At 65.1% G+C, this 113713-nt stretch carries 104 protein-coding genes and 3 pseudogenes (2 of these 107 cut by a window edge); 52 read left to right on the top strand and 55 right to left on the bottom strand.

The genetic code is table 11. The features are described 5' to 3' along the window. The 9 genes from BJG93_RS22245 to BJG93_RS22205 form a co-directional block, all read left to right on the top strand. Window positions 1–959, top strand: the 3' portion of a protein-coding gene (locus tag BJG93_RS22245) for a dipeptidase (RefSeq protein ID WP_027196397.1). 13 nt of this gene lie to the left of the window's left edge; the window shows 959 of its 972 coding nt (coding positions 14–972); its start codon lies off the left edge, out of view; the stop codon is at window positions 957–959. 44 nt (window positions 960–1003) lie between these two features. Next, window positions 1004–1543, top strand: coding sequence for a DUF5943 domain-containing protein (locus tag BJG93_RS22240; protein WP_027196396.1), 540 nt, complete (start codon window positions 1004–1006; stop codon window positions 1541–1543). 79 nt (window positions 1544–1622) lie between these two features. Continuing rightward, the gene (locus BJG93_RS22235; RefSeq protein ID WP_027196395.1) at window positions 1623–3686 is read left to right on the top strand and encodes an NADH:flavin oxidoreductase; all 2064 of its coding nucleotides are present in this window, start codon (window positions 1623–1625) and stop codon (window positions 3684–3686) included. Between the two features lie 2 nt (window positions 3687–3688). Then, window positions 3689–5605, top strand: a complete 1917-nt coding sequence (locus BJG93_RS22230; RefSeq protein ID WP_027196394.1) for a (Fe-S)-binding protein — start codon at window positions 3689–3691, stop codon at window positions 5603–5605. A 7-nt stretch (window positions 5606–5612) separates the two neighbouring features. Then, window positions 5613–6806, top strand: a complete 1194-nt coding sequence (locus BJG93_RS22225) for an electron transfer flavoprotein subunit alpha/FixB family protein (protein WP_027196393.1) — start codon at window positions 5613–5615, stop codon at window positions 6804–6806. Continuing rightward, a complete protein-coding gene (locus BJG93_RS22220; protein WP_027196392.1) occupies window positions 6803–7582 on the top strand; it encodes a drug:proton antiporter in 780 nt (259 codons plus the stop codon). Before BJG93_RS22225 ends, BJG93_RS22220 begins: the two co-directional genes overlap by 4 nt. Window positions 7583–7655: 73 nt before the next feature. Beyond that, entirely contained in the window at window positions 7656–8942 is a 1287-nt protein-coding gene (locus tag BJG93_RS22215; RefSeq protein ID WP_027196391.1) for an aromatic ring-hydroxylating oxygenase subunit alpha, read from the top strand. A 34-nt stretch (window positions 8943–8976) separates the two neighbouring features. Continuing rightward, on the top strand, window positions 8977–10158 hold the full coding sequence (locus tag BJG93_RS22210; RefSeq protein WP_027196390.1) for a hybrid-cluster NAD(P)-dependent oxidoreductase: 1182 nt from the start codon (window positions 8977–8979) through the stop codon (window positions 10156–10158). 180 nt (window positions 10159–10338) lie between these two features. Then, window positions 10339–11196 (top strand): glycine betaine ABC transporter substrate-binding protein, encoded by an 858-nt coding sequence (locus tag BJG93_RS22205; protein WP_027196389.1) that lies wholly within the window; start codon window positions 10339–10341, stop codon window positions 11194–11196. A 58-nt stretch (window positions 11197–11254) separates the two neighbouring features. Here BJG93_RS22205 and purU read toward each other — a convergent pair whose 3' ends face one another. Together purU and BJG93_RS22195 are read right to left on the bottom strand one after the other, a co-directional pair. After that, on the bottom strand, window positions 11255–12130 hold the full coding sequence (gene purU / locus BJG93_RS22200; protein WP_027196388.1) for a formyltetrahydrofolate deformylase: 876 nt from the start codon (window positions 12128–12130) through the stop codon (window positions 11255–11257). 146 nt (window positions 12131–12276) lie between these two features. Continuing rightward, the gene (locus tag BJG93_RS22195) at window positions 12277–13191 is read right to left on the bottom strand and encodes a LysR family transcriptional regulator (protein ID WP_027196387.1); all 915 of its coding nucleotides are present in this window, start codon (window positions 13189–13191) and stop codon (window positions 12277–12279) included. A gap of 109 nt (window positions 13192–13300) precedes the next feature. Here BJG93_RS22195 and BJG93_RS22190 point away from each other — a divergent pair, with 109 nt between their 5' ends. Further along, window positions 13301–13942 carry a glutathione S-transferase family protein gene (locus BJG93_RS22190; protein ID WP_027196386.1) on the top strand — a complete coding sequence of 214 codons (642 nt, stop codon included), beginning with the start codon at window positions 13301–13303 and terminating at the stop codon, window positions 13940–13942. 43 nt (window positions 13943–13985) lie between these two features. After that, entirely contained in the window at window positions 13986–14969 is a 984-nt protein-coding gene (locus BJG93_RS22185) for a pyridoxamine 5'-phosphate oxidase family protein (protein WP_027196385.1), read from the top strand. Between the two features lie 47 nt (window positions 14970–15016). Here BJG93_RS22185 and BJG93_RS22180 read toward each other — a convergent pair whose 3' ends face one another. Together BJG93_RS22180 and BJG93_RS22175 are read right to left on the bottom strand one after the other, a co-directional pair. After that, on the bottom strand, window positions 15017–15421 hold the full coding sequence (locus BJG93_RS22180) for a helix-turn-helix domain-containing protein (protein ID WP_027196384.1): 405 nt from the start codon (window positions 15419–15421) through the stop codon (window positions 15017–15019). Between the two features lie 341 nt (window positions 15422–15762). Then, window positions 15763–16161 (bottom strand): hypothetical protein, encoded by a 399-nt coding sequence (locus BJG93_RS22175; RefSeq protein ID WP_154671769.1) that lies wholly within the window; start codon window positions 16159–16161, stop codon window positions 15763–15765. A gap of 291 nt (window positions 16162–16452) precedes the next feature. On the opposite strand from BJG93_RS22175, the gene BJG93_RS22170 reads away from it, so the two are divergent. The 3 genes and pseudogenes from BJG93_RS22170 to BJG93_RS22160 form a co-directional block, all read left to right on the top strand. Next, window positions 16453–17883 carry an ISNCY family transposase gene (locus tag BJG93_RS22170; protein ID WP_027194256.1) on the top strand — a complete coding sequence of 477 codons (1431 nt, stop codon included), beginning with the start codon at window positions 16453–16455 and terminating at the stop codon, window positions 17881–17883. Between the two features lie 247 nt (window positions 17884–18130). Then, a pseudogene (locus BJG93_RS22165) lies at window positions 18131–19561 on the top strand (ISNCY family transposase). A gap of 256 nt (window positions 19562–19817) precedes the next feature. Next, window positions 19818–20363 (top strand): annotated as a pseudogene (locus BJG93_RS22160) (helix-turn-helix domain-containing protein); the annotation flags it as partial. Window positions 20364–20375: 12 nt separating this feature from the next. Here BJG93_RS22160 and BJG93_RS36715 read toward each other — a convergent pair. After that, on the bottom strand, window positions 20376–21005 hold the full coding sequence (locus BJG93_RS36715; protein WP_231337609.1) for a methyl-accepting chemotaxis protein: 630 nt from the start codon (window positions 21003–21005) through the stop codon (window positions 20376–20378). A gap of 195 nt (window positions 21006–21200) precedes the next feature. Here BJG93_RS36715 and BJG93_RS36710 point away from each other — a divergent pair, with 195 nt between their 5' ends. From BJG93_RS36710 to BJG93_RS22125, 6 genes are all read left to right on the top strand, one after another. After that, window positions 21201–21866: a hypothetical protein gene (locus BJG93_RS36710; protein WP_231337586.1), complete on the top strand. Its 666-nt coding sequence runs from the start codon at window positions 21201–21203 to the stop codon at window positions 21864–21866. A 750-nt stretch (window positions 21867–22616) separates the two neighbouring features. After that, window positions 22617–23345 carry a hypothetical protein gene (locus BJG93_RS22145; protein WP_027196382.1) on the top strand — a complete coding sequence of 243 codons (729 nt, stop codon included), beginning with the start codon at window positions 22617–22619 and terminating at the stop codon, window positions 23343–23345. Between the two features lie 247 nt (window positions 23346–23592). Continuing rightward, window positions 23593–25065 (top strand): amino acid permease, encoded by a 1473-nt coding sequence (locus tag BJG93_RS22140; protein ID WP_027196381.1) that lies wholly within the window; start codon window positions 23593–23595, stop codon window positions 25063–25065. A gap of 323 nt (window positions 25066–25388) precedes the next feature. After that, complete coding sequence (locus BJG93_RS22135; RefSeq protein ID WP_027196380.1) at window positions 25389–26597, top strand: efflux RND transporter periplasmic adaptor subunit; 1209 nt, start codon at window positions 25389–25391, stop codon at window positions 26595–26597. An 11-nt stretch (window positions 26598–26608) separates the two neighbouring features. Further along, window positions 26609–29806, top strand: a complete 3198-nt coding sequence (locus tag BJG93_RS22130) for a multidrug efflux RND transporter permease subunit (protein WP_027196379.1) — start codon at window positions 26609–26611, stop codon at window positions 29804–29806. Continuing rightward, a complete protein-coding gene (locus BJG93_RS22125) occupies window positions 29799–31277 on the top strand; it encodes an efflux transporter outer membrane subunit (protein ID WP_034478755.1) in 1479 nt (492 codons plus the stop codon). The genes BJG93_RS22130 and BJG93_RS22125 overlap by 8 nt, the downstream gene beginning before the upstream one ends. 63 nt (window positions 31278–31340) lie before the next feature. Here BJG93_RS22125 and BJG93_RS22120 read toward each other — a convergent pair whose 3' ends face one another. After that, window positions 31341–32759 (bottom strand): trypsin-like peptidase domain-containing protein, encoded by a 1419-nt coding sequence (locus tag BJG93_RS22120; RefSeq protein WP_027196377.1) that lies wholly within the window; start codon window positions 32757–32759, stop codon window positions 31341–31343. Between the two features lie 328 nt (window positions 32760–33087). Here BJG93_RS22120 and BJG93_RS22115 point away from each other — a divergent pair, with 328 nt between their 5' ends. The 6 genes from BJG93_RS22115 (at window position 33088) to BJG93_RS22090 (ending at window position 38451) form a co-directional block, all read left to right on the top strand. Next, window positions 33088–33609, top strand: a complete 522-nt coding sequence (locus tag BJG93_RS22115; protein WP_027196376.1) for a 2,4'-dihydroxyacetophenone dioxygenase family protein — start codon at window positions 33088–33090, stop codon at window positions 33607–33609. A gap of 106 nt (window positions 33610–33715) precedes the next feature. Then, window positions 33716–35017 (top strand): MFS transporter, encoded by a 1302-nt coding sequence (locus BJG93_RS22110; protein ID WP_027196375.1) that lies wholly within the window; start codon window positions 33716–33718, stop codon window positions 35015–35017. A 13-nt stretch (window positions 35018–35030) separates the two neighbouring features. Next, the gene (locus tag BJG93_RS22105) at window positions 35031–35759 is read left to right on the top strand and encodes an SDR family NAD(P)-dependent oxidoreductase (RefSeq protein ID WP_027196374.1); all 729 of its coding nucleotides are present in this window, start codon (window positions 35031–35033) and stop codon (window positions 35757–35759) included. A 97-nt stretch (window positions 35760–35856) separates the two neighbouring features. Further along, entirely contained in the window at window positions 35857–36714 is an 858-nt protein-coding gene (locus BJG93_RS22100; protein ID WP_027196373.1) for an IclR family transcriptional regulator, read from the top strand. Between the two features lie 152 nt (window positions 36715–36866). Beyond that, on the top strand, window positions 36867–37910 hold the full coding sequence (locus BJG93_RS22095; RefSeq protein WP_027196372.1) for a rod shape-determining protein: 1044 nt from the start codon (window positions 36867–36869) through the stop codon (window positions 37908–37910). A 22-nt stretch (window positions 37911–37932) separates the two neighbouring features. Beyond that, window positions 37933–38451, top strand: a complete 519-nt coding sequence (locus BJG93_RS22090; RefSeq protein ID WP_027196371.1) for an SLATT domain-containing protein — start codon at window positions 37933–37935, stop codon at window positions 38449–38451. Between the two features lie 34 nt (window positions 38452–38485). Here BJG93_RS22090 and BJG93_RS22085 read toward each other — a convergent pair whose 3' ends face one another. Beyond that, window positions 38486–39181, bottom strand: coding sequence for a YceH family protein (locus tag BJG93_RS22085; RefSeq protein WP_027196370.1), 696 nt, complete (start codon window positions 39179–39181; stop codon window positions 38486–38488). Between the two features lie 204 nt (window positions 39182–39385). Between BJG93_RS22085 and BJG93_RS22080 the strand changes: the two genes are divergently transcribed. After that, window positions 39386–39640 (top strand): BON domain-containing protein, encoded by a 255-nt coding sequence (locus BJG93_RS22080; protein WP_027196369.1) that lies wholly within the window; start codon window positions 39386–39388, stop codon window positions 39638–39640. A 33-nt stretch (window positions 39641–39673) separates the two neighbouring features. On the opposite strand, the gene BJG93_RS22075 is transcribed toward BJG93_RS22080, so the two are convergent. The 6 genes from BJG93_RS22075 to BJG93_RS22050 form a co-directional block, all read right to left on the bottom strand. Beyond that, on the bottom strand, window positions 39674–40825 hold the full coding sequence (locus BJG93_RS22075; RefSeq protein WP_027196368.1) for an acetate/propionate family kinase: 1152 nt from the start codon (window positions 40823–40825) through the stop codon (window positions 39674–39676). A gap of 13 nt (window positions 40826–40838) precedes the next feature. Then, window positions 40839–43232, bottom strand: coding sequence for a phosphoketolase family protein (locus BJG93_RS22070; RefSeq protein WP_027196367.1), 2394 nt, complete (start codon window positions 43230–43232; stop codon window positions 40839–40841). Window positions 43233–43653: 421 nt separating this feature from the next. Next, window positions 43654–44352, bottom strand: coding sequence for an HAD family hydrolase (locus BJG93_RS22065; protein WP_027196366.1), 699 nt, complete (start codon window positions 44350–44352; stop codon window positions 43654–43656). Window positions 44353–44426: 74 nt separating this feature from the next. Beyond that, complete coding sequence (gene gnd / locus BJG93_RS22060) at window positions 44427–45461, bottom strand: phosphogluconate dehydrogenase (NAD(+)-dependent, decarboxylating) (RefSeq protein ID WP_027196365.1); 1035 nt, start codon at window positions 45459–45461, stop codon at window positions 44427–44429. A gap of 215 nt (window positions 45462–45676) precedes the next feature. Continuing rightward, window positions 45677–47020 (bottom strand): sugar efflux transporter, encoded by a 1344-nt coding sequence (locus BJG93_RS22055; protein WP_027196364.1) that lies wholly within the window; start codon window positions 47018–47020, stop codon window positions 45677–45679. 286 nt (window positions 47021–47306) lie between these two features. Beyond that, window positions 47307–47603, bottom strand: coding sequence for a DUF2628 domain-containing protein (locus tag BJG93_RS22050; RefSeq protein WP_027196363.1), 297 nt, complete (start codon window positions 47601–47603; stop codon window positions 47307–47309). Between the two features lie 171 nt (window positions 47604–47774). Between BJG93_RS22050 and BJG93_RS22045 the strand changes: the two genes are divergently transcribed. The 3 genes from BJG93_RS22045 (at window position 47775) to BJG93_RS22035 (ending at window position 49628) form a co-directional block, all read left to right on the top strand. Next, the gene (locus BJG93_RS22045) at window positions 47775–48095 is read left to right on the top strand and encodes a thioredoxin family protein (RefSeq protein WP_027196362.1); all 321 of its coding nucleotides are present in this window, start codon (window positions 47775–47777) and stop codon (window positions 48093–48095) included. Between the two features lie 15 nt (window positions 48096–48110). Then, complete coding sequence (locus BJG93_RS22040) at window positions 48111–48530, top strand: secondary thiamine-phosphate synthase enzyme YjbQ (RefSeq protein WP_027196361.1); 420 nt, start codon at window positions 48111–48113, stop codon at window positions 48528–48530. 78 nt (window positions 48531–48608) lie between these two features. Further along, window positions 48609–49628, top strand: a complete 1020-nt coding sequence (locus tag BJG93_RS22035) for a class I fructose-bisphosphate aldolase (RefSeq protein WP_027196360.1) — start codon at window positions 48609–48611, stop codon at window positions 49626–49628. 94 nt (window positions 49629–49722) lie between these two features. On the opposite strand, the gene BJG93_RS22030 is transcribed toward BJG93_RS22035, so the two are convergent. The 4 genes from BJG93_RS22030 to BJG93_RS22015 form a co-directional block, all read right to left on the bottom strand. Beyond that, window positions 49723–50034, bottom strand: a complete 312-nt coding sequence (locus BJG93_RS22030; RefSeq protein WP_027196359.1) for a type II toxin-antitoxin system RelE/ParE family toxin — start codon at window positions 50032–50034, stop codon at window positions 49723–49725. Further along, entirely contained in the window at window positions 50031–50300 is a 270-nt protein-coding gene (locus BJG93_RS22025) for a type II toxin-antitoxin system ParD family antitoxin (RefSeq protein WP_027196358.1), read from the bottom strand. The genes BJG93_RS22030 and BJG93_RS22025 overlap by 4 nt, the downstream gene beginning before the upstream one ends. Before the next feature lie 210 nt (window positions 50301–50510). Further along, window positions 50511–50795: a hypothetical protein gene (locus tag BJG93_RS22020; RefSeq protein ID WP_027196357.1), complete on the bottom strand. Its 285-nt coding sequence runs from the start codon at window positions 50793–50795 to the stop codon at window positions 50511–50513. A gap of 154 nt (window positions 50796–50949) precedes the next feature. Then, window positions 50950–53094: a hybrid sensor histidine kinase/response regulator gene (locus BJG93_RS22015; RefSeq protein WP_027196356.1), complete on the bottom strand. Its 2145-nt coding sequence runs from the start codon at window positions 53092–53094 to the stop codon at window positions 50950–50952. 276 nt (window positions 53095–53370) lie between these two features. Here BJG93_RS22015 and BJG93_RS22010 point away from each other — a divergent pair, with 276 nt between their 5' ends. The 5 genes from BJG93_RS22010 (at window position 53371) to BJG93_RS21990 (ending at window position 59879) form a co-directional block, all read left to right on the top strand. After that, on the top strand, window positions 53371–55014 hold the full coding sequence (locus BJG93_RS22010) for an FAD-dependent oxidoreductase (RefSeq protein ID WP_027196355.1): 1644 nt from the start codon (window positions 53371–53373) through the stop codon (window positions 55012–55014). 64 nt (window positions 55015–55078) lie between these two features. Beyond that, the gene (locus BJG93_RS22005) at window positions 55079–55252 is read left to right on the top strand and encodes a hypothetical protein (protein WP_167544175.1); all 174 of its coding nucleotides are present in this window, start codon (window positions 55079–55081) and stop codon (window positions 55250–55252) included. 142 nt (window positions 55253–55394) lie between these two features. Beyond that, complete coding sequence (locus BJG93_RS22000) at window positions 55395–56564, top strand: HlyD family secretion protein (protein WP_027196354.1); 1170 nt, start codon at window positions 55395–55397, stop codon at window positions 56562–56564. Then, a complete protein-coding gene (locus BJG93_RS21995; protein ID WP_027196353.1) occupies window positions 56561–58195 on the top strand; it encodes a DHA2 family efflux MFS transporter permease subunit in 1635 nt (544 codons plus the stop codon). The genes BJG93_RS22000 and BJG93_RS21995 overlap by 4 nt, the downstream gene beginning before the upstream one ends. Before the next feature lie 49 nt (window positions 58196–58244). Further along, window positions 58245–59879, top strand: a complete 1635-nt coding sequence (locus tag BJG93_RS21990; protein WP_231337608.1) for an efflux transporter outer membrane subunit — start codon at window positions 58245–58247, stop codon at window positions 59877–59879. A gap of 22 nt (window positions 59880–59901) precedes the next feature. Here the strand turns inward: BJG93_RS21990 and BJG93_RS21985 are convergent, their stop codons facing one another. The 3 genes from BJG93_RS21985 to glgX all read right to left on the bottom strand — a co-directional run bounded on the left by BJG93_RS21985 (window position 59902) and on the right by glgX (window position 64565). Continuing rightward, a complete protein-coding gene (locus BJG93_RS21985) occupies window positions 59902–61977 on the bottom strand; it encodes an AI-2E family transporter (protein WP_027196351.1) in 2076 nt (691 codons plus the stop codon). Between the two features lie 95 nt (window positions 61978–62072). Then, the gene (locus BJG93_RS21980; protein WP_071336644.1) at window positions 62073–62249 is read right to left on the bottom strand and encodes a DUF2934 domain-containing protein; all 177 of its coding nucleotides are present in this window, start codon (window positions 62247–62249) and stop codon (window positions 62073–62075) included. Between the two features lie 102 nt (window positions 62250–62351). Then, on the bottom strand, window positions 62352–64565 hold the full coding sequence (gene glgX, locus BJG93_RS21975) for a glycogen debranching protein GlgX (RefSeq protein ID WP_027196350.1): 2214 nt from the start codon (window positions 64563–64565) through the stop codon (window positions 62352–62354). A gap of 263 nt (window positions 64566–64828) precedes the next feature. On the opposite strand from glgX, the gene BJG93_RS21970 reads away from it, so the two are divergent. After that, window positions 64829–65251, top strand: coding sequence for a PRC-barrel domain-containing protein (locus BJG93_RS21970; RefSeq protein ID WP_034478362.1), 423 nt, complete (start codon window positions 64829–64831; stop codon window positions 65249–65251). A gap of 32 nt (window positions 65252–65283) precedes the next feature. Here the strand turns inward: BJG93_RS21970 and BJG93_RS21965 are convergent, their stop codons facing one another. The 8 genes from BJG93_RS21965 to BJG93_RS21930 form a co-directional block, all read right to left on the bottom strand. Then, window positions 65284–67545, bottom strand: a complete 2262-nt coding sequence (locus BJG93_RS21965) for a xanthine dehydrogenase family protein molybdopterin-binding subunit (protein ID WP_027196348.1) — start codon at window positions 67543–67545, stop codon at window positions 65284–65286. Next, complete coding sequence (locus BJG93_RS21960; RefSeq protein ID WP_027196347.1) at window positions 67542–68549, bottom strand: FAD binding domain-containing protein; 1008 nt, start codon at window positions 68547–68549, stop codon at window positions 67542–67544. Before BJG93_RS21960 ends, BJG93_RS21965 begins: the two co-directional genes overlap by 4 nt. Beyond that, window positions 68546–69106 (bottom strand): (2Fe-2S)-binding protein, encoded by a 561-nt coding sequence (locus BJG93_RS21955; RefSeq protein ID WP_027196346.1) that lies wholly within the window; start codon window positions 69104–69106, stop codon window positions 68546–68548. The genes BJG93_RS21960 and BJG93_RS21955 overlap by 4 nt, the downstream gene beginning before the upstream one ends. Before the next feature lie 147 nt (window positions 69107–69253). Continuing rightward, the gene (locus BJG93_RS21950; protein WP_027196345.1) at window positions 69254–69568 is read right to left on the bottom strand and encodes a hypothetical protein; all 315 of its coding nucleotides are present in this window, start codon (window positions 69566–69568) and stop codon (window positions 69254–69256) included. Window positions 69569–69655: 87 nt separating this feature from the next. After that, entirely contained in the window at window positions 69656–70522 is an 867-nt protein-coding gene (locus BJG93_RS21945) for a glucose 1-dehydrogenase (RefSeq protein ID WP_027196344.1), read from the bottom strand. A gap of 313 nt (window positions 70523–70835) precedes the next feature. Next, window positions 70836–71297: a response regulator gene (locus BJG93_RS21940; RefSeq protein ID WP_027196343.1), complete on the bottom strand. Its 462-nt coding sequence runs from the start codon at window positions 71295–71297 to the stop codon at window positions 70836–70838. Between the two features lie 379 nt (window positions 71298–71676). Further along, on the bottom strand, window positions 71677–73350 hold the full coding sequence (locus BJG93_RS21935) for an ATP-dependent DNA ligase (protein ID WP_027196342.1): 1674 nt from the start codon (window positions 73348–73350) through the stop codon (window positions 71677–71679). Between the two features lie 10 nt (window positions 73351–73360). Next, a complete protein-coding gene (locus BJG93_RS21930; RefSeq protein WP_027196341.1) occupies window positions 73361–74443 on the bottom strand; it encodes a ligase-associated DNA damage response exonuclease in 1083 nt (360 codons plus the stop codon). A 161-nt stretch (window positions 74444–74604) separates the two neighbouring features. Between BJG93_RS21930 and BJG93_RS21925 the strand changes: the two genes are divergently transcribed. The 7 genes from BJG93_RS21925 to BJG93_RS21895 all read left to right on the top strand — a co-directional run bounded on the left by BJG93_RS21925 (window position 74605) and on the right by BJG93_RS21895 (window position 81417). Further along, window positions 74605–75507: a YihY/virulence factor BrkB family protein gene (locus BJG93_RS21925; RefSeq protein WP_027196340.1), complete on the top strand. Its 903-nt coding sequence runs from the start codon at window positions 74605–74607 to the stop codon at window positions 75505–75507. A 97-nt stretch (window positions 75508–75604) separates the two neighbouring features. Next, window positions 75605–77446, top strand: a complete 1842-nt coding sequence (locus BJG93_RS21920) for a thiamine pyrophosphate-requiring protein (RefSeq protein WP_027196339.1) — start codon at window positions 75605–75607, stop codon at window positions 77444–77446. Between the two features lie 230 nt (window positions 77447–77676). Then, window positions 77677–78792 carry a cell division protein ZapE gene (zapE, locus tag BJG93_RS21915; RefSeq protein ID WP_027196338.1) on the top strand — a complete coding sequence of 372 codons (1116 nt, stop codon included), beginning with the start codon at window positions 77677–77679 and terminating at the stop codon, window positions 78790–78792. A 207-nt stretch (window positions 78793–78999) separates the two neighbouring features. Beyond that, window positions 79000–80103 carry a hypothetical protein gene (locus BJG93_RS21910; protein WP_027196337.1) on the top strand — a complete coding sequence of 368 codons (1104 nt, stop codon included), beginning with the start codon at window positions 79000–79002 and terminating at the stop codon, window positions 80101–80103. Window positions 80104–80578: 475 nt separating this feature from the next. Further along, complete coding sequence (locus BJG93_RS21905) at window positions 80579–80812, top strand: DUF6723 family protein (RefSeq protein ID WP_027196336.1); 234 nt, start codon at window positions 80579–80581, stop codon at window positions 80810–80812. Window positions 80813–80858: 46 nt separating this feature from the next. Next, window positions 80859–81131, top strand: a complete 273-nt coding sequence (locus BJG93_RS21900) for a hypothetical protein (protein WP_027196335.1) — start codon at window positions 80859–80861, stop codon at window positions 81129–81131. Window positions 81132–81252: 121 nt separating this feature from the next. After that, the gene (locus tag BJG93_RS21895) at window positions 81253–81417 is read left to right on the top strand and encodes an FmdB family zinc ribbon protein (protein ID WP_027196334.1); all 165 of its coding nucleotides are present in this window, start codon (window positions 81253–81255) and stop codon (window positions 81415–81417) included. Between the two features lie 69 nt (window positions 81418–81486). On the opposite strand, the gene tkt is transcribed toward BJG93_RS21895, so the two are convergent. From tkt to BJG93_RS21875, 4 genes are all read right to left on the bottom strand, one after another. Then, on the bottom strand, window positions 81487–83571 hold the full coding sequence (tkt, locus tag BJG93_RS21890; protein WP_027196333.1) for a transketolase: 2085 nt from the start codon (window positions 83569–83571) through the stop codon (window positions 81487–81489). A 150-nt stretch (window positions 83572–83721) separates the two neighbouring features. Further along, window positions 83722–84267, bottom strand: a complete 546-nt coding sequence (locus BJG93_RS21885; RefSeq protein ID WP_027196332.1) for a cupin — start codon at window positions 84265–84267, stop codon at window positions 83722–83724. Window positions 84268–84321: 54 nt separating this feature from the next. After that, a complete protein-coding gene (locus BJG93_RS21880; protein WP_167544174.1) occupies window positions 84322–84498 on the bottom strand; it encodes a hypothetical protein in 177 nt (58 codons plus the stop codon). Window positions 84499–84559: 61 nt separating this feature from the next. Beyond that, on the bottom strand, window positions 84560–84886 hold the full coding sequence (locus tag BJG93_RS21875) for a hypothetical protein (RefSeq protein WP_027196331.1): 327 nt from the start codon (window positions 84884–84886) through the stop codon (window positions 84560–84562). A 184-nt stretch (window positions 84887–85070) separates the two neighbouring features. On the opposite strand from BJG93_RS21875, the gene BJG93_RS21870 reads away from it, so the two are divergent. After that, window positions 85071–85307: a hypothetical protein gene (locus BJG93_RS21870; RefSeq protein ID WP_027196330.1), complete on the top strand. Its 237-nt coding sequence runs from the start codon at window positions 85071–85073 to the stop codon at window positions 85305–85307. 46 nt (window positions 85308–85353) lie between these two features. Here the strand turns inward: BJG93_RS21870 and BJG93_RS21865 are convergent, their stop codons facing one another. Beyond that, window positions 85354–85599: a DUF6723 family protein gene (locus BJG93_RS21865; protein ID WP_027196329.1), complete on the bottom strand. Its 246-nt coding sequence runs from the start codon at window positions 85597–85599 to the stop codon at window positions 85354–85356. A 174-nt stretch (window positions 85600–85773) separates the two neighbouring features. On the opposite strand from BJG93_RS21865, the gene BJG93_RS21860 reads away from it, so the two are divergent. Further along, the gene (locus BJG93_RS21860) at window positions 85774–86082 is read left to right on the top strand and encodes a hypothetical protein (protein ID WP_051374314.1); all 309 of its coding nucleotides are present in this window, start codon (window positions 85774–85776) and stop codon (window positions 86080–86082) included. On the opposite strand, the pseudogene BJG93_RS21855 reads toward BJG93_RS21860, so the two are convergent. Together BJG93_RS21855 and BJG93_RS21850 are read right to left on the bottom strand one after the other, a co-directional pair. Continuing rightward, window positions 86073–86257: pseudogene (locus BJG93_RS21855) on the bottom strand (porin); the annotation flags it as partial. The gene BJG93_RS21860 and the pseudogene BJG93_RS21855 overlap by 10 nt on opposite strands. 49 nt (window positions 86258–86306) lie before the next feature. Beyond that, the gene (locus tag BJG93_RS21850; protein WP_027196327.1) at window positions 86307–86984 is read right to left on the bottom strand and encodes a MarC family protein; all 678 of its coding nucleotides are present in this window, start codon (window positions 86982–86984) and stop codon (window positions 86307–86309) included. Window positions 86985–87273: 289 nt separating this feature from the next. On the opposite strand from BJG93_RS21850, the gene BJG93_RS21845 reads away from it, so the two are divergent. The 3 genes from BJG93_RS21845 to BJG93_RS21835 are packed head-to-tail and all read left to right on the top strand — an operon-like array spanning window position 87274 to window position 89612. Beyond that, on the top strand, window positions 87274–87489 hold the full coding sequence (locus tag BJG93_RS21845) for a DUF3311 domain-containing protein (protein WP_027196326.1): 216 nt from the start codon (window positions 87274–87276) through the stop codon (window positions 87487–87489). Continuing rightward, window positions 87486–88961 (top strand): sodium:solute symporter family protein, encoded by a 1476-nt coding sequence (locus tag BJG93_RS21840; protein WP_027196325.1) that lies wholly within the window; start codon window positions 87486–87488, stop codon window positions 88959–88961. The genes BJG93_RS21845 and BJG93_RS21840 overlap by 4 nt, the downstream gene beginning before the upstream one ends. Beyond that, a complete protein-coding gene (locus BJG93_RS21835; protein WP_027196324.1) occupies window positions 88962–89612 on the top strand; it encodes a glutathione S-transferase family protein in 651 nt (216 codons plus the stop codon). A 13-nt stretch (window positions 89613–89625) separates the two neighbouring features. Here BJG93_RS21835 and BJG93_RS21830 read toward each other — a convergent pair whose 3' ends face one another. Together BJG93_RS21830 and BJG93_RS21825 are read right to left on the bottom strand one after the other, a co-directional pair. After that, the gene (locus BJG93_RS21830) at window positions 89626–90822 is read right to left on the bottom strand and encodes a GGDEF domain-containing protein (RefSeq protein ID WP_027196323.1); all 1197 of its coding nucleotides are present in this window, start codon (window positions 90820–90822) and stop codon (window positions 89626–89628) included. Further along, window positions 90779–91573: a hypothetical protein gene (locus BJG93_RS21825; protein ID WP_027196322.1), complete on the bottom strand. Its 795-nt coding sequence runs from the start codon at window positions 91571–91573 to the stop codon at window positions 90779–90781. Before BJG93_RS21825 ends, BJG93_RS21830 begins: the two co-directional genes overlap by 44 nt. Window positions 91574–92019: 446 nt before the next feature. Here BJG93_RS21825 and BJG93_RS21820 point away from each other — a divergent pair, with 446 nt between their 5' ends. Further along, window positions 92020–93087 carry an aromatic acid exporter family protein gene (locus BJG93_RS21820; RefSeq protein ID WP_027196321.1) on the top strand — a complete coding sequence of 356 codons (1068 nt, stop codon included), beginning with the start codon at window positions 92020–92022 and terminating at the stop codon, window positions 93085–93087. Window positions 93088–93117: 30 nt separating this feature from the next. Here the strand turns inward: BJG93_RS21820 and BJG93_RS21815 are convergent, their stop codons facing one another. From BJG93_RS21815 to BJG93_RS21785, 8 genes are all read right to left on the bottom strand, one after another. Then, on the bottom strand, window positions 93118–93510 hold the full coding sequence (locus BJG93_RS21815) for a cupredoxin domain-containing protein (RefSeq protein ID WP_027196320.1): 393 nt from the start codon (window positions 93508–93510) through the stop codon (window positions 93118–93120). Between the two features lie 37 nt (window positions 93511–93547). Next, window positions 93548–94492 carry a metallophosphoesterase family protein gene (locus BJG93_RS21810; protein WP_027196319.1) on the bottom strand — a complete coding sequence of 315 codons (945 nt, stop codon included), beginning with the start codon at window positions 94490–94492 and terminating at the stop codon, window positions 93548–93550. A 183-nt stretch (window positions 94493–94675) separates the two neighbouring features. Continuing rightward, on the bottom strand, window positions 94676–95617 hold the full coding sequence (locus BJG93_RS21805) for an aldo/keto reductase (protein ID WP_027196318.1): 942 nt from the start codon (window positions 95615–95617) through the stop codon (window positions 94676–94678). A 319-nt stretch (window positions 95618–95936) separates the two neighbouring features. After that, on the bottom strand, window positions 95937–96440 hold the full coding sequence (locus BJG93_RS21800; protein ID WP_063828909.1) for a lysozyme inhibitor LprI family protein: 504 nt from the start codon (window positions 96438–96440) through the stop codon (window positions 95937–95939). After that, entirely contained in the window at window positions 96427–97026 is a 600-nt protein-coding gene (locus tag BJG93_RS21795) for a lysozyme (RefSeq protein WP_082194566.1), read from the bottom strand. The genes BJG93_RS21800 and BJG93_RS21795 overlap by 14 nt, the downstream gene beginning before the upstream one ends. After that, on the bottom strand, window positions 97026–97454 hold the full coding sequence (locus BJG93_RS21790; protein ID WP_027196315.1) for a hypothetical protein: 429 nt from the start codon (window positions 97452–97454) through the stop codon (window positions 97026–97028). Before BJG93_RS21790 ends, BJG93_RS21795 begins: the two co-directional genes overlap by 1 nt. A gap of 123 nt (window positions 97455–97577) precedes the next feature. Beyond that, a complete protein-coding gene (locus BJG93_RS36110) occupies window positions 97578–97703 on the bottom strand; it encodes a hypothetical protein (protein WP_269217472.1) in 126 nt (41 codons plus the stop codon). A 183-nt stretch (window positions 97704–97886) separates the two neighbouring features. After that, complete coding sequence (locus BJG93_RS21785; RefSeq protein WP_027196314.1) at window positions 97887–99062, bottom strand: epoxide hydrolase family protein; 1176 nt, start codon at window positions 99060–99062, stop codon at window positions 97887–97889. A 119-nt stretch (window positions 99063–99181) separates the two neighbouring features. On the opposite strand from BJG93_RS21785, the gene surE reads away from it, so the two are divergent. Continuing rightward, a complete protein-coding gene (gene surE, locus BJG93_RS21780; RefSeq protein WP_027196313.1) occupies window positions 99182–99961 on the top strand; it encodes a 5'/3'-nucleotidase SurE in 780 nt (259 codons plus the stop codon). Between the two features lie 30 nt (window positions 99962–99991). On the opposite strand, the gene BJG93_RS21775 is transcribed toward surE, so the two are convergent. Both BJG93_RS21775 and BJG93_RS21770 read right to left on the bottom strand, forming a co-directional pair. After that, complete coding sequence (locus BJG93_RS21775) at window positions 99992–100780, bottom strand: DUF4148 domain-containing protein (protein ID WP_027196312.1); 789 nt, start codon at window positions 100778–100780, stop codon at window positions 99992–99994. Window positions 100781–101005: 225 nt separating this feature from the next. Then, window positions 101006–101905, bottom strand: a complete 900-nt coding sequence (locus tag BJG93_RS21770) for a DMT family transporter (protein WP_027196311.1) — start codon at window positions 101903–101905, stop codon at window positions 101006–101008. Between the two features lie 234 nt (window positions 101906–102139). Here BJG93_RS21770 and BJG93_RS21765 point away from each other — a divergent pair, with 234 nt between their 5' ends. Then, entirely contained in the window at window positions 102140–104458 is a 2319-nt protein-coding gene (locus tag BJG93_RS21765) for a PA14 domain-containing protein (RefSeq protein ID WP_231337585.1), read from the top strand. Between the two features lie 88 nt (window positions 104459–104546). On the opposite strand, the gene BJG93_RS21760 is transcribed toward BJG93_RS21765, so the two are convergent. From BJG93_RS21760 to BJG93_RS21725, 8 genes are all read right to left on the bottom strand, one after another. Beyond that, entirely contained in the window at window positions 104547–105182 is a 636-nt protein-coding gene (locus BJG93_RS21760; RefSeq protein ID WP_027196309.1) for a carbonic anhydrase, read from the bottom strand. A gap of 205 nt (window positions 105183–105387) precedes the next feature. Continuing rightward, the gene (locus BJG93_RS21755; RefSeq protein ID WP_027196308.1) at window positions 105388–105648 is read right to left on the bottom strand and encodes a DUF1488 family protein; all 261 of its coding nucleotides are present in this window, start codon (window positions 105646–105648) and stop codon (window positions 105388–105390) included. Between the two features lie 318 nt (window positions 105649–105966). Beyond that, complete coding sequence (locus BJG93_RS21750) at window positions 105967–107142, bottom strand: alpha/beta hydrolase family protein (RefSeq protein WP_027196307.1); 1176 nt, start codon at window positions 107140–107142, stop codon at window positions 105967–105969. Then, window positions 107139–108035, bottom strand: a complete 897-nt coding sequence (locus BJG93_RS21745) for an AraC family transcriptional regulator (protein WP_082194565.1) — start codon at window positions 108033–108035, stop codon at window positions 107139–107141. Before BJG93_RS21745 ends, BJG93_RS21750 begins: the two co-directional genes overlap by 4 nt. A gap of 172 nt (window positions 108036–108207) precedes the next feature. After that, a complete protein-coding gene (gene cobM, locus BJG93_RS21740; RefSeq protein WP_027196305.1) occupies window positions 108208–108936 on the bottom strand; it encodes a precorrin-4 C(11)-methyltransferase in 729 nt (242 codons plus the stop codon). A 19-nt stretch (window positions 108937–108955) separates the two neighbouring features. Beyond that, window positions 108956–109696, bottom strand: coding sequence for a cobalt-precorrin-6A reductase (locus tag BJG93_RS21735; protein ID WP_027196304.1), 741 nt, complete (start codon window positions 109694–109696; stop codon window positions 108956–108958). Next, window positions 109693–110793, bottom strand: coding sequence for a cobalt-precorrin-5B (C(1))-methyltransferase (locus BJG93_RS21730; protein WP_027196303.1), 1101 nt, complete (start codon window positions 110791–110793; stop codon window positions 109693–109695). The genes BJG93_RS21735 and BJG93_RS21730 overlap by 4 nt, the downstream gene beginning before the upstream one ends. A gap of 13 nt (window positions 110794–110806) precedes the next feature. Then, window positions 110807–112030: a bifunctional cobalt-precorrin-7 (C(5))-methyltransferase/cobalt-precorrin-6B (C(15))-methyltransferase gene (locus tag BJG93_RS21725; protein ID WP_071336683.1), complete on the bottom strand. Its 1224-nt coding sequence runs from the start codon at window positions 112028–112030 to the stop codon at window positions 110807–110809. Window positions 112031–112376: 346 nt separating this feature from the next. Between BJG93_RS21725 and cobG the strand changes: the two genes are divergently transcribed. Next, a protein-coding gene (gene cobG, locus BJG93_RS21720; RefSeq protein WP_322791097.1) for a precorrin-3B synthase crosses the window boundary here: on the top strand, window positions 112377–113713 show its 5' portion. 130 nt of this gene lie beyond the right edge of the window; only the first 1337 of its 1467 coding nucleotides appear in the window; the start codon lies at window positions 112377–112379; its stop codon lies beyond the right edge, outside the window.

Genomic DNA, 113713 nt, shown 5'->3' with positions numbered 1-113713 from the left:
ACGAGAACAGCATCATCATCGACGGGCTGAACATTTCGAAGTTCGAGCGCTCGGTGTTCGAGGACATGCGCAAGGGTGGCGTGACGGCGGTGAACTGCACGGTGTCGGTCTGGGAGAGCTTTCAGAAGACCGTCGACAACATCGCCGAAATGAAGCAGCAGATCCGCGAGTACAGCGAGATTCTTACGCTGGTGCGCACCACCGACGACATCTTCCGCGCGAAGCAGGAGAACCGCACCGGCATCATCTTCGGCTTCCAGAACGCGCATGCGTTCGAGGACAACCTCGGCTATATCGAAGCGTTCAAGGATCTCGGCGTCAACGTGGTGCAGCTTTGCTACAACACGCAGAACCTCGTCGGCACCGGCTGCTACGAGCGCGACGGCGGTCTGTCCGGTTACGGGCGCGAAGTGATTCAGGAGATGAACCGCGTCGGCATCATGGTCGATCTATCGCACGTGGGCGGCAAGACGTCGTCGGAGGCGATCGCGGCGTCGAACAAACCGGTCTGCTATTCGCACTGCTGCCCATCCGGGCTCAAGGAGCATCCGCGCAACAAGACCGACGAGCAGCTGAAGGAAATCGCGGACGCGGGCGGCTTCGTCGGCGTGACGATGTTCGCGCCGTTCCTGAAGCGCGGACCGGATGCGACCGTCGACGACTACCTCGAGGCGATCGAATACGTGGTGAATCTGATCGGCGAAGATCAGGTGGGGATCGGCACCGATTTCACGCAGGGCTACAGCACCGAGTTCTTCGACTGGATCACGCACGACAAGGGCCGCTATCGCCAATTGACGAACTTCGGCAAGGTCGTGAATCCCGAAGGCATTCGCACCATCGGCGAGTTTCCGAATCTCACGGCCGCGATGGAACGCGCCGGCTGGAGCGAGACGCGCATCCGCAAGATCATGGGTGAGAACTGGGTACGGGTGTTCGGCGAAGTCTGGAACGTGTGAGCGTTACCCTTTCCTTTTATAGCGGATAGAAACGGAGTCTCTTCATGCAACCCCAACTGCCCATCGACGTCGATCCCGACACCGGCGTCTGGACCACCGACGCGCTGCCGATGCTGTACGTGCCGCGTCATTTCTTCACGAACAACCACGTCGCCGTCGAGGAAGCGCTCGGCCACGACGCGTATGCGGAGATTCTGTACAAGGCCGGGCACAAGTCCGCGTATTTCTGGTGCGACAAGGAAGCGAAGCAGCATGGCCTTGCCGGCATGGCGGTGTTTGAGCACTACCTGAACCGACTGTCGCAGCGCGGCTGGGGGCTGTTCAGGATCATCGAAGCCGATCCGGCTAGCTCGCATGCGCGGATCGAGTTGCGTCACTCGTCGTTCGTGCTCGCGCAACCGGGCAAGGCCGGCAAGCTCTGCTACATGTTCGCCGGCTGGTTCGCGGGCGCAATGGACTGGGTCAACGATACGGCACCCGAAGGTGCGCGCCGGGGACCGCCGTCGCAATCGCAAGAAGCGCGCTGCGCGGCGGAGGGACACGAGCACTGCGTGTTCGAAGTCTCGCCGCTCACGTCAATCTAATCCGAGCAATCCGAGCAATCCGAGCAATCCGAGCAATCCGAGCAATCCGAGCAATCCGAGCATTCCGAGGCCGATCGCGATGCGTTACCCGAACCTTTTCAAGCCGCTCACGTTGAACCAGCTGACGCTGCGCAATCGCATCGTCAGCACCGCGCATGCGGAGGTCTATGCCGAGCCGGGTGGCCTGCCCGGCGACCGTTATATCCGCTACTACGAGGAAAAGGCGAAGGGCGGCGTCGGACTCGCCGTGTGCGGCGGTTCGAGCCCTGTGTCGATCGACAGCCCGCAAGGCTGGTGGAAATCGGTGAATCTCGCCACCGACGCGATCGTCGATCCGCTCGCGCGGCTCGCCGAAGCGATGCACGCCCATGGCGCGAAGATCATGATTCAGGCCACTCACATGGGACGCCGTTCGGCGTTTCACGGCGAGCACTGGCCGCATCTGATGTCGCCGTCGGGCGTGCGCGAGCCGGTGCATCGCGGCAACGCGAAGATCATCGAGGTCGAAGAGATCCGCCGCATCATCGGCGACTTCGCGGCGGCCGCGAAGCGCGTGAAGGATGCGGGCATGGACGGCATCGAGATCTCGGCCGCGCACCAGCATCTGATCGATCAGTTCTGGAGCCCGCGCACCAACTTCCGTACCGACGAATGGGGCGGGTCGCTCGAAAACCGCCTGCGTTTCGGCGTCGAGGTGTTGCAGGCAGTGCGCGCGGCCGTGGGCGCCGACTTCTGCGTCGGCCTGCGCATGTGCGGCGATGAATTCCATGAAGACGGGCTCGATCACGAACAGCTCAAAGAAATTGCCCAGGCGATGAGCGAGAGCGGCCTGATCGACTATCTCGGCGTGATCGGTTCCGGCGCGGACACGCACAACACGCTCGCCAACTGCATGCCGCCGATGGCGCTGCCGCCCGAGCCGTTCGTGCATCTCGCGGCCGGCATCAAGCAGGTCGTGAAGGTGCCGGTGATGCACGCGCAAAGCATTCGCGACGCGGGCCAGGCCGAGCGGCTGCTGGCGAGCGGGATGGTCGATCTGGTCGGCATGACGCGCGCGCAGATCGCCGATCCGCATATGGTCATCAAGATCCGCGACGGCCGCGAGGACGAAATCAAGCAATGCGTCGGCGCGAACTACTGCATCGATCGCCAGTACAACGGGCTCGACGTGCTGTGCGTGCAGAACGCGGCGACCTCGCGCGAAGCGACGATGCCGCACGTGATCGCGAAGTCGCGCGGGCCGAAGCGCAAGGTCGTCGTGGTCGGCGCGGGGCCGGCGGGGCTGGAAGCAGCGCGCGTCGCGAAGTCGCGCGGTCACGACGTGGTGCTGTTCGAGAAGAACGATCACGTGGGCGGCCAGATCATGCTGGCGGCGAAAGCGCCGCAGCGCGAGCAGATGGCGGGCATCGTGCGCTGGTTCGACATGGAGACGAAGCGCCTCGGCGTGGACCGCCGCCTCGGTGTCGCCGCCGACGAGCGCGTCATTATGGCCGAAAAGCCGGACATCGTCGTGCTCGCCACCGGCGGTTCGGCGTTCACGTCGCAGGTCGCGGCGTGGGGTGTCGACGCGGGGCTCGCGGTCAGTGCGTGGGACGTGCTCGCCGGCAAGGTCGCGCCGGGCAGGAACGTGCTCGTCTACGACGGCGTCAGCACGCATGCGGGCGCCGGCGTCGCCGATTTCATCGCGAGCCGCGGCGCGAACGTGGAGATCGTGACGCCCGACGTGAAGGTCGCCGATGACGTCGGCGGCACCACGTTCCCGATCTTCTATCGCCGTCTGTACGCGCAAGGCGTGATCCATACGCCCAACTACTGGCTCGACCAGGTGTACGAGGAAGACGGCAAGAAGATCGCCGTGATCCGCAACGAGTACACCGAGGAGCAGGAAGAGCGCGTGGTCGATCAGGTGGTGATCGAAAACGGCAGTACGCCGAACGATCAGCTGTACTGGAAGCTGAAGCCGGAATCGGTCAATCGCGGCCAGCTCGACGTGCACAAGCTGTTCGCGTCCGAGCCGCAGCCGTGTCTGGACGAGCCGCTCGGCGACGGCCGCTTCCTGCTGTTCCGGGTCGGCGACTGCATCTCGATGCACAACATTCACGGCGCGATCTACGACGCGCTGCGCCTTTGCAAGGATTTCTGACGATGAGCCCCGTGTTTGTCATCACCATCCTGCTGTGGGTGTCGGTGGCCGGTCTCGCGTTCGCGCTGGCACGCCGCGCCGCGTACTGGCGCGAGGGCCGCGCGAGCCCCGCGGGCGCCTATGGCTGGACCAATCTGCTCGCGATCCCTAAGCGCTACTTCGTCGACCTGCATCACGTGGTCGCGCGCGATCCGTACATCGCCCGCACGCACGTGGCCACGGCGGGGGGCGCGCTGCTCGCGATGGCGCTCGTGTTCGTCAACTACGGCCTCGCGCTCTACTCGCCGTGGCTCGACAAGCTGATCTTCGTCGCCGCGCTGGTGATGCTGATCGGCACGGTGTTCGTCTGGCGCCGCCGGCATGGCGCGAAGACGGTGCCGGCGCGTTTGTCGCGCGGACCATGGGATCAGTTGCCGCTGCTGCTCGGCGGGTTCGCGCTCGGTCTCGCGCTGTTCGTCGCGCTGCCGGCGGCGGCGATGTCCGGCGCGCTCGCCGTGCTGGTCGCGCTGCTGATCGCGGCGGGCGCGTTCACGATGACATTCGGCGCGGCGCGCGGCGGTCCGATGAAACATGCGTTGGCCGGTCTGCTGCACCTCGCGTTTCATCCGCGTCAGGAGCGTTTTGCCGGTTTTGCCGCCGCTCGCGACGCGGTGCCGCCCACCGCGCTGAAAGCGCCGCTGCTCGACGCGAAGGAATACGGCGTCGGCAAACCGGTCGAATTCCGCTGGAACCAGTTGCTCAGCTTCGACGCCTGCGTGCAATGCGGCAAATGCGAAGCGGCGTGCCCCGCGTTCGCGGCGGGTCAGCCGCTGAACCCGAAGAAGCTGATTCAGGATCTGGTGACCGGCATGGTCGGCGGCACCGACGCGCAGTACGCAGGCAGCCCGACGCCCGGCATTCCGCTCGGCAAGCACGCGGGCGCGCCAGGCAAGCCGCTGATCTCCAGTCTGATCGAAGCGGACACGCTGTGGTCCTGCACGACCTGCCGCGCCTGCGTGCAGGAGTGCCCGATGCTGATCGAGCACGTCGACGCGATCGTGGACATGCGCCGCAATCAGACGCTCGTCGAAGGCCGCGTGCCGGGCAAAGGGCCGGCGACGCTCGCGAATCTGCGTGAAACCGGCAGCGTCAACGGCTACGACATCGGCGCGCGTTACGACTGGGCCGTCGATCTGCAGGTGCAGGTCGCGCAGCCGGGCCGCCACGTGGACGTGCTGCTGATCGCCGGCGAAGGCGCGTTCGACATGCGCTATCAGCGCACGCTGCGCGCGCTCGTCAAGGTGCTGAACCGCGCGGGCGTCGATTACGCGGTGCTGGGCGGCGTCGAAACCGATACCGGCGACACCGCGCGGCGGCTCGGCGACGAAGCGACGTTCCAGCAATTGGCCCGTAGGCTGATCGGTACGCTCGCGCAGTACTCGTTCGCGCGCATCGTCACGGCCGATCCCCACGTGCTGCATAGCCTGCGCAACGAATATCGCGCGCTCGGCGGCTTCTATGAGGTGCAGCATCACACCGCGTTGATCGACGCACTGATCGCGAGCGGCAAGCTGTCGCCGCGCGCGGCCGCCGCCGTCGCGGAGCGCAACATCACGTATCACGACCCGTGCTATCTGGGCCGTTACAACGGCGAGACCGAAGCGCCGCGCCGCGTGCTGAAGAGCATCGGCATCAAGGTCGTCGAGATGGAGCGTCACGGCCTGCGCGGACGCTGCTGCGGTGGCGGTGGCGGCGCACCGTTGACCGATATCCCGGGCAAGCGGCGCATCCCCGACATCCGTATCGACGATGCGCGCGCGAGCGGCGCCGAGATCGTCGCAGTCGGCTGCCCGAATTGCACGGCGATGCTCGAAGGGGTAGTGGGGCCGCGACCGGAAGTGCTGGACGTGGCCGAACTGGTCGCCGCGGCGCTGGAGTAACGCGATGATGAATACGCTCAAACGAATCGATCCGCGCCGGCCGTTCACGGTGACGGCACAAGGACGCAGGCGCATCACGCTCGGTGTCGTTGGCGAGGTCGGCGCGGCCGATGCGGGGAATGCGTCGCGAGCCGACGCGCGTCACGCCGCGCACGGCGAACAGCCGAAGCCGCGCCGCACCACGGCCACGCCGCACCATGTGCTGCTGGTCGCGGCGCACGCGGATCGCGGCGCGCTCGATGAACACGCGCGTCAGACGCTTGCCGCCGCCGCGCTGATTGCGGACGCGCGCACCGAGGTCGTGCTGCTCGTATTCGGCGAATTCACCGGCGATGCCGCCGCGCTCGGCGCGGACAAGCTGATCGAATTGCCGATGTTCGATCGGCGCACGTACGCGCCGGACGATGAACTGAACGCGCTGGCGGCATGCGTCGCGGCCTACGCGCCAGCCCATGTCTTTCTGCCCGACAACGCGACCGGCGACGGCGAGCTCGGCCGCCGTTATGCGGCGGCGGCCGACGCAAGCGTCGCGACGCACGTCGTCGAGATCGATGCCACACACGTATCTACCCAGATTCGCGCGAATACGGCGCGCGCCAGCCGCGCGCTGCCCGAAGTCGTGCTGCTTGCGCCGCATGCGGTCGATCCGAAGCTGCCGTTCGTCGGCGCAGGCGAGCGGGTCGCGTGGCGCTTTGACGGTGACGCAGAAGCCGCGAACGCACAACGCGCGATACGCGATCTCGGCATCGACGAAATCGACGCGGCACAGGTTGCGCTGGAGGAGGCGGATTTCATCGTATCGGCCGGCAACGGCGTGAGCGACGTACCTGCCTTCGAGCGGCTCGCGACGACCCTCGGCGCGGCGATCGGCGCGAGCCGGGTCGCCGTGGACGACGGCAAGTTCACACGCGACAAGCAGATCGGCGCGACCGGCAAGACCGTCGAGGCGAGCGTTTATATCGCGTTCGGCATTTCGGGCGCGGTGCAGCATCTGCAGGGCATCAAGGATTGCCGCCACGTGATCGCCGTGAATCTCGACGCGAGCGCGCCGATCGCCAAGCGCGCGGATCTGACCGTGATCGCGGACGCGCAGGAAACCATCGCGGCGCTCAACCAGGCGGCGGCCGCGGCGCGCGGCGCGCGCGCCACCCCGGCCACGCTGTCGCAGCCGGGCAAGCTTGCCGAAGGAGTGCTCGCATGAAGATCGCCGTGCTGGTTTCGGTCGGACGTCATCCGGTCAGCGGCGTCGCACGCTACAGCCGCAACGACGCGGTCGCGTTGACGCTGGCGCTGTCGCTCGCCGCAACGAGCGGCGCGAGGCTCGACGTGCTGCACGCGGGCGATCCGTCGAACGCCGCGTTGAACGAGTATCTGGCGCTCGGCGCGCGTTCGGTCGACGTGCTCGAGATGCCGCCCGACGCCGATCCCGCGCCGCAACTCGCCGCGCGTTTGCGCGGCTACGAGCTGGTGCTAACCGGCACGCGCGCCGAAGGCGGCTTCGATAGCGGCATGCTGCCGTATCGCGTCGCGCATGCGCTGGCCGTGCCGCTGGTCGGCGCCGCCGTCGATCTGGCTCTGCGCGACGGTTGCGCGCAGGTCCGGCAGTTCATGCCGAAGGGCCTGCGACGGCGCGTCGAAGTGCGGCTGCCCGCGTTGATCGCCGTGCATCCGCTCGCGAACGCCGCGACGTCGTACGCGTATGCGCGGCTGCGCGAAGGCACGATCGAGTGCGTCGCCGCGCCGCTCGCCGGCGCCGGGCCCGCTACCGCTGGCGAGCCGTCCGCATGGACCGTTGGCCCCGCCACCGCGAAACCGGTGCGCCTCGCCGCCGCCGAAAAGCGCTCGGGCCACGCGCGCATGCTGTCGGCGACGACGACCGAGAGCCGCGGCGGCAGCGTCGTAATTGAAGGGAGTTCCGTCGAAAAAGCACAAGTGATCCTCGCGTATTTGCGCGAGCATCAACTGGTGGATTACTGAATTCCGGTTCGGGCCAGCATGCGACCAGGAGGGCCTGGCGCGGCGCCAGACGTGACACGCAACGGAGCACACCATGAAAGTTTCCGCAGACGTTCGCGCAATGATCGAACGCCGCAAGCAGAATTACACGCTGGAAGCGCCGTTCTATACGAGCGAGGACATCTTCTCGCTCGACATCGATGCGATCTTCCGCCAGCACTGGATTCAGGTCGCGGTCGAGCCCGACGTGCCCGAGCCGGGCGACTATGTGACAGTCGAAATCGGCGACGATTCGATCCTGATCGTGCGCGACGATGACATGCGGGTGCGCGCGTTTCATAACGTATGCCGCCATCGCGGCGCGCGTCTGTGCAATACCGGCAAGGGCTCACTCGGCAATATCGTCTGTCCGTATCACAGCTGGACGTACGGCCTCGATGGCGAGCTGATGTTCGCCGAACACATGGGCGATCAGTTCGACCGCTGCAAACATAGCCTGAAAGCGGTGCACGTCGAGAACCTCGCCGGGCTGATTTTCATCTGCCTCGCGGAGCAGCCGCCCGCCGATTTTTCCGTGATGCGCGCCGCGATGGAGCCGTACCTGTTGCCGCACGATCTGGCCGGCTGCAAGATCGCCGCGTCGATCGACATCATCGAGGAGGGCAACTGGAAGCTGACGATGGAGAACAATCGCGAGTGCTATCACTGCGTCGCGAACCATCCCGAGCTCACCGTCTCGCTGTACGAATACGGCTTCGGTTATCAGCGCACGCCCGCGAACGAGGAGGGCATGGCTGCGTTCGAGGCGACAGTGGCTCGTCGCACCGCGCAGTGGGAGGCGATGCAGTTGCCGTCGGCGGAAATCGAGCGGCTCGCCGATCTCGTCACCGGGTTCCGTACGCAACGTCTGCCGCTCGATCGCGACGGCGAATCGCAGACGCTCGACGCGAAGATCGCCTCGAAGAAACTGCTCGGCGGTTTCAAGCATGCGGATCTCGGCGGCCTGTCGTTCTGGACCCAGCCGAATTCGTGGCATCACTTCATGAGCGACCATATCGTCAGTTTCTCGGCGATTCCGCTGTCGGCCGGCAAAACGCTGGTGCGCACCAAGTGGCTCGTGCATAAGGACGCGCGCGAAGGCATCGACTACGACGTCGACAATCTGACCGCCGTGTGGCGTGCGACGAACGACCAGGATCGCACGCTCGTCGAATATTCGCAGCGCGGCGTAACGAGCAGCGCGTATCAGCCGGGTCCGTACTCGCCGTTCACCGAGGGGCTCGTCGAAAAGTTCTGCGAGTGGTATATCGGCCGTCTCGCGGATCACGACGCAAAACCGCAGGCATCGCACGACGAGAAAGTCGTGTCGTTCGCGCGCTGAGCGCAACACCGCAATGAGGAGCGGGGGGACAACCATGATGCGCGATCAGGCCATGTTTCATCTGGACATCGAGCGGAATTCAAGCGACGCGCCGAGCCGCGTCACGCAGCCGCGCTTCTGGGACGCGCTGCCCGCGCGCTGGAACAGCGACGCCGACGACACGCTGGAGTGCTGCCAGGTCCGCAACGAAACGCACGACGTGAAGAGCTTCTTCTTCCGCGCGCCATCCGGTCGGGCGTTCGTATTCGAGCCGGGGCAGTTCATCACGCTGGAGTTGGAGATCGACGGGGAGCGGGTCAATCGCTGCTATACGATCTCTTCACCGCCCACGCGGCCGCATACGATTTCGATTACCGTGAAGCGGGTGCCGGGCGGCCCCGTATCCAACTGGCTGCACGATCATCTGCATGCGGGCATGCAGGTGCGTGTGCTGGGGCCCGCCGGCGAATTCACCTGCGCGCGGTACCCGGCGCGCAAGTTCCTGTTTTTGTCGGCGGGCTCCGGCATTACGCCGTTGATGTCGATGAGCCGCGCGCACCATGAACTCGGCGAGGACAGCGATATCGTCTTCGTGCATAGCGCGCGCACGCCGGACGACATCATCTTCGCTCGCGAGCTCGATCTGATCGCCGCGAATCAGGCGCATTTCCGTACCGCGTTCGTCTGCGAGCGCGTGGGCACGCGCACCAATTGGCCTGGCATCACCGGCTTTCTGACGCTGCCGTTGCTAAAGCTGATTGCGCCGGATTTTCTGGAGCGCGAGATTTTCACCTGCGGCCCCGCGCCGTACATGCAGGCGGTGCGCAATCTGCTCGACGAAGGCGGCTTCGATCGTCAGCACTATCACGAGGAAAGCTTTTCCTTCGAGACCGTGGTCGACGTGGCCCCGCAATTGGCCGAGCCGCATATCGCCGATACGCCGCCGGATACGCCCGCCCCGGTCGAAACGGCAACGCGGTTCAAGGTGAGCTTTACGCGCAGTCATCGTGAGATCGAGTGCGGCGGCGGCCAGCATGTGCTCGATGCGGCGAAGCAGGCGGGCGTGCGGCTGCCGGCGTCATGCACGCAAGGCATGTGCGGCACCTGCAAGGTGAAGCTCGTGTCCGGCGAAGTGGCGATGAAGCACGCGGGCGGTATCCGTCAGCGCGAGATCGATCAAGGCATGGTGCTGCTGTGCTGTAGCAAGCCGCTGACCGATCTGGTCGTCGATAAGTAATACGACTGATAAGCACACCAACACGGCAAACACCGGTGGATGTGCGTGGAAGTCGCCTGCGGACAACTGCATGTCGCAAAACAACGCTACCCGGCAATTCTGGTTGGCGATTCTAAATGCGCGATGAGCGGTTCGATGGCATACGCGTCAATGGGCAAATGGATCAACGGGAGAACGGCGATGAGACTGATCGGAAAGATGGTGGTGGCAAGCGCGTTGGGTGTGATGCTGGCGGCGGGCAGTGCGGGTGTGTCGGCCGATTCGAAGCCGACCATCAAGATCGGGTACGTGGAGGGCTGGGACGATAGCGTTGCGACGTCGAACGTCGCCGCCCAGGTGATCGAGAAACGCCTCGGCTATCAGGTGCAACTGGTGCCGGTGGCCGCCGGTGTGATGTGGCAGGGCGTCGCGCGCGGCGATCTCGACGCGACGCTGTCCGCGTGGCTGCCGGTCACGCACGGCGCGTACTGGAACAACTTCAAGGACAAGGTGGTCGACCTCGGGCCGAACTTCAACGACGCGAAGATCGGTCTGATCGTGCCGGACAGTGCGGACGTGAAGAGCGTCGGCGATCTGCAGGCGAAGAAGTCGGAATTCGGCGCGCGTATCGTCGGCATCGACGCTGGCGCTGGCGTGATGCAGAAAACCAGCGAGGCGATCAAGGCCTACGGGCTCGACTATCAGTTGATGCCGAGTTCCGGCAGCGCGATGACGGCCGAACTGGCGCGCTCGGAGGCGGCCAGCAAACCGATCATCGTCACCGGCTGGAAGCCGCACTGGATGTTCGCGAAGTACAAGCTGAAATTCCTTGACGATCCGAAAAAGGTATTCGGTGAAGCGGAGCACGTGGATAGTGTGATAAATCCCGAGCTCGAGAAAAAAGCGCCGACGGTGGTCGCGTTCCTGAAGAAGTTCCAATGGAAGCCCGGCGAGATCGACGCGGTGATGCTGGCCACGCAGAATGGCGAAAAACCGGTTGCCGCCGCCGACGCGTGGATCAGCGCGCATTCGGATCGAGTGGATAGCTGGGTGAAGTAAGCCGGCAAGCGTCGGCGCAGCACATGAAAAACGCCGCTTGTTAGCGGCGTTTTTCTGTTTACCGCAGCACCACGGTGCGCTCGCCGTTGATGAACACGCGCCGTTCGACGAACGCCTTCACCGCGCGCGCGAGCGTGATGCATTCGACGTCGCGTCCGGTCGTCAGTAGTCGTTCGGCGCTGTACGAGTGATCGACCCGTTCGACCTCCTGCTCGATGATCGGACCTTCGTCGAGATCGTCGGTCACGAAGTGCGCGGTGGCGCCGATCACCTTGACGCCGCGCGCATGGGCCTGATGGTACGGCCTCGCCCCTTTGAAACCGGGTAGGAACGAATGGTGGATATTGATCGCGCGCGCGGCGAGCGCCCGGCTCGTTTCGGCCGACAGGATCTGCATGTAGCGCGCGAGGATCAGCAGCTCCGCGCCGGACGAGTCGAACAGGTCGAGCAGTTGGGCTTCCTGTTGCGGTTTGGTATCTGCCGTCATCGGTAGGTGATGAAACGGCAGGCCGTGCTGCCGCGCGAGCGGTTCGAGGTCGCGGTGATTCGAGCCGATGCCGACGATGTCCATCTTCAGCTCGCCCATGCGCCAGCGAAACAGCAGATCGGCGAGACAGTGTTCGAGTTTGGACACCATGATCAGCACTTTCGGCCGGCTCGACAGATCGTGGATCGCCCAGATCATTCTGAAGCGTTCGGCGATCGGCGTGAATTCCTGCTTCAGCATGGCGATCTGCAGCGCGTCGTCGCGATCGACGTGGTGAAACACGCAGCGCACGAAAAAGCGCTCGCTGAGTTCGTCGTCGAATACGGTGAGCTCGTCGACGTAGCATCGATGCCGTTCGAGAAAGCCAGCGACGGCGGCAACCTGGCCCGCGGCGCTCGGACACGCGACGGTGAGAACGCCTTGAGCAGGGCGTGAAATGGCGGACATAAACTCTCCACATGGACGATCAGGCGATGCCGCGGGGCGCGGCGCGCATCGTCGCAGTAGAGCAAATCGGGCGCTTGCGCGGATAGAAGCTAACCGCCGTAGGGCTGGAATGGGAACGCCAATGGACCGGCCGGCCAGCGCTCGTTCTAGTCGGCGGGGGACGCTGGGAGCCTTCGTTTGAGCGTGTCGATCAATGCACGCACTTTCGCTGGCGGGTGACTCGTCGGCGGAAACACGGCCTGGATGCTCGCGGGTGCGCTGGTCCATTCGGGCAGCAGCCGGATCAGCCGTCCCGCGGCAACGTCGGCCGCGATCGAAAAGTCGGTCAACAGACCGATGCCGCCGCCCGCTAGCGTCGCCGCGCGGCAGGCATCGGCCGTGTTGACGCGCAACGCGGATGCGCAGCGCACACTCGCGGTTTTGCCGTCGACGTGCCGCAGATCGAGCATCAACGGATGAGGCAGCACCGACAACGCGCAATAAGGCAGCGCCTGCAACGCGCACGGCGTGTCCGGCATGCCCCACGTCTGCACGAATTCGGGACTCGCGACCAGCCACTTGACGAAGCTGCCGAGCTTCACCGCGCGATAGTTGGAATCCGCGAGACGACCCAGCCGGATCGCGACGTCGATGCCCTCGGCAATCAGATCGACGTAGCGGTCGCTGCTCAGCAGCTCGATGTCGAGCTGCGGATGCGTGCGGCGCAATTCGACCAGCGCGGGCGCGACGACGAGCGTGCCATAGTCGTTCGGCGCACTGACGCGCAGCGTGCCGCGCACCGGCGATTTTTCGCCGCCGAGCGCGTTGAGCGCGTCCTCGGTGGCGCGCAGAATCTTCACGCTCGCCTCGTAGAACGTGCGGCCCGCCTCGGTCACACCGAGCCGCCGGGTGGTGCGCACGAGCAGGCTCGCGCCGACCTCAGCCTCGAGCCGCTGCATGTGCGTGCTGACCATCGTCTTGGCGAGTCCGAGCCGGGTCGCCGCGGCGCTCAACGAGCCGGCGTCGATCACCGCGACGAAGATCGCGAGGCGGTTCAGGTTCACGTTGCGCACATCGGGCATGATCGATTGTCCATTCTCGCTTGACTGTGTTTCCCGGATTATCGGGCTTCCGCGCGACAGTGCCTACGTCTTATGCTCGACGTGTCATTCAACGCATCCGGAGTCCTCCATGCCTGCCGCCAGACCCGCCCAGCCTATCAAGCTCTACACGACGCCGCTTTCGGGCCACGGTCATCGCGTGAAGCTGTTTCTGACGCTGCTCGATCTGCCGTTCGAGCTCATCGAGCTGAACATGAAGGCTGGCGACAACCGCAAACCCGAGTACCTCGCGCTGAACCCGTTCGGCCAGGTGCCGACGATTCAGGACGGCGAGCTCACACTGTTCGATTCGAACGCGATTCTCGTCTATCTGGCGAAGCGCTATGGCGACGCGTCGTGGCTCCCGGACGATCCGCCCGGCGCCGCGGCGGTGCAGCGCTGGCTGTCGCTCGCGGCCGGCCAGATCGCATACGGGCCGTGCGCGGCGCGACTCGTTACCGTATTCGGCGCGCCGCTCGATCACGAGCGCGCGAAGAAGATCGCCGTCAAGCTGTTCGACGTGATCGACGCGGAGCTGGCCGGCAAGCAGTTCGTGGCAGGCACCCACGCGACGATCGCCGATATCGCCGCGCACACGTATATCGCTCATGCGCCCGAGGGCGGCGTGTCGTTGCAACCGTATCCGAACATTCGCGCGTGGCTGCGTCGAGTCGAGGCATTGCCGCGCTTCATCGCGATGCCGTCGACGAAGGCTGGGTTGCTGGCGGTGTGATACCCGTTTAAGACCGCGTTAGATTTTGCACAGGAGTCCGATCATGTCCGAGTGCGTTCCGTTGAATCACTGGGGGACCGATGCGTCGCCGTTTCATGCCGGCGAGCAGGACGCACAGCAGCGTGCCGGTGTGCGTGAGGCGGCGGAGTCGATGGGACGTCGGGGGATTCGCCGTTTCATGCCGGAACAGCACCGCGAGTTCTTTGCCGCGCAGCCGTTTGTCGTGATCGGCGGCGTCGATGCGAGCGGTCAGCCGTGGGCGACGCTGCGCGCGGGTGCGCCGGGTTTCGTGTCGTCACCGGATGCGCGGACGCTGCGCATCGAAGGCGGCGCCTTACCTGGCGATCCGCTGGGCGCGAGTTGGCGCGACGGCGCCCACCTCGGAGCGCTGGGCATCGAACCGCGCACGCGGCGGCGCAATCGGGCGAATGGCGTCGTACGGTCCGTGGAGGGCGGCACGTTGCAGGTCGAAGTGATGCAGAGCTTCGGCAATTGTCCGAAGTACATCCAGAGCCGCACGCCGTATTTGACCGAACGGGATGCAGCCGCGCCGCACGCGCAGCCCGAGATCGCCACGTATCTGAGCGATGCCGACCGGGAGTTGCTGGCGGGCGCTGACACGTTCTTTATCGCCAGTGCGAATCTGAGTGAGGAAGCGGGGCTGGGCAAGGGAGTCGACGTTTCACATCGGGGCGGCGCACCAGGCTTTGTGCGCGTGGACGACGCGAATATGCTGATCACGCCCGACTATAGCGGCAACCGCTTTTTCAACACGATCGGCAACCTCGTGCACGATCCACGCGCGGGCCTGCTGTTTATCGACTTCGCAACCGGCGATGTGCTCTATCTCGCGGTGCAAGCGGAGATCATGTGGGACGGCGACGAACTCGCGGCGTTTGCCGGCGCGCAGCGGGTCGTGAGGTTTTATGTGAACGAAGTGCGGCGCAGCCGCGGCGCATTGCCGTTTCGATGGTCGGAGGTCGAACTGGCGCCGCAGTTTCTGCCGAAGACGCGCGAACGCGCATAAGCCTGCCGACGCACATGCGTGTGCTTTAGCCCGGTACTGCCGCCGTTTTACTGGGCATTTCTGCCGAGCCGATAAGACACGCCGAGTCTGGTGGCAAGTTGCCACACATAGACTCGCGAGTACGAAATGCCGAACTGGCGGCTTATCAGCTCGCGCATGCGCGCATTGCTCCAGCCGTCCGCGTCGAAGCCGTAGTCTCGCGGCGAGGCCTTCAGCGCCTGCGCCAGCCAGTCCAGATCCGCCACCGCGAGTGCCGAATGGCGACCGCCGACGCTCATGTTTCGGAGCGCGTCGAGGCCACCTTGCTCCAATAGCTTGCTATATCGTTCGACCGTGGTCTTTGCCATGCCCATCTCTTTGGCGACCACGGAGGCCGCGACGCCGTCGAGCAGCTTCTTGCCCGCCGTGACGCGCCTTGCGACGGTCGGCAAATCGTCATTTTGTCGATGCATCGGATAACTCCACCGTTGGGTTGCTGCCCGAACTGAAAATCGGTTGCTGGGGTAGACAGAGGGGAGGGCGCAACGTACAGATAATCGAAAACTTGCCGGCCGTGTCCAAATAACAAAAAATCAATTGCGGACTTCCTCTGATAGAACAATCGCGCAAACCTCGCGTACGTCGGCCGCAAACCTAGCGCAACTTTTCCAGTGGATTATAGGCAACAGGGCATTTACGCAAGTGCCTGTGTGCATCTCCAGGCTAGTAACAATCTGCTTAATCTAGCTGCCCGGTTCAAAAACTGAAATTATCCTTTTGCTGGGCACTTTTTGACTCAATATGCATAGCTGCATTAAGAGTTGACTGCGCTTTCGTCAGTTGCCATTGCCAGGCTGCCCGGTAGGCCTTGAGAATGGCCTGATGGGCGATCACTTTCACGAGCGCTTAGGCACGGCAGACGGCGTGGATACGAAAACGTGATGGGCTTCGGATTGGGCGGCCCGTCGACCACCGGTTTGCGTCCATACGTCACGCCGAAATGCCGGCAGCCGATGCTTAGTCTCTCAACGACAAAACGCTCGCCGGTCACGCCAAATGCCAGACATCTCTCCGTCATGAAACAATAGCCGACGATAAAGGATTTGCCGTGATCGCCAATGGTGGCCCTGGCTTTAGCTACAAGGCTGATTCTCGCCGCGCACAAACACATATCTAACAATTGGCTAGCTGTGGAGTATGGCGTTGTATTCATCACGGCTCGATTGAGCCCACCACCGAATCGAGACGAATTGTCGGGCCAGTTCGTGGGCCACTGTGAAAGAGTCGCAGTGCGGACGATTTGCGATCTCGACGCGGGTCGGCGGGCATCGTTTGTCGCGGGTGCTTGATGTCGGGATCGTTCCATACTTCATTTGACATAATGTAATTTATCACCGAAGCGAATGTAGTAGCTTTATAGAAATGTCGTGTTCTAGCCATTTAGAAATGTCGTGTTTGGACCTCGGTATGCTTGCCGGTTCCTCGTGGGACTACGGAGCCGGCGATGCATCCAGCCACACTGGTGACATTGAACATGCGCGAACTCGACCGGTTGAAGGTGATCCAGGCTGTGGTGGACATGGGGCTGAAGCCCGGACGCGCGGCTGAACGGCTGGGTCTGACTGTGCGGCAGATCGAGCGTCTGGTGATCCGATACCAGGAATCGGGCGCGGCTGGACTGGCCTCGCGCAAGCGTGGCCGCCAGGGTAACCGGCGTCTGGACGAGAATCTGGCCCAGCGGGCGCTGGCGATCATCCGTGAGCGCTATGCCGACTTTGGCCCGACGCTGGCCTGCGAGAAGCTGTACGAGTGCCACGGCATTCGCCTGGCCAGGGAAACGGTCAGACGGCTGATGACGGACACGGGCCTGTGGATACCGCGCCGGCAGCGTCCACCGAAGGTCTACCAGCCGCGTGCGCGGCGCGCATGTCTGGGCGAGCTGATCCAGATCGACGGCAGCGACCATCGCTGGTTCGAGGAACGCGCGCCGGCGTGTACGCTGCTGGTGTACGTCGACGACGCGACGAGCCGGCTGATGCGCCTGCATTTCACGGCGAATGAATCGACCTTCAGTTACTTCGAGGCGACGCGCGCGTATATCGAGCATCATGGCAAGCCGGTCGCGCTGTACAGCGATAAAGCCAGCGTGTTTCGCAGCACGGCAGCCAGCAAGACTGGTCGCAGCGTGACGCACTTCGGCCGCGCAATGTACGAACTGAACATCGATACGTTCTGCGCGAACAGCAGCCCGGCCAAGGGACGTGTCGAGCGCGCGCACCTGACGCTGCAGGACCGCCTTGTGAAGGAGTTGAGACTGCGAGGCATCAGCACGATCGTCGACGCCAACGCCTATGCGCCCGCCTTCATTGCAGCGTATAACGTGCGCTTCGCGAAACCGCCGAAGAGCGACTTCAATGCGCACCGGCCGCTGCGCGCTGACGAGAGTCTGGACCTGCTGCTGACCTGGCGCGAGACGCGTCGCGTATCGAAGTCGCTGACGGTGCAGTACGACCGGGTGATGTACCTGCTGGATGACACGCCGGCGACCCGCGAGCTGATCCACCGGTACATCGACGTGTGGGAGTACCCGGACGGACGCATCGAGATCCGCGCCGATGACAGGGTTCTGTCCTGCAGGCTGTACGACAAGCTGGCTGACGTCGATCAGGGCGCGGTGATTGAGCACAAGAGACTCAGTCACGCGCTGCAGGTCGCCCAGGCGCTGCAGGCGCAGCGCGACAACCGGCGCATCTCCGGCTCCCCTTCCCGAACGAATCAGGGTCAGGCGGTGCGCAAGCCGAAGCAGCTGTCCGGCACGAAGAAGCAGCGCGAATTCACGCAGACCGACATCAACGAAGTGGTCGTGGATCTGGCGCAACGCAGGCAGCCCAAATCATCCAGAAAACCTGGCCGTCGGTCTGCACGTGCTGTCTGAACGGACGTAAGCGCCCTGCTTTTTCAGGCACTGTCCTTCAACACCGGGTGAGCGGTAACTCCTTCAGAGTCAAAACTTTAAATCCTGAAAACACGACATTTCTAAATAGCTGCCGCAGCGACATCTTGAAATGGCCTCGACAGCGAATGTAGTAGCTTTATAGAAATGTCGTGTTCTAGCCATTTAGAAATGTCGTGTTTGGACCTCGGTATGCTTGCCGGTTCCTCGTGGGACTACGGAGCCGGCGATGCATCCAGCCACACTGGTGACATTGAACATGCGCGAACTCGACCGGTTGAAGGTGATCCAGGCTGTGGTGGACAATGGGGCTGAAGCCCGGACGCGCGGCTGAACGGCTGGGTCTGACTGTGCGGCAGATCGAGCGTCTGGTGATCCGATACCAGGAATCGGGCGCGGCTGGACTGGCCTCGCGCAAGCGTGGCCGCCAGGGTAACCGGCGTCTGGACGAGAATCTGGCCCAGCGGGCGCTGGCGATCATCCGTGAGCGCTACGCCGACTTTGGCCCGACGCTGGCCTGCGAGAAGCTGTACGAGTGCCACGGCATTCGCCTGGCCAGGGAAACGGTCAGACGGCTGATGACGGACACGGGCCTGTGGATACCGCGCCGGCAGCGTCCACCGAAGGTCTACCAGCCGCGTGCGCGGCGCGCATGCCTGGGTGAGCTGATCCAGATCGATGGCAGCGATCATCGCTGGTTCGAGGAACGCGCGCCGGCGTGCACGCTGCTGGTGTACGTCGACGACGCGACGAGCCGGCTGATGCGCCTGCATTTCACGGCGAATGAATCGACCTTCAGTTACTTCGAGGCGACGCGCGCGTATATCGAGCATCATGGCAAGCCGGTCGCGCTGTACAGCGATAAAGCCAGCGTGTTTCGCAGCACGGCAGCCAGCAAGACTGGTCGCAGCGTGACGCACTTCGGCCGCGCAATGTACGAACTGAACATCGATACGTTCTGCGCGAACAGCAGCCCGGCCAAGGGACGTGTCGAGCGCGCGCACCTGACGCTGCAGGACCGCCTTGTGAAGGAGTTGAGACTGCGAGGCATCAGCACGATCGTCGACGCCAACGCCTATGCGCCCGCCTTCATTGCAGCGTATAACGTGCGCTTCGCGAAACCGCCGAAGAGCGACTTCAATGCGCACCGGCCGCTGCGCGCTGACGAGAGTCTGGACCTGCTGCTGACCTGGCGCGAGACGCGTCGCGTATCGAAGTCGCTGACGGTGCAGTACGACCGGTGATGTACCTGCTGGATGACACGCCGGCGACCCGCGAGCTGATCCACCGGTACATCGACGTGTGGGAGTACCCGGACGGACGCATCGAGATCCGCGCCGATGACAGGGTTCTGTCCTGCAGGCTGTACGACAAGCTGGCTGACGTCGATCAGGGCGCGGTGATTGAGCACAAGAGACTCAGTCACGCGCTGCAGGTCGCCCAGGCGCTGCAGGCGCAGCGCGACAACCGGCGCATCTCCGGCTCCCCTTCCCGAACGAATCAGGGTCAGGCGGTGCGCAAGCCGAAGCAGCTGTCGGGCACGAAGAAGCAGCGCGAATTCACTCAGACCGACATCAACGAAGTGGTCGTGGATCTGGCGCAACGCAGGCAGCCCAAATCATCCAGAAAACCTGGCCGTCGGTCTGCACGTGCTGTCTGAACGGACGTAAGCGCCCTGCTTTTTCAGGCACTGTCCTTCAACACCGCGTGAACTGTAACCCTTTAGAGACAACCCCTTTAACGCTTAAAAACACGACATTTCTATTTGGCTGCCGCAGCGACATCTTGAAATGGCCTCGACATGTCAGAGCTTTTTGATAATGTCCGATTCTGGCTCATGCGAAATGTCCGATTGTCCTCCCTGAGCCGCGCGCAGCGCGCATGCTGCGCCATGGTGGTGACCTGGGGAGCCGGACATGAACGCACGTGGATTCATCACGATCAGCATGCACGAGCTTGAGCGGGTCAGGATTATCGAGGCGGTTGCCGGACATCGGCTGCGGGTTTGTCAGGCGGCTGAACGTCTGCAGCTGTGCGAGCGTCAGGTCAACCGGCTGGTGCATCGCTATGAAGCCAGTGGACCGGCGGGGCTGGTATCGGCACGACGTGGCCAGCCCGGCAACCGCGAACTGCCGGTGGATCTGCGGGCGCGGGCCATGGCGCTGGTGCGTGAGCGTTATGCCGATTTCGGACCGACGCTGGCGTGCGAGAAGCTGGCTGAATGGCCGGGCGAGGCCGTGACGCACTTCGGCCGCGGGATGTACGAACTCAACATGGACATGTTATGCACGAATTCGGACTCCGCGAAGGGCTGCGTCGAGCGCGCCCACCTGACGCTGCAGGACCGGCTGGTCAAGGAACTGCGGCTGCGCGCCATCAGTACCGTCGCCGCCGCGAATGCCTACGTGCCCCCCTTCGCCGGACATGACGCACGTTTCGCGAAACCGCCGCACAGCACGTTCTTCAGCTTTTCTTCAAAGCCGAAACTGCGCCACGGAATCGACGAGTTGTGCCGCCTGTTGTCTGAGGCTCTCAGCTGCCGCTGCGCTTTGTTCCACCAGGGCCGCGTTGTGCTGCGTCGTCTGATCGATCTGGCCGACCGCCTCGCCTGCCTGCTCGACGCCGATGCTTTGCTCCGCGCTCGCTATGCTGATCGCGTCCACGATCGCGGTCACACGCTCGATTGCGCAGACAATCTCCGACATCGTCGTACCGGCCTCCTCGACCAATGCCGTACCGCGGCCCACGTGCTCAACGCTGTCCGCGATCAGCGCCTGAATTTCACTGGCAGCCTGGCCGCTACGCTTTGCGAGACCGCGAACTTCCGTCGCCACCACGGCAAAGCCACGGCCTTGCGGACCCGCACGAGCCGCTTCGACCGCCGCGTTGATCGCGAGAATGTTAGTCTGCGCCGCGATCGAGTCGATGATCCCGACGATGCTGGCGATCTTGCGCGAACTGTCGTTGATTCCGGTCATGGTCTGGACCACCTGATCCACCACCGTGCCGCCTTTTTGCGCGACCGCAGACGCGTTCACAGCCAGCTGACTTGCCTCGCGGGCGTTTTGCGCATTCTGTCTGACGGTCGCCCCGAGCTGTTCCATCGACGCGGCCGTTTCCTGCACGGCGCTCGCCTGTTCCTCGGTTCGTTGGCTGAGGTCCGCGTTACCGGAGGCGATCTGCGCTGAACCCGTCGCTATGGAATCGCTGCTCGCTCGCACCTGACCGACGATGCGAACCAGCGCGCCAGTCATTGCTTTCATGGCGGCCATCAGGCTGTCCGTGTCGCCCGGCCGCACGTGCAGCTCGATGTCGAGCGCGCCCGTCGCTATCCGGCGCGCTGCGTTACGGGCGTCGTCAGGCTCACCGCCCAGCTTCCTGGTGATCGCGCGCGAGAACATCACGGCGCACGCGATGCCCGCCATCATCGTGATCGCCATCACGCTGCAACTCGCCAGGATAGCGCGCGTCTGCTTTTTCTTTGCGTCGGCGATGGCGACAGACGTCTGCTCCACGATTTTGCTACCGGATTCACGCAACAGTATTGCCGGTTTCCGGTCTATGCCGTCGATCGCCCGGTCCGCCGCTCCGATATCGAACCCCGACGCCTTGAATTGGACGAGCGCCTGACGAAGCGACTCGCCCATCTGACGGTGAAGCACATTGAACTGCTCGATTCTCGCGCGGACTTCGCCCGGCGGCAATTCGTAGGCGAGCTTTTCCGTATCGCTTTGCGACGCCTGTTCATACTTCTGGAAGGCGCTCCAGTATTTGTCGAATTGCGCGGGATCCTTGCCGCGCACAATGATGTCCTTACCGTTCTGCACCTGATTCTTGAAAGCAACCAGAGCATCCGCGATCCTGCGTTGCTGCGCGCCATTTACTTCGATAAGACGCTCGTAGGCATTCGCGGCGTTGTTCATCTCCACAACGCCGAACACGCCCGCCGTCGATGCGGCCAATAAAGCAATGCCAAACGCCAGCGGCAGTTGATGGACGAGTTTCATTTGTCACCACCGGGAGAGGCGGGAAAGCGGTCGCCTGTCACCGGGCGGCAATGAGCGACATCGCGCGCGCAAAGCCTCGGCGGATGCGCATGCCATTCGGACGGGATGAATTCGAGGTCCTGTATGCGGTGCATCCCCGCGCACAGAGGAAATTCGGATTGGGCGGCGATAACGCCGTACCGTTTGAACACGTCTCTTCCTAATGCCCGATTCATAGTCGGCTTTGTCTTCGATTAGATCGCGACAGCGTATTCCACTATCGCTGTTACGTCCCTGCACAAAAATCGGATTCACTGGCATTTTTGAATCCACGTACGGGGATTGAACGAGGTGGCCCGACAGGTGGCCGAAGGGAAATCGTCCATATCGATTCCGGCTCACGTGCTTAGCAACTTGGGATATCAGGGCAAATACCTGGATCGGGCAAATCCTGATAGCAGACGGGGCGCGGGAAACGGTCGTCGGGGACGCCTTCACGCAGCTTCGAAAAAAGCGATGCCCCGTTCGAGCACAAGCCCACCATCGCAGTGGCAGCAATTGATAAATCGCCGCCGCGATATTAAAACTGGTCAAAGAAAATCGACTTAGGATTAGATGACCGCGCTCAATCGCCCGAGCACTTTGTGTACGCTGGCGCACATTGTTCCAGTCTCGTAAAGCATATTTTCATTACGGTCGTAGAACAAGGAACGAATGGAAATTTGGGCGATGAATACCCTGACAGATGTGCGTCGGAATAATCAGACCAAGCGGATTCGAATCGACAAAAGTGTCGCTTTCAAATCTTTTGATGACGTGATTCCCCTGCAGACGATCGCCGAAATCAACGAATTCATCGATCACCTGTTCGGCGACACGCCACAGCGCTCGCAGTCCGGCGCGACGATCGCGTACATGCTGCGTCGCGGTCAAGCCTTTCGCGAGCTAGAGCAGTCGATCTGCGCGAATATGCGCGCGATGGCCACGAAAATCGGCTGGACAGATTTACCGGCGGAGCCGTTCCACGTGTTGCGCTGTGCGAGCAACGCCACGCTGGCGGAGAGCCACTGCCGCCATTACGACTCGCACCTGCTGACGCTGCTGATTCCGCTTCAGCTCGCACCCGACGGGGTTCACAACGGCGACCTCGTGATGTACTGCAAGCCGCGCCTGTCCGTGACGACGCTGACCAACGTGATCTGCAAGGTGCGCCACGGCTTCCTGCACAGTTTGCCGCTCAGTTGGCGCAGCTGGCATACCTTGCATGATCTGCGGGTCGGCAACTGCAAGCGCATTCCGGTCAAACCCGGCAGCGTTTATGAATTCAACGGCTTCGCACTTCAGCATGCGAATCTCGACGTCCAGCACGGGCAGCGGCGCACGTTGCTCATTCATTACTACGACCCCGGCCACTCGCTCGGTCTGAGTGCCGTGCTGCGGCGCGGGCGCATCGGCTGAGCCGTGGCGCGCCCGATGCCGCGCAAACCGGCGATGGCGCTGCCCAATCGTCACCGACGAGGCAAGCGGATTTCACTTTGCTTTTAATCCGGCATAGACTGAATTCAGACTTTTCCGTTGGCCGCTTTCACCCGCACCTGCCGTGGCCGTTGCCATGCGCGGCGACGGATGTTTTTGTCGTGCTCCACGAGCCGCCAGCAGCCGAGCCGGTTCGCGCCTGATCACCATTCGAAAGGGACGACTCATCATGGCCGCTACCGGTTACATGGCACGCAAAACCATCGCCGATATCGTCGGCAGCGCCGACGTCGAAGAAGGCCGCAAGCTGTCGAAAACGCTTGGCGCGACGAGTATCACCGCGATGGGCATCGGCGCGATCATCGGCGCCGGCATCTTCGTGCTGACCGGCACCGCCGCCGCGCAGTTCGCAGGACCGGCCATCACGCTGTCGTTCGTGCTGGGCGGCATCGCCTGCGCGTTCGTCGGCCTATGCTATTCGGAGCTCGCGGCGATGCTGCCCGTGTGCGGCAGCAGCTACACGTACACGTATGCGACGCTTGGCGAGATCTTCGCGTGGATCATCGGCTGGGATCTGATCCTCGAATACGCAATGGGCGCGGCGACTGTCGCGGTCGGCTGGTCCGGCTATATCGTGAGCCTGTTGCGCAACGTCGGCATCGAGATTCCGCCCACCGTCGCCGCGGCGCCCGGCACCATCGTGAAGCTGCCCGATGGCTCGACGCTCACGGGTGTGATCAACCTGCCGGCGGTGCTGATCATCGCGATACTGACCACCTTGCTCGTGTTGGGTACGAAGGAATCTGCCCGGCTCAACAACGTGATGGTCGCGGTCAAGCTGACCGTGGTGGTCGCGTTTATCGCCATAGGCGTGTTTTTCATCAAGCCCGAACACTGGCATCCGTTCATTCCTACCAACACCGGCCAGTTCGGCAGTTTCGGGATGAGCGGCATTCTGCGCGGCTCGGCAGTGGTGTTTTTCGCGTTCATCGGTTTCGATGCGGTGTCGACCGCCGCCCAGGAAGCGCGACGGCCGCAGCGCGACATGCCGATCGGCATTCTCGGCTCGCTCGTCATCTGCACGGTGCTGTACATTCTCGTCGCCGCCGTGCTAACCGGCATCGTTCCCTACTCCGAGCTGAACGTTCCCGATCCGATCGCGAAGGGCGTCGACGCGATCGGGCTCAACTGGTTCGCGATACTGATTAAAATCGGCGCGTTGACGGGGCTGACCACCGTGATACTCGTGCTGCTCTATGGACAGAGCCGCATCTTCTTCGCGATGTCGCAGGACGGTCTGTTGCCGCCGATGTTCTCGCGCGTGCATTCGCGGTTGCACACGCCTTATCTGAGCCAGATGCTGATCGGCACCGTCGTCGCGATCGTCGCCGCGCTGACACCGATCGGCGTGCTGGGTGAGATGGTCAGCATCGGTACGCTGTTCGCCTTCGTCCTCGTGTGCGGCGCGGTGATCTATCTGCGGCGCAGCGACTCGGACGCGACCCGTCCGTTCCGCGTGCCTGGCGTTCCGCTCGTGCCGGTGCTCGGCATTCTGTTCTGCCTGCTGCTGATGGTCGGCTTGCCGCTTATCACGTGGCTGCGGCTCGTCGTGTGGCTGGTGATCGGCATGACGATCTATCTGTCGTACGGCCGCAATCGTTCGGTGTTGCGGCACCCGGAGCGCAAGCGAGCGCCAGTGTGATCATGTATGGACCCGCAGTATTTTTTTCAGTCGCATCGATTTCGCCGACACTTGCATGCCTTTAAATTGCGGCAATTGCCGGATTGCAATTGACATGTAATTGACAAATAGCATTCATCCTCCGCCTGCTCGTTGCGAGGCCACGCCAGCTCGCAACAACCAAGAATAAATTGACAAGCCACCCAGACCCGGTAGGATCAACGGAAATCTTTTCCGCGCATTAACGCGCCCATACGTCCTTAATAGTTAATTCGACTGCAAATCGTCAAACCCGTCACCGATCTCACGCGCAAAAAAGACTGCCTTGATCAAAGGAGTTTCTCTTGCTTCGCTCCGCGTTCCGCCTGCGTAGTCGTGCCATATCGCTGCTGATCACCGGTTTGCCGCTGCTGCTTGCCGCCTGCAACGACCGACAGGAGACGCCCACCGCCGCGTCGATGCCGCCGGTCCCCGTGCTGGTCGAAACGGTTTCCACCACTGCTGTCGCTGACGTCGTCGAGTTGCCCGGGCGTATCGAGGCCGTGCGCACCGCCGAGATTCGCGCGCGCGTCGATGGCATCGTCGAGCGCACGCTTTATCAGGAAGGCACCGACCTGCCGGCCAACGCCCCGCTGTTCCAGATCGACGCGAGCGACTATCGCGCGCAGTTGCAGCAGGCGCAGGCCGCGCTCGCGCGCGCGAGCGCTGTGCGTGACAACGCGGCCTCGGTGGTGGACCGGTTCAAGCCGCTGGTCGGTCGACATGCGGTCAGCGCGCAGGAATACGACGCGGCGCTCGCGACGATGCAACAGGCTCAGGCCAACGTCGCCGATGCCCGCGCGGCCGTCGCGCTCGCGCAGTTGCGGCTCGATCGCTGCATCGTGCGCACGCCGATCGCCGGGCGCGCGGGCCGCGCGCTCGTCACCGAAGGCGCGCTCGTGAGCGCCAGCGCGGCCACGTTGCTCACGCAGGTCAACCAGCTGACGCCGATCAACGCGGTGTTCACGCAGTCAAACACCGCGATGCTCGACATCGAACAGCAGATCCAGTCGGGCACGCGCAAGCCGACCAGCATGAAGCATGTCGAAGTGCAGCTGATCCTCGCCAACGGCCAGCTCTACAACGAGCGCGGCTTTCTGGACTTCGCCGATCTTGTCGTCGATCCGTCCACCGGCACGCAGACGGTGCGCGCGCAGTTCGCGAATCCGGACCGCACGCTGTTGCCGGGGCAGTTCGTGCGCGGGCGCATCAGCGCGGCGGGACATCTGCAGGGCATCCGCATTCCCGAGCGGGCGGTGCAGCTCGATCACGGCATCGCGAGCGTCGCGCTGGTCGCCGACGACGGCACCGTGGTCCGCCGCAATATCGATCTCGGCGAACAGGGCGAAGGACGCTGGACCGTACGCGATGGCCTGAAGCCCGGCGAGCGCCTGATCGTCGATGGATGGCAGAAGGTGCAGCCGGGTCAGCGTGTCGAGGCGCGGCCCGCGCCCGATGCGTCGCCAACGGCACAGCCGGCCGCGTCCCCCGCGCCCGCCTCTGCTGCGCACTGACGGGCTCGCCGATGAATCGATTCTTCGTCGCCCGGCCGGTTTTCGCGTGGGTCATCGCCCTCTTCACGGTGCTGTTCGGCGCGATCGCGCTCGCGCTGCTGCCGGTCGAGCAGTACCCCGACGTCGCTCCGCCCTCGCTGAGCATCACCGCCGCGTTTAGCGGCGCGGACGCGAGCACGCTCGAGCGTACCGTCACGTCGATCGTCGAAGACGAGATGAACGGCATCGAGAACTTTCTCTACATGTCGTCGGTGAGTCGCTCAAACGGCACAATGCAAATCACGGTGGTGCTCAAGCCCGGCACCAATCTCGACATCGCGCGCACCCAGGTGCAGGACCGTCTGAGCCGCGTCGAGCCGCGCCTGCCGCTCGAAGTCCGTCAGGTCGGCGTGCGCGTCACGAAGGCGTCGTCTGGCTTTCTGATGCTGCTTGCGCTGCAGGCGACCGACGGCACCACCAGCGCCGTCGCGATGGGCAACTTCGCGTCCAACAACATCGTCAACGAGCTGCGCCGTATCGACGGCGTCGGCGACGTGCAGCTCTTTGGCTCATCTTACGCGATGCGGATCTGGCTCGATCCGCACAAGCTCGCCGGCTTCGGCCTGTCCGCGAGCGAGGTGCTGCAGGCGATCCAGGAGCAGAACAGCCAGACCGCGGGCGGCGGCCTCGGCGATCAGCCGATCGCGCCGGGCTCAGAATTCACCGCGCAGATCGTCACGCAAAGCCGCTTCTCAACGCCCGAGCAGTTCCGCGAAATCATCGTGCGCGCGAATCCGGACGGCTCGACCGTGCGTGTGGGCGACGTCGCGCGCGTCGAACTCGGTAACGACAGCTACGGCAATCGGCTGAGCGTCAACGGCAAGGCTTCGGCCGGCATCGCGATCCAGCTCGCGAGCGGCGCGAACGCGCTGGCGGTGGCCAACGCGGTGCGCCAGCGCATGACCGAATTGCAGCCGACCTTCCCGCGCGGCGTCACGTGGACCGTGCCGTTCGACACCACGCCGTTCATCACGACCTCGGTGCACGGCGTGATTCGCACGATGATCGAGGCGCTGCTGCTCGTGACCGTCGTCGTGTTCCTGTTCCTGCAGGACTGGCGCGCGACCGTGATTCCGACGATCGTCGTGCCGATCGCGCTGATCGGCACCTGCGCGGGGCTCTATCTGTTCGGGCTATCGATCAACATTCTGTCGCTGTTCGGCATGGTGGTCGCGATCGGTATCCTCAACGACGACGCCATCGTCGTCGTCGAAAACGTCGCGCGCATCATGCGCGAGGAAGGGCTTAGCGCGCCGCGTGCAACGGTCAAGGCGATCGGGCAGATTGCGGGCGCCGCGATCGCGAGTACGCTGGTGCTCGTCGCGGTGTTCATTCCGATGGCGTTTTTTCCGGGCTCGACGGGCGGCATCTACCGGCAGTTTTCGGTGACGCTCGCGGTGTCGATCCTGCTGTCGACGCTGCTCGCGCTCACACTCGGCGCGGCGCTGTGCGCGGCGCTGTTGCGCAGCGAGGTGGCCGCCCACGAGCGGCCGAAAAACGCAGCGGCGCGGCTACTGCATCGCGTGTTCGACGGCTTCAATCGCGGGCTCGACGCGGGCACTACACGCTATATCGGCGGCGTCGATGCGATGTTGCGCTCGCCGCTGCGCTGGCTGCTGGTGTTCGTCGCGGCCTGCGCGATCACCGCGTTTTTCTTCTCGCGGCTACCGACCGGCTTTCTGCCGACCGAGGACCAGGGGCACATCTTCATCACGTACACCGGCGCACCGGGCTCGACCGAACAGCGCACGCAGCGCGCGATCGACCAGGTCGAGGCGTTTCTGCGGCAGCAGCCGCAGGTGCGCAACGTCGCGTCGGTGACGGGCTTCAGCTTCTTTGGCCAGGGGCAATCGGCGGCACTGTCGTTCGTCGATCTGAAGCCGTGGGACGACCGCTCGGGCGAGGCCAATTCGGCGAGCGCGTTGGTGCGTCGCGCGAATGCCGCGTTCCGGCAGATTCCCGAGGCGATCATTTTTGCCCTCGATCCGCCGCCGATTCCGTCGCTCGGCAACGCGACCGGCTTCACGATGAAGATCCAGGATCGTAGCGGCGTCGGTGGCGAAGCGCTGCAGCAGGCCGCGCGGCGCATGATGATCGAAGCGTCGCAAAGCCCGCTGCTCGCGGGCGTGCGCGCCGAGGGCATGCCGGAGGCGCCGCAGCTCTATGTCGAGATCGACCGCGTGAAGGCACGCGCGCTCGGCCTGCAGATCGGCCAGGTCAACCAGGCGCTCGCGCTGACGTTCGGTTCGAACTACGTGAACGACTTCGTGTTCGAGGGCAACGTGCTGCGGGTGCTGTTGCAGGCGGACGCCGAGCAACGGATGCGCGCCGAGGACGTGACCTCGCTGCGCTTGCGCAACAGCCGCGGCGAGATGGTGCCGTTCTCGGCGTTCACGCGCGTGCGCTGGATTTCCGGGCCGCAGCAACTCGAACGCTATAACGGCTTTCCGTCCGCGACGCTGTCGGGCCAGGCCGCGCCCGGTCGCTCGAGCGGCGCGGCGATCGCCGAGATGGAGCGCATCGCGTCGCATGTGTTGACCGGCAACCTGAGCTACGAATGGACCGGCACCGCGCTCGAGGAAAAACAGGCGAGCGGCCAGATCGGCCTGCTGCTGGGGCTGTCGCTGGTGGTCGTGTTTCTGCTGCTCGCAGCGCTGTACGAGAGCTGGGCGATTCCGGTGGCGGTGTTGCTGATCATCCCGTTCGGCGTGATCGGCGCGGTGCTGCTGACGATGCTGCGTGGACTGTCCGCGGACGTGTACTTCAATATCGGCCTCGTGACGATCATCGGCCTTGCCGCGAAGAACGCAATTTTGATCGTCGAGTTCGCGATCAAGGAGGAGTCCGAAGGCAAAGACGCGCTGGCCGCGGCAAAAAACGGCGCACAGCAGCGTCTTCGCCCTATTCTGATGACGAGCGTGACGTTCGTGCTGGGCATGCTGCCGCTCGTGCTGGCAACCGGCGCGGGCGCGGCGAGCCGGCGCGCGGTCGGCACCGGCGTGATGGGCAGCATGCTGACCGCGACGTTGTTCGGCGTCTTTTTTACGCCGCTGTTCTATGTGGCCGCGCGTCGCTGGCTGAGCCGCAAGAAGCGCAGCATCGATCTCGACGAGGACGATCGGCGGACCGCTGTGCCCCCCGAATTGGATGGAGGGCAGCGCGATGCGTAACAGTTTTCAGAAGAGCTTGCTGCCCCTCCTCTGCTGCTCGCTCGCCGCCTGCAATTTCGCACCGAAGTATCAGCAGCCCCAACTGCCGATCGCCGATCACTTCGACATGATGGAGACCGTCACTCCGGCCACCGCGCATCTCGCAAGCGAAGTCGACTGGCAGACCTTCTTCGCCGATCCGCAACTGAAGCTGCTGATCGATGCGGCACTGGAACACAACCGCGATCTCGCAGCATCGATCGCGCGCATCGAGCAGGCGCGCGCGTTCTATCGCATCCAGAACGCGGCGCGCTTACCGCAAGTCAACGCGAACGCGGGCGCGACCCGCACGAAGGCGCCGCTCGGTTCGATCGATCCCGAGTTCGACAACACGGACATCTCGGTCCAGTTCAACCAGTACAACGTTCAGGCCGCCGTGACCTCGTTCGAACTCGACTTCTGGGGGCGCGTGCGCAACACCAGCGAAGCGGCGCGGCGCCGGTATCTGGCAAGCGTCGAGGCGCAACGCGCGTTCCGTTTGTCGTTGATCGGCAATGTGGCATCGAACTACTATGCGATCCGCTCCGGCGAGGAAGGCATCGAACTCGCGCAGCGGACGCTCGACAGTCGCCGCTACGCGCTGGAAGTCGCGAAGCTGCGGCTCGACGCGGGCGTCACGTCGATGGTCGATTACGACCAGGCCGCCATTCTGGTCACGCAGGCGCAGACGCAACTGGCGGATCTGCAACGGACCACCGCGCAGCAACGTCATCTGCTCGAGGTCCTGATCGGGGGGCCGCTTGGCAACGCGTTACCGCCCGCGCCGCCGATCGCCGACGCCGCACAGTTCCGCGAACTCGATGCGGGCTTGCCCTCCGCATTGCTGATCGACCGGCCGGACATCCAGCAGGCCGAGCAGCAGCTGCGCGCGGCCGATGCCGACATCGGCGCGGCGCGCGCGGACTTCTTTCCGCGCATCGCGTTGACCGGCAGCTTCGGTTATGTATCGCCGGAACTCGGTGATCTTTTCGTGCCGGCCAAGCAGGCGTGGTCGTTCGGCGCACTGGTCGGCATGCCGATCTTCGATGCGGGACAGCGCCAGGCGCAGCTAGCGCAGGCGCGCGCGCGACGCGACGAACTGGTGGCCGATTATCAGCGCACCGTGCAGAACGCGTTTCGTGAGGTCTCCGATGCATTGGTCGCGCGGCAACGCTACAAGGAGCAGATTGCGGCGCAGGAGCAGGCCGTGCAGGCGCAGCGGCAACTCGCCGAAACGGCGGAGCTGCGCTACGAAAACGGAATCTCGATCTATCTGGAAGTGGTGGATGCGCGACGCAATCAGTTTGCCGCCGAGCAGCAGCTGATCCAGCTTCGGGCGACGGCGTTGCAGAATGGGGTATCGCTTTACGTCGCGCTGGGGGGTGGACCCGACGAGCCAAGCAACGTATCGCAAAGCACATCTCGCGCGGATGGCGTCCAGTCGTCCAACTGAGGCACGCGCGCTACGGCAGCGCGCCGTGCCCACCGCCGGCATTGCACCGGCGGGTTCAACGCATCAGCCAAGCGTCACATTGACCGATGCTTCTTCACCATCCCGTACGACGGTGACGGACACGCTGTCGTCCGCCTGAGCGATCATGCGACGCAGCTGCTCTACCCCGCGAATCACCTTGCCGTCGACGGCAACGATGATGTCGCCCGCCTGAATACCGGCTTCGGCGGCCGGACCAGTGGCCTGCTGCACCACCACACCGCCCGGCAGTTGGGCTTGCTGCTGTTCGTCCGGGCTCAGCGCACGCACGGCGACGCCAAGACGCGGACGGTTCTGTGGCTGCGGCTGTTCCTGCTGCTGCTCGCGCGGCGCGGCCGACGCGAGGTCCGACGCTTGCTGCGCGCCCACCGTCACCGACAGCTTGCGTTCACCGCCGTCGCGCCACACGCTGATCGTCGCTGCGCTGCCCGGCGATAGCTGCGCGACCTGACCGATCAATTCAGTGGTGCTACCAATATGCTTGCCGTTCACGCCGACGATCACGTCGCCCTCGCGCAAACCGGCTGCCTGGGCAGGGCCGTTCGGATCGACCGAGCCCACCAGTGCGCCGCCCGCCGGGTTGAGGCCGAGCGCCTTGGCCTTGTCGGCGCTGAGCGGTTGCACGCCCACGCCGATGCGGCCGCGGCTCACGTGGCCGGTGCTCACGAGCTGGTCTTTCACGTGCATCGCCGCGTCGATCGGAATCGCGAACGAAAGGCCCTGGAAGCCGCCGGTGCGCGAGTAGATCATCGAATTGATGCCGATCACTTCGCCGTTCAGGTTGAAGAGCGGACCGCCCGAGTTGCCCGGATTGACCGGCACGTCGGTCTGGATGAAGGGGATCGGGCTATCGTCGGAAAACGAGCGCGATTTCGCGCTGATGATGCCCGAGGTCACCGTGCTGTCGAAGCCATACGGCGAGCCGATTGCCACGACCCATTCCCCGACCTTGCTGCTGTCCGGGTTGCCGATCTTCACGGTCGGCAGATTGGTCGCATCGATCTTGACCACCGCGACGTCGGTGGCCTTGTCCTTGCCGATCACGCGGGCGCGGAACTCGCGGCCGTCGGTGAGCTTCACGCTCACGCTGGTCGCGCCGTCGACGACGTGATTGTTGGTCAGAATGTATCCGTCCGGGCTGATGATGAAGCCCGAGCCGAGCGCTTCGCCGCCACTCTTGCGTTGACCGTTTTCGTCGACCGACGGGGCTTCTTTCACGCCGATGTGCACGACCGCCGGGCCATAGCGCGTCACGATGCTCGAGAAGTCCGGCGCCGACGAGCGCGATCCGACGATATCCGCCGCCGCATGCAGCGACGACGTCGGCCCCTGCGCGTCGCTCACGGACGCATCGGCATTGCGATGGCTGAGCGCATACGCGCCGCCGATTGCGAGGACAACGCCGATCGCAGCGCTACCGCGCCAATAGGTTTTGGTGGTCATAGTCAGGGAATGTTGCGGAGGGTTACATGGGGATGCGTAATGTAGTGGCCTCCACTTAAAGCAGGCTTAAAGATAGTGTTCGATCAGAATGCGCGCGCACGCCTTGATTTAGGGGCTATTCGCGCGTCCTGCGCGTTCTATCCGATAGATGCGCGTGCATCTTTCGCCCGCGGAGACAACGGGTGCGACGTCCCTTAATCGTGCCCCACCCGTGATTTCCCCAGGATTGACCCCGTCAACGCCCGTCCCGATAATAACCATATCGTGGACTCCGTATCCACAATATGGACACAAAGCTCTTTCAACACTTTTCGCGAGTCATTGCCCAATGCCACCCGCCGATCAAGCCGACCTGACGCCGTATCAGCTGCCGTTCCCGAAGGAAGCACAAAAGGAAATCGTCGTGCCCTTCGCGATTCCGACCGACGAAAAAGTGTGGGTCCCGCAGGCCGAAAACGTGTCGTTCCGGCCGCTGTGCCTGAATGCATCGCAGGGGTACTGGATGAACCTGCTGCGCGTGCGCCGCTCGGGCGTGCTGAGCCGGCATCGTCATCCGCAGGCCGTGCACGGCATGGTACTCAAGGGCCACTGGCGTTATCTCGAGCATGACTGGGTCGCAACCGAAGGCAGCTACGTCTACGAGCCGCCGGGCGAAACGCATACCTTATATGTGCCCGAGGACGTCGAGGAAATGATCACGTACTTCCAGGTCAACGGCGTGATGTTCTATTGCGATCCATACGGCAACTACACGGGCTACGAAGACGTATTCACGAAGATCGACATGTGCCGCAAGCATTACGCGGCGGTCGGTCTCGGCGAAGGCTACGTCGACCAGTTCATCCGCTAAAAAGCCGCGCGGGCTTCCAACAGCACCAACAATGACGACGCGGCAATACCAACCGGCACGGCAACACCATTCCCACACAGCAGGACACATTGCGCAGGAGACACGCATGCTTCAGAAGTCGCAGCGTCTGAAACGTATCCAGGTCGTCGCCGTTGCCTTTCTGACGGTCGCGGGCATCGTCAATTATCTCGACCGCAGTACGTTGTCGATCGCGAATCATCTGGTCAGCGAGGAATTGCATCTGTCCGCTTCGCAGATGGGACTGTTGCTGTCCGCATTCTCATTGTCGTACGCGTTTGCGCAGTTGCCTGTCGGCGCGCTGCTCGACCGTTTCGGTTCGCGCGTGATGCTCGGACTCGGCATGCTCGTGTGGTCGATCGCCCAGGTCGCGGGTGGTTTCATCCAGACGCTCAATCAGTTTCTGACCGCGCGCGTCGTGCTCGGCATCGCCGAGGCGCCGCTATTTCCGGCCGGCGCGAAAGTCGTCAGCGAATGGTTCGCGGTTCGCGAGCGCGGCACGCCCATCGGTATGTTCATCTCGTCGTCGACCATCGCGCCGATGATCGCACCGCCGCTGCTCACGGTGCTGATGCTTGCCTTCGGATGGCGAACGATGTTCGTCATCATGGGCGTGCTCGGCATTGTCGTCGCGCTTGCGTGGTACGTCGTCTATCGCAATCGCAGCGAAATTGCCCTGATCGAAGCAGAAACCGCGCATCTGAACGAAGGCGCAACCGGTCAGGAAAGCCCGCAGGGCCTCAGCTGGTCCGAGTGGGGTGCGCTGTTCAAGCTGCGCAATACGTGGGGCATGATCTTCGGCTTCATGGGCGTGATCTACATGGTGTGGCTCTATCTGACGTGGCTGCCGGGCTATCTGGAACGCGAGCGTCATCTGAGCATCGCGCACACCGGCTGGCTGGTTGCGATTCCGTACGTGTTCGGCACCATCGGCATGGCGAGTAGCGGTGTGATCGCCGATTACCTGCTCAAGCGCGGCATGGCGCCGATCCGCAGCCGCAAGTGGCCGCTGTGCGTCGGCCTCGTCGGCGCGGCCGCGTTTACCGTACCGGCCGCCTACACGCCGAGCACCACGCTCGCCATCGTCTACGTGTCGCTCGCGATGCTATTCGTGAACCTCTCCAGCGGCAGCGCATGGGCGCTCGTCAGCGTCGCCGCGCCGCGACATCTGGTGGCGTCGCTCGGCAGCATGCAGAACTTCGGCGGCTATCTGGGCGGCTCGTTCGCGCCGGTGATCACCGGCATCGTCGTCGATCGGACGCATTCCTTCGTCAACGCGCTGCTGATCAGCGCGGCCGTCGCGTTCGCGGCAGCGCTCGTCTACCTGTTCGTGGTGAAGGAAGTGGCGCCCGCGCCGCTCGCGAAATCGATCGAGACCCAACCCACCTGATGCGGCTCTTTTCATGACATTCCAGAACCAGCTACTCGAAGGCAAGAGCGCGCTCGTGACCGGCGGCTTGTCCGGCATCGGCGCGGCGATCGCCAATGCGCTCGCGCAACTCGGGGCGCATACGGTGGCAGCCGGTTTGCCGCTGCCCGAAGGCGCACCCGACACGCTGCATCGGGAGATCGCGCGCGTCGCGCTAGATGTACGCTCGGGCGACGCTGTAAGCGCCGCGTTGAACGCATTCGAGCGCCTCGACATCGTGGTCAACTGCGCGGGGGTGATCAGCCGCGTGGACGAACATCGGCTCGACGTGTTCGAACGTGTGATGGATATCAATCTGAACGGCACGATGCGCGTGTGCGCGGCCGCGCGCGAATTGCTCAAGGCGTCGGCGGGCTGCATCGTGAATACGGCGTCGATGCTGAGTTTTTTCGGCGGTGGTCTGGTGCCCGCTTACAGCGCGAGCAAGGGCGCGGTTGCGCAACTGACGAAGTCGCTCGCGATCGCCTATGCGGCCGACGGCGTCCGCGTCAATGCGATCGCGCCCGGTTGGATCGCAACGCCGCTTACGCAGGCGTTGCAAGACGACGATGACCGCTCGCAGACGATCCTCGAGCGTACACCGCTGCGTCGCTGGGGCACGCCCGAAGAAGTCGCACAGGTCGCGGTGTTTCTGTGCACCCCGGCGGCGTCGTTCATGACGGGCGCGATCGTGCCGGTGGACGGCGGGTATCTCGTCGCGTGACCGAGTTGGGCGCAAAGCGCTTGCATCGAGCGGCGCCACACGCGTTTGATACCCTGAATCAAGGCATAATCGCAGACCCCTGCCCTGCTTCTGTGTGATGACCCGTTCCGCTTCCACACCCTCTTCTCGCGCTGGCGCGGCCCGCGATATTGCTGTCGAGCACGACGACAATAGAATCGACACCAAGGCCATCGCCGGCGCCGCCGCGTTCTCGAAGTTCATCGCGGTGCTACAACTGATCGCCGACGCGCAAACGCCGCCCAACGTCGGGAAACTGAGCGCGGCGAGCGGCTATCCTCGCCCGACCGTGCATCGCATCGTCGCCGCGTTGCAGGCGGAAGGGCTGATCATCGCTAGCGGCAGCGGCAACACCTTCGGCCTCGGACCGCGCCTGATCAATCTCGCGAGCCATAGCTGGGAGCGCTCGGACCTGCGGCTCGCGGCCGTCGATGCGTTGACACAGTTGCGCGACCTGACATCGGAGACGATCCATCTCGCGGTGCCGAGCCAAGGCGAGATGGTCTACATCGAAAAGCTCGAAAGTCCGCACGCGGTGCGCATGGCCTCGCGCATTGGCACGCGCGTATCGCTGACGTCGAGCTCGGTCGGCAAAGCGTATCTGGCGACGCTGAGTGCGGCCGAGCGCGAGGCGCTGCTGAAAAACGCGCCACTGCGGCGTTTCACCGAGCACACGCTGACCGATCTCGACGCCGTGCGCCGCGAGATCGATGCGACCGCGCAACACGGCTACGCGGAAGATCGCGAGGAGAACGAAGTGTCGATCTGCTGTTACGGCGCCGCGATCCGCGGCCCCGACGGCCGCGCGGCCGGCTGCGTGAGCATCAGCATGCCGACCTTTCGTCGTCGCGACGATGTGCAAGCTACTTACATCGAGCCGCTGCTGGCGGCCTGCCGCATGATCGCGGCGCGGCTGGGGCCGGCGAGCGGGAGATAGCGGACTATGCTGCGGCCTCGCGGCCGCGCCCGTCGATAAACTGCTATTCTTGCTGTCGCGCGGCCGCTCTGGCCGCCCGCCGCGTGCAAGCGGCAGACCCCGACAGCCTCCCGGCGCCGCTCGCGCGGCCGCCTTCAAAGACAGGAATACGCATGTTCGGCTTTCTGCGCGGCTACTTTTCCAACGACCTCGCGATCGACCTCGGCACGTCGAACACACTGATCTACATGCGCGGCAAGGGCATCGTGCTCGATGAGCCCTCGGTCGTGTCGATCCGCCAGGAAGGCGGGCCGAACGGCAAGAAGATCATCCTCGCCGTCGGCCGCGAAGCGAAGCAGATGCTCGGCAAGGTCCCGGGCAACATCGAGGCGATCCGCCCGATGAAAGACGGCGTGATCGCCGACTTCAACATCACTCAGCAGATGATCAAGCGCTTCATCCAGATGGCGCACGAGGCACGGCTCTTTGCACCCTCGCCGCGGATCATCATCTGCGTGCCGTGCGGTTCGACCCAGGTCGAACGCCGCGCGATCAAGGAGGCCGCGCATAGCGCGGGTGCCTCGCAGGTCTATCTGATCGAAGAGCCGATGGCCGCCGCAACGGGCGCGGGCCTGCCGGTGTCGGAAGCAACGGGTTCGATGGTCGTCGATATCGGCGGCGGCACGACCGAAGTCGGCGTGATCTCGCTCGGCGGCATCGTGTACAAGGGCTCGGTGCGCGTCGGCGGCGACAAGTTCGACGACGCGATCGTCAACTACATCCGCCGCAACTACGGCATGCTGATCGGCGAGCAAACCGCCGAGGCGATCAAGAAGGAAATCGGCTCCGCGTTTCCAGGCTCCGAAGTCATGGAGATGGAAGTCAAAGGCCGCAACATGTCCGAGGGCATTCCACGCAGCTTCACGGTGTCGAGCAACGAAATCCTCGAAGCGCTGACCGATCCGTTGAACCAGATCGTGTCGTCGGTGAAGATCGCACTGGAACAGACGCCGCCGGAACTCGGCGCCGACATCGCCGAGCGCGGCATCACGCTCGCGGGCGGCGGCGCGCTGCTGCGCGACCTCGACCGCCTGCTCGCCGAGGAAACCGGCTTGCCGGTGTTCGTCGCCGAGGCGCCGCTGACCTGCGTCGTGCGCGGCTCGGGCATGGCGCTGGAGCGGATCGAAAAATTCGGCAGCTCGTTCTCCTATGATTGATGCGCGTGCCGAACACTGAGCGATGACGACCCTGCCCGCCTACGAGCCGCCCGTCGATGAAACCGAGCTGCTGCTGAAATGGATTCGCCGCGCGCGCGAATCGCAGATGAGCCATTACGACATGGCGGATCTGCTGTCGGCGCGCGAGCGCCGCATGGGCTGGCTCGTGACCGCGCTGACCGCGCTCGTCGGCACGGCGGTGTTCGCGTCGCTGAGCGCACCGCCGGTGTCGATCGAGATGCGGATTGTCGTTGGTCTCGTCAGCGTGGCGGCGGCGATTTCGGCCGCATTGCAGACTTTCCTGCGCTATGCGGAGCGTGCCGAGAAGCATCGCGCGGCCGGTGCGCGCTACGGCGCGGTGCGCCGGCGGCTCGAAGCGGTATTTGCCGGCGACGCCGATGCGCGCGAAACGCACTACCTCACCGCGATCCGCACCGAACTCGACCGGCTCGCCGAGGACTCGCCGAACGTACCGCCGAGGATCTTCTATCGCACGCAGCGCACCTTGCTGGCAGACAGGCCGCGTCGGCGCGATGCGTGAAACCCGCAGACGGTTTTCCGTTTCCGGTTTCAGATCACAAATCGTCCGCGCTGATACCCAGCTCCGTCGCCATGCGACGCACGACGGTCTGCAGCCGGGTCACTTCCTCGGCGAGACGCTTCTGCTCGGCCCTCAGCGCCTCGAATGCGGACAGCGGCACGCTGTCGTCCTCGGCGATCGTGGACTGCGCGGCTTCGCTGATGCTGACCTCACCGCATAGCAAATGCATCCAGCGCGGCTCGCGCTCGCCCGCCATGCGCGACAGTCGGACGACGCGGGGCGGATCGTGCGCGGCAAGCTCGTCGAGGAACGCCTCGACCGACGAAATGTCCGCGAAGCCATGCAGGCGCGCGCTGTTCAGGCGCAATTCGGCGGCCGTCTGCGGGCCGCGCAGCAGCAGCGTGGTCAGCAGCGCAATCGACTGTCCGGGCAGCCCGAGCACGCGGTTCATGTTGTGCTCGAAGCGCGGCACGCGGCTGCTGCTGGCCTCGAACACGAGGCTCAGGCGTTTCAATCCGTCGATGGCGGTCAGCACCTCGGCCTCGGTCGCGTTGATCACCGGCGCGCGGCCGGTCTTCTGATTGCAGCCGAGCGTCAGCGCGTTCAGCGACAACGGATAGCTGTCGGGTACCGTGTGCTGTTTTTCGACGAGCACGCCGAGAACACGTCCTTCGAGCGCGGTCAGCGCGCGCAGCGAGGGTCGGGAAGGAGCGTCGGGAGTCGAATTCATGGGGATACGAAGTCTCGTGGAAGATGCGCGCGCCGCTCGCGGCTGGATGGCGCGTTCTGTCAGGTAGGCACTATGATAAACGCGGCGCACCGAATCGCGAGCCTATCGATGATCGCGCGGCGGCAGCGGCCCAGCCCGCGCGCGGGAAAAATCCGCCACATCTGCTAGTGTGAGTGAATCAGCATTCTGTTTCGTGGAGCATCCATGCGGACCACAAGCTCGAGATCGAGCGACGATGCCCGGCTGACCGACACGCAGATCGCCGCCGAAGCGACGCGCCGATTGGCCTGGGACTCGGCCGTCCCGCCGCATGCCGTGTGCGTGAAAGTCGCGCGGGGGCGTATCACGCTGTCGGGCGAGCTTCAGCGCGAAGCACAGCGCGTCGCGATGCTCGAAGACGTGACACGGCTGTTCGGCGTCACCGCGATCGCGGACCGCACGGTCGTCCGAACGGCCTGACATGGCCCAGGCGCACCAGCCGGACCAGGCGGATCAGCCCTCGCCTGCCTCCAGCAGTTGCCGACAATGCCGCGCGATCTGCCTTTCCTCCTCGGTGTGCAGCACCCTCACCTTGCCCGCCGGATCGTTCTCGGCGAGCCCCACGAACGCGAGCCCATCGCACACGCGCCGTCGCACCTCGGCGCTGTGCTCGCCGATGCCGCCGGTGAAAACCAGCAGATCGATGCCGCCAAGCAGTGCCGCGTAGCCGCCGATGGTCTTGCGCACCGCGGTCGCAAAGGCATCGAGCGCAAGCGACGCCTGCGCGTCGCCGGCCGCCGCGCGTTTTTCAAGCGCCTGCATGTCACTTTCGCCGTCCGCGTAACCGGCCAGCCCGCTATGGCGATTGAGCAGCGTTTCGAGCGCATCGGCGTCGAGCCGTTCCGTGCGCATCAGATACAGCAGCACGCCCGGATCGAGGTCGCCGCAGCGTGTACTCATCGGGATGCCGCCGGTCGGCGTCAAGCCCATCGACGTATCGACCGATCGACCATCGAGCAGCGCGCACACGCTCGACCCGTTGCCCAGATGCGCGAACACCGCGCGCGACGGCAACGCCGCGCCAAGTTGCGCGACCAGCGATTCGTACGACAGCCCATGAAAGCCATAACGGATCACGCCGGCGTCCGCGTAACGGCGCGGTATCGCGAGTTGCGCCGCGCGCGGCGGCAGCGTCGCATGAAACGCGGTGTCGAAGCAGGCGAAATGCGCGGCGTCGCCGAAAATTTGCGTGGCTTCGTCGATCAGCGCCAGTGCCGGCGGGATATGCAGCGGTGCGAAGTGCAGCGCGTCCTGCAATTGACGGCGCACATCGTCGGTGATGCGCTGGTGCGTGCGCAACCGCGGCCCGCCATGCACGACGCGATGCCCGACCGCGGAGGGGCGCGCATGATGCTGTCGCACGAGCACCTGCGAAAGCTTCTGCAGCGCCACGGTCTGCGATTCGAGCGTGGGCTCCTGCTGCAACAGCACGCGGCCATCGGCCGCTTTGATCCGCAGACGGCCGTCGTCGCGGCCGATGCCCTCGGCCGCGCCTTCGAGCAGCAGCGTTTCGTCGTCGGCCGAGCGCGTGAAAAGCCCGAACTTCAGCGACGACGAGCCGCTGTTGAGCACCAGAATCGTCCGTTCCTGATCGTGGTTGTGCATCGCGCGTCCTCGCTTAGCTTTTCCACGTCCAGTTGCGGATTTCCTCCTTGTCGATGCCTTCCGAGTGAGCGTACGCGAGATGCTCGATGATCTGCCCGCGCAGCCACTCCTTCGTATGATCGCCGACGCCACGCAGCGCCGTCACCCGGTCGATCGCATCGATCGCAAGCGTGAAGCGGTCGATGCCGTTGATGATCGCGAGTTCGAGCGGCGTGTTGATATTGCCCTTCTCGCGATAGCCATGCACGTGAATGTTTTCGTGATTCTGGCGGTTGTACGTGAGCTTGTGCACGAGCGACGCATACGAGTGGAAATTGAAAATCACCGGTTTGCTGGTCGTAAACAATGAATCGAAATCGCGGTCGGACAGTCCATGCGGATGCGCACGCTCGGGCATCAGGCGGAACAGATCGACCACGTTGACGAAGCGGATCTTCAGCGTCGCGAAACGCTCCTTCAGGATCTGCACGGCGGCGAGCGCTTCCATCGTCGCGATGTCGCCCGCGCACGCGATCACGACGTCCGGCTCGACGCCCTGATCGGTCGATGCCCAATCCCAGATGCCGATGCCCTTCGTGCAATGCGTGACGGCCGCATCCATGTCGAGGTACGTCAGATGCGGCTGCTTGTCGGACACGATCACGTTCACGTAGTCGCGCGAGCGCAGGCAGTGATCGGCGACGCTCAGCAGACAGTTGGCGTCGGGTGGCAGATAGATACGCACGATGTCCGGGCTCTTGTTCGTGACCACGTCGAGAAATCCGGGGTCCTGGTGCGTGAAGCCGTTGTGATCCTGGCGCCACACGAGCGACGTGATCAGCAGATTGAGCGACGGTACCGGCTGCCGCCAGCCAAGATCGCGCTTGGCTTTTTCGAGCCACTTCGCGTGCTGGTTGAACATCGAGTCGATCACATGCACGAACGCCTCGTAGGTCGCGAAGAGTCCGTGGCGACCGGTCAGCACATAACCTTCGAGCCAGCCTTCGAGCGTGTGCTCGCTGAGCATTTCCATCACGCGGCCATCGGGCGACAGGTCCCCGCCATCGGCGTCGCTCGCTTCGAGCCCGGCGAGCCAGGTCTTGCCCGACGCCTCATAGACCCCTTGCAGCTTGTTGCTCGCCGTTTCGTCGGGACCGAACAGCCGGAAATTCGACATGTTGTTGCGCATCACGTCGCGCAGGAAGGTGCCGAGCACCGCGGTCGGCGACGTATAGTCCGCCGCCGGTTTCTTCACGGCCACCGCGTAGTCGCGAAACGGCGGCATGGCCAGCATCTTGCACAGCAGCCCGCCGTTCGCGTGCGGATTCGCGCTGATGCGGCGGGCGCCTTCGGGCGCGAGCGCCCGCAGTTCGTCGACGAGCCGGCCGTTCGCGTCGAACAGCGTCTCGGGCCCATAGCTGCGCAGCCATTCCTCGACGATCTTCAGACTCTTGCGGTTGGTCACCGGATCGAGCACCGGCACCTGATGCGCGCGCCACGATCCTTCCACCTTGTGACCATCGACTTCCTTCGGCCCGGTCCAGCCTTTCGGCGAGCGCAGCACGATCATCGGCCAGCGCGGCCTCGTCGTATCGTTGTGCTGCCGCGCATGCTGCTGGATCGCGCGTATTTCGCCGATGCATCGTTCGAGCGTCGCGGCCATCTGTTGATGCATCGTGTCGGGATCGTCACCTTCGACGAAATACGGTTTATGGCCGTAGCCGACCATCAATGCTTCGAGTTCTTCACGCGGAATGCGCGCGAGCAGCGTCGGATTGGCGATCTTGTAGCCATTCAGATGCAGCACCGGCAGCACCGCGCCATCGCGGATAGGGTTCAGAAACTTGTTCGAATGCCACGACGTGGCGAGCGGGCCGGTTTCCGCTTCGCCATCGCCGATCATCACGGTGACGATCAGTTCCGGGTTGTCGAACGCGGCGCCGTAGCCGTGCGACAGGCAGTAGCCGAGTTCGCCGCCTTCATGAATCGAGCCCGGCGTTTCCGGCGTGCAATGGGAGCCGATGCCGCCCGGGAACGAGAATTGCCGGAAAAAGCGCTGCATGCCGGCTTCGTCCTCGCTGCGATCCGGATAAATCTCCGAGTAATGGCCTTCCAGGTAGCAATGCGCGAGGCTCGCCGGCGCGCCGTGACCGGGACCGGACAGAAAGATCATGTCGAGGTTCAACTTGCGGATCAAGCGGTTAAGATGCACGAGCACGAAGCTCTGGCCGGCGTCAGAGCCCCAGTGGCCGAGTAGCCGGTTTTTGATGTGCTCGGGCTTTAGCGCTTCGCGCAGCAGCGGGTTGTCGCGCAAATAGATCATGCCGACCGACAGGTAATTGCACGCGCGCCAGTAGCGATCCATGTTGCGCAGCGTGTCGTGGTCCAGCACGTGTGGCGGGGTGGGTTGCGAGGTTGCTTCGGCCATGGCGTCACTCCTCGAGAAACGACTGTCAAGCTGGTTGGCGGACGATGCGGTAATGAACGGGTGATGGGCTCGCACGAATCGGCGGGGGATGGTTCGATGCGATCGAAACGAAGCCGCGGTGCGCGAGTCGAATGTACTAAGCTGCTCAAACGGGGGGCGAATGCCTCCTGCTCCTCACAGTATGTCGCGCTGAATGTGGCATTCGTACTGCATTTACGTTGCGCGACCTGCGTTCCTTTCGGGTTCCTTCGTCTCAGGTCAATGGCCGTTATGTCGACATCTCCCAGTGCGATCAAAGTGCTCGTGGTCCTGGTCCTTACGTTGGTGGTGCTATGCGTCGCAGTCGCCATACCGATCGGCATATTCGGGCTGCTGGTCAAGCTGTTCGGCCACGGCTAGCGCAGCGGCGCCCGGGCGTTCGCTAGTTGCCCTTCGCGCTCCGCAACAGGGTTTGCACGTCGACCTCCGCTAACTCGCCGATCCGCCCGAGCGTCACGTCCGCGGGCGGGTTGCTCGCGATTTCCTTCGGATCGAACGCATAGTGCCCCTGACGCGGGAACACCGTCGTCAGTTCCGCGCCCCATGCCTTCTTCATCGCGCTCAGAATCCGCAGCTTGTCGTCGACCATCACGTAATGGCGCGCCGGATAGCACTCCATCACCTGATCGAGCATCAGCTCCTTGTGGATATAGATCAGCACGCGCCCGTCGACTTCGTCCCACAGGCCCGAGCGCGAAATCTTGCGCGGCTGGAATACGACGTCGCCATCCGACAGGATCACCGTCGGCCCGTGCTTGCCGACATGCCGCAGCGCGTCGAGCGCACCCGGATAGAGCCGGTTCGCAAACGGATACTCGATCAGGAACGACGACATCAACAATAGGCGCGTGTCGCGTGGATGCTCGGTGCGGTAGCGTTGCAGCGCGCCGAGGTAGTCGGCATAGCCGAGTTCGCCGCGCAGATTCTCGAAAATTTCCCAGTAGCGCGCGCTGTTCTCTTCGCCGAACTGGCCCATCATGTGGGTGCGCAGATCCTGCAACACGTGATCGTTGTCGAGCAGCGTGTTGTCGCAATCGAACAGAAACACGACATCGTGCGGCGTAGCGGAGGTGACTGGCATCGCGGCTCCTTGCGGCGGTTTCGCGGTTGAGGGTTCGCCGGACCGGCGTGATCGCGGACTCGCGAACGCCGTGGCTACTTTAGCCCGCCGTCCGGCGCGACCGGTTTTTCCGCGTGGCCGCCGAAATCGTGCCGCATCGCCGACAGCACGCGGTTCGCGAAATCGGCTTCGCCGCGCGAACTGAAACGGGCGAACAGCGCCGCGCTCAACACCGGCGTCGGCACGCCTTCGTCGATGGCCGCCGCGACCGTCCAACGCCCTTCGCCCGAATCCGACACGCGGCCCGCGTAGCCTTGCAGGTCGGTGTCGCTTGCCAGCGAGCCGGCGATCAGGTCGAGCAGCCACGAGCCGATCACGCTGCCGCGCCGCCATACCTCGGCGATATCCGCGAGATTCAGATCGTACTGATACAGCTCGGGGCGACGCAGCGGCGAGGTCTCGGCGTCGGCTTCGCGCGCGTGCCGACCGGCGTCGGCATGGCGCAGCACGTTCAGGCCCTCGGCATAAGCGGCCATCAAGCCGTACTCGATGCCGTTATGGACCATCTTGACGAAATGCCCCGCGCCTTGCGGGCCGCAATGCAGAAAGCCCTGCTCGGCGGTGCTGGCACCCGCCGCGCGGCCCGGCGTGGCACTCGCCGTGCCCGCGCCCGGCGCGAGTGTCGAGAAGATCGGTTCGAGCCGTTGGACGACCTCGGCCTCGCCGCCGATCATCAGGCAGTAACCGCGCTCGCGCCCCGCGACGCCGCCACTCGTGCCGACGTCCACATAGTGCAGTTGGCGCGCACCGAGTTGCTGGCCGCGGCGAATGTCGTCGTGGTAGTACGAGTTGCCGCCGTCGATCACGACGTCGCCCGGCTCGAGCAGCGGCACGAGCTTGTCGAGCGTCGCGTCGACCACGGCTGCGGGCACCATGAGCCACACCGCGCGCGGCTTGTCGAGCTTCGCGACGAGATCTTCGAGCGAGCTCGCACCGGCGACTCCTTCCTGCTTCAGCCTGTCGACCGCGGCCGGCTGCACGTCGTACACGATGCACTGCTGAGCGCCCTTCGTCAGGCGCCGTACCATGTCGGCGCCCATCCGTCCCAATCCAATCATGCCTAGCTGCATAGCTCGCTCCGAAAGATGCTGCGTTGCGCGTTGAGATTGTCTGCTCGTCGTGTTGCGGCGGCGTGGCTGCCCTTAAGCATAGGCGCTGTGTCGCGAGGTACGCCGAAGCGCGTCGTAGCAAGCCGCACTTTCTTGCAGAGGCGCGGCGCGGCTCGAAGTTCCGCGCGACCGGCGGCGCGACGCATCCGCACGAACGCGCGCGCCGCCGGCATCGGTCATTCGCTACGCTCGGGCACGCGCACACCGCGGCGCGCGGCCAGCTTCGCGTATTGCGCAGACGCGAAGCGCATTAGCGCGCGCCACATCAGCCCATAGCGATAACCGGGCACCGCGAACAGCACCAACGCGCACAGCGCCAGCAGCCCGCAGAACAGGAAGGTGCCGCGATAGCTGAATGCCTGCACGAGCAGCCCCGAGAGCACGCCCGACAGGATCGAGCCGACCCGCGCCGCATTGAAGAACAGCGCGGTCGCGCGGCCGGGCGAATGCGGCATCAGGTCCTGCACGTACGTCATGCCGAGGCACGAGGTCACGGCGACCACGAAGGCGTTCAACATCTGCATCGGGATCAGCACGCTGACGTTGCCCGCCAGCGACATCGCGACGAAGTACACCGCATGCACGGCCGCGCACGCGGCAAGCCAGTTCAGCTTGTGCAGCGACGAGGACTTCGCGCCGAGCGCGAGCATCATCGGGATTTCGGTCAGCGCGCCGAGGCCGAGCATCACCGACACGTCGAGATGCGTGCCGTTGAGTCCGTGCACGATGTAGAGCGGCAGCACGATCATCGTCGCGTTAGCGGCGAGGCCGAGCAAGGTCAGCGCGGTCACCGAGCGCAGGATGTCGTTCGCCGACGCGACCGGCAGGGTTTCGTGCGCGTCCTCGCCGGGTTGCCTGAGCGGCGGCACCGTGATCGACGCGGACGGCTCCGATGCGGTGTCCTCGACCGTGTGATCGCCGAGGTGGCTTTGCGGCTCCTGCATGCGCCAGACGATGAAGCCGCAGGTCGCGAAGCTCGCGGCCGCGAACAGGAACAGACCAGTGAAGCTGGTGGCGGCGAGCACCAGCGCGCCGACCGACGGCCCGAACACCCATGCGGCCGAGAGGATCGTGCGCAGCGTCGCGCTCGCGAATACGCGCTCGGCAGGGTCCGGCACCGGCAGCGCCGCGCGGCTGAACGAGAACACCATCGAGATCGCCGAGCCGCCCGCGCCGATGAACACGATGCCGACCGCGAGCCGCAGCCGGTAATCGCGCACCACGCACAGACACAGGTAGCCGAGCGCGGCCGCGATGAGCGCCGCCAGCAGCAACGGTCGATGCCGCCCGCTCCTGTCGCTCCAGCGCCCGGCGAGCGTACTTGCGAGCACGCCGCTCGCGGCGATCAGCGTCATGAATACGCCGAGCCGGAACGGCGTCATGCCGGCGCGTTCGATGCCGAACAGAGACAGATACGGGGCGGTGAAGGACATCGCCACACCGAGCATCAGCGTGGCGGCGGCGAGCGGCTTGAAGCCAGGAATGCGAAGCAGGTCGAAAAAACGCGCAGTTTTCAACACGGGGACGGTGGGTCAGGTGGAGCGAGCCGCGATGCGCATCAGAGCGCTCGAAGGCACGATTGGCGCCGCAGGTTCGGGGCCGGAACGACCGGGGCATTATCGACCCGGAGCGCGGCCCGCGTAAACCCGCGAAGCGCTGTCCCAATTCCGGGACGCACCCATGTCGGGACCCGATCAGCGCAAAACACTGGTGACTGGCGATGCAGCCAGCATGAAACGCCGCCATGACGAACTTGCGCTCGATCACACGTCTGCGCGCGGCAATCCTCGCTCCAGCGCGAGCGCATCACACCACGACATAGCCGCGCTGTTCGAGCGTCCAGCGGTGCCACCGGTTGCCATACGCGCCGCACGCGAACGCGAACACGATCGACAGCACGAAGCCGGCCAGATCGGCGGCCTCGCCCCACAGACCGATGCCGAGCAGGATGACGTTGATGCCGAGCATGACGAACGCGGCGAACCACATTCTCTTCGACAGTGCCCAGATAAAGCCGAGCAGGCATGCGCCCCAGCTGAAGCCGGTGGCGACCGCGATCGCGTCCTTGTGTTGCGGATGTTGCAGATAGATTCGTGCGTTCATTTTTTGCGGGGTTCCGGGCGATGACGCGGCGCGTCGATCGGTCGACACGCGCGCACCGCTTTTTAACATGCCGCGGCGAGACGGCGCGCAGCGGCGGCGCACGGCCGCTTCGCTGACGATCCGCGGCATAGCTGCTACGCTTGGCAGATCACGATCAGCAGCGGAGCAAGCATGACCTTCCCGACAGCTTATTCCCCGCAAGCCCCGACGCGCGCCGAACTCGACGCGCTGCCCGGTGCCACCGTCGTCGAATTCGGTACCGACTGGTGCGGCTATTGCCAGGGCGCCCAGGCAGCGATCCGGCAGGTGCTCGCGCCGCATGCGGGCCTGCGGCATCTGAAGATCGAGGACGGCCCCGGCCGCCCGCTCGGGCGCTCGTTCAAGGTCAAGCTGTGGCCAACACTCGTGCTGATGCGCGACGGCGCCGAGGTCGCGCGCGTGGTGCGGCCGCGCAGCGCCGAGGATATCGAAGAGGCGTTCGCGTCACTCTGAGATTCGACATCCGTCATGCGCCAGGCCATCCATCATTTGAGCGTCCAGGCTCGCGGCCGCGGCCTGGTTGAATTTACCGACGACGCGCGCCGCTTCGTCGACGATACGGGCATCCGTACCGGTCTGCTCACGCTGTTTTGCCGGCACACGTCGGCGTCGTTACTGATCCAGGAGAATGCGGATGCGTCGGTGCGGCGCGATCTGGAGCGCTACTTCGAGACCCTCGCGCCCGAAGACGCCGCGCGCTACGAGCACGACACCGAGGGCTCCGACGACATGCCCGCGCATCTGCGCACGGCGCTCACGCAGGTGCAGCTGTGCGTGCCCGTCGAGCATGGCAGGATGGTGCTCGGCACATGGCAGGGACTGTATCTGTTCGAACATCGGCGCGATCCGCAGCGGCGCGATATCGTGTTGCATCTGCTCGGCCAATGAAGTTCGCTGTCGCATTCACCCGTCGCGCAGAGGAAGCCGTACCGCATCGAACGGAGCCTACCCAACGGAGCACACGTCATGGACACCCGTAGCGAGCTGCAAGCCACCGTCAACGCGATGGTTCAACCGGGCAAAGGTCTTCTCGCCGCCGACGAAAGCGGCCCGACCATCGCCAAACGCTTCAAGACGATCGGCCTCGAATCGACCGAGGAAAACCGCCGCGCCTATCGCAACCTGCTGCTGACGACGCCCGGCCTCGGCGAGTTCGTGAGCGGCGTCATCCTCTACGAGGAAACGCTCGGCCAGAAAGCCGACGACGGCACGCCGTTCCCGCAAGTGGCCGCGGCGAACGGCATCGTGCCCGGCATCAAGGTCGACCTCGGCAAGGTGCCGCTCGCGCTCGCGCCCGGCGACGAGATCACCGAAGGCCTCGACGGCCTCGCCAAACGCTTCGCCGATTACAAACGGCAAGGCGCGCGCTTCGCGAAGTGGCGCGCGGTCTACAACATCACGGCGAGCCTGCCGAGCCGCGTCGCGATCGAGGCGAACGCCGATTCGCTCGCGCGCTATGCGGCGATCAGCCAGGAAGCCGGCATCGTGCCGATCGTCGAACCCGAGGTGTTGATGGACGGCGATCACACGATCGAGCGTTGCGCGGAAGTCACCGAGGCGGTGTTGCACGAGGTGTTCGATGCGCTGCATCGGCATCGCGTGGTGCTCGAACATATCCTGCTGAAGCCGAGCATGGTGCTGGCCGGCTCCGAGCATCGGCAACCATCGAGCACGGCGGATATTGCGGCCGCGACCGTGCGCGTGCTCAAACGTATGGTGCCCTCGGCGGTGCCCGGTCTCGTGTTTCTGTCGGGTGGACAGTCGCCCGAGGAGGCCACCGCCAATCTCGATGCGATGAACCGGCTCGGCGCGCTGCCGTGGAATCTGAGCTTTTCGTACGGGCGCGCGTTGCAGGAGCCGCCGTTGCAAACGTGGCGCGGTCAGCCGGGCAACGTGAAAGAAGCGCAGCAGGCGTTGCTCAAGCGCGCGCGCCTGAATGGCGCGGCCGCGCTCGGCAAGTATGACGCGGCGATGGAAAAGGATTGAACGCGGGCGCGGGCTTTGCGGGCGCAACGGCAATAGGCTTCCAGCGTAGGTCCCCGTCCGCGCACAACGTCCTCGCCGCATAGGCTATCGGCATTCACTCGTTGTCGGATCCCAGCGCGGCCTCATAGTCCTGCCCGCCATGGAAGACGCCGACGATGGAAACGGCCTCGCTATCCAGCAGGTACGCGATGATGGTGCGCTTGCGAAAGTGGGTGATCCTCAGCCCCGGTAAAAGATCATCCCGCGCAACACCGCGTGCTGCGAAGGTCTGAAGCTTCATGCAAAAGTCGACGATCGCATCGACGTATCGTTCGGCGGCAAGCGGTGCGCCGGCCTCGGCGATGCGCTGTTCAAGCGCCTGCAGCTGCGCCAGCGCCTCGGGCGCAAACTTGACGCGCCAATTCATCCGCGGCGCGCTCGCGACTTTCGCAATTCAGCACGGACCTCGTCCGCCGAGAGTCCCCTCTCAGGATTGTCGCGAAGCGCCTTTGCGGCCGGGACCACCTCTTCACGCAGCCAGGCTTCGATCGCGCGGTCCCGCTCGCGAAGAACACGAAGCGCGTCGCGCAGCACTTCACTGTCCGACGCATAGTCGCCGCGAGCGACCTTTTCCCGCACGAACTCAGCCATCTCGTTGGGTAGCGTGATACTCATCTGCTGCGTGGTTCGCATAGCAGCCTCCTTGAATAGGATTTAATCCTACTCGCCCAGACCGGTATTAGCAACACGACGCGTTGGACACATTCCATCAAACCCCTGCCCCGCTGCCCCACGCGCCACGCTCTGGCGGAACCGCGCCCCACAGAAAAACGGCCGGAGCCGACGCGCCGGACCCTACCCGACGCGCGGCGCCAGCCGCCCTACTGCCTCACTACACTGCGCCTACTGCCCCTTCGTATCGCTGCTCGCGTCGGCGCCCGGCATATTCGTCGTGTCGTTCATGGGCTTCTTCATCTTCGAATGCTTTTTCATGTGATGGTGCGTCGAAGGCGTGGCGGTTCCCATTGCGCCCGCATCGCCGCCCTCGCGGCTCGAGGTCGCGGCATTGGTGTTCGGGTCGTTGCCGGCCGGACCCCCGCCGCCTCCCCCACCGCCCGCGCCTTGGGCCATCGCGAGCGACGAAGCCGCAAGCAATGTGGAAACGAGCACTGCGTGTCTGATCTTCATGGCAATTCTCCTGGGTGTCGAGAGTGTCGAAAAGAAGTGGGCGCGTGCTTGCCGTACGCGCATACCTCGCGCATCTTTTCAGCAAGCGTTGTGCCGCAGCACAGCAGGACAGGAAAGGCAGATGGACGCGACGCGCTGAAACGGTGCCGCGGCTTCAGGTGCCGCACGCCACCAGCGCATGCAATTCGTCGATATTGAACGGCTTGGCGAGTATCGCGATGCCGAGCCGACGCGCGCGGTCGAGCTCGTCGGCGTAACCGGTCATCAGCGCGATCTTCTGCGATGGCCACGCGCTGCGGATCTTCTCCGCCAGATCGATACCGTTCAGCTTGCCCGGCATCTGGATGTCCGACAGCACGAGCTCGAAGCGCTCGCCGGCGTTCAGCACGTCGAGCGCGAGATCGGCGGTCGGCTCGTGACGCACCTCGCAGCCGAAGGTTTCGAGCACCGCGGTCACGCCTGCCGCGACGTCCTCGTTGTCCTCGACGAGCAGCACGATCCCGGCCACCGTCGGCAGCGGCTCGCGCGCGTCGGCGCCGGCTTGCGCGCCGCGCTCACGATAGCGCGGCAGCAAGATACGCACCGTCGTGCCGCTGCCCAGCACGCTGTCGATCTTCGCGGTGCCGCCTGCCTGCTCGGACATCGACAGCACCTGGGCGAGCCCGAGGCCCGTGCCGGAGCCGCGCAGCTTGGTCGTGAAAAGCGGCTCGAACGCGCGTCGCACGACTGATTCGGGCATGCCTTCGCCGTCATCCGAACAGGCGATCAGCACGTACTCGCCGTCCGGCAGCAGCGTATCGCTGCTGCCCAGCCGGATGTCCTGGCAGCGGATCACGAAGTGACCGCCGTGCGGCATCGCATCGCGCGCGTTCATCGCGATGTTCATGATCGCGAACTCGAGATCGGTCGGATCGACGAGCACCTGCCACAGCTTCTCCGGCATGCGCAGCGCCAGCTCGATCGTGTCGCCGAGCGTCGCGTCGATCAGCGGCGCGGCGGCCGGCAGCCAGCGCGTGAGCTCGACGGCCTCCTGCTTCAGCGGCTGCTTGCGCGCGACGCTCAACAGACGCCGCGTCAGCGCTTGCGCGGTGGCGGTGGCACGCTCGACCGCGTGCACTTCCTTCTCGAGATCGTTGTAATGCTTGAGCCGCGCGAGCTCGGTGTTCGCCGACACCACCATCAGCAGATTGTTGAAATCGTGCGCGACATTGGCGACCAGATTGCCGAGCGCGCCCATGCGTTGCAGCTGCCGGGTCGACGCCTCGACCGAAAGACGCATCGCGACCTCGCCCTGCCAGCGCTCCCACGCGCGCCGCTGCGCTTCGAGCTGACGCAGCGAGTACAGCACGAGCCCCCAGATCGCGATGCAAGGCAGCGCCGTGAGCGCCGCGATCAGCAGGAAGTGTGCGCGCCACGCCGCCACGATCGACGACGTCGCGTACGCGCTCATCACATACAACGGATAGTCGCCGACGCGGCGAAACGCGAGCAGCCGCTCGACACCGTCGACGGTCGAATTCAGACGCACGTGACCGAACAGCTGTTTGTCGCGCAACGCGGACAAGAACGCGCTGTGCATGGTCGGCCTCGCGCCGGGCGGCCACGGCGGATAGCGCACCAGCAGGTTGCCGTCCTGCCGGTACAGCGCGAGTGCGAGCGACCGATCGCCGTTGGTCAGCTCGCGATAGAAGCGCGAAAAATAGTCGTTGCGCAGCGCCACCGTGACCACGCCGAGAAACTGCCCGTCCGCGCCGGAGCGGCCGATCGCCGTGGTGAATACGTCGATCTTCGATAGCTTGCCGAACATCGGCAGCGAAAAATACGGCTGCGGACGGATCGCCTTGGCGGTGAGAAAGTCGTCGCGATGAGCAATCGTCATGGGCGGCGCGGGATACGCGAAGCTCGACGCGAGCAGCTCGCCGTTCACGCCGAGCAGCGAGATCGATGCGACCTGCGGAAAATCGCCGCCGATGCTCTGCAGACGATCGTGCAATTCGCGCTCGCGCGCGCGGATCTGCGCATCGTCGGAATCGCCGAGCAGCTCGATCACGCGCGAGGCCATCTGCCGGTTCAGGTCCAGCACCTTGACGGCCTGCTCATCGGCTACGCGCGCGAGGCGGTCGATCATATCGTTCGCATCGGAGATTCGGCGCTGGTAGTCGAAGTAGCCATAGCCGACGAGGCAGGCCAACGGAAACACGATCGACACGGCCAGCACGATCAGCAGCATGCGCCGCGTCATCGCGAAGTTGCGCGACGGCATCGGCACATCGACTGCGACACGTTCTGCACGCTGCACGGTCACCACTCCATGAAATTGCATACGGTCAGGCAAGGCATTGCCTACCCGTTCGCACGCCGCTACGCACATCGCTGTTCGCGTGCTAATTCCCCTGTCTCGGAATTTACCCCAACTCGGCCTATCTTCCCAAGTTAAGCGACACCATTACGTCGACGCCGCGCGCAGGCACAGCGATTGCTGCCTTCTCGCTGCTTGACGGCAAGCCCGCTTCCGGCATCGCTCGCGACACGTTTGCGAGCCCTCCACGAGCCCTTCCTTTCGCGAGGCCTCACCATGTCCACGACTGCCCGCCGCGTCGCGCGGCTATCGGAATTGCCGACGGACCGCGCCGTGCGCGTAACGGTGGACGACACGCCGATCCTGCTCGTGCGCGATGGCGACACCGTGCGGGGGTACTCAGCTGACTGCCCGCATGCGGGAGGCCCGCTCGAAGAGGGCGCGCTGTGCCACGGCCGGATTATCTGTCCCTGGCACAAGGGCACCTTCGACGTCGCGACCGGCAACGTGCTGGAGCCGCCCCCCTTGCTGCCGCTCGATCGCTACCCGGTCACGCTCGATGGCGAGGACGTACTCGTGTCGGCGGAAAAAATCACGCGCCCGGAAGCGGCGTCGCACACGTCAGCGGAAGATGCCACCGCACCGGAAAAACATTACGTGGTGATCGGCGCGGGCGCGGCCGGCGCCGCCGCCTGTGCCGCGCTACGCGAGTTCGGCTTCGAGGGACGCGTCACGCTGATCGGCGACGAAGCGCACGCGCCCTACGACCGCACTTCGCTGAGCAAATTCGTCCCGTCGTTTGAAATGGCGCCCGCCGACGTGCCGCCGCTGCTGCCGCCCGACTGGCTGCATACGCACGGCATCGAGCGGATCGTCGCGAAGGTCGCGCGGCTCGACGTGCCCGCGCGCACGATCCATTTCGAGGCCGGCGCGGCTGGTGGCGGCCAGCAAAGCATCGAGCCGCTGACCTACGACACCGCGCTGCTCGCGACCGGCAGCGTACCGAAAGTGCCCGACATTCCCGGCTGCGAGCTCGGCGGGGTGCACGTGCTGCGACACCTCGACGATGCCGCCGCGCTGATCGACGCGCTCGGCGACGACGCCTCGCAAACCCGCGTGGCGATTCTCGGCAGCAGCTTCATCGGCCTCGAAGTCGCGTCCGCGTTGCGCAAGCACGGCGTGCCCGTCACCGTGATTTCGCGCGACACGGTGCCGTTCGCCAAACAGTTCGGCGAGCGCGCGGGGCAGATGTTTCGCGCGCTGCACGAAAGCAACGGCGTGAAGTTTTATCTCGACGCCAAGGTCGCCTCGCTCGAGGGCGAGGAAGGCAACGTGCATGCGGTGATGCTCGACGGCGGCGAGGCCATCGCCGCCGATGTGGTGTTGCTGGGCACGGGGGTTGCGCCGGCTACCGGGTTTGTCGAAGGACTGCCGCTGCAGCAGGACGGCGGCGTGATCGTCAATGCCGGCATGCACGCCGCCTGCGGTCTGTATGCGGCCGGCGATATCGCCGCGTTCTCGCTGCACGAGAACCAGGAGCCGGTGCGTATCGAACATTGGCGCGTCGCGCAGCAGCATGCGCGCATCGCCGCGCAAAACATGTGCGGTGCGCGTAATCGTTATGTCGACGTGCCGTTCTTCTGGACCTATCACTACGGCAAGAACTTCGAATACCTCGGCCACGCGAGCGAGTGGGATGAGATCTTCATCGATGGCGACGTCGATCATCACCGGTTCATCGCGCTGTACGTGCGCGACGGCAACGTCGACGCGGTGCTCGCCTGCGAGCGCGAAGCGCTGACCGCACGGCTTTCCGACGCGATGCGTGGCGGCCTGTCGCGCGCCGACGCGCTCGCCATCATGGGCGCGGCGGCGCCGGACGCAGCGGCGCGCGGCGCACCGGAACCGACCGCGTCATGACGATGCGCACGAGGATCGTGAGCGATCCGACGTCTTGCCGTTCAATCTGAAACAAGGAGCCAACATGACGACACACAAGGAACAGCATCCCCACTCGGAAAAGAGCGAAAAGCAGATCGACAAGCAGGTCGAAGACAGCTTCCCCGCTAGCGACCCGCCTTCGACGGGCGGCACGACCAGGATCGAGCCAGAGCGGGACAAGGAGAAGGCGGAGCGCGACAAGCCCGCCGGTCAATAGACGCGTGGCGGCGCGGCTCGCGCTGCCACGCGCCTCCCGAGCGCCCCGGCCAGCGGCCTTCGCTGTGATCGCGAACGGCCGCGCGTGGCATCTATAGCGCTCACCCATTCTCAACCCCCAGGAACGACGGGAACGACTCATCATGTCAGACGAGACCGGCTCGGCTAGTACCGGGCAGGAACCATCCGGGCGCGATGCGTCGCACCGCGATGATCGCGGCGACGGTAAGGACCGCAAGAACGACAAGCGCAACGGCGAAAATGGTCAGCAGCAAAAGAAGCCCGGCAAGAAGCCATTGATCATCCTGGGTGCGGTCGTGGTGCTGATCGGCATCGTCGGCTTCGTCTGGTGGTTCGCGACCCGCAACCAGGTGAGCACCGACGACGCCTACACCGACGGCAACGCGATCACCATGGCGCCGAAAGTTTCCGGCTACGTCGTAACGCTCGCGGTCGACGACAACGTTTTCGTGCACAAGGGCGACCTGCTGCTCGTGATCGACAAGCGAGACTACCAGGCTCAGGTGGATCAGGCGAACGCGCAGCTCGGTCTTGCGAAGGCGCAATTGAATGCCGCACAGCTGCAGCTCGATATCGCGCGCGTGCAGTTTCCGGCGCAATACCGCCAGGCGAAGGCGCAAACCTCGTCGGCGGAGGCGAATCTGCGCGAAGCGCAGGCTGCCTGGCAGCGTCAGCACTCGGTCGATCCGCGCGCGACGACGCAGCAGAACGTCGATACGGCCGACGCGCAGCGTCAGTCGGCCAACGCGAGCGTCGAGCAGGCCCGCGCGCAGCAGCGGACCGCGAGCCTCGTGCCACAGCAGTTGCGCGAGACCGAGGCCACCGTCGACGAACGCCGCCAGCAGGTGCGTCAGGCCGAGGCACAGCTCGAGCAGGCGCAGCTGAATCTGTCGTATTGCGAGGTACGGGCACCGTCGGATGGCTGGGTCACGCGGCGCAACGTGCAGCTCGGCAGCTTCCTGACGGCGGGGGTGTCGCTGTTCTCGATCGTCACGCCGCAAGTGTGGATCACCGCGAACTTCAAGGAAACGCAACTCGCACGCATGCGCCGCGGCGACAAGGTCAAGGTCGACGTGGACGCCTATCCGCAGCTCGATCTGCGCGGTCATGTCGACAGCGTGCAACTCGGCAGCGGCTCGCGCTTCTCGGCGTTCCCCACCGAAAACGCGACCGGCAACTTCGTGAAGATCGTGCAACGCGTGCCGGTCAAGATCATCATCGACCAGGGGCTGCCGCGCGATCATCCGCTCGGGCTCGGCCTGTCGGTCACGCCGAAGGTTTACCTGAAATGACGGCGTCCGACGCCACGCCCGGCGATGCGTCGCCCGGCGATTCGTCGCCCGGCGATGCGTCGCCCGGCGATTCGTCGAACTGGAAGCCGGCCGCGAATCCGTGGCTGATCGCGATCGTCGTCACGCTCGCCGCGTTCATGGAAGTGCTCGACACGACGATCGTGAACGTCGCGCTGCCGCATATCGCAGGCACGATGTCGGCCAGCTACGACGAAGCGACGTGGACGCTGACGTCGTATCTGGTCGCCAACGGCATCGTGCTGCCGATCTCGGGTTTCCTCGGCCGGCTGCTCGGCCGCAAGCGCTACTTTCTGCTGTGCATCGTCGCGTTCACCGTGTGCTCGTTTTTGTGCGGCATCGCGACCGATCTGTGGCAACTGATCATCTTTCGCTGTTTGCAGGGTTTTTTCGGCGGGGGACTGCAACCGAACCAGCAGTCGATCATTCTCGATACGTTCCCGCCGCAGCAGCGCGGCCGCGCGTTTTCGATCTCGGCGGTCGCGATCGTCGTCGCGCCGGTGCTGGGGCCGACGCTCGGCGGCTGGATCACCGACAACTTTTCGTGGCGCTGGGTATTCCTGGTGAACGTGCCGTTCGGTGTGCTGACGTCGCTCGCGGTCATGCAACTGGTGGAGGATCCGCCATGGAAACGCAAGGCCAATCTGCGCCTGTCGGTGGATTACGTGGGCATTCTGCTGATCGCGATCGGCCTCGGCTGCCTGCAGGTGATGCTCGATCGTGGCGAGGACGACGACTGGTTTTCGTCGAACTTCATTCGTACCTTCACGGTGCTTGCGGTGTCGGGCATCGTCGGCGCGACGGTGTGGCTGCTGTATACGAAAAAGCCGGTCGTCGATCTGCGCTGTCTGAAGGACCGCAACTTCGCGCTCGGCTGCGTGACGATCGCCGCGTTCGCGATGATTCTCTACGGCAGCGCGGTGCTCGTGCCGCAACTCGCGCAGCAGCAGCTCGGCTATACGGCCATGCTCGCGGGCCTCGTGCTGTCGCCGGGTGCCGTGCTGATCACGATGGAAATTCCGCTGATCAGCAAAATGATGCCGCACGTTCAGACGCGTTTTCTGGTGGCCACCGGCTTCGGGTTGCTCGCGTGCGCGCTCGCGTATTCGCACACGCTGGTGCCGGACATCGATTACCTCACCCTCGTGAAGATGCGCAGCGCGCAGTCGCTCGCGATCGGCTTCCTGTTCGTGCCGATCACCACGCTTGCGTATCTGACGGTGCCGCCGCGGCTCAACGACGATGCGTCGGCGCTGTTCACGATGTTCCGCAACGTCGCCGGCTCGATCGGCATTTCGCTGTCGACCGCGCTGGTTCGCGAGCGCACGCAGGCGCGCATGGCGCATCTGTCGGAGCACATGTCGCCGCTTTCGCAAAACTACAACGACGCGTTGCAGCGCAGCGCGCAGACCATTTCCGACATGAACGGCATGCCGTTTTCGCAGGCGCTGAAAACGGCGACCGGCCATCTGTACACGACCTACATTTCGCAAGCGACGATCCTCGCCTATGTCGATGTTTTTGCGTTTCTCGCGGTCTTCTGCACGCTGTGCATTCCGATCACGATTTTCTTTTCACCAGTCAAGGCGTCCGGCGGCGCGGGAGGACATTGAAGTGAAGCTTCGCCCGAAGCGCGGCGTTCTCGATCCGGCCAGGTGTTTCATTGCGTGCGTCCTCGCCGGCGTGCTCGCGCTGCTGCTCACGTCCTGCACGGTCGGCCCCGACTTCCATGCGCCGCACGCCGACGTGCCGGCGCAGTGGCACGATACGCAGCGCACCGCGGCGAATGCCGCCGCCGCGAGCGACGTATCCGCGAATGGCGCATCCGCATCGACGGCGAACGTTGCATCAGTGCCGACGCTCGACACCGATCCCGACCCGCGCTGGTGGCGCAGCTTCAACGATCCGACGCTCGACGCGCTGATCGCCCGTGCCGCGCTCGGCAATCTGGATCTACAGGAAGCGGTGCTGCGCATCGTCGAAGCGCGCAGCCAGGTGCAGTCGGCGGCCGCTCAGGGTCTGCCGAACCTGCGCGCGACCGGCAGCTATCAGCGCGAGCAGCTCGGTCTCAAAGGCCTTTTGCAGGAGGACGGTGTCTACGACAAGGTCGATCGGCTCGGCGCGCCGAACTCGCCGGTCAATGCGATCGCGCCGGGCGCGGGCGCCGCATTGCAAAACGGCGCGAACAACGTGCTCGACCAGCTGAGCGCGCCGATCAATCTGTGGCAGGTCGGCTTCGATGCGACCTGGGAGCTCGATCTGTTCGGCCGCGTGCGTCGCTCGGTCGAAGCCGCGAACGCGCAAACCGAGGCCGCGTACGAAAGCCGCAACGATGCGTTGCTGTCGCTCGAAGCCGAGGTCGCGCAGACCTATGTGCAGCTACGTGGCGCGCAGACCTTGCACGACATCGCCGGCAGCCTGGTCGAGCAGCAAAGCGAGACCGTCCGGTTGACGGAGAGCCAGGCCAAGGTCGGGCTCGCGAGCCAACTCGACGTGCAAAGCGCCAAGGCGCAGCTCGCGCAAACGAAAACGCAGTTGCCTCAGTACGATCAGCAGATCGCCCAAGCGCTGAACGCGCTCGCGTATCTGGTCGGTGAGCCGCCCGGCGCGCTCGAAGCGCAGCTGAGCACGCCACAGGCCGTGCCGCCGGTGCCGCCCGTCGTGCCGGTCGGGCTGCCGTCCACGCTCGCGCGGCGCCGGCCCGATATCCGCCGCGCCGAGGCGAATCTGCATGCAGCGACCGCCAGTGTCGGCGTCGCGGTCGCGCAGTTCTATCCGGACGTGTCGCTGACCGGCAAGGCCGGCACGCGCGCGACGAATGCGAGCGATCTCGCACGCTGGTCGCACCTGTTCTATTCGTTCGGGCCGAGCGTGTCGCTGCCGATCTTTCAGGGCGGCGCGCTGGTCGCCAATCTGCGCATCTCGAAGGCGCGCGAGGCCGAGACCGCGCTCGATTACCGCAAGACCGTGCTGATTGCGCTGAGGGACGTCGACAACGCGCTAGTGGTCTATCGCACCGATCAGGCGCGGCGCGATGCGCTCGCCGACAGCGTCGCCGCGCAACAGACCTCGTTCGATCTCGCGCGCGACAGCTATCGTAAAGGGCTGACGAGCTTCATCAACGTGCTCGACGCGCAGCGGCAGCTCGCGCAGGCACGCGAGCAGTACGCTCAGGGCACGACCCAGGTCAGCACCGATCTCGTGTCGCTGTACAAGGCACTAGGCGGCGGCTGGCAGAGCGATGCCGATGCGACGCGCGCAACCGGCGCGGCGCGGCCGCCAGGCAGTGGCGGATAACGAGGCGCGACGCCGCGACGCGTCAGCCATCTTCCAACTGCGGCTCCGCAATCACCGTTCGCGTCGCATCGATGCGACGGCACGCGGCCAGCATCTGCTGCAACGACGTCACGCAGCACTCGGCTTCCAGCGCGTCTTGCTGATCGGCGCTCCATTGCCGCCTATTCTCGGGCGTCCACAGGCCGACCACGACCGCCACCTTCGGCAAGCGCGCGCGAATGCGCCGCACCAGATTGCGCAGATGCGACGGAACGCCGTCGATCTGCAGATACAGAATGCAGACGATGCCGACGTCGTCCGCCTCGAGACTGTCGATCGACGCCCGCGACACCGCCTCGTGCGGCAGCGAGCGCGCCGCGAAGCCGTGCTTGCCGAGCAACTGCAACAGGATGATCGTCGCGAGGGCATCGAGCGGGCCACGGCCCGGCAGGCACAACACGCGGCTCGTCGGCGCATGCCATGCGAACCCGGAGGCCGCGGCGGACGCTTCGCTGAGCGCAGCCTGCTCCTGGCTGTGGTTGTGTTCCGGCGCGACCGTAGCGGTGCTCATGCTGCTGTTCGCGGTGTCGACCGATGGCGGCGTCGCCCGCGCGGTCTGCGTGTCGTCGGACGGCGCCATCGGCCCCACTGCGCCCCAGTTCCCCTGCGGCGCGGGCGGCGCGAGCGGCGTGGGCTCGCGATCCTCGTAACCGTCGAGGCCGTCGACCAGATCGTTGGTCGTCGACTCGATGCGCGCGAGCTGTGCGCTCGTCACGCTGCCGCCCATCACGTCGTTGGCCGCAAGCCGCAAGCCCTTGATCGCCACGTCGTCGTAGTAAGCCGATAGCGAGCGCTCTCGCAACAGCACTTCGGCCTGCTCGATCGCTTCGTCCGGATCGCCCGCGAGCGCGCGTTGATAGAAGTTTTCGACCGGCGTCAGCGCGGGCTGATCGCCGAGCATCACGTCGAGGAACTCGAGACGCCGCACATGCCGGCCGAGCACCAGCAGACATAGCGTCAACGGCGTCGACAGAATCAGGCCGATCGGCCCCCAGATCCAGCTCCAGAAGATCGCCGCGACCACCACCGAAAACGGCGACAGCCCGGTACTGCGCCCGTACAGCAGCGGCTCGACCACCTGCCCCACCGCTAGCTCCGCCACTACGAACAGCACGAGCGACCAGATCGCCATCGTCCAGCCGGGGCTGACCGCGGCGGCGAGCGCGGTGGGCAGCATCGCCGCGATCCAGATGCCGGCGTAGGGCACGAGCCGCAGCAGCGCCGCGAGAATGCCCCACAGAATCGGGCTCGGCACGCCGATCAGAAAGAGCCCTGCGCCGATGACGACGCCGACTCCGGTATTCACGCCTAGCTGCGACACGAAGTAGCGGCTCAGGCGGCGCGCGGTCTCGTCCATCACCGTGGTGGTGCGGTGCAGGTCGCGCGAGCCGAACAGCCGGATCGCGCGATCGCGCAGGTCGTCGCGTTGCAGCAGGATCACGATCGTGACCACGAATACGATGAACGCGGTTTCCAACGGACTGATGGCTGGCGACAGCACGCGTCGCGCGAGCTCGAACGGCGTCGGCACCGGTTCGCGCACTTCCACCGGCACGGCCGCCGATGCATGCGGGTTCGCCGCGGCCGCTGCGCCGTTCGGCGCTGCCGGCTGCGGCGGCTCGATCGTCGCGCGCTGCAACGCCTGTCCCGCCTCACTCGCGAAACGGTTCAGCCGGCCGATCGTCAGGCTTTGCACGGTGTCGAGCTTGTGTTGGATGGTCGCCTGATAACGCGGCATGCCGGCCGCGAGATCGGTCAGTTGCGTGGCGATCACCGCGCACAGCAGCGCGATGACCGACACCGAGATCAGCACTGCCGCGCACACCGAGGCCACCCGGCCGAGCTTGAGCCGGGACAGTGCATCGGCGAGGGGCGCAACGAGAAAGCTCAACAGGATCGCGAGCGTGATCGGAATCATCACGGCGCTCGCGAAGTACAGGCACGCGACCGCGATCACGCCGACGCCGAACGTGACGAGACCCTCGATACCGAATGCGGCGGACGCCGCCGGAATGCGCGCGGCGGGTCTCGTGCCGCGCGGCTCGGGTGTGTCGTTCATCTTATGGACCGAAAATCGGGCATGGAAAAGCGGTCTCTGAGCCGTGCGGGATGCACCGGCTCAGAGTCGGATCACTCAGTACGACTGAGTCATGCCTATTTCATCGTATCGCCCGACACCGGCCCGCTCTCGACCGGTGGTGCCTCCTTCTCGATCTCGCTGCGCGCCTGCTCCCAGTATTGCTCGGGCGTGCCCTTCGGCTCGGCCGCCTGCTCCCACAGATAGTAGGCGCGCGTGCGGACCTGCTCGTCGATGCTCGGTTGCTGTTCCATTTGTTCACCCCAGCTTGGCTGTTTGCGTGCGCGCGCCTGCGGTGGCGAAGATCACAGACGCGTGCGTCGTCACCGACAGACTCAGCAAACCTTGTACCCGCACTAGCCCGGCGAAGACTCGCCTTCGTCGGACGTCAGCTGCTCTTCGAGCCGGTCGAACACGCGCTGCGTCGCGCGGCTCGGCGCTTCCAGCGCGAACAGCAGCAGCGAGCGGCCGGTCACCTGGTAGGCGTCGCCCGCGCTGAATTGCGGCAGTTCGGCGCGCACCGGCATGTTGGTGTCGACGAGGCAGGTCCAGCGCTCGCCCTCGGGAACGTCGGGCAGCGTGAAGTTGACGACGTCGTGATAGGCGTTCAGCACCAGCAGCAGAGTCGCGTCGGACGCGAGACGGCGAATGCCGCTCGCCTGCGCGCGTCCATCGATCGCGAGGCCGAAGCAGCGCATCGCCGGATCGGCCCACTGCTCGTCCGTGATGTCGGTGCCGTCGGGCGCTAGCCAGCGCGTCTCGGTCACGTCGAGCGTCTCGTTGTATTCGCCAGTCAGAAAACGGCCACGCCGCAGCACCGGCAAGCGGTGGCGCAGGGTGGTCAGATTGCGCACGAACTCGGTTAGCGCGCGGCCGTCGTCGTCGACCGCATCCCAATCGACCCAGCTGATCTCGTTGTCCTGGCAATACGCGTTGTTGTTGCCCTGCTGCGTGCGGCCGAATTCGTCGCCGGCGAGAATCATCGGCGTGCCTTGCGAGAGCAGCAGCGTCGCGAGCAGATTGCGTTTCTGGCGCTCGCGCTGCTGGCGGATGTCGGCGTCATCGGTCGGTCCTTCGACACCCATGTTCCACGACCTGTTGTCCGAGTGACCGTCGCGGTTCTCCTCGCCGTTTGCCTCGTTGTGCTTGTCGTTGTACGAGACCAGATCGTTCAGCGTGAAGCCGTCGTGCGCGGCGATGAAGTTCACGCTCGCCCACGGCCGCCGGCCGCGATGATTGAATTTGTCGCCCGAGCCGGTGAGCCGCGTCGCGAGATCGGCGGCGGTGCCTTCGTCGCCCTTCCAGTAAGCGCGCACGGTGTCGCGAAAGCGATCGTTCCATTCAGCCCAGCCCGGCGGAAAACCGCCCACCTGATAGCCGCCGGGGCCGCAATCCCACGGCTCCGCGATCAGCCGTACGCTGGAGAGCACCGGGTCCTGGCGGCAGCTGTCGAGAAAGCCGCCGCCTTCATCGAAGCCGTGCGCCTCGCGCCCGAGGATCGTCGCGAGATCGAAGCGAAAGCCGTCCACTTTCATTTCGGTGACCCAGTAGCGCAGGCTGTCGGTCACCATCTGCAGCACGCGCGGATGCGACAGGTTCAGCGTATTGCCGGTGCCGGTGTCGTTGATGTAGTAGCGCGGCTCGTCAGGCATCAGCCGGTAGTACGACGCGTTGTCGATGCCTTTGAACGAGATCGTCGGGCCGCGTTCGTTGCCTTCGGCCGTGTGGTTGTACACGACGTCGAGTATCACTTCGAGATCGGCCTGATGAAAGCGGTCGACCATGTCCTTGAACTCGCCGACCGACTCGGTCGACGACGCGAAGAAGCGCGGATCGGCGGCAAAAAAGCCGATCGTGTTGTAGCCCCAGTAGTTCGTCAGGCCTTTGTCGAGCAGATAGCTGTCGTTGACGAAGGTCTGGATCGGCATCAGTTCGACCGAGGTCACGCCGAGGCTGCGGATGTAGTCGAGCACCGGCTGCTGCGCCAACCCCGCGAAGGTGCCGCGCAAACGCTCGGGTACCCGCGGATGACGTTTCGTGAAGCCGCGCACGTGCGTCTCGTAGAGAATCACGCGCTCCCACGGCAGCGCATTGCGCTCCGGATGACTCCACGAGAAATTCGCGTCGACCACCTTGCATTTCGGCACGAAACGCGCGCTGTCGCGTTCGTCGAAAGACAGGTCGAGCTCTTCGGAATCGAGCGTATAGCCGAAAATTTCCGGCGCCCATTTCAGCTCGCCGATATGCGCCTTCGCGTACGGATCGAGCAGCAGCTTGTTCGGATTGAAGCGATGCCCGTTCTCGGGCTCATACGGGCCATGCACGCGATACCCATAGACGGCACCGGGTTTCAGATTCGGCACGAACACGTGCCATACCTCGTCGGTGAACTCGGGCAGCTCGATCCGTTCGAGTTCGTGCTGGCCGGTTTCGTCGAATAGACACAGTTCGACTTTGGTCGCGTGCGCGGAGAACAGCGCGAAGTTGACGCCGCTGCCGTTCCATGTCGCGCCGAGCGGGAAAGGGGTGCCTTCGGAAATGCGCGTCGAGTAGCTGGCTGGTGATGACATAGGAATTCTCTGTGGACGCGGGGACGTTGGTATCTCAGGGTCGTGCGTGGGCATTTTTTCAACTGCCGGTTCGCGTCTGCGTGTAGCGCATTGTCCAGTGTACGCATTGGAGCCGCGCGCGCCGGACATTGCACAGCGCGCAACGCGGCAAGCGGGTTCATCAAGCAACTTACGGGCCCGCCCGGCGCCCTTGCCTTCACGTCAAAGCCGCGGCACGGCATTTGCAGCGCAACGGCTGACGCACGCAGATAGGGAGAACACAGATGATGTGCAACCTGCAGATCGAACCGCTGGCCGCTTCCGCATCGCTTGTCGCCGTCATTACGCTGAGCTCCGCGTTAGGGACGTGCGGCAGCGCGTTCGCGCAAGGCGCGCCGCAGGCGATCACCGAAAAACGCATCGACGTCGTGCAGCTCGCGAGCGGCTATCGCGCGTCGAAGCTATCGGGCGCGGAGGTGTACAACCGCAACAAGGACAGCATCGGCACGCTCGACGATCTGATCGTCTCGCCGGGCACCGAGCGCGCCACGTACGCGATCCTGTCGGTCGGCGGCTTTCTCGGTATGGGCAAGCATCTCGTCGCCGTGCCGTTCAACGATCTGCAGATCGACAACCGGCGCATCGTGCTGCCCGAGGCGACGAAAAAATCGCTCGAGGCGTTGCCGGAGTTCAAGTACGCGGATTGAGCGCAGCCACGCGGGCGCGGTCCAGCACCTCGTCAGCCGAGCAACTTGTCGGGCGTAATCGGCAAATCGCGGATGCGTTTGCCGGTCGCATGCCAGATCGCGTTGCAGACCGCCGCGGCGACGCCCACCACGCCGATTTCGCCGACGCCCTTGACGCCGAGCGGATTGACGATGTCGTCGCGCTCGTCGACGAACAGCACATCGATCGCGTGAATGTCGGCATTCACGGGCATGTGATATTCGGCCAGGTTGTGATTCATCTGCCGCCCGAGCGCGTGATCAAACTGGCCGTGCTCGTGCAGCGCCATGCTGATGCCCCACACCACGCCGCCCGCGATCTGATTGGCCGCCGTCTTCGGATTGACGATGCGCCCCGCCGCGACCGCGCTGAGCACGCGCGTCACGCGCACGGTGCCGAGCGCTTCGTCGACGCGCACTTCGGCGAACACCGCCGAATGCGTGCCCATCGAATACGCCTGCTGCTTTTCGTGCGGCTTCACGCTCGCCTGTTCTTCGAGCTCGTCGATACCCGCGCGTTCCAACAGCGTCGCAATCGCGATCGAGTCGTCCGCGTGCGGGCCGCATACCAGCCGGTCGCGTTCGCGCCGCACGTCTTCGCGCGGCACCGACGCAAAGCGCGCGCCGCCATGTTCGCGCGCCACTTCGACCAGACGGTTGTGCAGGCGCGTGCAGGCGGCATCGACCGCGCTGCCCACCGACGACACCGTCCACGACCCGCCCTCGATCGGCGCTTTCGGCAACCGCGTATCGCCAAGTTCGAAGCAGACCTCTCCGAGCGGCACGCCGAGGGCGTCGGCGGCGATCTGCGTCATCGCGGTGTAGGTGCCGGTGCCGATGTCGGCGGTCGAGCTCGACACCTTGACTCGGCCATCGCGCGTCAACACCGCGCGTGCGGCCGCTTCGTTCTGCATCGCGTCCCACACACCGGTCGCCATGCCCCAGCCGATCAACTCGTTGCCTTCGCGCCGCGCGCGCGCTTCGAGCGGCCGCCGCTGCCAGCCGAAGCGGGCCGCGCCTTCGCGATAACAGTCGCGCAGCGCCTTGCTCGAATACGGCAGGTTCTTGTTCGCGTCGCGCTCCGCATAGTTGACGAGCCGCAATTCGAGCGGATCCATCCGCAATGCCTGGGCGAGCTCGTCCATGGCGACTTCGAGCGGAAAGAGCCCTTGTGTCGCGCCGGGCGCGCGCATGTCGGCCGGCGTCGGCACGTCGAGCTTCGCGACCTTGTAGCCCATCGACACGTTCTCGCAGCGATACAGCTGCCCCGCCCAGTTGACCACCACGTCGCAGTAGTCCTCGTAGCGCGAGGTTTCCGCGACCGCCTCATGGATGACCGCCTGCAGGCGGCCATCCGCCGCCGCGCCAAGCGCGACGCGCTGCACCGTTTGCGGACGATGCGCGAACGTGAACATCTGCTGCCGGGTCAGCGTGACGCGCACGGGTTTCCTGAGTTCGCGCGCGGCCATCACCGCGAGCGCCAGATGATATTGCGGCCGCAAGCCGGAGCCGAATGCGCCGCCGACGAACGGCGACACCACCTGCACTTCGTCGTCTCGCAGACCGAACACGCGTGTCAGATAGCCTTTCGTATTGACGACGCCCTGAGTCTTTTCATAGACGGTCAAGCGTCCTTGCGCGTCGGGCACCACGGTGCAGCCATGCATTTCCATCGGATTGTGATATTCCACGGGTGTCGTGTAGAACGCGTCCACGCGCACCTTCGCATCGGCCAACGACTTGCGTGCGTCGCCGCGCGCGGGAGGCGGCGGATCGAAGCCGCCCTTCTCGGTCGAAGGCGGCACCGCGCTCATCAACGCGGCTTCGATATCGGTCTGATGTGAACTTGCCTCGTAGCGCACCCGTACCAGCGCCGCCGCGTAGCGCGCGAGTTCGAGCGAGCGCGCGACCACCAGCGCGACCGGCTGCCCGCTGTACCACACGCGCTCGTCCCACAGCGGTCTGAACGGCGTGCCGCCGGGTGCGATCATGTCCTTGAACGCATCGACGTCCGACGGCAGCGCCGGGCGCTTGCGATGCGTGAGTACGAGCAGCACGCCGGGCAGCGCCTCGGCGGCCGACGTATCGATCGACGCGATCGTCCCGCTGGCGATCGTGCTCGATACGACGACGCCATACACGAGCCCCTCGGCGAAGAATTCGGCGGCATATTGTGCGGCGCCCGTCACTTTCGCGGGTCCGTCGACGCGCGGATGCGGTTCACCGGTGGCAGGCTTCGGGCTACCTGTCGACGGCAGGGTTTCGGCACGGTTCATCGCGCGGCCTCCTCGAACGAACGTTGTGTGGCCTCGGCGAAGGCGCGCAGGATCACGCGCGCCGCGAGTTCGATCTTGAACGCGTTATCGCGCCGACCGTGCGCATCGCGCAGCAGCGCCGCCGCGAAATCGCGCAGGGTTCGCGCGTTCAGCGTCTCGCCGCGCAGCGCGGTTTCGGCGGCGGGATCGCGCCACGGCTTGTGCGCGACGCCACCGAGCGCGCAACGGGCGTCAACGATCCGTGAATCCTCGTCCAGCTCGACACCGACCGCGGCCGACACCAGCGCGAACGCATACGATGCGCGGTCGCGCACTTTGACGTACGCGTGATGCGCGGCAAAGCCTTGCGGCGGCAGTTCGACCGCGCTCACGAGTTCGTCGGCGCGCAAGTTGGTGTCGATGTGCGGCGTGTCGCCGGGCAGCCGGTGCAAATCGGCGAACGGCAGCGTGCGTGCGCCGTCGTTGCCGATTAGATGCACGGTGGCGCCGAGCGCCGCCAGCGCGACGCACATATCGGACGGATGCACGGCGATGCAGTGCTCGCTTGCACCGAGGATCGCGTGAATGCGGTTCACGCCCTGCAGCGCCGGGCAGCCGCTGCCGGGTTCGCGCTTATTGCACGGCGTGCCCACGTCATAGAAGTAGTAGCAGCGAGTGCGTTGCAGCAGATTGCCGCCGACCGTGGCGACGTTGCGAATCTGCGGCGACGCGCCCGCGAGGATCGCTTTGGCGAGCAGCGGATAGCGTGTCGCGACGGTCTGGTCATACGCGAGCGCGCTGTTGGTGACGAGCGCACCGATCTTCAGGCCACCGCGCTCCGACGCTTCGATCTGCCTGAGCGGCAAACGGTTGATGTCGACCAGCAAAGCAGGCCGGGCCACGTCTTCGCGCATCAGGTCGACCAGATTCGTGCCGCCCGCGATGAACACGGCGGCCCGGTCCGAACCATGCCGTTCCAGTGCATCCTGCACCGCATCGGCGCGCGTGTACGAGAAGCGGTTCATGGCCGCGCTCCGGGTCGATGCGCGAGCGGGATGACTGGCGCGTCGTCCGCGTCGGCCAGGTGCGCCACCTCGAGAATCGCCGCGACGATGTTCGTATATGCGCCGCAGCGGCACAGATTGCCGCTCATCTGCTCGCGCACGTCGGCCGCGCAGCGCACATGCCCCTCTTCGAGCATCGCGTGCGCCGAGCAGATTTGCCCCGGCGTACAGTAGCCGCACTGGAATGCGTCGTGATCGATGAACGCCTGCTGCAGCGGATGCAATGTGTCGGCGTTCGCGAGACCTTCGATCGTCGTGATCGATGCGCCGTCGTACACGACCGCCAGCGCGAGGCAGGTATTGATCCGCTGACCATTGACGACCGCCGTGCACGCGCCGCATTGGCCGTGATCGCAGCCCTTCTTGGTGCCGCTCAGGTGCGCGTGCTCGCGCAGCAGATCGAGCAACGAGGTCCATGCCTCGACGTCGAAGTGCCGCGTCTCGCCGTTGATCTCGAACCTCAATGCATGCGACGCGGGCGCGTCGGCGCGCGCGGTTTCAGCTTCGGGCGTAGCCATCGGATTTCCTCCTCACACAAGTCGCGCAATGCGACGCGAACAAACTCAGCGCAGGTTCAGCAACGCAAAGCGGCGACAGCGCGCGAACGCGATGCCGCCGCGGCGTCCGGCGCGTCGCGAGGCAGGCCGACGCGCTCGACGGATCGCTTATTGCCCCGCCCCACTACCCCCGCGCGGGGGCGTCGCGCCTTTGAAGCGCTTGTGGGTGGTCTTGCCGTTGCCGCCGCCGGCGACACCATTGGTGGCGCCCCCCGCCTCGCCGACATTGCCGTTCGCATCGTTCGCGCTGGTCGTATCCGGCGTGCGCGATTCTTCCTGGCTTGCGCCGGGTTGTCCGCCGGGCTTGCTCTTTTGCATCGACGGATTGTTGCCGGTCTGCGCGAAGCTCCCCTGCGCAAAGCCTAGCGCGAGGCAGCCCGAAACGAGCGCGGCGCCCAGTTTGACGGATACATCGATCTTCATGGCACTCTCCCTGATGACGTTATGAACACCCACTGCGCGAACCTCGTACGCGATCGCAGGCGGCGACGCCGCCTTCCGTTCGGGAACCTAAATAATCGGCGCGCCGCCCGTCACGGCGATCGTCGCACCGGAAATGTAGCTCGCCTCGTCCGACGCGAGCATCACATAGGCGGCAGCGAGCTCCGCCGGTTGACCGGGGCGCTTCATCGGCACCTGCTTGCCGAACTGCTCGACCTTCTCGGGCGGCATCGTCGACGGAATCAGCGGTGTCCAGATCGGCCCCGGCGCCACGCAGTTCGCGCGAATACCTTTTTCCGCGAGCAATTGCGCGAGGCCGCCCGTGAAGTTCTGGATCGCGCCCTTCGTGGTTGCGTACGCGATCAAGCCGGGATTCGGATGATCGGCATTGATCGACGACGTATTGACGATCGCGCCGCCCGGCTTCATGTGACGCACCGCCGCGCGCGTGATCCTGAACATCGCACCGATGTTGGTATCGAAAGTCTTGTCCCATTCGTCGTCGGTGATCGCGTCGAGCGACGGATAGCTCATCTGATACGCGGCGTTGTTGACCACCACGTCGAGCCGGCCGAATGCCTCGATCGCCTTATCGACGATCGCATCGCAATGCTGGCGATCGCGGATATCGCCGCCGACCAGCACCGCCTTGCGACCCGCGTCCTCGACCCAGCGCGCGGTCTCGCGCGCATCGTCGTCTTCGTCGAGATAGGCGATCAGCACATCGGCGCCTTCGCGCGCGAACGCGATCGCGACCGCGCGGCCAATGCCGCTGTCGCCGCCGGTCACGATCGCCGCCTTGCCGGCGAGACGCCCGGATCCTTTGTAGGATTTCTCGCCGTGATCCGGTTGCGGCTTCATGTCGGTCGTGCGGCCGGGCGTCTGGTCCTGCTGCTGTTTCGGAAACGGCGGTGCCGGACGTTGGGTGTCGCTCATGACGGATCTCCCTCGTTGCGAATGACCATGACGGCGCGCACGAAACGCGCCGCCTCATCGGTCCTTCAGCAACGCGCGGGCCTGCCTGCGCGAGCGAGGCAAACCCTCCGCGTGCCTGGCGACGCGGGGCGCACATGGCTAAAGAAGCTGCAGCGGACAGAACGAAGGCACACAGATGACAGACGGATGACACGCAAAATCGCGGAGCGCCGAGTGCGATTTTCTGGCGATGACCGTGCAGAAATGACAGTACGGTCAGTAAGTTTTCGCTAACAGCGTGATTCAGATGGTCGTGCGCGGCGAGCGTGCTTTCTCACGACGGCCCCGCAGCATGCAACGCCGCCGCCAGTTCGAGCACGCGCAGCAGGCGCTCGGGGGTCAACGGTTTCGCGCAATGCGCATCGAAGCCGGCGGCCTTAGCGAGTGCGCGATCCTCACGCGACGCAAGCGCGGTACACGCAACCAGCAACATGTGGGACGTCTGCGGATGCGCGCGCAGACGGCGCGCGAGTTCGAGCCCGTCGAGTCCCGGCATCTTGATGTCGAGCACCACGGCAAACGGCTGCCATTCGCGCGCGGTCTCGCACACGGCAAACGGATCTTCAAGCGCGCGGCATTCGAAGCCATCGGCCATCAATAGCATTTGCAGCGCGTCGGCCGCTTCGCGGTAATCGTCGACTACCAGCACGCGACGATGCGCCGCCATCGCATAACGAATCGGCCGCCATACGAGCACGTCGTCGCTGCTGTCCACGCTGTCGTTGAACGCAGTCATTCTTTTCTCGCCCTTTTCCATTCGCCCTAAAGGGCAACTCGCGCCACGCGCGCAAGATTCGATCCATTACATCTGCCAGACTACGGCCGGGTGTTCGCGATTCCCGCTCGGGGGTCGGCGCGCCCATTCATCGCGGCGTTTGATAACGGCGCTTGCGATGCGCGCTTGGCGCACCATCTTGATCGGCGCTCTGTCTTTGTGCAGTCCGCCTCGTTCAGGGGCGTCGAAAGGTATTGGTATTTCAACGGATCGAGGGGATGACGTAATGCGTGCCGCGTGCGCTCTTGATGGCGCGGATCGGTCATGCACTCCTAACCAAAGAATAAGCGACGACGCCGATAAATAATGCTCGACACGTTAGGGGTTTGCGCTCTGCGGGTTATCCCGCACGATCATCGATGAAGCCCTTCAGCATTGCGAGCGTATCGGCGTCGTCGATACGTTTGTCCGTACGCCAGCGCAGCATGCGCGGAAAACGCACGGCCACGCCAGACTTGTGGCGCGAGCTGGCCTGTATCCCTTCGAAGCCGATCTCGAACACGAGGGTCGGCGTCACGCTGCGCACGGGGCCGAATTTATCGACGGTGGTCTTGCGCACGATCGCATCGACCCGGCGCATCTCTTCGTCGGTGAGCCCCGAATAGGCCTTCGCGAACGGCACCAGCGTGCGCACGCCGTCGGCTTCGTCCCACACCGCGAAGGTGTAGTCCGTGTAAAGACTCGCGCGACGGCCATGACCGCGCTGCGCGTACACAAGTACCGCATCCACCGCATAAGGCTCGATCTTCCATTTCCACCACGTCCCCGATGCCTTGGTGCGGCCCACCCCATACATCGACTCGCGCTCCTTGAGCATCAATCCTTCGACGCCCCGCGCGCGGCTCTCGTCGCGCAATGCGGCGAGCGCGCTCCAGTTCGCGCCACTGACGAGCGGCGACACGCGCAGCAGACCGCGCGCGAGCGTGCTATCAAGAGAAGTGGCCAGCGCGTCCAACCGCGCGCGCCGTTCAGCGAGCGGGCTCATGCGCAGGTCCTGTCCGTTCGCTTCGAGCAGGTCGTACGCGAGCAGCGCGGCGGGCGAATCCGCGAGTATCTTGCGCGTCAGCGTCTTGCGAGCGATGCGCGGTTGCAACCGCGCGAACGGCAACGGCGCGGCCGCGCCAGGCTCCCACGCGAGAATCTCGCCATCGATCACGTAGCCGTCGGGTAAGGACTCGCCCAAAGCCGCGACTTCAGGAAAACGATCGGTAATCAGATCCTCGCCGCGCGACCACAACCATACCCGGCCGCCACGTTTGACGAGTTGCGCGCGAATGCCGTCCCACTTCCATTCGATCAGCCAGTGCGACGGATCGCCGAGCGTCGCCGGATCGCTCTGCAATGGATGCGCGAGGAAGAAGGGATACGGCAGGCCGAGGTCGCTATCGTGTTGAAGCGCTTGCACTTGCGTATCGTCGTCGGCCTGCGGCGCGATCAGACGCAGATAACGTGCCGCGTCAGGCTTCTGTTGGGAATCGGTCCAGCCGACCATCCGTTGCGCGATCCGCTTATGATCGACGCCGGCCACTTCGGCCAGCGCGCGCACCACCAGTTGCCGCGCGACGCCGACGCGAAAGCCGCCACCGATCAGCTTGGTCAGCAGGAAACGGCCGCCCCAATCGAGTTCGTCCCAGTAACTGAGCAAACGCGTGCGCAATTCGTCGGGCGGCAGGCCGCGCAATGGCAGCATGCGCTGCTCGATCCATTGCGTGAGGCCAAGCTCCGAGCTGCGCTGCGCGGGCGGCAGGATATGCGCGATGGTTTCGGCCAGATCGCCCACCGCGTGATACGACTCCTCGAAGAGCCACTCTGGCAAGCCGGCGCGCTCGCGCGCGATTTCGGTCAGCAAACGCGTCGGCACCAGTTGCCGCGGTTTGCCGCCGGCGAGGAAGTACGACGCCCATGCGGCGTCTTCGGGCTCGGCCACCGAGAAATAACTGGTCAGTGCCGCGAGCTTGTCGTGCGTCGACGTGGTGGCATCGAGCGCGGTGTAGAGGGCCGCGAAGCGTTTCATACGATGCCCGTCACGATTCGCTCGTCGCCGGCGCTTCGTCGGCGCCGGCTGCATCGGCTTCGACGGTATCGTCGCCGTATTGCGTTTCGAACGCACTGGCTTGCAAGCCCTGTTCGTTGAGCCAGCGCACCATCGGTTCGATCGAGCCATGCGTGACGATCACGCGCGCCGCGCCGCTCTCGCGTATGGCCGTTTGCAAACCCGGCCAGTCCGCGTGATCGGACAGCACGAAGCCGCGATCCACGCCGCGCCGGCGACGCGCGCCGCGCAGACGCATCCAGCCCGACGCGAATGCATCGCTGTAATCGCCAAAGCGCTTCAGCCACGCGCTGTTTTGCGCGGACGGCGGCGCGACGATCAGCGCCTGCTTGAATACGGCCTTCTCTTTGGCGGCAATGTCACTGACGAGGCCGATCGGCGGCAGACGTACGCCCGCGTCGCGATACGCCCGATTGAGCGGCTCCACCGCGCCGTGGCAGAAGATCGGTCCGATCGCCGCGTCGACGCTCGCGAGCACGCGTTGCGCCTTGCCGAACGAATAGCAGAACAGCACCGACGCGCGCCCTTCGGATGCGTTGTGACGCCACCATGAATCGATCGAATCGAACACGCTCTGCGGCGCGTCCCAGCGATAGATCGGCAGACCGAACGTCGATTCGCTGATGAACGTATCGCAGGGCACCGGTTCGAACGCGGCGCAGGTGGGATCGGCTTCGAGCTTGTAGTCACCCGATGCGACCCACACGCGGCCCGCGCATTCGATGCGCACCTGCGCCGAGCCGAGCACGTGCCCGGCCGGATGCAGCGACACGCGCGCCGCGCCGATCGTCAACGGCTCGCCATAGTCGAGCGTGTGCAGCGCGATGCCGGGCAGGCGCGAGCGCAGCACGCTCGCGCCCGCGCGCGCCGCCAGATAGTGCTGATGACCGACCCGCGCGTGATCGGAATGCGCATGCGTGATCACCGCGCGTTCGACCGGCCGCCACGGATCGATGTAGAAGTCGCCGGCCGGACAATACAGTCCCTCCGGCCGCGCGACCACCAGATCGTCGGCTTGCTGCGCGGTGTGGGTCCGACCCGGCGGCTGATCCATCGGCTGTCCTCAGGCATGCAACGCAATGCTCCGAACGCGGCCAAGCAAACTGCATGCCGCGCGATGCATGGCCTCGTTTCTGCTAACGGTATATAAAGCACACAGGCGTGTCGACAGAGCGGCTGCCACCCGGCAGTGCCCGGCGCGCACCGCGAGGCCTCATGCCGATCCTGCTCGACCAGCATGCGCTGAATGTCGTCAAGCATCCGGGCCGCTTCCTGCTGCAAACGCTCAAGGCGTTTCGCGCGAACCAGGGGCTGCTGCTGGCGGGCGCGGTCGCGTACTACGCGTTGCTCTCTATCGTTCCGCTTCTGATCCTGATCGTCATCGTGTTGTCGCGCGTGGTGCCGCAGCAACTGGTGCTCGACGCGCTCGCGCATCTGCTGCGCTGGCTCGTGCCCGGGCAATCGGCCGCGCTCGTGCGTGAGCTGTCGAACTTCCTCCTGCATCGCGCGGTGATCGGCTGGGTGCTGCTGCTGACGATGATCTTCTTCAGCTCGCTCGCGTTCACCGTACTCGAAAACGCGATGTCGCTGATCTTCGTGCATCGCGTCGTCGTGAAGCGGCGCCACTTCCTGATCTCGGCGCTGCTGCCGTACTGCTACATCCTGTTTCTTGGCGTGGGGCTGCTGATCGTCACGTTCGTGTCGAGCGCGCTCGACGCGATCGGCGCCGAAGGGCTCAAACTGTTCGGCCTGCATGTGTCGTTGCAGGGCTTCTCGCGAGTGGTGCTGTATCTGTTCGGGCTCGCCGGCGAAATCTTCGTGCTGACCTCGGTGTATCTGGTGATGCCGGTCGGGCGTCCGTCGATCAAACACGCGCTGATCGGTGGCGTGGTGGCCGGCGGGTTGTGGGAGATCACGCGGCACGTGCTGGTCTGGTATTTCGCCACGCTGTCGCAGGTCAGCGTCGTCTACGGCTCGCTGACGATGGCGATCGTGATTCTGCTCAGCTTCGAATGGCTCGCGACACTGCTGCTGTTCGGCGCGCAGGTGATATCGCAATACGAGCGTTTCGGGCACGAATCGCTGGAGGCGCCGCAGCCTGAGATCAAGACCGGCTAAGCAAGCCAGTCGCAAGGAACAGCCCTTGCTCGCCGATACGGACGACGACCGCCCGTCTCACGCGGCGGCATCCACTGGCTATCGAGGAGCGAGGATCATGGCTGAAACCGTCGGCGACTTCATCATCGGGCGCCTGCATGCATGGGGCGTGCGGCGTATCTACGGCTATCCGGGCGACGGCATCAACGGCGTGTTCGGCGCGTTGAATCGCGCGCAAGCCGAAGCCAAAAAACGCCGCAAGGGCACCGATCAGCCGGGCCCGATCGAATTCATCCAGGTCCGTCACGAAGAAATGGCCGCGTTCATGGCCTCCGCGCATGCGAAGTTCACCGGCGAGTTGGGCGTGTGCATCGCCACCTCGGGTCCCGGCGCTGCGCATCTGCTGACGGGCCTCTACGACGCCCGCATGGATCACATGCCGGTGCTCGCGATCACCGGTCAGCAGGCGCGCGCGGCGATCGGTGGACACTATCAGCAGGAGCTCGACCTGCCGGCGATGTTCAAGGACGTCGCCGGCTCGTTCGTCGGCTTTGCGACGATGCCCGCGCAGGTGCGTCATCTGGTCGATCGCGCGGTGCGTATCGCGCTGGCCGAGCGCGCGGTCACGGCGCTGATACTGCCGAACGATCTGCAGGAGATCGACTACGAGCCACCGGGGCGTAAGCATGGCACGCTGCATTCAGGCATCGGTTACGTGCGCCCGCGCGTGGTGCCGAGCGACGAGCAATTGCGCCAGGCCGCCGACGTGCTGAACGCGGGCCGCAAGGTCGCGATCCTGGTCGGCGCGGGCGCGCTGCACGCGACCGACGAAGTCATCGCCATCGCCGAGAAACTCGGCGCCGGCGTCGCGAAGGCGCTGCTCGGCAAGGCCGTGCTGCCCGACGATCTGCCGTGGGTGACCGGCTCGATCGGCCTGCTCGGCACGAAGCCGAGCTACGACATGATGACCCATTGCGATACCTTGCTGATGATCGGCTCGGGCTTCCCGTACTCGGAGTTTCTGCCGAAGGAAGGCGACGCGCGCGGCGTGCAGATCGATATCAAGGCCGACATGCTGAGCCTGCGTTATCCGATGGAAGTGAACCTCGTCGGCGATAGCGCCGAGACGCTGCGCGCGCTGCTGCCGCTGATCGATGAGAAAAAGGATCGTCTGTGGCGCGAGCGTATCGAAGGCTGGGTCTCCGACTGGTGGAAAACCCTCGAGAAACGCGCGCACGAACCCGCGAAGGACGGCCTCAATCCGCAGCTGTCGGTATGGGAGCTGTCAAAGCGCATTCCATCGAACGCGATCGTCACCAGCGATTCCGGCTCGGTCGCGAACTGGTATGCGCGCGATCTGCAGGTGCAGCGCGGCATGATGTGCTCGCTGTCGGGTGGGCTCGCCTCGATGGGCGCCGCCGTGCCGTATGCGATCGCCGCGAAGTTCGCCTATCCCGAGCGGCCCGTGATCGCGCTCGTCGGCGACGGCGCGATGCAGATGAACAATATGGCAGAGCTGATCACGGTCGCGAAGTACTGGCAAGGCTGGAGCGATCCGCGCTGGATCTGCATGGTGCTCAACAATGGCGACCTGAATCAGGTGACGTGGGAGCAGCGTGTGATGGAAGGCGATCCGAAGTTCGAGGCCTCGCAGAACATTCCGTCGGTGCCGTATCACCGCTTCGCGGAGATGATCGGTTTGAAGGGCATCTATGTCGACAATCCCGATCAGATGGCCACTGCCTGGGACGACGCGCTTGCGTCGAATCGGCCGGTCGTGATCGAGGTGAAGGCCGATCCGAACGTGCCGCCGCTGCCGCCGCACGTCACGCTCGCGCAGGCCAAGGCGTTCGCCGAGACCTTGCTCAAGGGCGATCCCGACGAAGGCAACGTGGTCGTCGAAACGGCCAAGCAGGTACTCGGTGCGGTGCTGCCGGGGCATCACGACAAAGACAAATGACGCGGTAGCCGTTCGACGACGCGTGTGCGCGCCAACACTTCGACACACGACGTGGCTGGTAAAATGGCGCGCGCTCCATGCACGCGCTCATTGCGCCTGATTCGTCTCAGGCGATCACGTCGGCCGTCATTTCATGCTCGCACACGTCCACGCCGTATCGGCGGCAAGTCACCCGGTGCCCTTCGCGCCAGTCATCTCATTCGCGCCGTCAGGCATGGACGCTCTCGCCCATGCTTGACGAAACCCGCATCATGCGCGCATTGACCGTGCGCGGCATCACCCCCGATGCGCGTCAGCGCGAGGCCATCAGCGCGCTCGTCACATTGGTCGGCGCGCAGCAGCGCGCGCGACATGCCTGGTCCACCGCCGCGTTCGGGCCGCAAGGCGTCTACTGTCACGGGCTGCCGGGACGCGGCAAGAGCCTCGTCGTCGATACGCTGTTCGAGCTGGCGCCATGCCGCAAACGGCGTTTGCACTTCCATGAGTTCCTGCGCGAGATGAACCGCCGGCTCGTCCACGCGCCGCGTGGTGACGACCGGCTCGGCGACGTGTCGCGGCAATGGCTCGACGGTATCGAATTACTGTGCTTCGACGAATTCCATGTGCACGATGTCGCCGACGCGTTCCTGATGGGCCGCTTTGTCGACACCGCGATCAACCTCGGCACGCGCATCGTGCTGACGTCGAACTACGCACCGGACGATCTGCTGCCCGACCCCGAGTTTCACAAACGCTTTTTGCCGACCATCGCGCAGATCAAACGCTGCTTCACGGTGATCCATTTCGACGGCGCGCGCGATTACCGCTTTGGCGGCGAAGCGGCCGAGGTGCCGCGCTTTTTCGCGCCGCTCGATACGACGAGCGAGGCCGCGTTACGCGAGATCTTCACGAGTCACGAACGCGGCGCTGTGATCGGGTCGGTCAATCTGAGCGCGGCGGGTCGGCCGCTCGAAGCTCGTGCGGCCGGCCGCGCGCTGCTGTGGGCGGACTTCGAGCAGTTGTGCGTCGCGCGCCGCTCGCATCTCGACTACCTCGATCTCGCCGAACAATGGCAAGGCTTGATCGTCGATCGTCTGCACACGGCAGCGCTGAGGCAGTCGCATACGCTGCAGCGCCTCGTCTGGCTGATCGACATCTTCTACGATCGCAAGCGTGCTCTCTTCATCGCCGCCGATCAGCCGATCGAAACCGCATTGATCGGCCTGGAAGGCGCGCACGATCTGTCACGAACCCTGAGCCGGCTCGCCGAAATGCAGTCGCGCGCGTATCGGAGCACGCTCGAACGACGCGGCGACGACAACGCGCAAGACGGGATCGACGCGGGAGCTTCATCGCCCGGGATCTGATCCGCGCGTCGCTGCAATTCTTGCAACGCGGCGGTAAAGCATGCCGGGGGCTCTCACGCCGGACGCGCGCGCCAAGGTGCCAGGTCATGCGTCGGACCGACAACGAAGCGGCTCCGGCTGCGGCGCGTCGCTGAGCCGGGAATGGCTTCTGCTAGCGCCGAGCGCACGTTCCATTGTTCCGCGGACAGCTTCCGCTCGCGCCCGCCCATGCTTAGAACCGCTTCGGTCGCCGCCTTATGCGCGGCCTGCCTCGTGTCCGCTTGCGTGCATATCGGGCCCTCGCGTTTGAAGGCCGATCAGGTCGACTATGCGCGCGCGCTCGGCGACGCGAAGAAGCGCGCGATCCTCGCCGCGGTGATCGGTCTGCGCTACGGCGATGCGCCGGCCTTCCTGAGCGTCAGCAGCATCATCGCCGCGTACACGTTCGACACCAGCGGCGGCGCGACCGTCAACGCCGGCTCGGGCAGCATGCCGAACTACGCGCAGGCGACCGGCAGCGTGTCGTACTCGAATCGACCGACCTTCACTTTCACGCCGACCACCGGCGAAGCGTTCGCCTCCGCGTATATCAGGCCGCTCGCGCCGGCGCTCGTGCTGCCGCTCGCCGAGGGCGGGGTGCCGATCGATCTGCTGTTGCGCATCACCGCGCAATCGATCGGCGGTCTGCAGAACGGCAATGTGCTCGGCGGCGACAACAGCGCGGGCGCGCCGGGCTTCTTCGAATTGCTGCAAGCGTTGCGTCGTCTGCAAATGGCCGGCGAGCTGAACGTCGAGACCCGTCAGCTCGATGCGATGGCGGATCTGAAAGCCGGTCAGAGCCCCGCATTGGCGGTGTTCCTGTCGATCGGCGCGACAACGAGCGGCGGGTCGCCGAGCACGGCCGCCGATGTCGCGCGCGTGCGCAAGCTGCTGCATCTGTCGGCGAAGACGCGTAGCTACGAGGTCGTATACGGGCCGTCGTCGACTTCCCGGAACGGCGAGCGCATTCCAATGGTGACGCGCTCGGTGCTCGGCATTCTCAGTGATCTCGGCGCGCAGGTGCAGGTGCCGCCCGAACGCATCAGAGATGGATCGACGAAGCCGACCGTCGGATTGATAGGCGGCGAAACGCGGCCGACGATCATTGTGCACTCGGGCAAGGCCGCTCCGGCCGACGCTTATGTGTCGATCGCGTATGGACCGTCGGTGTATTGGGTCGAGCGCAACGACTTCGATTCGAAATACGCGTTTACGATCGTGCAGAATCTGATGGCGCTCGCGGAAGCGGATACCAGCAGCAAGGCGCCGGTCGTGACGATTCCGGCGAATTGAGAAGTGGATAGACAGCCCGGCCGCTTGCGCGCGTCGTTGGTTATCGAATAAGGAAGTATGGTGCTTGATAAAAACAGCGGCCCGCTAAAGGGTCGGTGATACACTGATTGCATCGCTTCCAGTCTTGTCTCACGCCTGTCGCCAATCGGCGTTCGCGTTCACGGGCGGCACCTCATTCCCGTCTACCGCGTGGTCCGCTTTCTCCCCCTTTCAGAGGAAGCGATATTCCGTCCCCGGACGCCGATTCCTCCAACTGCGGCGCTGCGATGGTTGCTCCATCCGGCTACTTCCCGTCATGGCCCGCACTTTTGGACTACATCATGAGCGAGCATGTCAGAACTGACAGAGGGTTGCAGATTTATCCCCTCGCCTATCCCCGCACCCGTCTCGGTGCCGTTGGATCGTGCGAGATCGATCAACAGGTGTGCGATCTATGAGCGGGTCGCGAGACCATGCAATCGACGAGGAGACGCGAATGCAGCAATCTAAACGTGGCGCGGAAAACTATGAGGTCGCCGCGTCGTTTCGCCGGACGATGGGCGGCATTGTCCCGACCTTGAAGGTGATTCGTCTTTCCGACAAGCGGGTCATCTATCCGTTTCGCGGCTGTGCTGACATGCCCCTATGCGAGGATGCGCAGAGCGCGAAGAACTTCGCCGAGGTCTACGGCTGGCAGCTCGTGAACGGCGACATTGCGGTTCCGGAGTAGTCTGACGGCCCGCCGTCGAAACGCTGACAGCCCAAGGAGCGGCGTAATGCATGGAATTCCTCACTATCTTGTTCTTCGCGCCGGACACGAGTCGTACGTACTGGATCGGGAGCGCGTGCTGATTCGCCGCCACGCGAGTCGAATGATGAACTGGTTCGCGCGCGCGCATGCCATACCCATGTCGATCGAAGACGCGCACTGGGATAGCTTTTCCCGGGAGTACGGGTTCTCCTCCGACGAACGGAAGTGTTTGTGTTCCTACTCGTTGGTGGAAGGCAGCGAAACCAGACATCAGCTTGCGTTGCTCGCCAGCCTTTAGCGTTCTGACGCGATCATGCCCGGGCGTTTCCTGCACTTTCCTGCACTAGAATGGGTTATTGCGGGCGTCGTAGACAGTATGTCGCCAGTACGACGTGCAGGATTCTCGTGGGAGGAATGCCATGCCGACTTACCAATACCGGTGCGAGCAGTGCGGTGAGACGTTCGAACATGCCGAGCATCTCGCCGAGCATGAAACCGCCCATCCGGCTTGTCCGAAATGCGGAAGCGAGAAGGTTCAGCACATACCCACGCCATTTGTGGCGAAAACATCCAGAAAGAGCTGAAATCTTTCTGACCGGGCGGACGCAAAGTGCGGCCAGCCTCCGCCGGTCAGCGCCGGCCCGGCAATCCAATCAGGCAGTGCCCCGGCCCTTCTTCACCCGCGCGATCTGCTGCTTCGCCGCCTCATACACGGCCTCCGGCGTGAAACCGAACTTCTTCTTCAGATCCGCGATCGGCGCCGACGCGCCGAACGTATGCATGACGATCTGCGCACCGAGCCGGCCCGTATACCGATCCCAACCGAGCGACGCAGCCTGCTCGACCGCGACGCGCGCTTCGACGTCCGCAGGCAGCACCGACTCCTGATACGCACTGTCCTCGCGCTCGAAGATGTCCCACGACGGCATCGACACGACGCGCGCCGCGATGCCCTCGCTCTTCAGCTTCTCGTACACGTCGACGCAGATCGACAACTCGCTGCCGGTCGCCATCAGGATCACCTCCGGCTTGCTGCCACCGGGCGCATCGGCGAGCACGTACGCGCCGTGCCGGACGCCGCTCGCGGGCGCATAGCGACTGCGGTCAAGCGTCGGCAGCGGCTGGCGCGACAGGACGATGCACGCCGGCCGACGCGGCTGCGTCAGCGCGACCCGCCACGCCTCGGCCGCTTCGTTGGCGTCGCCGGGACGCAGCACCGTGAGGCCGGGCACACCGCGCAGCGACGCCAACTGCTCGATCGGCTGATGCGTCGGACCATCTTCGCCGAGGCCGATCGAATCGTGCGTGAACACAAAGATAGCGGGGACTTCCATGATCGCGGACAGGCGGATCGGCGGCTTCATGTAGTCGCTGAAGATCAGAAACGTCGAGCCGTACGCACGCAGATTCGATAGCACGAGACCGTTAACCACCGCGCCCATCCCATGCTCGCGGATGCCGAAATGCAGATTGCGGCCAGCGTAGTCATCCGCCTCGAAACTGCCGGCGCCTTCGAACTTCAGGTTGGTTTTAGTCGACGGCGACAGGTCCGCCGCGCCGCCGATGATCCACGGCACACGCGCGGCAATCGCATTGAGCACCTTGCCCGACGATTCGCGCGTCGCCATGCCCTTCGCGTCCGCGTCGAAGCGGGGGATGTCGCTGTCCCAGCCCTGCGGCAATTCATGCGCTTCCATCTGCGCGAACTCGCGCGCGAGATCCGCATACTGTTTTTTATAGCTGTCGAACTTCGTCTGCCATTGTTCGCGCGCCGCCTTGCCGCGTGCACCGATACCTTGCGCGAAGCGTTCGTGCACGCCGTCGGGCACGTAGAAGAACTTGTCCTCGGGCCAGCCGTACGCCTTCTTGGTCAGCGCGACTTCCTCGACGCCGAGCGCTTCGCCATGCGCGGACGCCGAATCCTGCTTGTTCGGCGAGCCCCAGCCGATCACGCTGTGGACGACGATTAGCGTGGGCCGGTCGGTCACGCTCTTCGCTTCGACCAGCGCCTTTTCCAGCGCGGCCGCGTCGTTGGCGTCGTCGACGTGCAGCGTGTGCCAGTTGTAGCCACGAAAGCGGCTTTCGACGTCGTCGCTATACGCGAGGTCGGTATGGCCTTCGATCGTCACGCGATTGCTGTCGTAAATCCAGATCAGGTTCGACAGCTTCAGGTGCCCGGCGAGCGAAGCCGCTTCGTGCGAGATGCCTTCCATCAGGTCGCCGTCGCCGCACAACGCATATACGCGGTAGTCGAACAGCGGCGCGTCCGGGCGGTTGAAGTGGCTCTCGTACCAGCGCCCGGCCATCGCCATGCCGACGCTGTTGCCGAGCCCTTGCCCAAGCGGTCCCGTAGTGGTTTCGACGCCGGTCGTCATCCGGTACTCGGGGTGGCCGGGCGTCTTGCTGTCGATCTGGCGGAAATGCTCGATGTCGTCGAGCGATACGGCCGGCGCGCCGGTCGGCCTGCCGTGTTCGTCGACGGCCTTCACGTTGGCCAGATGCAGCAGGGAATAAAGCAGCATCGACGCATGCCCGACCGACAGCACGAAGCGATCGCGATTCGGCCACAACGGCTCGTCCGGGTCGTAACGCAGATGGTTTTGCCACAGGTGATAGGCAACCGGCGCGAGCGCCATCGGCGTGCCGGGGTGGCCGGAATTGGCTTTCTGCACGGCGTCCATCGACAGCGTGCGGATCGTGTTGATGCACAACTGATCGAGGGCGGGATCGTTTTGCATGGAGACGCTCCTTGTTCGGCAATTCGGAAGATGGCCAGGACTCGCCGCGGGCGCGCGCGCGGGTCGGCGGAAGCCCACCGATGATGCGCCTAACCGGGTAACTCTGCACGCGACGCCGCCATACGCAGGTGGCGTCGCGAACGACGGCGTTCAGGCCGCGTGCAGCCAAAGCTCGACCACGGGACCGTGCTTGCCGTCGATCGGATCGAGCGGAGGAAACGGCAACGCCAGCATCTTGGCGGTTTCCTGCGGCGTCAGCGCTTCGCGGCGAATGTCCCACTGCTGTCCTAACGGATAGCCCGCCACCACCTGAAAATGCCGCTCGAACGACTGCAGACAATGGCCGGTGCCGGCCGGCAGCAGCAGCACGTCGCCCGCGTGCAGCGTCAACACGCGTCCGCCCGGCCCGCCGACGATCACCTCGGCGCTGGCCTCGGTGACGCCCAGCACCTCATGGGCCGTCGCGTGAAAGTGATGGAAGTCGAAGATGCTGTCGCGCCATTGCGCGGGCCATGCATTGCGCTCGAACAGGATTTCGAACGCGGCGGCCAGATTGCCGCTGCCGGGCGACAGCGCGCGCCGGTACAGCACGACCGGCAGCTTGCCGTTGTTCGGTACCCAGTCGTGCGGCTCCAGCATGAAGGCTTCGTATTCGGTCTGGGCGGCGTCGAAGCCGTGCCTGGACTCATTGAACATGGTTGGCTCCTGGCGTGTGATGCGGTTGCCGCGAAGCTGCCGGCGAGGGCCGGGCTAGCCGCCGCCGATGCCCTGCAGCACCTTGCCAGTGCCACCGCACACCGTGCAACGACTCCCCTCGACCTTGCCGGTGCCGTGGCAGGCGGGGCACAAGTCTTCGCCGGCACCCGGCGTGTCCGGCGGCGCTTCGTCGCCGGGGTTCATCGGTTTGGTGGGATTGTCCGGTTGCATGCGCTTTCTCCGGTTAGCTGTTGACGGATTTCATACCCGGGCTGATACGCAACGTGCCGCGTCATTGCTCGCCCGGCTGCTTGTGATGCGATTCGCGCCCGCCGCCGCCCGGCGGCTCCGCGCGCTCGCCGGTGCCGAGCGGCACTTCGGCGCTGTGCCGCGGCCTTTCGCTCGAACGCGGGGGATTGGTCGCTTTGTCTACGCCGGTCTGTACGACCGGTTCGATCCCGAGCGGGCTCGGCTCGACGTAGTGCGTGCCGCTCGGCTTGTTGCGGGCTTTGACTTCGTCGGACATCGGCGGCACACCGCTGGGACCCGGCTGGGCAGACGGCTCGCCGCCTGACGCCGCGCTCTGCTGCTGAGTGTCTGTCGATCGGGGATTCTGCATGGCGCCCTCCTCGTGGGTTCTGCCGCCGATTCCGCGTTGTGACACGCGGCGTCGAACGCGCACCTGGTGGATGCAGCAACAATCGCGCCTTAGCCGTGATGCGCGAACCCGGCGCGACAGGCACGGCCGTTGCGGCGCCTAGTCCAGCCGCACCGCATGATCTCTTTGTAAAAAGGAGAATCCCATGAGCATCACGACCATTCGCGTATCCGATACCGAGGTGCAGGTCGAGCGCACGCTGTACACGTTCGCGCAAAAGAGCGACGCCGATGCATTTCAGAGCTGCCTCGTCGACGGTTCGGTCGACACCTGCTATCGCGATCATCCACCGCTGTCCGCGCGTCCCACCGTGCCCGACGAACATCCTGACGATCCCGCGCGGGGTAGCACGATTTCGCCGTCGCTCGGCGGCATGCCCTGATGACGCTCGCGCGTCTCGTACCTGAAGCGCGGCCAGCTGTGCCGGCTCAGCTTTCCGGCGCGGCCCGATCGGCCGCGACGATCTGGCGGCCATACGCGATTGCGGCGCGGCGTGCTTCTTCGGCGGTGGCATACGGGCCGATCTGCGGTGCACCGTCGAACGGGAACAAGATTCTCCTGTCCGCCTTTCTCACGACCTTCAGTCCACCTATGTAACGGCCGTCGCCTGTTCCGTGATAGCTGGCGAAAATCTCGAAGTCGTCGTCAGCAACGTCGGCCTTGTGTCGCGCCATATGGGTTCCTCGTCCTGTGCTGTGCGTGGGCGATGTCCAACATGAGCCGGGCGCGCGGTCATCGCGATGCGGCGCGCGTGCCGGGTTTCAGCAATCGACGTTCCACACGAACCACGCGAGTCGCGCCGCGGCATGAACGTTGCGCGTAGGAACGCAGACCCTGTGGAGACCTTGATGGATTTACCTGACACGACCCGCACAAGCCCCCGTGCGATCGGCACATTCGACCTGGACGCGCCAACCCGTGCGCCAACCTCGATGCGGTCGCTGCCGCGGCATCTGCACACACCGATGCCGCCCGAAGTCGATCCCAACATCGCGCCGAAGCAGCCGCCTCCGACGATCGATCCCGATCCGATCCCCGACGATCCACTCGACGATCCCGACCCGCCACCCGAAGGCGACCCGCCAACGGCGCCCCCACCGCTGCACGCATGGCGCCGGGGAGCGCCGCGCCGCGCAACGACGTCCCGTCAGAACTGATGCATCATCCCGACATAAGCGCCGGTCTGCGATTGGCCGTCGAATCGCGCGGCGCGGCTTCGAGCGAAAAGTTCGAGTTGCTGCCGTTGCGCACGTAACCGACCGTGCCGTACAGGAAGGTGCGCTTCGACAGGTTGTAGGTCGTGCCGAGCACGTACATCATCGCGTGACGGCTTGCGCCAAACTGAAACGCATCGCGATTCGTTGAGTTCGACGACACCGCGCTAGCGCGCCGCTGGTGGCATCGTCGCGATCGGAATCAGGAATTCGGACAAGCCGGTCAGGATGATCTGCACGCCGATGCACAGCAGCAGGAACGCCGACACCCGCAACGCGACCTTGGTGCCCTCGACGCCCAGATAGCGCGCCAGCACGGTCGCGCGGCTATAGATCAGATACACGGCGACGGCCACCGCTAATGTGATCGCGATCGACGCGATGCTCGACATCACGAACGCCGACAGCTTGTGCGTGCGATTGGCCGAAAGCGCGATCGCGGTCGCGATGGAACCGGGCCCGGTGGTCAGCGGCACGGTGAGCGGAAAGAAGGCGCGCGACATCGCGTTCTCGGCGTCGACGCGCTTGACGCCGGTTTGCTCGACGGCCGGCGTATCGGGCGCATTGAGCATCTGCCAGCCGCCCACCGCAAGCGCGAGCCCGCCGCCGATGCGCAGCGCCTCCATCGAAATACCGAAGAAATGCAGGATCGGCGTGCCGATGAAGAACGCCACCAGCAGCACGCAGGCGGCGTTGATCGCGATCTTGCGGGCGAGCGCGTTGCGCTCGTCGAGGGTCAACGACGCGGTCCGGTCGAGAAAAACGAACGCGCCGCCGAACGGATTGATGATGCTGATCAAGCCGGTAAAGCCAAACAGAATGTCCGAGACCAGACTTTCGACCATATACGTGTCCGTGAGTCTGCGCGTGCTCGCGCGGTCCGCAAAATGCTGCAATGCTCGCAGATGATATCGCCGCGCGCCAGTCACCCTGCGCAAAAAGGCGCGCGACGCCCCGCGTCGCCGCGCGTGCGCCTTGCAGTGCAACATTCCGGACGGAACGATGCATCTGCAACGGTCGGTAGCCTCACATTTATTTTGACCTGCTTTACGGGACCGAAGTATCCGGCATACAGTCCTCAGCGAAGCCCGGAATTTCAACGACACATACCTACTGGTTCGAGGAGTTGCCCACATGCTGCTTCGTGTTCTTGCCGCGCTGCCGTTCATCGGCATGCTGGTCGGTATTCGATTCGTCAACCGTGTCGAGCCGCTGGTGCTCGGCATGCCGTTCGTGCTGGCCTGGATCGTCATGTGGGTGGTGTTGAGCGCGATCATCATGGCGATCGTCTATCACCTCGATCCGTCCAACCGGCACGTCGCCGTCGCTGGCGAGGAGGTCCGCTCATGAGCGCACTCGTCATCATCGGGGCGGTTACGCTGTTCGCGCTGTTCCTCGGCGTGCGAGCAAGGCGCGGCCACGACATGAGCCTCGAGCAATGGAGCGTGGGCGGCCGCAGCTTCGGCACCGCGTTCGTGTTCCTGCTGATGGCCGGCGAAATCTATACGACCTTCACGTTCCTCGGCGGCAGCGGCTTCGCGTACGGCAAGGGTGCGCCGGTCTACTACATCCTCGCGTACGGCACGCTCGCGTACATCCTCTCGTACTGGATGCTGCCGCCGATCTGGCGCTTCGCGAAAGCGCATCGTCTCGTCTCGCAGCCGCACTTCTTCACGCGCAAATACGACAGCCCGGCGCTCGGCACGCTGGTCGCGCTGGTCGGCGTGACCGCGCTGATTCCGTATCTGGTGCTGCAACTGAAGGGCCTCGGCATCATCGTCGCGACCGCGTCGTACGGTGTGATCTCGTCGACGGCGGCGATCTGGATCGGCGCGATCGTCGTGACGTCTTACGTGATCGTGTCGGGCGTGCGCGGCTCGGCGTGGAACTCGGTGGTCAAGGACCTGCTGATTCTGGCGATCGTGCTGTTCCTCGGCATCTATCTGCCGCTGCACTACTACGGCGGTTTCGGCGCGATGTTCCGCACGATCGACGCCGCGCGTCCCGGCTTCCTGACCTTCCCGGCGCGTGGCTCGAGCGTCGTGTGGTTCCAGTCGACGGTGCTCCTGACCGCGCTCGGCTTCTTCATGTGGCCGCACACGTTCGGCTCGATCTTCACGGCGAAGGACGAGCGGATCTTCCGCCGCAATGCCGCGATCCTGCCGCTCTATCAGCTGATCCTGCTGTTCGTGTTCTTCGTCGGCTTCGCGGCGACGCTGCGCGTGCCGGGCCTGAAGGGCGCCGACATCGACCTGTCGCTGTTCCGGCTATCGCTGCAGACGTTCGATCCTTGGTTCGTCGGCGTGATCGGCGCGGCCGGTATCCTGACCGCGCTGGTGCCGGGCTCGATGATCCTGACTTCGGCATCGACGCTGCTTGCCAACGACGTCTATCGCGGCATGCTGAACCGCAACGCGTCGGATGCGTCGGTCGCGACGATCGCGCGCGTGCTCGTACCCGTCGTGGCGCTGGTCGCGGTCGGCTTCACGCTGAATGGCGGCGAAACCATCGTCGCGCTGCTGCTGATGGGCTACAGCTTCGTCACGCAGCTTTTCCCAGCGGTGATTTGCAGCCTGTTTCCACGCAACCGCGCGACCAAACAAGGCGCGTTCTGCGGGATCCTCGCCGGTGTCGCGGTGGTTGCGCTGAGCACGTCGCTGCACTGGAGCGTCGGCCAACTGATGCCGTTCCTGCCCGATGCGTTGAAGGACGTCAACATCGGCTTCGTCGCGCTCGCGGTGAACATCGTCGTGTTCGTGATCGTCAGCGCGTTGACGCAGCCGAGCGCGGCCGAGCAGGAAAAGCACGCGTCGGTGCATTGAATGTCGTACGTTCTGTACTACTCGCCGGGCGCGGCCAGCATGGCCGTGCATTGGATGCTGCTCGAAATCGGCGTGCCGTTCGAAGCGCGCCTGGTCGACATCGACACCGGCCAGCAGCACGACCCCGAGTATTTGCGTCTGAATCCGGCCGGCCGCGTGCCGACGCTAATCGTCGACGGCGAGCCGCGGCATGAATCGGCCGCGCTGCTGATGTTGCTCGCCGAGCGCCATGCCGACGCCGGCCTTGCGCCCGCGCCCGGCTCGGCCGCCCGCGCGGAATGGCTCGAATGGATGATCTACCTGGCGAACACGCTGCTGCCCGCGATGCGCGACTGGTTCTACGCCGGCAGCGACGGCGACCCCGCGGGCGCGCAAGCGGTGCGCGCGCTCGCGCGACGCCGCATCGAGCACGCGTGCGCGCGGCTCGACACGCATCTCGCCGACGGCCACGCCTACCTCGCGGGCGGCAAGCTCAGCACCGCCGATCTGCTCGCGCTCGTGCTGATGCGCTGGACCCGCAACATGCCGCGCCCGGCGACGGAGGGCTGGCCGCATCTCGCGAGCTATATCCGCAGGCTGCGCGCACGGCGCGCGTTTATCGAAGTCAACGAGCGGGAGAAGCTGACGGAGTGGCGCAACGACGATCAGTGACGTTCGCGCGGTTTCATAAGGTCGCTTCCCTGCCCGTTTGCGCCGCGAACGCGAAGCCGTTCTTGCCGGTGCGCTTGACCTGATACATCGCTGCATCGGCGGCGGCGACCAGACGGCGGTGATCGTCCACGTCGTCGGGATAGCTCGCGATGCCCACGCTCGCGCGCACGCCACCCATTCCCATCTGCTGGTCGGTCTCGGCCACGCAGGCCATCAGCCGGCCCGCGATCTCGGCGAGCTCGTCATCGCTCGCGAAAGCGCGCACCAGCACCGCGAATTCGTCGCCGCCGATGCGCGCGACCAGATCGCCTTTGCGCACCGACGCGCGAAACCGCGCGGACACCGCGGCGAGGAATTCGTCGCCGGTGCGATGTCCGAACGAATCGTTGACCTGCTTGAAGCCGTCGAGGTCGATATACAGCACGGCGAGCCGCTGCTCGACGACCGCGCTCCGCGCGTTCTTTGCGGCGGAGTCGAGCGCGGCCAGCAGCTTGCGGCGGTTCGACAGGCCGGTCAGCGAATCGTGCAGCGACGCATGCTCGAACTCCTGCGACTGGCCCGCGAGCTGCCGGTTGCGCTTCGCGTACATGCCGAGCGCCGTGATCAGCATGCAGAACAGCAGCGCGGCGAGCGCGATCAGCGCGCGCGCGACGTGCGCAACGCGCAGCCTCACGTCGGCGCTCGCGGCGTCGCGCTGCGCGCGCCAGTAAGCCGAGACGCTGCCGAGCACTGTCGCGATGGCTTCGGGCGTCGCCTGGGTCGGTGACATCGAGGGAAGGGGCGGCGCCGGCGACGGACTCGCATTGATGAGCGCGGCGAGAGACGCGACACCCCGCGCGAGTTCGGCGCGCGCCGCGTCATAGGCCGGCACGAACGACGCGGCGTGACTCGCCGGGGTGTCGGCGATGCGCTGCCACACGGCCAACTGTTCGCGCGCGCTGTCGACACGCTGGGCGGCTTCGAGCACGAGGCCCGCGTATTCCTGCTTCAATTGATCGGAGAAAACCGTGCGGATCTGCATCGCCACGTAGAGCAGGCCGAACAGCAGGCACAACAGCGCGGCCACGGCGACGCTGGCGGGGCCCGGGCGCAAGCGCCGCACCGGCACGCGCGCGAGTGCGGCGCCGCGCAGCCCGGCTCGCCCTGCTGGCCCGACGGCCGCGCGCTCAGGGATGGGAGTAGGGATCTGGTTGCTGTCGGCCGTTGTCATGTTGACGATAGCTTACGCGTCGAAAGAACTGTCCGATCCGCGCAAACAGACTGCCCTTGTGTCTCGACGACGCGCGCCGCTCCTGCTGCGCGAGCCGCGTTTCTTTCGCGCCGTGGCCGGCCGCGGTCTGTGTGGTGGAACCGGCCGTACTGATCACGTGCCGCGTCGAGCGCGGGGATGGCGTGGGCGCAATGGGCGCCGCGAGCGTGTCGGCGGAACCATCGGCCGACGTATCGACCGGCGTATCGGCCAGCGCTGCCGTGAAACCTGGGTCCGGCGCGCTCCGGCGGATCTGCCCGGACCAGATGGCCGGGTTGGTGTCCTCGAAGCCGCCGTTCGCGCCGGCCGCTTCGAGCGCGGCATGTGGCGCGCTCGACTGTGCGGCTAGCTCGGTTGCCGACTGCATGACCGACTGCGTGGCTGGCGGAGCGGCAGACGGCGCGGCCGCGTCCTCCGGCGCGTGCGCGACGGCAACCGTCGGCACCCTGCCCGATGCCGCCGAGCCGAGCGCCTGGCGCGCGCCCGCAATGGCGTCCGCATAGGTCTGCTGATCCTGGTTGAACCAGACGCTGTAGGCGACCGTGCCCATCACGCCGAAGGTGAGCGCGCCCGCCGCCGCGACGCACAGCGCGAGACGGCCGAAGCGCGGCGGCGGCACGCCCGATTCGTTCGAGCCGTCGAGAGTAAAGCCGGAGTACCGGCCGTCCGCTGCGCAATGACGCAGGTCGGTATCGTCGGGATCGGTAGCCATCGAAAAACGCTCCGGGTATGCCACTTCTTGCTGGCCAGCTGACGAATTGACGAGCGCGCGCGTCAGCCGCGCTCGCGGTCGGCCGCTGCACGCGCTGCTCAACGAATGTAATACTGTCGCGCACCGGCGACAACACAGCAGCGTTGCGTTTCCGCCTCGCTTGCGTGTGGTTCAAACGAACGCCGCCGGATCCCGCGTCAGTTGGCAAAAAAGAATGCGAAGCTGGTAAAAACTCCAATCCAGCCATAACCGGGACAGGCAGCGCGCCCCTGCCGTCGCCCGCTACGCTCGATGCGACGTGGGTTCTGCGAAACGCGCCAACGCGGTGGCTGTCTCGGATGCAACAACCGGGCCTGACGGCGGGCTCACGCGCGACTGTGACGCCCCGGCTTGAACGCGCGCATTGCGTCGCGCCGCGCCCAACGTCATCTGTCAGCATAGAAACCATGTCGAACAGGTATCAACACAAACCACTCACGCCGTTGCGCCGCGCGTTCGCGCGTTTTTCTCTTTCGGAAACCGCCAAGTACACGAAGCTGACGCTCGGCCTGTGGATCGGTTTCGGCATCCCGTATCTGCTCGGCTACCCCGACGCGGCCGTCCCGCTCGCCGGTTCGACGATGCTCACGCTGGCGCTCGGCAGCTCGGTTTCGGCGGCTCGAAGCTACTTCTACAAGCGCGTGTTGTCGAACGTGGTGGCGATGCCGATCGGCACGCTGTTGATCTGGCTGACCGCACCACATCTATGGATGGGCGCGGCGCTGCTGCCGCTCGTGATCTTCGGCATCGTCGCGCTGCGGCCGTCGCTGTTCCAGATGACCAGCATCACCGTGCCGATCACGCTCGTGCTCTATACCGGCGAACATATTCCGCTGCTCGAACAGCGCCTGATCGGCGTGGTGCTCGGCATGTTGCTCGGCTTCGTGATCCAGCAGATCGCGTTTCCGCCCGATCACGGCTACTGGGCAAACACGCTCGTCAACGACGGCAACGAACAGGCCACCGACGTCGTCGCGCAACTGGCCGCCGGTCAGGTCGATAGAGCGCAGATCAAGCCGGCGGCCTCGAAGCTGCGCGCGCTGAGCACGAACCTGAAGCAGGCGCACCAGCTGCTGAAGACCGACCTGGAGCAGGCGTGGGTGTCGCCGCATCTGAAGCGCAACGCGGCCCGGCTGCCGGTGTTCGCGAGCTACCAGGAGACCTTCGATTCGCTGGTCAATTTTCTCGAAACGATGGACACGTTTCACGATCAGTTCGCCGCGCTCGACGTCGGTTGGCGCGAAGCGTTTCTCGCGCGGCTCGCGAAGCTCGTCGACGCGCACCGCCAGTTGGCCGAGGCGGCGGACCTGCGCGTCGAACGAGCGCCGCTCGCGGCGCCCCCGTTGCATATGGCGGAGCTGCGTCAGCTGACCGAGGACCTGCCCGCGTCGAACGTGTTTACGAGCGTGTACCTCGGACACTTGACCGGCTATGGGATTTTGTTGTGCCGGTTGAGCGAGCTGCATACCGCGTGAGCGGCGCGGTTGCGCCGTTCATTGCACGGCTCATTGCACGGTAATGGTCGCCTTCATGTTCGGATGGATGCCGCAAAAGATCTTGTACACGCCCGGTTTATCGAACTTGAACTGATAGGTGTCGTCCTGATCGAGCGCGGCCGAGCGGAACAGGCCCGCGTCGTTGACCACCGTATGCGGCTCGCCGTCGAGGTTTTTCCATGTGACCGTCGTGCCTGCCTTGATGGTCAGGTCCATCGGCGTGAACATGAAGTTCTTGATGACTATCGCGTTCGGGGTCGACGCGACGGTCTGTGGCTGCACCTTCATCGGCATCTGCATCGGCATCGTCGTTTGCGCCTGGCCGAGTCCCGCCGACACCGCCAGCATCGCCAGACTGCCGGACAGCATCACGAGCGCGCGGCCCATCATATTGGTCAACATCACTGATCTCCTCGATGCGTAAAAGTGGCGCGTGCCGTCAGGCGAGCGTCGTGTCGTCGAGCGTCGCCTTCAGCGGATGACGCGCGATGCTGACGCTCGTCACGCCGAGCATCTTCGGCAGCTGCGCGCTCGCGACCTTCAGCGGCCCCGGGCCTTCGCCGTTGCCGGCGCTCGGCTGCGGATAGGCGGTCGAGCGAGCCGTATGGAACGTCACGTTGCCTTCGACCTTCGTCACGATCTGATGAATGTGACCGTTCAACACCGTCACCGAACCGAAGCGCTTCAGATAGCTCATCGCCTGTCCCGCGTCGCCGGTGCCCCAGCCCCACGGCTCGTAGATCGTCCACATCGGCATGTGCGCGAACACGACGACCGGTGCGCTCGACGCGCGGCCCTTCAGATCGTTTTCGAGCCATTCGAGCTGCTCGTCGCCGAGACCGCCGAGGCCGTTCGGCTTGAAATGCATCACGTTGACGAGCCCGACGAAATGCACGCCCTGGTGATCGAAGCTGTAATAGCCACGGTTATCCGACGCCTTGCCGAAGCGGCTGAAGTACTCGGTGCCGGGGCCGTCGGTGACGTCATGCTCGCCGGGCACCGTGTGCAGTTCGGTGATCTTCAGTCCCGACATGAGCTGCGCGGCGAGATCGAACTCCGAGGGCTTCGACAGGTGCGTGATGTCGCCGGTGTGAATCGCGAGCGGCGGCCGAGCCGGCATCGCGTTGACATAATCGATCGTCTGTTTCAGCGTGCCCGCGACGTCGGGATTCGCTTCCTTGTTGAAGCCGATATGCGTGTCGCTGATCTGCAGGAAAAGCGGCACGCCCGCCGCGGACGGCGCGGTGTTCGCGTCGGCCGCGAGCGCGAGCTCGACCGGCGTCAGCACGCCGCCCGACAGCATGAACACGGTGCCAAGGCCACCGAACGCAAGACACTTCAGCGCGCCGCGACGCGCCGGATCGAATGAATGATGTGACGACATGATGACCTCACGATAGGGATTCGCCGAACCGAACCCGGTTCGTGAGGCATGACTGGTGTGTGGCGGGTTTTATTCCCGCGTCGTGTGGAGTTTGCGGGAGGCGGTCCGCGTATGCGGATCGAAAGCATCAGGTCATCACGGCGACGGATTGCGCAGTGAATGCGGACCGCGTCAGGCGCCGCGTCAGCCGCTTACCGCCGCGATGATCCGTGCGCGCATCGCGCCGTCGGGAAGCGGTCCCGAACCCGCGCGCACGTTGTCCGCCATATATTGCGGCCGCCCGGTGCCGGGAATCACGACCGTCACCGCCGGCTGCGCGAGCACGAACTTCAAAAGAATCTGCGCCCAGCTCGTGCAGCCGATTTCGGCGGCCCATGCGGGCAGCGGCGTCTTCATCATGCGCGCGAGCAAACCGCCGCCGCCGAACGGTTGATTGATCACGACGCCGATGCCGAGATCGGCCGCGAGCGGCAGGATGCGCTGCTCGGCCGCGCGATCGTCGGCGGCGTAGTTGATCTGCACGAAATCGGGCTTCTCGCTGCGCATCACCGCGGCAACCGCGTCGAACGCGCTCGAGGTGTGATGCGTGATGCCGAGATAGCGAATCCGGCCGCGCGCTTTCCATTCGCGTAACGTCGCCAACTGCGTGCGCCAGTCGAGCAGATTGTGGATCTGCATCAGATCGACACGCGGCTGCTGAAAGCGCCGCAGCGATTCTTCCATCTGCGCGATGCCGGCCTCGCGTCCCTCGGTCCATACCTTGGTGGCGACGAAGGCTTTGCGATGCGCGTCGAGCTGCGTGAGCAGCGCGCCCGCGACCGCTTCAGATGAACCATACATCGGCGACGAATCGATCACCGAGCCGCCCGCTTCGAACAGGACGCGCAGCACGGCGGCCAGTTGCGCGCGCGCGGTGGCATCGTCGCCAACGTCGAAGGTGCGCCACGTGCCGCAGCCGATCACGGGCAGCGCTTCGCCAGTAGACGGGATCGCGCGGCGGCTCATGCGGGGTAAGGCGGTACCGTTTTGCGCGGGCGTGACGCGCGAGAACGCAAGCGTTGCCGGCAGCCCGAGCGCGGCGCGCAGAAAACGGCGGCGATGATCGTGGTTCGACGCAAGTGTCATGACGTGGGGTGCCCTCGCACACGAAGGTTCGACCGGCATTGCAACAACTATAAACACACCGCGCCACGCGCGTTCGATCGACAAGCTCGCCGCGTCGCCAAACCGGTAGCGCTGCAAACCGGCTGGAGGCCGGAACGCTGCGCCGCGTGGGACGCCAGCGCGAGCGTTGCTTCGTGTCGCATGATCGACGCGAGTCGCGCATCGCGCCATACGGCGCGGCTCCGTCGTCCCTGATTTCGTCGCCAACGCGTATGTTCGGTCGTGGTGGCGACGGTTGTCTTCCTAAACTCAAACAAAAGCCCCCCAAAGCGGGACATATTCATTCCGAGAATTTCTCCAATTGCTTGATGCGATCCTGAGTGATGTCCTTCATGCAGTTCCAAAAGTATATGTAGCGTCCGGATGCTTCGCCCAACGCATAGACATAGGCGTAGCAGTAACGTTCACGATATCTAGACCAATTTTCTTGTGCGCCCACAAAATCGGGAGCGGCTAGCGGATCGTCATCCGCCGCCGATTCCTTGTCAGACGCTCTTATTGAACTCAGGATCTTGGCATAAGTGGCATTTAGCCTCGAATTCGAGCGTTCGAAGTTCCGTTGCTCGCACGCCGCCGCATCGTCAGTGGACGCGCCGTCACCTGTTTTACACAAGCGATCAATTTCTTCGAGGGATTTCCCTTGAAAGTAGCTCGATGATGGGGGGAACTTCTTATAATCGAATGGCACGGAATACACAGTTTTTCCATGTGCAGTCGGACTGGAAACAAGCGCTGCGATGGTACACGTAGCGGTCAATGCGACCACAGACCTAGTGAGTTGCATCGTAAACTCCCTGTGCAAAAACGCGCGCCTCCGTTGAACGGCGTTGACGCAAGCGTGGATTGCGGCAACGAAAACCGGTTATGTAATGCGGAACGCTTTGATAATCGCCTTGATTGACCCGGTGTGCTATTTCGACGGCCGCGCCGCCACCGCCCGCGTTAAAACAAATGCTAACAAGCGCGTCGTACTCGTACTGGTGCAAAGGCACCTTGACGTTCCTATTGATCGCCCCCTCCATTCGCTGCAAGTCCTTCTCCAGCAAATCGCGCGCGCGGGCAACTGTGATTGTTTGACCAAGCTGCAAATTGTCATCAGGAAGAACAAGGTGACCGCAGCCGACTGTTGGGTTTCCCCGGTCATCACGGTACACCACCAGAATCATGCCGCCAGATACTGGCACATCAATATGTGAACGGTCCGTATAAACGATTCTGGTCGTGCCCTCCATGCGTCCGCTTTCCCAGATACCTATAAATGTTTTAATTTTGTCGGATGCTTTCCACGGCTTACCGAGCCTGTCCGACCGAAGAGTTATGAGTGAATTCGGATTTGTGTCTGTCAGTGCTGACCCAAGTGCGTCGGGCATTACGCCTCCCTGTGACCAATATAAATGTGAATCGAATGCGCACCGTCTGTCATGTAGCGCCCCGTGCGCCCCTGCGAATCGGTCATGCCGTGAACACGTGCGCCCGATGGAAGTCGGGCCGTGTAATAGGTATTTAGGAGCGCGTTACCCGCGGTGTCAGTTAGCGTGAAGCGCTGATCGAAGCGATTCCGTGGGCGTCTGCGACAACTGCACGCCCATGCAGTGCCCAAGGCTTCGGTCATGTCATGACCGGATGAAAGCGAACGGACCACATCAACCGGAAAGAAATCGCCAGTTTCGACGTTCATGACCTCTGCGGACGGCATTGCGGGGAAGCTGGCGAATATCGAATACGTGACGCGGCAAAGCCCGCAGACCTCCTCGTCCGTCGACTCGCTGCCGATGCTTTTCTGTATGTGTTGCTCCATTGGACCTCTTTTGAGTTTCTCGCGACGCCTGGCTAATTGACCATCGAAATGGGTCCCGGTCAACCGCTTTAAATCGGGATAAGGTTGTTTTGACAAACCTTGACAATAATCGTCGCGGGCATCTCATTTTTGTTGCATGTTCTTGATGGCGCCGGATGAATAAAAAAGACGACCGCCTTTGCCGTTCGTGATCGACGCTGTTAGTGCTTCGTTGGACGAAGCATTCATAGCCGCCAGCGTGTCGCTCATGCCTCGCGCCGCATCAGCGAGAAATGCGAAACCCGCTTGGCATTTGTCCGTACGCCCGCACCGCGACAGGTGCGCTCATCCTGTCGTTCTCTCTGTGTCGAGTCGTGTGTCGCGATTCGAGCGAATCGGCCATGCGCTGTTCGCGCGTCACGTGTCGCGCTGCGCGCCTGCGCGCCTGCGCGCTTAGCCAGTCCTGTTTCGCAACGGCCTGAAAAACTTCCGAATCTCGGCCGCGAGCAACGCGGGCTTTTCCATCGCCGCGAAATGCCCGCCGCCTGGCATATCGCTCCACTGCACGACGTTGAAGCTTCGTTCGAGCCAACTGCGCGGCGGATGATTGATCTCCTTCGGAAACAGCGCGAAGCCGAGTGGCGTATTGATGCGCGGGCCGTCGGAGAAACGCATCGGCTGCAGGCGGTTTTCCCAATACATCTGCATCGCGGGGCCGATGCACTGCGTGAACCAGTACAGCGAAATATTGGTCAGCAGATCGTCTTTCGAGAACACGCTGTGCACGTCGCCGCCGCAATCGCTCCACGCGCGAAACTTCTCGCCGATCCATGCGGCGAGTCCCACCGGCGAATCGTTCAGCGATGCGGCGACGGTCAGCGGCCTGGTGCTGTGCTGATGCGCGTAGCCGCCTTCGAGTGCGGCCCAGTCGCTTTTCTCGCGCAGATAATCCTGCTCGGCCGAACTCAGCTGCTGCTGCGCCGCGCCGATCGCAGGCTCGTAGGAACTCGGCAGGAAGTTCAGATGGATGCCGTCCACCGCCTGCGGATGATGCGCGGCCAACGCGATCGACACGCCCGCGCCGAGATCGCCGCCCTGCGCGCCGAAGCGCTCGTAGCCGAGCCCGTGCATCAGCGACACCCACAGGTCGGCGACCTGGAACGCGGACATGCCGGCCTGCGCGGGCGCAGGCGAAAACGCGAAGCCCGGCAGCGACGGCGTGACGACGTCGAACGCATCGGCGGGATCGGCGCCGAACGCGGCGGGATCGCACAGCTGATCGAGCAGCGCGTGAAACTCGAAGAATGAACCGGGCCAGCCGTGCGTGATCACCAGCGGATACGCGCGCAAGCCGGGCACGACACTAGCCGCGCGCCGATGCGCGAAGTGCACGGTCTGGCCGTCCACGTCGGCGAGAAATTGCGGCAGCTGGTTCAACCTGTGTTCGGCCGCGCGCCAGTCGAATTGCTCGGCCCAATAGGTCGAGAGTTCGCGCAGCCAGCCCGGATCGGCGCCCTGCTGCCATGCGGGCGCGGGTGTCGCAGGCGCCCAGCGCGTGGCGCGGATGCGGCGGCGCAGTTCGTCGAGGTCCTGATCGGCGATCGCAATCTCAAACGGGTGGATCTGCATGTCTGGGCGTCCTGGCTCGGTTGGCGGGTTCACCGTCATCGTACCCGCGTCGGACCAAAGCCGGATAATGGACGTCCGTTCCGTACCATTGACTCACCGACCCACAGGAGATTGACGCGATGTCCGCTTACGAATCCAAGCTGCCGCGAGTGCTGCTGACGAACGACGACGGTATCGACGCGCCCGGCCTCGCCGTGCTCGAAGCCGTCGCCGCCGAGCTCGCGCACGAAATCTGGGTGGTCGCGCCCGAGCATGACCAGAGCGGTACGTCGCATTCGATCAGCCTGCATTCGCCGCTGCGCGTGAGCCGCCAGGGCGAACGCCGTTTCGGCGTGACCGGCACGCCCGGCGATTGCGTCGTGATGGGCGTGCGTCATCTGATGCGCGAGGCGCCGCCGTCGCTCGTGTTGTCCGGCGTCAATCGCGGCGGCAATCTCGGCATCGAAACGATGTTCTCGGGCACGGTCGGCGCGGCGATGACGGGTCTGCTGCTCGGGCTGCCGTCGTTCGCGCTAAGCCAGGTGTTCAGCGATCGCGAGCGTGTGCGCTGGGACACCGCGCGCACGCTCGCGCCCGGCGTGATCCGCAAGTTGCTCGCGATCGAGCATGCGGCGCCGACTTGCCTGAACGTCAACTTCCCCGACGTCGATGCGGCCGACGCCGGTCCGCTGACGCCCACGCGCCAGGGCGTCGGGCTCGTCAGGGACATCGAGGTGCTGCCGGAAGTCGACCCGCGCGGCATCCCGTATCACTGGCTGCGCTTCGAGCGCGGCCCGCGCGAAAACGATGCCGACAGCGAAACGGCAACGGTCGCGGCGGGTCGCGTATCGGTCACGCCGCTCGCGTTCGACCGCACCGACGAGGCCACCTTCGCGCGGCTCGCCGCGTCGTTGATCTGACGGTTGCCGGGGACGCGGCGCGAGGCCTGTTCAGTGCGCCCCAGGTCCCGTTGGCTCGGGTCTGCCGAACGCCGGCATCGTACCGTTCTCACGTGCACGCACGAGTTCGGCCTCTACCTCGGCGCGGGTCTTGGGGGCGTTGCTGGAAACCGCGGTCGCAGTTTGGGTCGTCAGGTCCGCGCGCGGCATCGACCATGGCAACTCGACGCCTTGGGTTGCGTATTGCGGCAATGGCCGTGCCTGTGGCGTGGCGCCGGCCGCTTTCTTCGCAGACCGCTCGGCAGTAGAACTCCTGCGGTGACTGCCGCCGCGTGCATGGTTTGTACCCGATGTCGTCGCAATGCTTTGCGCCGAGCGCGGTTTCGTCGTGGTGCCCGACGCGCCTTTGCCATGCTCGCCCGACGCAACGCGGCCAGGGTGTGCGTGCCCGGTCTTTGCCGCGGGCGGCGGCTGGGTCCGGTTCGGCGTGACGGCAGGCGATGGCGGCACGGTCGTCTGCTGCGGCTGCGGTTGCGCGTTGTTCGCCTCGCGCGCGAACTGTAGCGCCGCGATGGCGAGAGCGTCGCCCGCCTGCGCTCCAATCGACGCGGCCGGCTGAGCCCGCAAGGCCGTCGCGTCGTCGCGCAGGGCATGGCGACGCGTAACCAGCGCGCCCCCCGCTGCGCCGGCCCCGCCTTCGCTCTGTCCCGCCGCGCTGACGCCCCGCTCGCCGCCGGCCGCGAGGCTCGCGCCCTGGCCGGACGACCAGTCGTTGTCCCGCTGCGACACATAGGCGCCAATCGTCACCGCGCCGAAGACGAGGCCCGTCAACACGATCATTCTCGGTTCGCTATACAAGGCAGTCTCCCCCATTTCGACAGATCGACAGACGAAGTCGACGCTCGCATCCGATCGACCCTGTCGTGAAATTGTGGGCGATCCGAATGAAGTGTTTTCTTTTTTAGACCCAACGAGCGATGAATCGGCGGTTTTGGTCGGGGATGTGTCCGAAACCGACTGGCATTCTTCTGTTCAAACGCTCGCTTTGATCGAATCGAGCGCGGCTTAGACGAGTGATCCTTCCTCGGACTTGCGGCGCATTGCGACGGCAATCGAACTGCCGACGATCAGCGCGATACCGAGCATCGATATTGCGCCGATCGTCTCGCCCCACACGAGGTAGCCGAACAGCGCGGCCCACACGATGCTCGTGTAGTTGTACGGCGCGAGCGCGCCAGCATCGGCATCGCGAAACGCCATCGTCATCAACAGCTGTCCCGCCGTCGCGAGCGCGCCGAGCATGGCCATGATCGCGAGTGCATCGAACGACGGGGTGCGCCACGCGAAGATCAGCGACGCGCCCATCACCGCCGTGCCGACCAGCGTGAAGTACAGCACGGTCGTGCTCGAATCGTCGCTCGCCTTGATGCGCTTGATCTGGATGATCGACAACGCGCCGCACAACGCACTGGCGATCAGCAACGCGGGGCCCAGCCAGCTCGAATGCGAGCCGTGCGGGCGCACCACCAGCAGCATGCCGGCGAAGCCGACCGCCGCGGCCAGCGCGTCGCGCGGCTTGAGCGTTTCGTGCAACAGCAGCGGCGCCAGCACGATTACGAGCAAGGTCTCCGAATAGACGATCGCGACCGCCTCGCTGAGCGGCATAAACGGCAGCCCGGCGAAGAACAGGCCCGATGCGCCGAGCAGCGTCAGCGCGCGCACGGTCTGCCCGCGCACGTCGAGTTGCCGCAAGCGCGTCGCGAGCGGCTTGCCGCGCAGGCAGATCGCCACTGCCGGGAACAGACCGAACAGCATGCGGAAGAACGTGACCTCGTTGGCCGGATAGGCCAGCGCGAGCGACTTCGCCAGCGCATCGACGAGCGCGAAGCAGAACATCGACAGGAGGATCAGCGCGACACTGCGCAGCGGTACGGCGCTCGGGCGGACGGCGACGACGGGCGGCATTGAGGATCTGTGGGCGTGAGTAACAGGAAACAGGATTATGCCCGCGCTCGCGCGCATAACCCGCGCGCCCCGTTCTGGCAAATTCGGGAATCCACCGATACTGGTCCGAAGAACTAATAATATTATTCATGACGATTTCCACGCTCTTGCGGCGCGGCTATCAACGCTGTTCGCCGTATGCATATTTAATAATAATTATGACCATCGACCAGGCGGGGACCCTAGGAGATACATGTGCGCAATTACTTTGTGCTTGCAGCGCTCGCGATGCTGAGCGCCTGCGGCGGTAATGACGGATCGCCGAACGCGTCCGCTTTGGCGAACAAACAGGTCGACGCGGCCGATGCCACGGCGGCGGCCGCTTCGTCGGCGTCGGCCGCCGCCGCGGCTTCGGCCGATGCACTGGACGTGCAGAAGGAGTTCAAGGCCGCCAAGGCCATTCCCGTCGGCATGAACACGACCACCCCGCCGCTCGTGATCGCCGATCCGATGCTGAATCTGGCGCCATATGCACCTCCCGCGCCGCCCGCCCCGCTCTCGACGACGACGCTGTCGTTCGGCGATTTCACGAGCTACCTCGCGCCCGGTTCGGCGAGCACCTGGCGCCCGGGGGCCAGTGCATCGACGATCGCGATCGACGCGCCGCCCGCCAACGGCACCGGCGCCGGCGACAAGGCCGTCGCGCTCGCCTCGGCCTACGCGAGTGCGTCGTACGAAGCGGACGTGACCGTTACCGCGCCGGTCGGCACGGGCCCCGCGAACGCGGGCTTCGTCGTGCGCACGACGAACCCTAGCGCGGGCGGCCCGGACAGCCTGAGCGGCTATTTCATCGGTCTCGACACCGGCACGCACTCGCTCGTGGTCGGCCGCGAGAACAACAACTGGACCAATTTCATCCAGTATCCCGTCAGCTCGATCGTCGGCGGCAGCACGCATCACCTGAAGGTGACGACGCGCGGCAAGGCGATCCTCGTCGACCTGGACGGCCAGCGCGTGGTGAGCGTCAACGACGCCACCAACGCGCTGCCCGCGGCGTTCCAGTCGGGCAGCTTCGGCGTGCGGCGCTTCGGCGTGGGCGTGTCGTTCAGCAACATCACGATCCATGCCTATCCGACCGTGACCTCGCCCGTCTACGATTTCTCGAAGGTGGTCGGCGCGGTCTACACGCCGTCCAACGCGGTCAACGCGATCGACTTCTGGGAGAACTATGACCCCGAGATCGTCAACCGCGAACTCGCCTATGCGCAGACGTACGGCATGAACACGGTCGCCGTGTACCTGCACTATCTGGTGTGGGTCAACGATCGCGTCGCCTTCCTGAGCAAATTCGAAAACCTGCTGAAGATCGCCGCGCGGCATGGCATCAAGGTCTCGCCGATCTTCTACGACGACTGCTGGAACCCCACCCCTCAATACGGCCCGCAGCCCGCGCCGGTCTGGGGCGTGCACAACAGCCAGTGGGTGCAGTCGCCGGGAACGCCGGTCGAGCAGGCGTACTTCCAGGCGAGCGCGTCGAACCCGGCGATCACGTACAAGCAGAGCCTCGCGAGCTACATCACCGACTTCGTCGCGCCGCATCGCAACGACCCGCGCATCATCTTCTGGGAGACGATGAATGAGCCGGGCTGCAGCGGTAACGGTTCATTGCAGAACACGCGCGCGGTGATGATGAACGATGCGCGGATCGCGATCTTGAACGCAGGCGCAACGCAGCCGATCAACGCGCCGCAGGTGCAGGAAGACGAAGGCACCTACTTTTCTGACTTTTATACGTTCCATCCGTACAACAACCCGTACACGGGTCCGGTCAATGGCAGCAGCATCAACGCGCTGAACTCCGAGACGCTGCAACGCGGCTTCGCGGGCACGACGGGTCAGACGATGCCGGGTATCGTCGCGAACTACGGTGGCACCACCGGCTTCATCGTGTGGGAGCTGATGATCGGCCGCACCAACACTCGCTTCCACTGGGGCCAGACGCCGAGCGCGCCCGCTACGGTCGAACCGGCGACGCCGTTCCAAGGGACGATCTACCCGGACGGCCATCCGTGGCAAACATCGGAAACGCAGGCGCTGACGGGCGGCTTCGACGTCAAGCTGCCGGTGCTGCAGGTCGCGTACTACAACGATCCGACCTTCAGCGCGGCGCCGGTGAAGACGTCGATCACGCCGCTGATCGACTTCGATCTGAACACCGAGCGCGGCACCGATTCGCCTGATGCATCGGCCGGTGTGAACGCGACCAACTACGGCGTGCGCTGGACCGGCGCGCTGAGGGCGACGAAAAGTGGCAACTATACGTTCGCGATCAGCAGCGACAACGTCGCGCGTCTGTGGATCAACGGCGTGAAGGTGATCGACAAGCAGAGCACGTCGCAAGGCACCGCGACCGGCAAGGTCTGGCTCGCCGCGCAGCAGAACGCGTCGATCAAGGTCGAGTACGTGCACGGTACGGGAGCGGCGAGCATGCATCTGCTGTGGTCGAACCCGGATGCGAAGAGCCCCGGTACGTTGAAGATCGTGCCGTCGGATTCGCTGGTGACGTCGAGCTGATAGGTGGTCGAGCCGGCGGCGCGGTGGATCGAAACTGCGCCGCCCAACGTGTTAATCCGTCAAACTGAAAACCTGCTGTGATCGCGCTTCAAACCGCATAAATTTGCGGATTGTCCACCAGCGGCAAAAACTCGCCGGTGTTGCCATCGAGCGCGAGCATCTCGCCGCTTTCGATATTGAAGATCCACCCATGCAGCCGCAGCGTTTTATTCACGAGCCCGACCGCCACCGACGGATGCGTGCGGATATTGCCGAGCTGTGCGATCACGTTGTCCTTGACCAGCGCCGCGAGACGCTCCGCATCGGAACCGTAGTGGCGTGACGCGTTGACCGCCTTCGCCGCATCCGCGTGGCGCAGCCAGCTCGCGACCGCCGGCATGTGCTCGAGATTCGTGCAGGACGAGATCGCCGTCATCGCGCCGCAGTTCGAATGGCCGCAGATCACGATGTCGGTAACGCCGAGCACGGCGATCGCATATTCGACGGTCGCGGACACGCCGCCCGGTTCCGGGCCATACGACGGCACGATGTTGCCGGCGTTGCGGATCACGAACAGCGAGCCCGGCTCGGTCTGCGTCAGCAGTTCCGGCACCACGCGGCTGTCCGAACAGGTCACGAACAGCGTGCTGGGATTCTGTGCGGTCGACAGACGCTTGAAGAGTGCACTTTGCTGTGGAAAGACCTCGCGTTGAAAGCGGATCAAACCTTCGATGATTTCCTGCACGATATTCTCCAGAGAATCGAAGAGACGGATTTAAAGATTGCCGCGACTATACCGCAGGCTTTCGGTCGTCGCGCGCATCATCGTGCTAATCGTCGGACGCTCCTGCGGCGAATTGCCGGCGAACTAATGGTGTGCGTGCACGCGCCATAAAAAAAGACCCGGCTGCCGGCAGCCGGGCCTTACCCGATGCAATGAAGCGGGTCACTCAATCGAAGTCGCGCGTCTCGAGTTCCACGGACCGTCCCCCGTTTCGTTCGAGCACCCGCCGCGTAGCATTTTCAATGCGGGCGCGGTTCGCCTCGAACGTCCCCACCAGATCGTGAGCCGACGGGCTGCCGTTGCCGAAATGGTCGTTGAGCGCGTCGAGCGACACGCTGCACCATACGTCCGTCCCGTCCACATTGGCCTCGAAAGCGACGCGCGCAGCAGCCACCACTTCCCGGCGTCCGGTGAATTCGATCCTCATAATCGTCCTCCATGGGTCAAAGGAAAAACTGAACATGCAACGGTCATGCCCACAACGCGCCGGTTTGCCTGCGGCCCGGGCGCGAGCACGCATTCTCCGCAAGGTGCATAGTCCTGAGCGGCCGCCACGCGGGGGCCGCGCTGATGCGTCGCGGCACGGCCTGCTGCGGGCCCTCGACGCGCTCAACGTACCGATACTACGCCCTTCATGTCCCACAGCCCTATGTTCGCGGTCGATGCCCGCCATGATGGTGTTTCGCCTGAGAGATGGCATCAGCGCCCGCGCGCCAGCCGGTCACGCTGACGGTCGCCGCCGAGGCTACGAACCGCCCGCCGGCAGCGTCGCCGCGAAGAAATCGCGCACCTGTGCGGCGGTTCGCGCGTGAATCGCGGCGCGATCGACACCGGGGCCGTCCTTGCAGATCGGCGCAAGACGCTCGACGGCCGCGGGCTCGCACACGTCCATGAACGTATAGTGCGACGCGCCTGGCACCATCGTCACCGTCGCTTGCGGCAGGAAGCCCGCGATGCGGTGAATGTTCGTGTTGACCGGCGCGGTGGTATCGGCCTCGCCCGCGAGCAGCGCGACCGGAATCGTCACTTCCCGGAACGACGAGCGGTTGAATGCCTCGCCGAGCGCGGGCGCGATCGCGAACACGGCCTTGATGCGCGGATCGCGATACGAATCGCCCGAACGCGCGCGCGATGCGTTCGTTTCGGCCGATAGTCCGTCGACCGTCAGCGCGGGCGCGCCCGGCTCGTGCGCGAGACTCGCGGCTTCGGGCGGCGAGCAGATCGCATCCGCTTCGGGCGATGTGCAGAAGCGCTCCAGCGCGGCGCGATCGGTACGCGCGCCCGCGAGTTCGAGCACCGTGTAGCCGCCGAGCGAAAAGCCCAGCGCGCCGATTCGCGTCGTGTCCACGCGCGAACCGAAACGCGGATCCGCAAGCACGCCGTCGAGCACTTCGCTCAGGTCGGTCGCGCGTTCCCACCAGAGGATGAAACCGTCGCGCGTGGGCGGTTCCAGCGCGTTGTTACCCGGATGATTGACACCCGCGACGACATAGCCCTGCGCGGCCAGCGACGCCGCGAGCCAGTCGAGACTGTCCGCGCTGCCGCCGGTGCCGTGCGACAGCAGCAGCAACGGGTATTGGGGCTGCGCGGCGGAGAGTGGTGCATCGGCGGCGGCGGCGTGGCCGACGAAGATCGGATGACCCGGCGCGCCGATATCGTGACGCGTCTCGGCTTGCGTCGCATCGGCCGGATACCAGACGCGTGTGATCAGCGCCTGCGTTTGCGCGCCGCGCCAGTTGCGCGCCACGGCGGGATGAAACACGCGGCTCGTTTCGCCGACATGCCAGTCGGCAGAGGCGCTTTGCGCGGTCGCCTGCGCCGGCAACGACGCCCACATCGCACCGCACAGCGCCGCCGAGAATGCCACAGTCAACGACACTACCGCCGCGCTCGACAGCGCGGCACAGCCTCGACGCATCATGGTGAGTCCTCGCAAATGGGGATCAGCAGATCGGTAACGCACGGATGGCGCGCGCCGCGGTCGGGCGCGCTTCGATACAGTTCGAGTCCCGGCCGCTGATCGCGCCGGTAGCCGCTGCGCGGCAGCCAGCCGCTGTACAGCGCTCTGAAAGTCGGCGAGATCAGCGCATAAGGGCCGACGAGGCGGTGCACCGCGTACAGGCCGCCTGCGAGCCGCAACGGCTCGATACGCGGCGGCGGCCCGGCGACACCCGAGCGTTGCGCGGCCTCGTCGAGCCGTTCCAGCGCATGGCCCAACGCCGCCTGCGACCCCGCGACGATGCCCGCTTGATAGCAAAATGCGCCGCTGAACGTCGCATCGCGCGAGCAGATACCGACGCGCTGTTGCAGCAGCGCATCCTCGTCGCAGCGCAGCGCCGTCATCAGCGTGCGGAAGGTCTGCCCGATCGTCCCAACCGGGCCGTCATGGCGAAGGCACAGCACCTCGAGCGGCGCGAGTTCGGCGACTTCGACCGACGGCAATGCCGAAGCCGCCGGACTGCCCACGAGATGCCCCTGCCGCGCCCTGAACTCGCTCGGCGACACACCGGTGAAGTCGCGAAACGCGCGCGCGAAGGCTTGGGGACTGTCGTAGCCGGCGTCGTGCGCGACCGCGGTGACCTGCGCGGCGTCGGTCAGCCGCTGCGCCGCCTCGGCGAGCCGCAGTCGCTTGACGGTGTCGACGACGCTCTCGCCCATTAACGCGCGATAGATCCGGTGGAAGTGATACGGCGACATATGCGCGACGGCCGCGAGGCTGTCGAGCGTATGCCGCGCGCCGGGCTCGAGCAGAATGGCCTCGACCACGCGAGCGATCCGTCGACGGTAATCACGTTCGGTGCTGGGCTTCATCATGGCGCCACGATAGCGGTCTGCGCGGCGCGGGGCGGTGCAGAACTTGCGGACTTTTGCGTTTGGGCGCTGCGCGTTTCGCCAGCAGGCCGGCGGCCGGGCTCGCGCGCCGCGTCACATTATGATCGACGATGCACGCGGCTTGCCTGACACCCGAAAGGCTTTCACCGCGCCGTCAACTGCCCGTTCCGTACAGCGTCGAATCGGCGAACCCTTCGGCGGCCAGCACCTGCCCGACCAGAATCAGCGCGGTGCGCTCGATCGCGCTGCCCTGCACTTTCGCGACGATATCGTCGAGCGTGCCGGTGATCTTCTCCTCGTCAGGCCAGCTCGCGCGATAGATCACCGCGATCGGGCACGCGCCGCCGTAATGCGGCCGCAATTCATCGACGATGCGCGCGAGATGCCGCACGCCGAGGTGAATCGCCAGCGTCGCTCGATGCCGCGCGAGGTCGGCCAACTGCTCGCCATCGGGCATCGACGTTTTGCTCGCGTAGCGCGTGAGGATCAGCGTCTGCGACACGCCGGGCAGCGTCAGCTCGCAACCGAGCGTCGCCGCGCACGCGGCCGTCGCCGTCACGCCGGGGACGATTTCGTACGGAATCTCCAGCTCGCGCAAGCGCCGGATCTGTTCGCCGATCGCACCGTACAGCGACGGATCGCCCGAATGCACGCGCGCGACGTGCTGGCCCTTCGCATGCGCGGCCGCGAGTAGCGCGACGATCTGGTCGAGATCGAGCTCGGCGGTGTTGACGACCTGTTCGGCGCTGTGCCCTTCGAGCACCGCCGCCGGCACCAGCGACCCCGCGTACAGGATCACCGGGCAACTGCGCACGAGGCGCTGTCCTTTCACCGTGATCAGTTCCGGGTCGCCCGGACCCGCACCGATAAAAAACACTGTCATTCAGTACTCCAGGATTGGCTCAATGACTCGAATCCGCCTGCGCCCCCGGGGACAACGCATCGAGAAGATCCGCAACGGTGGCGAACTCGCGATCGACCTCGGGCAAGCGCGGGCGTCGCAGCATGATCACCGGCAAGCCACGTTCGCGTGCGACCTCGAGCTTGGCCTCGGTCGCGGCGCCGCCACTGTTCTTGCTGACGACGACGTCGAACGCCTGCAGCGCGAACAACGCGCGTTCGCCGTCGAGCGTGAACGGTCCGCGCGCCGCGAGGATGCGCGAGCGCGCGCTGTCCGGATGCGAATCGAGCACACGCACGGTCCAGAACTGCCGCGGCGGAATCTCGTCGAGATGCGCGAGCGGTTCGCGGCCGAGCGTGAAAAGCGGCCGCCTGAATGGCGCGAGCGCGTCGATCAGCTCGTTCCAGTCGCCGACCATGCGCCAGTCGTCGCCGGCTTGCGGCTGCCACGCTGGACGCCGCAGCGCCCAGCACGGGCAATTCGCCAGGAGGCACGCCTGTGCCGCATTCGCGCTGATCCGCGCCGCGTACGGATGGGTCGCGTCGATCACGAGGCCGATCGCTTCGCCCGCGAGGTAACGCGCAAGACCCTCGCTGCCGCCGAAGCCGCCGACCCGCACCGCGCACTTCAAGTCGTCGGGCACCTTGCCCAGTCCCGCGAGACTGTACACATGCGCGGGAGCGAGTCGACGCGCGATCTTCAGTGCGTCGCCGGTGCCGCCGAGCAGCAGGATGCGCGTCATCGCGCGGCTCCGACGAAGTTGCCCTGCCGGTCGATCGCGAAGATATCGACGCTCACCTGCGGCGGCACGATCTCGGTTGCGACCGCCAAAGCGCGCTGACAGACGATATCGCCGAGCGGCACCTGCTGCGCGTGCGCGAGCGCCAGCGCCTGCTGGCTCGTGTTGGCGGTGCGCATCGCCGCTTGCAGCGCGGCATCGGCACCCTGCGCAGCGGCCCAGGCGGCGAGCTGGTCGAGATCGATGCTCGAGTGGCGGCTGTGCAGATCGAGATGGCCGGCCGCGAGCTTGCTGAGCTTGCCGAAGCCGCCGCAAATGCTCAGACGCTCGACCGGCGCGCGCTTCAGATGCTTGAGCACCGCGCCCACGAAATCGCCCATTTCGATCAGCGCGATATCGGGCAGACCGTAATGCGCGCGCATCGCGTCCTCGCTCGCGTTGCCGGTGCAGGCGGCCACATGCGTATAGCCGTTCGCGCGCGCGACGTCGATGCCCTGATGGATCGACGCGATATACGCCGAGCACGAAAAAGGCCGCACGATGCCGGTGGTGCCGAGTATCGACAGTCCGCCGACAATGCCCAGACGCGGGTTCATCGTTTTCAGCGCGAGCGCTTCGCCGCCTTCCACGCCGATCGTCACTTCGAAGCCGCCGCGATACGCGTGACGCGCGGCGAGTTCGTCGAGATGCTGGGTCATCATCTGGCGCGGAACCGGGTTGATCGCCGGCTCGCCGACCGGCAGCGTGAGCCCCGCGCGCGTGACGGTGCCGACGCCCGGCCCCGCGCGAAACCTCACACCGGGCTCGGGCACGAGGCGCACCCGCGCGAACACGAGCGCGCCGTGCGTCACGTCGGGATCGTCGCCGGCATCCTTGATCGTGCCGGCTTCGGCAATCCGCTCGCCATCGATGACGGCGAGACGACAGAACGCGAGCCGCATCGTCACATGCTGACCCTTCGGCAACACGACCTCCGCGACCTCGCTAAGTTCGCCCGCTAGCAGCAGACGCGCGGCGGCCAGCGACGTCGCGGTCGCGCAACTGCCGGTCGTATAGCCGCTGCGCAGCGGCGCAGCTTGTTCGGGGGTCTCGTCGCGCATCACGAATCGGTCATCACGAATCGGTCGACGGTTGCGCGGGTTTCGTCACTTCGAGCAGCGTGATCGGCAACGCCTGGCGCCACGTATCGAAGCCGCCGAGAGCTTGCGCGTGCGCGAGCGCGATGCGCGTCAGCGTGCCGCCATGCCGCTCGCGCCAGGCGGCGAGGACCGCCTCGCCTTGCAGCGTCACCGCGTTTGCGATCAGCCGGCCGCCGTCGCGCAGGTGGGTCCAACAGGTGTCGAGCACGCCCGGCGCCGTCACTCCACCGCCGATAAACACCGCGTGCGGCGCCGCGAGCCCATGCAATGCGTCCGGCGCGCGACCGGCCACGAGTTGCAGCCCGGGCACGCCCAAAGCATCGCGATTCCGTTCGATGAAGCGCTGCCGCGCTTCGTGCGCTTCGATCGCGATCGCGCGACACGTGGGATGCGCGCGCATCCATTCGATCCCGATCGAACCGCTGCCCGCGCCGACGTCCCACAGCAATTCGCCGGGCGCGGGCGCGAGGCGCGCGAGCGTGATCGCGCGCACGTCGCGCTTGGTCAACTGGCCGTCGTGGACGAACGCGTCGTCGGGTAAGCCGCAGGTCAGCGGCAGACGCGGCGCGTGCGCGGACGCGCGGCAGTCGAGCGCGATCAGATTGAGCGCGGCCATCTCGCCGGCCGGCCATTGATCCGCGCGGCCATCGATACGCCGTTCGCGTTCGCCACCCAGATGTTCGAGCACGCTCATGCAGGTCGCGCCGAAACCGCGCGCAGCGAGCGACGCCGCCAACGCCGCCGGCGTACGTCCATCCGCGCTCAACACGAACAGGCGCGCGCCGTCATGCAGATGCGCGTTCAGCGCGGCGAGCGGCCGGCCGACCAGCGACACGGTCGCGACCTCCTGCAACGGCCAGCCGAGCCGTGCGGCCGCGAGCGACAACGACGACGGCGCGGGCAGCACGCGCAGCTCGCCGGCCGGCAACTGCCGCGCGAGCGTCGCGCCGACGCCGAACAGCATCGGGTCGCCGCTCGCGAGCACGCACACCGCGTGCGGACGCTCGGCCAGCAACGGCGCGAGATCGAACGGACGCGGCCAGGCGGCGCGGCGCGCGGCGAGCCGCGCGGGCAGCATCGCCAGATGGCGCTCGCCGCCGTAGACGACCGACGCGCCCAGCAAAGCACGCCGCGCGGGTCGTCCCAGACCGGCGAAGCCGTCGTCGCCAATGCCCACTACGGTCAGCCATGCCGGCATCGATCCATCCTCATCAGTTGCGTCGATTCTTTGGCGATTGCGCCGCGCCGCGTCACGCATGCGGCTGCGCGCGGGCTCGGACGGCGGGTTGCGAAAGTCCGCATGATACCGCCGCCATGCGCCTCGCGGGTTCGCCGCACGGCGCAATCCCGTCGGGGCTCGGCGGCATCCCGCGATGGCCGACGAACAGGCGCCGTGGCCACAGCCTGAAGATATAATGGCCGCTTTCTTTGCTCACGGTCAGCCCGAAGCGCTGTTCGGCCGCCCGGTTCGCGCCGGCCCTCATCGGGCAGCATGCAGCGAGGCCGCAGCCACGCCATCGCGCGACGCTAAACTTGGTGTCCTCTTGAATCGAGCTTCGCCTCCCACCGTTTCGTCCCACGCGGTCACGACACCGCGGTCCTCGGCATGTCCGGGGCTGCTGCGCATCGTCCCCGCGCGCGACGGCGGGATCTGCCGCATCAAACTGCCTGGCGGCGCGCTGAGCGCGGCCCAGGCACGCGCGGTCGCCGATGCGAGTGCACGGCACGCGAATGGCGTCGTCGAGCTAAGCAATCGCGCAAACCTGCAACTGCGCGGCGTGCGTAGCGGACACGAAGCCGCGTTGAGCGCGGCGCTGATTCGCGCCGGGCTTGGACCGGCTTCCGCGCTTTCTTCAGCACACCCAGACGCACCCGCGGACCCCACCGCGCTGAGTCGCGCCGACGACATCCGCAACGTGATGATCAGCCCCGCCGCCGGCCGCGATCCGCACGCGCTGATCGACACGGCGCCGCTGTGCGGAGAACTGCTCACGCTGCTGCAAAACGACGCGCGCTTCGCAGCGTTGTCGCCGAAATTCGCGCTGCTGCTCGACGGCGGCGAACAACTCGCGCAAGTCGATCATCCGCATGACGTGTGGCTCGCGGCGTCGCCTGACGGAGCAAGTGGGCGCTTCGTGTTCGGCCTGGCGGGGTGTCCGGGTTCGGCTGGCGCAACCGCAAGCAACAGCACCCACGCGAACACCGGCGAACCTTGCGATGCCAACGGCACGGGCGCGCTTGCGGCCGTGCCGCCGCCGCGCGTGCCCGCACTCGTGCGCGGGTTGCTGCACACGTTCCTCGACCTCGCCGCCGCCGACGCGACCCGCATGCGCGACCTGCTCGCCACGCACTCGGCCGACGCGCTGCTGCGGCACGCGCAACGCTACGTCGATTTTCCGCTCGCGCGCGACGCATCGCTGCGCCACTGGCAGCGCCACATCCCCGCCGACGCGTCGCTGCGGCTCGGCGCGCACGCGCAGCGCGGCGACGGCACGTGGTATGTCGGCGGCCAAGCGCCGCTCGGCCGTATCGACGCGGCCACGCTGCGCGACCTGGCCGCGCTCGCGCAAACCCACGGCAACGGCATGCTGCACGCCACGCCATGGCAAAGCGTGCTGCTGCCCGACATCGCGACACAAGCGGTGTCCACCGTGCTCGCGAAACTGAGCGCACTTGGCCTCGCCTGCGATCCCGCCCAGGCCATCACGCATGTGATCGCCTGCGCCGGTTCGGCCGGCTGCGCGAAGGGTCTCGCCGACACCAAGACCGACGCGCTGCAACTCGCCGAGTGCTTACCCGCCGGCGTCGACGTGCATCTGACGGGCTGCCCGCGCTCTTGCGCGGCCGCGCATCGCGCGCCCTACACGCTGCTCGCTGCCGC

The organism is Paraburkholderia sprentiae WSM5005 (assembly GCF_001865575.2).
GTDB classification, from domain to species: Bacteria; Pseudomonadota; Gammaproteobacteria; order Burkholderiales; family Burkholderiaceae; genus Paraburkholderia; species Paraburkholderia sprentiae.
The sequence above is the reverse complement of the archived record's forward strand: the minus strand, read 5'-3'. Positions and strand labels throughout refer to the sequence as shown.

Excerpts from the sequence above, each read along its gene's own strand:
- BJG93_RS22240 (WP_027196396.1), top strand. The coding sequence starts at position 1,004 with ATGCAACCCCAACTGCCCATCGACGTCGATCCCGACACCGGCGTCTGG.
- BJG93_RS22235 (WP_027196395.1), top strand. The coding sequence starts at position 1,623 with ATGCGTTACCCGAACCTTTTCAAGCCGCTCACGTTGAACCAGCTGACG.
- BJG93_RS22230 (WP_027196394.1), top strand. The coding sequence starts at position 3,689 with ATGAGCCCCGTGTTTGTCATCACCATCCTGCTGTGGGTGTCGGTGGCC.
- BJG93_RS22225 (WP_027196393.1), top strand. The coding sequence starts at position 5,613 with ATGAATACGCTCAAACGAATCGATCCGCGCCGGCCGTTCACGGTGACG.
- BJG93_RS22220 (WP_027196392.1), top strand. The coding sequence starts at position 6,803 with ATGAAGATCGCCGTGCTGGTTTCGGTCGGACGTCATCCGGTCAGCGGC.
- BJG93_RS22215 (WP_027196391.1), top strand. The coding sequence starts at position 7,656 with ATGAAAGTTTCCGCAGACGTTCGCGCAATGATCGAACGCCGCAAGCAG.
- BJG93_RS22210 (WP_027196390.1), top strand. The coding sequence starts at position 8,977 with ATGATGCGCGATCAGGCCATGTTTCATCTGGACATCGAGCGGAATTCA.
- BJG93_RS22205 (WP_027196389.1), top strand. The coding sequence starts at position 10,339 with ATGAGACTGATCGGAAAGATGGTGGTGGCAAGCGCGTTGGGTGTGATG.
- purU (WP_027196388.1), bottom strand. The coding sequence starts at position 12,130 with ATGTCCGCCATTTCACGCCCTGCTCAAGGCGTTCTCACCGTCGCGTGT.
- BJG93_RS22195 (WP_027196387.1), bottom strand. The coding sequence starts at position 13,191 with ATGCCCGATGTGCGCAACGTGAACCTGAACCGCCTCGCGATCTTCGTC.
- BJG93_RS22190 (WP_027196386.1), top strand. The coding sequence starts at position 13,301 with ATGCCTGCCGCCAGACCCGCCCAGCCTATCAAGCTCTACACGACGCCG.
- BJG93_RS22185 (WP_027196385.1), top strand. The coding sequence starts at position 13,986 with ATGTCCGAGTGCGTTCCGTTGAATCACTGGGGGACCGATGCGTCGCCG.
- BJG93_RS22180 (WP_027196384.1), bottom strand. The coding sequence starts at position 15,421 with ATGCATCGACAAAATGACGATTTGCCGACCGTCGCAAGGCGCGTCACG.
- BJG93_RS22175 (WP_154671769.1), bottom strand. The coding sequence starts at position 16,161 with ATGAATACAACGCCATACTCCACAGCTAGCCAATTGTTAGATATGTGT.
- BJG93_RS22170 (WP_027194256.1), top strand. The coding sequence starts at position 16,453 with ATGCATCCAGCCACACTGGTGACATTGAACATGCGCGAACTCGACCGG.
- BJG93_RS36715 (WP_231337609.1), bottom strand. The coding sequence starts at position 21,005 with ATGGAACAGCTCGGGGCGACCGTCAGACAGAATGCGCAAAACGCCCGC.
- BJG93_RS22145 (WP_027196382.1), top strand. The coding sequence starts at position 22,617 with ATGAATACCCTGACAGATGTGCGTCGGAATAATCAGACCAAGCGGATT.
- BJG93_RS22140 (WP_027196381.1), top strand. The coding sequence starts at position 23,593 with ATGGCCGCTACCGGTTACATGGCACGCAAAACCATCGCCGATATCGTC.
- BJG93_RS22130 (WP_027196379.1), top strand. The coding sequence starts at position 26,609 with ATGAATCGATTCTTCGTCGCCCGGCCGGTTTTCGCGTGGGTCATCGCC.
- BJG93_RS22125 (WP_034478755.1), top strand. The coding sequence starts at position 29,799 with ATGCGTAACAGTTTTCAGAAGAGCTTGCTGCCCCTCCTCTGCTGCTCG.
- BJG93_RS22120 (WP_027196377.1), bottom strand. The coding sequence starts at position 32,759 with ATGACCACCAAAACCTATTGGCGCGGTAGCGCTGCGATCGGCGTTGTC.
- BJG93_RS22115 (WP_027196376.1), top strand. The coding sequence starts at position 33,088 with ATGCCACCCGCCGATCAAGCCGACCTGACGCCGTATCAGCTGCCGTTC.
- BJG93_RS22110 (WP_027196375.1), top strand. The coding sequence starts at position 33,716 with ATGCTTCAGAAGTCGCAGCGTCTGAAACGTATCCAGGTCGTCGCCGTT.
- BJG93_RS22105 (WP_027196374.1), top strand. The coding sequence starts at position 35,031 with ATGACATTCCAGAACCAGCTACTCGAAGGCAAGAGCGCGCTCGTGACC.
- BJG93_RS22100 (WP_027196373.1), top strand. The coding sequence starts at position 35,857 with ATGACCCGTTCCGCTTCCACACCCTCTTCTCGCGCTGGCGCGGCCCGC.
- BJG93_RS22095 (WP_027196372.1), top strand. The coding sequence starts at position 36,867 with ATGTTCGGCTTTCTGCGCGGCTACTTTTCCAACGACCTCGCGATCGAC.
- BJG93_RS22090 (WP_027196371.1), top strand. The coding sequence starts at position 37,933 with ATGACGACCCTGCCCGCCTACGAGCCGCCCGTCGATGAAACCGAGCTG.
- BJG93_RS22085 (WP_027196370.1), bottom strand. The coding sequence starts at position 39,181 with ATGAATTCGACTCCCGACGCTCCTTCCCGACCCTCGCTGCGCGCGCTG.
- BJG93_RS22080 (WP_027196369.1), top strand. The coding sequence starts at position 39,386 with ATGCGGACCACAAGCTCGAGATCGAGCGACGATGCCCGGCTGACCGAC.
- BJG93_RS22075 (WP_027196368.1), bottom strand. The coding sequence starts at position 40,825 with ATGCACAACCACGATCAGGAACGGACGATTCTGGTGCTCAACAGCGGC.
- BJG93_RS22070 (WP_027196367.1), bottom strand. The coding sequence starts at position 43,232 with ATGGCCGAAGCAACCTCGCAACCCACCCCGCCACACGTGCTGGACCAC.
- BJG93_RS22065 (WP_027196366.1), bottom strand. The coding sequence starts at position 44,352 with ATGCCAGTCACCTCCGCTACGCCGCACGATGTCGTGTTTCTGTTCGAT.
- gnd (WP_027196365.1), bottom strand. The coding sequence starts at position 45,461 with ATGCAGCTAGGCATGATTGGATTGGGACGGATGGGCGCCGACATGGTA.
- BJG93_RS22050 (WP_027196363.1), bottom strand. The coding sequence starts at position 47,603 with ATGAACGCACGAATCTATCTGCAACATCCGCAACACAAGGACGCGATC.
- BJG93_RS22045 (WP_027196362.1), top strand. The coding sequence starts at position 47,775 with ATGACCTTCCCGACAGCTTATTCCCCGCAAGCCCCGACGCGCGCCGAA.
- BJG93_RS22040 (WP_027196361.1), top strand. The coding sequence starts at position 48,111 with ATGCGCCAGGCCATCCATCATTTGAGCGTCCAGGCTCGCGGCCGCGGC.
- BJG93_RS22035 (WP_027196360.1), top strand. The coding sequence starts at position 48,609 with ATGGACACCCGTAGCGAGCTGCAAGCCACCGTCAACGCGATGGTTCAA.
- BJG93_RS22030 (WP_027196359.1), bottom strand. The coding sequence starts at position 50,034 with ATGAATTGGCGCGTCAAGTTTGCGCCCGAGGCGCTGGCGCAGCTGCAG.
- BJG93_RS22025 (WP_027196358.1), bottom strand. The coding sequence starts at position 50,300 with ATGCGAACCACGCAGCAGATGAGTATCACGCTACCCAACGAGATGGCT.
- BJG93_RS22020 (WP_027196357.1), bottom strand. The coding sequence starts at position 50,795 with ATGAAGATCAGACACGCAGTGCTCGTTTCCACATTGCTTGCGGCTTCG.
- BJG93_RS22010 (WP_027196355.1), top strand. The coding sequence starts at position 53,371 with ATGTCCACGACTGCCCGCCGCGTCGCGCGGCTATCGGAATTGCCGACG.
- BJG93_RS22005 (WP_167544175.1), top strand. The coding sequence starts at position 55,079 with ATGACGACACACAAGGAACAGCATCCCCACTCGGAAAAGAGCGAAAAG.
- BJG93_RS22000 (WP_027196354.1), top strand. The coding sequence starts at position 55,395 with ATGTCAGACGAGACCGGCTCGGCTAGTACCGGGCAGGAACCATCCGGG.
- BJG93_RS21995 (WP_027196353.1), top strand. The coding sequence starts at position 56,561 with ATGACGGCGTCCGACGCCACGCCCGGCGATGCGTCGCCCGGCGATTCG.
- BJG93_RS21985 (WP_027196351.1), bottom strand. The coding sequence starts at position 61,977 with ATGAACGACACACCCGAGCCGCGCGGCACGAGACCCGCCGCGCGCATT.
- BJG93_RS21980 (WP_071336644.1), bottom strand. The coding sequence starts at position 62,249 with ATGGAACAGCAACCGAGCATCGACGAGCAGGTCCGCACGCGCGCCTAC.
- glgX (WP_027196350.1), bottom strand. The coding sequence starts at position 64,565 with ATGTCATCACCAGCCAGCTACTCGACGCGCATTTCCGAAGGCACCCCT.
- BJG93_RS21970 (WP_034478362.1), top strand. The coding sequence starts at position 64,829 with ATGATGTGCAACCTGCAGATCGAACCGCTGGCCGCTTCCGCATCGCTT.
- BJG93_RS21965 (WP_027196348.1), bottom strand. The coding sequence starts at position 67,545 with ATGAACCGTGCCGAAACCCTGCCGTCGACAGGTAGCCCGAAGCCTGCC.
- BJG93_RS21960 (WP_027196347.1), bottom strand. The coding sequence starts at position 68,549 with ATGAACCGCTTCTCGTACACGCGCGCCGATGCGGTGCAGGATGCACTG.
- BJG93_RS21955 (WP_027196346.1), bottom strand. The coding sequence starts at position 69,106 with ATGGCTACGCCCGAAGCTGAAACCGCGCGCGCCGACGCGCCCGCGTCG.
- BJG93_RS21950 (WP_027196345.1), bottom strand. The coding sequence starts at position 69,568 with ATGAAGATCGATGTATCCGTCAAACTGGGCGCCGCGCTCGTTTCGGGC.
- BJG93_RS21945 (WP_027196344.1), bottom strand. The coding sequence starts at position 70,522 with ATGAGCGACACCCAACGTCCGGCACCGCCGTTTCCGAAACAGCAGCAG.
- BJG93_RS21940 (WP_027196343.1), bottom strand. The coding sequence starts at position 71,297 with ATGACTGCGTTCAACGACAGCGTGGACAGCAGCGACGACGTGCTCGTA.
- BJG93_RS21935 (WP_027196342.1), bottom strand. The coding sequence starts at position 73,350 with ATGAAACGCTTCGCGGCCCTCTACACCGCGCTCGATGCCACCACGTCG.
- BJG93_RS21930 (WP_027196341.1), bottom strand. The coding sequence starts at position 74,443 with ATGGATCAGCCGCCGGGTCGGACCCACACCGCGCAGCAAGCCGACGAT.
- BJG93_RS21925 (WP_027196340.1), top strand. The coding sequence starts at position 74,605 with ATGCCGATCCTGCTCGACCAGCATGCGCTGAATGTCGTCAAGCATCCG.
- BJG93_RS21920 (WP_027196339.1), top strand. The coding sequence starts at position 75,605 with ATGGCTGAAACCGTCGGCGACTTCATCATCGGGCGCCTGCATGCATGG.
- zapE (WP_027196338.1), top strand. The coding sequence starts at position 77,677 with ATGCTTGACGAAACCCGCATCATGCGCGCATTGACCGTGCGCGGCATC.
- BJG93_RS21910 (WP_027196337.1), top strand. The coding sequence starts at position 79,000 with ATGCTTAGAACCGCTTCGGTCGCCGCCTTATGCGCGGCCTGCCTCGTG.
- BJG93_RS21905 (WP_027196336.1), top strand. The coding sequence starts at position 80,579 with ATGCAGCAATCTAAACGTGGCGCGGAAAACTATGAGGTCGCCGCGTCG.
- BJG93_RS21900 (WP_027196335.1), top strand. The coding sequence starts at position 80,859 with ATGCATGGAATTCCTCACTATCTTGTTCTTCGCGCCGGACACGAGTCG.
- BJG93_RS21895 (WP_027196334.1), top strand. The coding sequence starts at position 81,253 with ATGCCGACTTACCAATACCGGTGCGAGCAGTGCGGTGAGACGTTCGAA.
- tkt (WP_027196333.1), bottom strand. The coding sequence starts at position 83,571 with ATGCAAAACGATCCCGCCCTCGATCAGTTGTGCATCAACACGATCCGC.
- BJG93_RS21885 (WP_027196332.1), bottom strand. The coding sequence starts at position 84,267 with ATGTTCAATGAGTCCAGGCACGGCTTCGACGCCGCCCAGACCGAATAC.
- BJG93_RS21880 (WP_167544174.1), bottom strand. The coding sequence starts at position 84,498 with ATGCAACCGGACAATCCCACCAAACCGATGAACCCCGGCGACGAAGCG.
- BJG93_RS21875 (WP_027196331.1), bottom strand. The coding sequence starts at position 84,886 with ATGCAGAATCCCCGATCGACAGACACTCAGCAGCAGAGCGCGGCGTCA.
- BJG93_RS21870 (WP_027196330.1), top strand. The coding sequence starts at position 85,071 with ATGAGCATCACGACCATTCGCGTATCCGATACCGAGGTGCAGGTCGAG.
- BJG93_RS21865 (WP_027196329.1), bottom strand. The coding sequence starts at position 85,599 with ATGGCGCGACACAAGGCCGACGTTGCTGACGACGACTTCGAGATTTTC.
- BJG93_RS21860 (WP_051374314.1), top strand. The coding sequence starts at position 85,774 with ATGGATTTACCTGACACGACCCGCACAAGCCCCCGTGCGATCGGCACA.
- BJG93_RS21850 (WP_027196327.1), bottom strand. The coding sequence starts at position 86,984 with ATGGTCGAAAGTCTGGTCTCGGACATTCTGTTTGGCTTTACCGGCTTG.
- BJG93_RS21845 (WP_027196326.1), top strand. The coding sequence starts at position 87,274 with ATGCTGCTTCGTGTTCTTGCCGCGCTGCCGTTCATCGGCATGCTGGTC.
- BJG93_RS21840 (WP_027196325.1), top strand. The coding sequence starts at position 87,486 with ATGAGCGCACTCGTCATCATCGGGGCGGTTACGCTGTTCGCGCTGTTC.
- BJG93_RS21835 (WP_027196324.1), top strand. The coding sequence starts at position 88,962 with ATGTCGTACGTTCTGTACTACTCGCCGGGCGCGGCCAGCATGGCCGTG.
- BJG93_RS21830 (WP_027196323.1), bottom strand. The coding sequence starts at position 90,822 with ATGACAACGGCCGACAGCAACCAGATCCCTACTCCCATCCCTGAGCGC.
- BJG93_RS21825 (WP_027196322.1), bottom strand. The coding sequence starts at position 91,573 with ATGGCTACCGATCCCGACGATACCGACCTGCGTCATTGCGCAGCGGAC.
- BJG93_RS21820 (WP_027196321.1), top strand. The coding sequence starts at position 92,020 with ATGTCGAACAGGTATCAACACAAACCACTCACGCCGTTGCGCCGCGCG.
- BJG93_RS21815 (WP_027196320.1), bottom strand. The coding sequence starts at position 93,510 with ATGTTGACCAATATGATGGGCCGCGCGCTCGTGATGCTGTCCGGCAGT.
- BJG93_RS21810 (WP_027196319.1), bottom strand. The coding sequence starts at position 94,492 with ATGTCGTCACATCATTCATTCGATCCGGCGCGTCGCGGCGCGCTGAAG.
- BJG93_RS21805 (WP_027196318.1), bottom strand. The coding sequence starts at position 95,617 with ATGACACTTGCGTCGAACCACGATCATCGCCGCCGTTTTCTGCGCGCC.
- BJG93_RS21800 (WP_063828909.1), bottom strand. The coding sequence starts at position 96,440 with ATGCAACTCACTAGGTCTGTGGTCGCATTGACCGCTACGTGTACCATC.
- BJG93_RS21795 (WP_082194566.1), bottom strand. The coding sequence starts at position 97,026 with ATGCCCGACGCACTTGGGTCAGCACTGACAGACACAAATCCGAATTCA.
- BJG93_RS21790 (WP_027196315.1), bottom strand. The coding sequence starts at position 97,454 with ATGGAGCAACACATACAGAAAAGCATCGGCAGCGAGTCGACGGACGAG.
- BJG93_RS36110 (WP_269217472.1), bottom strand. The coding sequence starts at position 97,703 with ATGAGCGACACGCTGGCGGCTATGAATGCTTCGTCCAACGAAGCACTA.
- BJG93_RS21785 (WP_027196314.1), bottom strand. The coding sequence starts at position 99,062 with ATGCAGATCCACCCGTTTGAGATTGCGATCGCCGATCAGGACCTCGAC.
- surE (WP_027196313.1), top strand. The coding sequence starts at position 99,182 with ATGTCCGCTTACGAATCCAAGCTGCCGCGAGTGCTGCTGACGAACGAC.
- BJG93_RS21775 (WP_027196312.1), bottom strand. The coding sequence starts at position 100,780 with ATGATCGTGTTGACGGGCCTCGTCTTCGGCGCGGTGACGATTGGCGCC.
- BJG93_RS21770 (WP_027196311.1), bottom strand. The coding sequence starts at position 101,905 with ATGCCGCCCGTCGTCGCCGTCCGCCCGAGCGCCGTACCGCTGCGCAGT.
- BJG93_RS21755 (WP_027196308.1), bottom strand. The coding sequence starts at position 105,648 with ATGAGGATCGAATTCACCGGACGCCGGGAAGTGGTGGCTGCTGCGCGC.
- BJG93_RS21750 (WP_027196307.1), bottom strand. The coding sequence starts at position 107,142 with ATGATGCGTCGAGGCTGTGCCGCGCTGTCGAGCGCGGCGGTAGTGTCG.
- BJG93_RS21745 (WP_082194565.1), bottom strand. The coding sequence starts at position 108,035 with ATGATGAAGCCCAGCACCGAACGTGATTACCGTCGACGGATCGCTCGC.
- cobM (WP_027196305.1), bottom strand. The coding sequence starts at position 108,936 with ATGACAGTGTTTTTTATCGGTGCGGGTCCGGGCGACCCGGAACTGATC.
- BJG93_RS21735 (WP_027196304.1), bottom strand. The coding sequence starts at position 109,696 with ATGACGCGCATCCTGCTGCTCGGCGGCACCGGCGACGCACTGAAGATC.
- BJG93_RS21730 (WP_027196303.1), bottom strand. The coding sequence starts at position 110,793 with ATGCGCGACGAGACCCCCGAACAAGCTGCGCCGCTGCGCAGCGGCTAT.
- BJG93_RS21725 (WP_071336683.1), bottom strand. The coding sequence starts at position 112,030 with ATGCCGGCATGGCTGACCGTAGTGGGCATTGGCGACGACGGCTTCGCC.